Source organism: Bacillus sp. lyk4-R2A-2 (assembly GCF_030209735.1).
In the GTDB taxonomy this organism is placed as follows: Bacteria; Bacillota; Bacilli; order Bacillales; family Bacillaceae; genus Bacillus; species Bacillus pumilus.
In genome coordinates this window covers 1-115343 of the sequence record NZ_JARVRK010000008.1, presented here as the reverse complement: position 1 = coordinate 115343, position 115343 = coordinate 1, and the positions used below count along the sequence as shown (strand labels likewise).

The window sequence follows — 115343 nt, the reverse complement described above, 5'->3', positions numbered from 1 at the left end:
ACCGTATAATTGAAAACACGACCAATGTCATTCCGATCAATACTGGGATGAGCATTCCTGCCCGCTTCATACAATAAGCAAACAAACAGCTTTCACCGCCTTTTCTTTGTTTGAATAAGGGAGATACAAGATCTCCCTTATTTGCTTATTCGAAATACACGTCAGTTAAAGCTTCTGAACCAGTTGGATGCGGCTGGTAGCCTTTTAAATCACTAGATGCTGCAAGCATTGGGATGGAATGCACCAATGGAATCCAAGGTGCTTCATCATGAATGATTTCTTGTGCTTTTTTATATAGCTCATTTCGTTTCTTTTGATCTGTGTCTGTTTGCGCTTCAATGAGGATGTCATGCATTTTATCGTTTTCGAAGAATGTATAGTTGTTGCCGCCAATGCTGTCTTTGTCCAAAAGTGTGTAGATGAAATTATCAGGATCGCCATTGTCCCCTGTCCAGCCTAATAAGAACACATCAGCTTCCCCTTTACTTGCCTTATCTAAATAGGTCGCCCAGTCGTAAGTCACAATTTCTGCTTTGACGCCGACCTTTTCAAAGTTTGATTGAATGACTTCTGCTACCTTCATCCCATCTGGCATATATGGACGCGGTACAGGCATCGCCCAAAGCTTGATGCGAAAGCCGTCAGGAAAGCCCGCTTCTTTTAAAAGTTCCTTCGCTTTTTCAGGATCATACGGATACGGATCAATGTCGTCATTGTAACCTTCTAAAGCTGGAGGAAGAGGGTTTTTTGCTGGCTCGGCAAGTCCGCCATAAAATGACTTAATAATGGATTCTTTATCGACCGCGTAATTGAGCGCTTGACGAACGAGCTTGTTATCAAGCGGCTTTCTTGTGACGGTCAGTCCGATATAACCTACGTTCATTGATGGTCTTTCAATGAGCTGGAGTGCTTGATCCGTTTTAATGCCATCTAAATCTGATGGATTCACGCCATCCATCAAATCGATCTCGCCTGTTTTCAATGCATTTAAGCGAGCCGAGTTTTCTGGGATCGAGCGGAAGATGATTTGATTCAGTTTTGGTTTATCCTTCTGCCAGTAATCTTCGTTCTTTTCTAACACGATACGGTCGTTTTGTTTCCACTCTTTAAATTTGAATGGTCCTGTTCCTACTGGATTTTCGCGAAAGGAATCGCCGCTTTTTTCAACAGCTGCAGGACTCGCGATGCCAAACGGTGACATGGCAATATTTTTAAGGAATGTCGCCTGCGGGCGCTTTAGCTGAAATTCAACTTCATGCTCACCTTTGACGATGATGTCCTTAATCACATGGCCTTTATCTTTTTTATACCCGCCAAACATGCCGTAGTAAGGGAATTTTTCTGCATCGCCATTCATCCAGCGGTCAAAGTTGAATTTCACCGCTTCTGCGTTAAAGTCTGTGCCATCGTGAAATTTCACACCTTCTCTTAAGTAGAATGTGTACGATTTTCCGTCCTTTGCAACATCCCAGTCTGTTGCGAGACCTGGATGGATGGTCGTGTCTTTCTCACCGTAATTCAGCAGCTTTTCAAACATATTCTCTGTGACCTTGAAGGTTTCGCCTTCTGTTGTTGTGATTGGATCAAGTGAAGTGGAGTCTCCTCCTCTGCCAAATACGAGGGTGTCTTTTGTTGCCTTCTCTTCTGATGACGGAGCGGACGAGCATCCCCCTAAAAACAGTGCAAGTGCCAGCACAAAAATGAAACTACTGAACAACCATGTCTTCTTCATTGTGTTCCTCCTTTTGATATAAGTAACACGCCGCCGCGTGCCCCGCTTCCTTCTCATACAAAGCAGGTGCTGCTTTTAAGCATTTCTCCCACCTTTTTGGACACCTTTTGTAGAAAGGACAGCCGCCGCTTAGTGTCATGGCAGACTCTTCTGCCGACACATCTTGCGTCTCTAGCACGTGATCCATATGTGGAATGGATTTCAGAAGCAGCGATGTATAAGGATGAAGCGGGCTGTGAAATACGTCTTCGGCAGGCCCCATCTCGACAATGCGGCCTGCATACATGACTGCGATTCTGTCGCTCATATATCTGACAACACCAAGATCGTGAGAAATAAATAGATACGTTAGAGAAAGTGTCTTTTGCAATTCAAGCATCAAATTCAAAATTTGCGCCTGAACGGATACATCTAAAGCTGAAACGGGTTCATCGGCAATGACAAGACTTGGATGGGTAATGAGTGCTCTAGCGATACCAATACGCTGCCTTTGTCCGCCGCTGAATTGGTGCGCATAACGTTCTCCGTAGGATGGATCAAATCCGACAATATGTAGCATCTCTTTTACCCGATTCCGTCTTTCTGCTTTCGTTCCATGTCGATGGACAATGAGCGGTTCCTCTAAAATATCTTTGATTTTCATTCGTGGATTTAATGAAGCGTATGGATCTTGAAAAATCATTTGAATGTCTTTTCTTAAAGAACGCATCTCTCTTTCTTTCAAAAGAGTGACCTCTTGCCCTTTCAGTTGAATAGAGCCTGACGTCGGTTCAGTTAATCTCATTAAGCTTTTGCCAAGTGTTGATTTCCCGCAGCCTGATTCACCAACAATGCCAAGCGTTTCCCCCTCCTTCACGTGAAAGGACACTTGATTTAAAGCCAAAGTCGAGTGTTTGTATTTAGAAAAAAAAGCGGCTGTGTCATACCGTTTTGTCAGCTGATTCACTTGCAAGAGTGGGTGACTCAGTGTCTTCTCCTCCTTCCATTAGAAAGCACGCCACGCGGTGATCCTGTTCAATGGATTGTAAAACGGGATCTTTTTTAAGACATTGCGCCATTTGATAGGGGCAGCGCGCGGCAAATTGACAGCCAGATCGAATGGTCCCTGGCTTCGGTACATGACCTGCAATAGAGATGAGCTTTTCTTTTTTCTCTTTGAATGATGGAACTGAGGCGAAAAGACCTTTTGTGTAGGGGTGCAGAGGTTTTTGAAAAATACGGTCAACGGTTCCTTCCTCTACGATTCGACCGGCATACATTATCATGACTCGCTGGCATATTTGCCGTACGACGCCTAGATCATGGGTAATAAATAAAATAGCGGTGTCCATCTCTTCGTTCAGCTTTTTGAGCAGGCGAAGGATTTGCGCTTGGATGGTCACATCAAGTGCAGTTGTTGGTTCATCTGCGATCATGAGCTTTGGGTGACAAAGCATCGCCATCGCAATCATCACACGCTGACGCATGCCGCCTGATAATTCATGCGGGTATTTTTTAAGCAACGATTCGGCTTGCTTCAATCCGACGGTCTGAAGCAGAGCAACCGCCTTCGCTTTTGCTTCTTTTTGACCGATTGCTTGATGTGTGAAAAGGGCTTCTGTCATTTGTTTGCCGATGGTCATTAATGGGTTCAGAGAGGTCATTGGTTCCTGGAATATCATCGAAATGTCATTTCCTCTTATATCTCGCCACTGTTTTTCTGAAAGCGACAACAGGTTTTGTCCTTCGAATTGGATCTCTCCCGTTGTCTCTGTTTGCTGGTTCAGCCCCATTAATGACATAGATGTGATACTTTTCCCGCAGCCAGATTCGCCAACAATTCCTAAGGTTTCTCCTTTTTGGATCGAGAACGATATGTGATGGACGATGGGTACTTTTTGCTTTTTTTGCTGAAATGCAATGGACAGCTGTTTGACATCTAGCAGCACGTCTTGTTCTTTCACATATTCACCACCCCGTCATACTTTTTAAAATTGTATTGAGACAAGCTGGGAAATATGTCATGTTTTTGACAAGCATAAAAAAGCCTATCCGCTAGAATCGGATAGGCTTCTACTAATTTAATGTTTGAATGGTAAAAAGATGGCGATAGTGGCTGTCTCTGTTCATTAATTCTTCGTGTGTTCCTTTTTCCACAATCTCACCTTGTTCCATGACGACAATGAGGTCAGCATGTGTAATTGTTGATAAGCGGTGCGCGACAATAAAGGTTGTGCGGTCCTTTGCTAGCTTTTGCATCGCTTCTTGAATGTAATGTTCACTTTCTAAATCTAGTGCAGACGTTGCTTCATCTAAAATCAACAGCGGTGGATTTTTTAGAAAGACCCTTGCAATGGAAATCCGCTGTTTTTGACCGCCTGACAGCTTCACGCCCCGTTCTCCTACCTTCGTGTCATATCCTTCAGAAAGAGACATAATAAAGTCATGGGCATTTGCCGCTTTTGCAGCCGAAACGATTTTTTCAAAAGAGGCTTCTGGGTCTCCAACCGCAATATTTTCTTTAATCGTGTCACTGAATAAGAATGTATCCTGCAGCACCATTCCGACTTGATTTCGAAGGCTTCTTGCTCTGTACTCTTTTATATCAATGCCGTCAATTTCAAGTGACCCGTTTGTCACATCATAAAACCTTGGAATTAAGCTGACGAGAGTCGACTTCCCTCCACCGCTCATTCCTACAAGCGCAACCGTTTGTCCTTTTTCTACTTTCAAGGAGATATTGCGGAGAATCTCTTCCTGCGTGTGTTCATAACGAAACGATACATTTTTAAATTCGACCTCTCCTTTTAAATGATCGGCTTCTTTCGCATTCGGCCGATCTGTTACCTCGTATGGCTCATCAATAAATTCAAAGATACGATCCATTGACGCTACTGACTGAGTTAATGTCGTGGATGAGTTTATGAGGCGGCGAATCGGGTTGTACATCCGGTCAATATAACCGACAAAGGCAATCATGGTCCCGATCGAAAGTGATCCATTAATGACGGTGTAGCCAGCAAATGCAATGATCAATAGCGGTGCAATATCAGTGATAGTATTGACGACGGCAAATGTTTTGGCGTTCCAATTCGTATGATTGATCGCTTTGTTTAAGAAATTTTTATTTTCATCATGAAAATTCTCTTGTTCATATTCTTCAATGGCAAAGCTCCGAATGACTGGCATTCCTTGTACTCGCTCATGTAAATGCCCTTGCACTTCAGCCAGCGCCTGTGACCGCTCTTTTGTCAGCTTGCGGAGCCGTCCGTAAAAATACTTCACTGCAAACGCATATAACGGAAAAATAATGACAGACACGATGGTGAGCTTGATGTCCAGTGTACACATAATGGCGATCACGATCAGCACGGTCATCAAATCTAGCCAAATGTTCATAAGACCTGTGATGACAAACTCTTTTGTCTGCTCCACATCGTTGATGACTCTAGAAATGATTTCTCCTGTTCTCGTGTTGGCATAATAACGAAGGCTGAGCTTTTGAATATGCGAAAACAGCTTTTCTCGAATATCAAACAATACCTTACTGCCTGTCCACTGCGCATAGTATTGTCTATAGTATTCAACAGGCGGCCTCATCACTAAAAATAAGACGAGCATGATTCCCATAATGATCAGTAGAGATGATGTCTTTTCTTCAGCCGCCCCCGAGCCTTGAATGACATCATCAATGACATACTTTAAAAGCAGAGGCAATGTTAAGGGAATCGAGAACTTGATCATCCCGATGACCATTGTCAATGCAATCTGTTTCTTATACGGTGTTACAAAAGCCATGTAGCGTTTAATGACCCCCATGTAAATCTCCTTCCCAATCTATCAGTGCCTCTTATCCGTACGCAATCAAAAACCTGTTAGCCTAAAAAGCCAAACAGGTTTTTTGATGCTCTTGCTTATTTTGTATAATGTAAAAAACGTTCATACCACATATCCACAAATTCAGGAGCAAACGGACCTTTCCGCTGGTGAATCCAATGCAATAATGTATTCAGATGCTCTCTTAAGATACTATCAATTTCCTTTGGATAATTCATCTGCCTCTTATGATCTGCATATTCATCCTCATCCAAAATATTATACGTCATGTCTGGAAAGACTTTGACATCTAAGTCGTAATCAATATACTTAATTGCTTCTTCATCTGTTGCAAAAGGAGAGCTGATGTTGCAGTAATAATATACCCCATCATCTCTAAGCATCCCAATCACATTAAACCATTGTTTTGCATGGAAATAGCAAATAGCCGGTTCTCTCGTCATCCAAGTACGGCCGTCGGATTCAGTCACCATTGTCCGGTCGTTTGCACCAATGATACACAATTCCGTTGCTTTCAGAATGGTGGTTTCATTCCAAATCCTGTGGATCAAGCCATTGTGTTTATAGCTTTGAATTTGGATGCTTTCTCCTTCCTTGGGATAGCCCATATTTTCTCCCCTACTTTCTATAACAAACAAACCTAACAGTCCAAAGACCTAATTTCCCAACTAAACATGTCTCTATCATATTATACCGTTACATCATTAAAAAATGAAATGAAAAAGCCATTCAACCCAATTGAACGGCACACTGTCTTACATCACGGTTGAACTCTTTTCCATCTGCTTATATGAATTGATGACCTCTTCTGTCTGTTTTGTAAACAAGGTTTGGATTTTTTGCAGTTCCTTACGTTTCTGTTTGATTTGATCATGAAGCCTAGTCCACTCTTCTTGTTTTTCATCTTGCAGCAATTGTTTTTCTGTTTCTAAGCATAGATCGAGTTCTCCCTGTACATTGAGCAGTTGATCCATGAGCTGCATTTGTTCTTTTACAAGCTGATCGAAATCAGACATCTAACTCCTCCCTTTTATTTTCATCCACTTTTTGTCTGTATACCATTTCTTGAAAGATTACAGAAATCCTTTGACTGTTTATGTAGAGGCTTTACAGGTTTTGTCGGATGGTGGGGGGAGAGGCAAAAAGAAAAGCACTTCATTCGTAGATGAAGTGCTTTCCTCTGTTTCAGTGATTAGCTGTTTTGTTGTTTGTTTTGCTCAGCTTTTTGGTTGTATTTTTTTACTTGCTGTGCGTCAGTCTCGCTAGCAAATTCTGTACCATATTGACCTTGAGCAGTAGCTTGGTTTTGTTTTTTCACTTGTTGTGCGTTTGTTTTGTTTTGTTGTTTATCCATCATTATCACCTCCACGCACATTAATTTGTGCAGAAGGTGTACTTCCTATTCATGATTTTTTAAACAAGCAAAGAACGTCCGCCATCTACAATGATGGTTTGTCCTCTAATCATGTCTGCTTTGCCTGATACAAGAAATTCGACGCTGTCGACCATGTCTTTAATTTCCACCATTCGGCCAGCTGGTGTATTTTTCTTGGCGTCTTCTAAAAGCTCTTCTCGGTTCGGGAAGTGCTTAAGTGCATCTGTATCGATCGCGCCGCCAGATACGGCATTCACGACGATATTTTTTTGTGACAGCTCAACAGATAGATAACGCGTCAACGCTTCTAATGCTGCTTTTGATACGCCAACTACTGTGTAATTTTCAAGGTAGCGGATGGAGCCTAGTGAGCTAATGCTGACGATATGTCCGCCGCCGTTTTTCTCCATTAATTTCGCCGCTTCTTGTCCGCAGAATAACAAAGCTTTCGCATTGATATTCATCGTCCAGTCCCAATGATTTTCTTCAAGGTCCATGATTGGACGCTGAACACCAGATGCCGCATTGTTCACAAATATATCTAGACGGCCAAAGGTTTCGTCGATTTGCTGAAACATGTCTTTGATTTTCTCAGGCTGACCTACATTGGCTTTGACAACCAATGTTTTCACACCCATCGCTTCAATTTCTTCCGCTGTTTCAAGTGCGGCTTTTTTGCTTCTCGCATAGTTAATGACAATGTCATATCCTTTTTCAGCTAGGCGAAGGGCTACTTCTTTCCCTACACCTCTGCTGCTGCCTGTAATTAATGCACATTTACGTTGATTCATTATGGTTCATCTCCTGATTTGAATAGTTTTCGTCCATTCGCTTCACACTAATAGGAAAGTTCCTATTAGGAGGTTACATTCATGTATGTCGGACGCGATTTAAGCCAGCTTGGCATGATGTCCAAGGATCAATGGAAAGATACTGAGCTTGCTTACTTTCATCATGCTTTCCAACAAATTTTACCTTATTTGAACGAAGAAGGGCAATCTAAGTATCGAGAAATCATTTCTGAAATTGAAGACCGAGGGGGGCTGCACCGAAATGAAGCCGATTATACCCACGGTACAACGGTTAAATACGACTAGGTTCTTCAAGTGCCATCTTCCAAATTTTTTGGTGTGAGACTGGCAAAGCATATGCCTCAAATTCTTCTGTTGTCACTTTTTTCAGCATCGTGTCATCAGATACAGATGTCACACGTCCAAAGAAAACAGAAATATTCCAGATGAGGTGGGTAAATACATGCTGAATGGTGCCTTCTAAATCACCAAGCTCTGCTTGTACACCTGCCTCCTCTTTTAAGAAATCCATTAGCTGCTCTTTTTCCGTTTTTCTTCCCTTTATGGTTTCCAAGTTAGGGAATTCCCATAAATTCGCAAGAAGGCCTGTACTTGGCCGCTTATGAATATAGAGGTTGCCTGCGTCATCAAATAACACCACTGCTGCCATTGATTTTGCAGTCGGTTTTTTCTTTTTGCTTTTCACTGGGAGCTCATGCTGAACGCCTTCCTCAAGTGCCGAGCAATGCATGTTCACAGGGCAAATAAGGCAGGCAGGGGATGTTGGGGTGCAGATGAGCGCACCTAGCTCCATCAACCCTTGATTGAATTCTGATGGCTTTTCCCGGGAAATGAGCTGATCCACCGCAAACTCGAAAATATTTCTCGTTTTTGGTTTTGCAATATCATCCCATATGGACAAAATACGGGAAATGACCCTCATAACGTTGCCGTCTACCGCAGGGTACGGCTTGTTATAGGCGATACTCAGTACTGCGCCGCTCGTATACGGACCTACACCTTTGAGCTTTGAAAATTGTTCTTTCGTATCAGGGACAATGCCACCGTAGGATTCATATACTTCTTTCACAGCTGCCTGTAAATTACGCACTCTTGAGTAGTAGCCAAGACCTTCCCATGCTTTCATGACCTTTTCTTCATCAGCTAAAGCGAGATCTTTCACCGTCGGGAATTGCTCCATAAACCGGTTGAAGTACGGAATGACCGTATCTACTCTCGTTTGCTGAAGCATCACTTCTGATACCCAGACGCGGTATGGATCTTGATTTTCACGCCATGGCAATGTTCGTTGTTCTTTTTCATACCAATCAATTAAATCATGCTGAAAGCCCGCAATATCTTTGCGGTCCAGCTTTTCTTGAATGTCTTTCATATCTATACTCCTTCTCATTGGACCGAGGGCTAACGTTCTGAAAAGAACCTTATTTGTTGTATACTGTTTGTAGATACGTTAACATGTTACATTAAATCGGGATAAAGCAAAAGTGATTTTGCACATAGTCTTGATTGGAGACGTATACTTTGTATGATTGTTCCTAAGCATGACAACTAGGAGGTAATCAATTGGACACTGGTACTCATGTAGTAATGGGCATTTCTCTTGGGGGACTTGCACTTTTAGATCCAGCCGTCAGCGCAGATCCACACATGGCACACGCCGTGATGATCGCGACCATCGCCGGCTCCCAAGCACCAGACATTGATACTGTGCTAAAACTAAAAAATAATGCGGTTTATATAAGAAATCACCGGGGATTTACACATTCCATTCCGGCTGTACTGTTCTGGTCATTGCTGATTCCGGCTGTGATTTTCCCATTTGTGCCGGGGGCGAATTTACTTCATCTTTGGTTATGGACACTATTAGCTGTTGTGCTTCATGTGTTTGTCGATATATTCAATGCATACGGCACGCAGGCCATTCGTCCATTTTCAAAGAAGTGGGTAGCGCTTGGGATTATTAACACGTTTGATCCGTTTATCTTTTTTACACACCTTGTCGCCATTGTCGTTTGGGCGATTGGCGGGCATCCCGGCTATACGTTTATTACGCTGTACGCCGTGATTTTCTGCTATTATATCGTCAGGGTCATCATGCAGCTTCAGATCAAACATCAGCTGCGTGCACAATTCGATGAAATTGAAGACATTATTATTTCGCCTACGATGAAGTTCAGACAATGGCGTATTGCCGTGAAATGTAAATCCTCCTTCCATGTTGGACGCAGTATGAATGGTGAGATCATCATTTTAGACACCTTTAACCGGGTGCCGGTCCCTGACACAGAAATTATGAAAATTGCCAAACAAGATGAAAACATTTCAGCCTTTCTCTCCTTCTCCCCTGTCTACCGGTGGGAAGTGGATAAATACAAGGATCATTATGAAGTGCGGTTCATTGATTTGCGCTACCGCAGCAAAGGTCACTATCCTTTTGTCGCGATCTGCCATATCGACATGGACCACCAAATCAAAAATTCCTATACCGGCTGGATTTTCAGTGAAGAAAAACTGCAAAAAAAATTAAGACTCGGCTCTGTGTGAGCGAGTCTTTTTTTGTGCTTAAAACTCTTACATCTTCGTCATATATTCCACAATAAACTCCCAAAAGCCAGGTCCCTCTTGGTAAATCAGCCGGTCTACTTTTTCAATGAGTTTGATATAAAGTTCTTGTTCGAGGTCTTCTCTTTCTTGATATGCCGTGTTTTGTAGTTTCTTTTTGATCATGGGTGTGAAAGTTTCAATGAGTTCTTCCATTTCCCCATTGGTCATTTTTTCTTCGTTCACGGACATCTCCCCCTGTTTCTTCTTTTAGTTTGTTGAGCGCTTTTTTGTGAATGTTTGAGATGTTTTGTCTCGTTTCGCCTAGCCGATCGGCTATTTCTTTCATTGTTTGACCTTCAACATAAATATGGGTTAAGACCATTTTTTGTTTGTCTGTGAGCTGCTGGTAGGCCTTGTACAATGTTTGGTCTTGCAGGTGCTCTGCTAAGTCTTGCTGGTTGCAGAGCACGGCTTCATACGTATCTGTTTGAACAGGGTCTTTCACTTCTTGTGTATCAGGATGATTGAGTATGAGCGGAAAACGCTGCTGTTTCTTTTTTACTCGTTTGTCAAAGTCGACTGAAAAGATGCGTATCATTGTGGAGATATACTTGATGATGCGGATTTTCTGATAGAACTGTTTGAACTCGGAATCTAGTTTTTTGGCATTTTCCTCGTTTGGCTCTTCCATGACTTGCCGGAGCAGCTGCTCGTTTTTCGGGTTGCTTAAAAACTGCTGAATGAGCGGGTGATCAATGATTTCTTTCCATTTTGCTTTCAATAACAGCCGATAATCCATGTGCATCCTCCCCTTTGTTCTCTCTACTTGCATTAAGTGGACAAAAGTTAAAAAAAGTAAACTTTGTGAAACGGGTCTAATGGTTCATTTTCTCCCCCTTTGATTTCCTATTTCTTCTTTCATACCACTTATAAAGAAGACGAGCATCCGCTGGGAGGTGAGACAAATGGAGACCTTTTTTTCGGAGGAATGGCTGAAGCAGCTCGGTCAGGCTGGCTTTCCTGCCATTTTGACGGTTTATTTGCTGACACGTTTTGAACGAAAGTTTGATGAATTAAGCAAACTCATCCAACGATTGGTCGCTGTTCAAAAAAATGATGAATCAGATTGACATCTTCTTGATTCGTTTCACCTTATGAAAACGAGGGCGAAATGAAAGGCCTTTTGTCACCTCACACAATACGATGTTGAAAGGGGATTTTATCATGAGTGAAAAGCAAAATGGTGTACCACAGCCGATTCGAGGAGAAAAAGGAGCAACGGTCAAAATTCCACGTAATCTCGAGCGAGACAGACAAAACCCAGATATGCTCACGCCACCAGAAACCGATCATGGAACGGTTCCCAACATGAAATATTCTTTTTCTGATACGCACAACCGTTTAGAAAAAGGCGGCTATGCCCGCGAGGTAACGGTGCGTGAACTGCCCATTTCTAAAAGTCTTGCCTCTGTGAACATGCGGCTAAAGCCTGGTGCGATTCGTGAGCTGCACTGGCATAAGGAAGCGGAATGGGCGTACATGATTTATGGGGAAGCCCGGATTACATCGGTTGATGCAGAGGGACGCAATTTTACAGAGGATGTGACCGAGGGGGATTTGTGGTACTTCCCTTCCGGCTTGCCGCATTCTATTCAAGCACTTGAACCGGGAGCTGAATTCTTGCTTGTGTTTGATGATGGTTCCTTCTCTGAAAATAGTACGTTCCAAGTAACTGATTGGCTTGCCCATACGCCAGAAGAAGTTGTGCTCCAAAACTTTGGAATGACAAAGGAGCAATTTGAGAAACTGCCAGAGAAAGAGAAGTATATTTTCCAAAAAGGAATTCCTGGTTCCCTTGAGTGTGACAAAGTAAAAACAGAGCAAGGAGAAGTCCCGAATTCCTTTAAATATGAGCTGTTAAAACAAGAGCCGATTACGTCAAGCGGTGGACAAGTGTGGATTGCGGACTCTACCAATTTCAAAGCGTCTAAAACGATTGCGTCTGCTCTTGTGAAAGTCGATCCAGGCGCCATTCGTGAGCTGCACTGGCATCCAAATACGGATGAATGGCAATATTTCATTTCTGGAAAGGCACGAATGACGGTATTTGCCTCTGATGGACATGCGAGAACCTTCAACTATCAGGCCGGAGACGTTGGCTATGTACCATTTGCGATGGGGCATTATGTAGAAAATACAGGCGACGAACCGCTTTATTTCTTAGAAATCTTTAAGAGTGATCATTATGCAGATATCTCACTCAATCAGTGGCTTGCGGTCACACCGAAACAGCTTGTTCTTGATCATTTAGATCAAGGCGAAGACTTCTTGAAATTGCTTGACACTGAAAAACATCCTGTCATCGCTGCACCTAAAAAAGAGGATTAATTCAACCTTCCTGCAAAAAGGCTGTCCTTTTTGCAGGTATCTTCATGTAAAGGAGTGTTGTTTACCCATGCAGCAATCTGTTCACGCTTTATGGCAAGGGCTGAAATGGCTGATGGCGACGTCGGCTATCTGTTACATATTTTTGTTGTTTTGTGTACTGTTCTTTCATTTAACGGGTGCTTTTTATCAATCGATTTTATCGCTGCTACTGTTTATGGGCATCTATGTTGTACTCGGGATCTCTTTTGAACATCTGGAACACGTGCTCATGCGGTTTGTTCGCAAATGCCGGTCCAAAAAACGATCCATCGTTTTCTATGCCATCTTATTTCACCTTTTGTTTATTTGGGGTGCTGTCTATTTATCAGACGAATTGGTTGACGGCATTTTACTTTCTACTTCTGAGGAAGTTCTCTTTGCCATGAGTCTTTGGTTGTTTCATTTTTTGTTTGATTATGCGACGTTTCCATTTGATAAGGAAGCTTCGTGAGGCGCTATCGTCTTTCTGTAGAGAGCGCTTGTTTGACCTGCTCCATATGATGAAGATCATGCTTAATTAAACCTTGAAAATAACTTGATAACGTCAGCTCGGTTTGACCGATCAGAAAGGGTGTAGTCCAGCGAGATGCTTCGATTTTCTTCATTTCTTGAAGCAATTCTGTTCTGACAGCAATAAATCGCCCGATCGTCTCGCTTCTCTCTTCGTGTCTTGCCCTTTCGGCTGACTGTATATTCATTTCATGCACATCAGGTGCCTTACATAACGCCCGATCGTTCCAAAATTCCTTTAGGCGATCATGTAAAATAAATTCATCCCACGGAACAAAATGTGCGATGATCTCAGCAATGCTCCACTTTCCATCAGCAATGGCGCGGCGCCATTCTTTGTCTGTTAATTCCGTTAGCGATTGTACCCATTCAAGGGTGTGTTCATAGTGTTTTATCACGGTGTCTTTGTTCATGTTTTGTTATCCCCTTCATGTTTTTAAAAGAAGTTGATTAGAAATTGGTTAGTTTCATTCTTGCGAAATCATTTATAACATATTATCATATACTTTAATTACCAAATGAAGAGGGGGAATTGTGATACGCTGTCCTATATGAAAAAGATTATTTTTTCGCACTAAAATAAACCGACTGGTCTGTTTATAAAAGAGGAGGGGAAATAATGAAATCTCAACATGTGATCATTATCGGCAGTGGTGTAGCAGGATTGGCTACTTCTTTATTTTTAAAAAAGGCTGGGATGGAAAGTACGATTTATGAAAGCAGGTCAGATGAAGAATTAGAAACAGGAGCAGGTTTTTTACTGTCTCCGAATGGGGTAAAGATTTTGGATGAAATCGGGTGTAAAAATGAAGTGATAGCAAATGCAACAGTGATAAAGAAGATCCAGCAAATAAACAGTGAAAATGAAGTAGAAGCGATCTTTCACAATTATAGTGAAAAATATTATGATGCCCCTTTACTGAACGTCATGAGAGACCAAATCATCAAATCACTTTTAAAAGAAGTTCACCGTCAAGGAATAGAAGTGAAATACAACAAAAAGTTAACCTCGATCAAACAGCAGCCTCATTCCGTTCAGGTTCTTTTTGAAGATGAAACTGTGATAACAGGTGGTATTGTAATAGGAGCAGATGGAACTTTTTCGAAAACAAGAGAGGCTATTGCGTTTAATGCTAAATTAGATTATAGCGGTTTTTGGGGACTGCAAGGAGTATCGTTTGTGAAGGATTTTGTATTGGATGAGGCAACAAGTTATTTTTACAATGACGGAAACTTTCAATTCATTTTTGGAAAAGCGCATCCAACAAATAAAATGAATATTTTATGGCAAGCTTTCTCTCAGTGTCCTGAGAAGTTACCTACAAAACATTTTGAGAAAGCCAATAAAGAAACCATTCGACAGTTATTATATAAACAAATGGAACATTGGAACATTCCTAAACACCTATCTGACATCATCGATCATACAGACATGTTCTTTCCAAGAAGTATCTATGAAATAAAGGATCTTCCTGTGTGGTCAAAAGGACGAGTTGTTCTTATAGGTGATGCTGTACATACAGCAAATCCTTTTGTTGGTCAAGGAGCATCGTATAGTCTAGAAGATGCCATGGTCATAGCAAAGATGCTAAGGGATCATGATGATCGAGATGCGCTCTATTATTATGAAAAGGATCGAAGAAAGAGGACAGAAGAATTGAACGCGCTACTTCAGCACATAAGTATTCAAAACGATATTGATAAAAAAATGAACGAATATACGATTGAATGGGATGAAGAAACTTACGTATAAGATGAAAGACAAAAAAACACCACTTATGATGAAAAGTGGTGTTTCTTGTGTTGTCTCCGTGCATATAGGATCGCCCCAATCAAACTGACGAGTGAAATCAACGCAAGAATTCTGATATAAGGCGGATAGTAGGTTAGCACAATCTCGTTTTTCCCTTTTTCTATTGGAAAACCAATAAAAGTGTAGTTGGCTTTTTCAATATCGGTTTGGTGTCCGTTCACCGTGAGCTCCCAGCCTTTTTCATATGGAACAGGCAGAATCATGTAGTCATCACCGCGCTTGTTATCATACGAAATCGTAAAGCGGTTATTTTTTAGTTTTACCTGCTGGTTGCCATCATCTTGTTTTTCTTTTTTATATGCTTTCTCTAGGACGCGGTAAGGCTCTTGATACAGCTTCAGTTGATTGAGTTCGTATGTCCCTTTTGGTACTCGAATGGAGAGGATCTTTTCCGCAGGGACCCGAATCGTCACTTCATTGACACCTGTTTTGTAGATGGATGTATTGCTTTTTCGAGATGTAACATAGTCGTCAATGGATAACTGAAACCCTTCATTACGGTCTGTCCGCTTCACATAAAAACTCACATACACATCCCCGGCACGAGCGATATCATCTGGAAGGGTGATATTCAGCCCGCCCGTTTTCCCGTATACATCAAGCACGCCATTTTCGTATACCGCTTGTTCAGTATGAATGTTTGTATCCTTTATTCGATCAGGCGATTGGTCGATTTCAGCATTTCCTTTTTTGTTTAAGATCACACCTTGCAACATCGCATGTTCTTTATCAAGTGCTGACGCATGCTCTAGTGACTTTTCTGAATAGACGGTACTCGTTGTTCTTGCAAATGGGAGCGGGCGTGTATTTTCATACACTTCATAATGTTCGCTTTCCAATATTGGCTTAAAATAAACCGGCGGTGAGAAAGACACCCTTTTGTCTCTCATATAATACTTCCCGTAGGTCAGGCTGTATAAATTCGCCCTGTCCCCCATTGTTGCATACCGGCTGACACTTTCCCTTCCCATATCGATTTGCAGGTCATTCCAATAGAAATTGAGCAAATGCTGATTCAATATACTTGAATACACACTCATGCCTTGAAAGCCTTCAAATAATGGGGTATTGTTGCGCACGCCATTCATCCAATCAATCCGGGCAAGCGGATCTTTTGAACGGCTTTGAATCTGCTGAATGAGCTTCATTTGTTCATGTCCAGCATATGCCTCACTATTCAGATACGTATCTGATACGCTCTTAATATTGCTTCTTTCAGATAAGTATCCCTGCTGATACACGCCTGCTGTCAGTAGGCTAATGGCAATAAGCACAGCTGAAAAGAGACGAAGGTGCTGACGTTTTTCGGCATGCATCCATAGGAAGAACAAGCTGATCACAACCAGTCCTATACCCGTAAACACAACGACATCCATGTTTCCCTTTGCTCGTTCTGAAAGGACGACAGCAAGAAGGAACACGATCCAAGCGCCTAAGACCGCACGCTTTTTCCACTTCCACTCGATTTGTGAGAAATGCTTGATCGTGATGGCAACGGCCGCTCCAACTGTAAAGGCAAGAATGTACTCAAATCTGTATTGCGGTGCTGAAAAACCATTAAACACACTCGCCATCTTTGGGCTAAAGTGAAAAACAATGAGCAACATACTGATGGATGTGAACATGAAAAACCATCTGTTCCGGTAAAGCGGTACGAGAAACAGACAAATCAGAAAAATCACGGGTAATAAATACACCCTGCTCGTAAACAGCAGATGATCATGCAGTTCGAACCAAGGAATGGCCTGTTCATACGGCGGTCTTATATTGTTAAGAAAGCCATAAACAGACGGGATAAAAAAGGCGGCACTGATCCCAAAGGATAACAGTGTAGAGATCGCAAGCGTCCAAAACACCTTCCACCCGCGCTCCTCACTTCGCAGCTTGATCATATATCTGAAGACAAGATAGATCGCTAAAAAGATAAAGTGAATGTAAGCAAAGTAAAAGTTGTTGATCAGCATCAAACTGCAACTCGCAATAAACCAAGCGGGCTTACCCGTTTTGAATATCCGCTCAACCCCAAGTACAAGCAGCGGAAGCCACATCATGCTGTCGGTGAAAAATTCCCAAAACGTTTGATGCCGGAAATATACAATAGATAATCCATAAATTGCGGCACCTGTCAGTGCACCCAATCTATTTTGAACCATTGAAAGAAGCACACGGTAAGCGATGAAAAGAATAAGCGTCAGCTTGATTACACTCAGCCAAATCACGGCATTTGCCCAGAAATGAATGTCCGTTGACTGTATGAGATGGAGCGCATTCATCAGCCAGACGACAGCGACTGTCACCATAAAGACCGTCGACGTTGTGAAATAATACCCTAATTGCGTGTATGTACCGCCGCCTAGACCGAATTGATAGGAATAAAAGAAATTCCCTTTGACATATTCGTCATACAGCAGCTTTTTAAATGGGAGCATTTGCGAGATGCCATCCCCATCTCCTGTCATGTACCGGCCTTGCGTATATTCATATAAGAAAAAGGAGTGGCCTAATAATGCGAGAATGAGGCACATTCCAATGATTATCCATCTACGTTTCATCATCTAAATCCTTTCCACAAAAGATCCATTGTTCTTTGAAACAAAACAACCCAGCAAGCGATTCGTGCTTGCCGGTTATTTGACTCCACGTTATTTAAATAACTGTGTTAACACTCGGTCTTGTTCCTTTGAGCTTGTCTCTTGCTGCATGACATTTGATTCTTGGATCAAATAATGTGGCCTCTTTTTCGTTTCATAATAAATGCGGCCAATATATTCTCCAATCACACCTAGACTCAAAAGCTGGACACCTCCGAGGAAAAGCACAGCCGATATTAAAGTGAAATAACCAGGTACCATCACGCCCGTTCTGACGATTTGAATAAAGGTGGCAACGATGTAAATCAAAGAAAGGAATAAGATCAGTATGCCAGTATAAAAACAAATACGCAGCGGGCGGTTGTTAAAGGAAATGACGCCATCTATGCCATAGTTAAACAACTTCTTTAGTGACCATTTTGTATCACCATGCTGTCTTTCTACATTTTCATAATAGATGACCTTTTCTTCAAACCCAATCCAGCAAAAAAGTCCTTTTGAAAAACGATTTCCTTCTTTCAACTGAAGCAATGCATCGATTGCTTGGCGCGAAATTAAACGGAAATCTCCGACGCCATCACGCAAGTCCACTTCGACTACCTTGTTCATCACTTTATAGTACATGGATGATAAGTAAGAGCGAAGCTTGCTGTCTCCTTTACGGTTCCGTTTGGCAATGACTTGATGGTAGCCTTCTTCATATCCTCTGACGAAGTCCTGAATCAAATACGTTGGGTGCTGCAAGTCGGCGTCCATGATGATCGCAGCTACTCCCTTCGCATATTCAAGTCCTGCCAGAATAGCGGCTTCCTTCCCAAAGTTACGTGAGAAGGAAATGTATTTGACCTTTGCACTTTTGCGAGAGAGCTCTCTCATGTATTGAAGTGTGTTGTCTTTGCTTCCATCATTCACAAAGATGATTTCAAAGTCATAATGAAAATCGCGAAACTCTTCCTCGAGTGCCTCAAAGATTCGTCTGATGTTTTCACCTTCATTGTAAGAAGGAATTATAACAGAGAGCAATTCTCGTTCCATATCGCACCTTCTCTTCACTGTTTTCACATAGTCTGATATGTTCATTATTCCTTTTTTATCAGGAAACGAAACCCTTTTTTATTATCCATAAATTACATGTCTCTTTAATCGTTCCATTATATCAAAGTTTTATTTCCAGTGATTTTCAGTAAGATGAATTTAATGTAATTTTAAGTTTAACCATTGTAAAAAGCCTGTAATTTCGATCACAGACTGGGTATTGTATCATAAAATTGTTTACTCATTTATATATTTTCCTATTTCTTGAAAAAGATGAGGGGCACTTCTTTTAATGAAGCAGCCCTTTATTCTGCTCTTGTAGATGCTCGTTTGCCTTCGATTGTTTATTTTGGAATAAATGCAGCTGCGCACCGTAGCTCTCAATCCACTCTTGGACAATCCGTTCAGTTGTTTCCTGTCCTTTATACTTGTGGCCAGCCTTTGCATAGGTCGTTTCAAAATCACTCCATAGCAGCTCTACCCATGTACGTGCTTCATCATATGTCAGCATATTGTTTTTTTCCATCAGTTGTTCTGTTAATCGCTCAAAGTATTGTTCCATGTCGGTTCCTCCTTCATCTAGCAGAAAGTGCCTTTTTAAAAAAACCTCTTTTTTCATATACTACCCTTACGTCTTCAAAAGACGCAAATGATTTGTATTGTTTGGAGGGAATCGATATGCGTAATAAAGCAAAAGGCTTTCCAAATCAAGTGAATCACAAATTTGAAGGCGAGCCAGGCGCCACAGATGCTTATGCGTCTAAAAGGCCGAATGGTGAGACGAATACACGTCCACAGGAACGAATGAGGGCATCAGGGAAACGCTAATTTTTCCAAAGGGAGTGCTTGAGATATGAGTTCAAATGGGAAATCGTATATGGAAGACTTTGTTCAATTAAGGACAACCGCTTACCCTCAACCATGGGCGAATGCAAAGCATTCTGCCTCTCAGGTCAACGGAGAAACGCAGCAAACGCAGCACGACATCGTACTTCAGAACAACGTCCGTAAACAACGTTCGAAGTAAAGAAAAGGACTGATCTCTCGGATCAGTCCTTTTTCGTAAGCATTGAAATTGGCAGTGCATCTTCCTTATTTGGGGCTGATACTCTGTATCCCCACGCAAATACACCATTTAAATATTCCACGTAAAACTCTTCGTCTGTATCTTTGATTTGATAAGTCATTTTGGTTTGAATCAAGGCTGGATCTACTAAGTAGGCTTTTGCCATATCGATTTTCCGTTCTAAGACGGCATATTCATTCACAATACCAAGCTGTTCAGCCTTACGTGCTTTTTCAGAAAGAGAGGCTATCTCCTGCTTCAATTCGTATTCCGTCATCTCACTATAACGTTTGTCCATCTGTCATTCCCCTTTGTCTAAAACGTGATCAATTGTGTCGAGATCAAAGCCTTTTCTGAATAAAAATTGCTTCACCTTCATCTTCTTTTCAAATGACCCGTCGTATCCTACCTTGCGTTTTGCCTTCTCCAGCATATAGAGGAGGGCTTCTTCTTCCTTTTCCTCTTCTTGTCCATCATAGGCTTCTTGAAGGGCTTTATCAATGATCCCAAACGAAAATCCTTTTCGTTGCAGCTGCAGCTTGATGCGCTGCTCGATCTCTTTTGTGGAACGATTTTTTTCTTTTCTCACAAGCTTCTGAACCTGCTTCACAGCTTCCTCCAGCTGTAAGTCATCAGGATATTGCGATAGTGCTTGTTCAATGTTGTCATCATCTATCCCTTTGAGCTTTAGCTCTTTTTTCAGGACGGACGGCCCTTTGCTGTTCGTTTTACGGTGGGTGCTGACATAGGCTTCCGCAAATTCAAGATCATTTACATACTTGTATTGCTTTAATTTGTGTATAATTTCACTAATAGCAGGTGCCGGGATTTCTTTTTTCGTCAAATAATCGGTTACTTCTTTCACCGATCTCATTCGGTAGGATAAATAATCGACGGCCTGCTGAAATCCTTTTTTCACAGCATCACCGAATTGAATGTCGATGATATCGGCTTCGTCCAGCTCTTTTCCCTTTTTCAAATCGTGCTGGACGAGCACATCTAGATCCACGCTAAAGGCGTATTTTTCATCAAGAAAGATGTTTACCCGCTCTGTATTGTTTTTCTGAGCAGAGATTTTTGTAATATAGGGCATCCTGTGATCACTCCTTTTTTAAAACAGTCAGGATGTTTCTTCTGATTCAAAATCGTGAAAGATATAGGTATGTATATGAGAGGAGAGATGTCAATTGAATATCGCCATCACCGGAGGAACCGGTTTTATCGGCCAGCACGTCACGAAAGTGCTCGCTACTGAAGGACATCATCTATATATTTTAACAAGAAATCCAAAGGAATCCGAACAAAATCATTTACACTATGTGCAGTGGCTGACAGAAGGTGCTGCGCCTGAGCATGAATTGCCTGCGATTGATGTCTGGATTAACCTTGCTGGAAAATCCATTTTCACCCGCTGGACAGACAAGGCAAAAGAAGGCATCCTCTCTAGCCGTATTCAATCCACACAAGAAGTAAGGCGCATTATAGAAGCGCAGGAATCGAAACCATCTGTGCTCATTCAAGCAAGTGCTGTCGGAATTTATGGCACGTCTCAAACAGGAGATTTTACAGAGGAATCACCTCCTGCGGATACTGATTTCTTAAGTCATACATCAAAGCGTTGGGAAGCTGAGGGGCAAAAGATTGAAGCACTCGGCATTCGTACCGTCTACACACGCTTTGGCGTCGTGTTAGGAGAAAAAGGTACCTTGCCACTGATGACACTGCCATATAAACTATTTGCTGGCGGAACGATTGGCTCCGGCTCGCAATGGGTTTCATGGGTTCATGTCGAAGATGTAGCACATCTCATTGCTTATGCAATACACAATGACTACATCTCAGGTCCACTCAATGTCACATCACCGAATCCTGTTCAAATGAAGCAGCTTGGACAAACGATAGCGTCTGCCCTTCACCGCCCTCACTGGCTGAAGGTCCCATCCTTTGTCATTCGAACGGCACTTGGCGAAATGTCATTACTTGTTTTAGAAGGTCAGCGTGCGCTGCCGAAGAAGGCATTGCTTTCTTCCTATGACTTTTTGCATCCTGAATTAAAAGAAGCGATTTTGCATTCAAAGGAATAATTTTTGTAAAAAACACCCATCCTATTAGAAATGAGATGAGGGGGCGATTTTGATGAAGAAAAAAGAACACCAGCCAACTTCAAAGCTGAAGAAAACCCAGGAAGTCCTGTATCAGCAGGAATTCAAAAAAGCGGAAAGAGCAGCAGAAAAAAGAAACAAATAAGATGGATATTCCACTCCAACAAGCACATAACTAAAGTGATCTTGTAAAGGAGGGAAAGGCTTTGAAAAAAGACCAACACCAAAAAGCCAACCACGAGCTTGCAGCACAAGAGTCGGATGGCGAATATGTTGAATTTTCCAAAGAACTTGCAGATCCGAATGACGTAAAAGCAATGGCACGTATGAAAGCAGCCGATCAGCGCGCCAAAAAACAATAAGTAAAAAAAGCAGACCCTTTTGCGGTCTGCTTTTCTTCTTTTATTGAATTTCAGTAAGAAGACTTGATGCTTTCTGACGTGATTTTTCCTCAGGCACCTCTTCTGGATAACCAATATGAAGGATGGCAGCAAACCGCTCGTTTTCCTTTAGGCCCATGTCCTGTTGAAAGCCTTTGTCGTATAAGATGCGGCCGCTCTTCCAGACCATACCGATTCCTTGATCCCAAGCAAGCAGCTGGAAGTTTTGAATGAGCGCGCTCACAGCGGCAAAATCATCATTTCTTACCACTGGGTTCTCGTCTTCCTTTAACACCACAAGTAAAAGGGCTGGGACTTTTGAAAAGTAATCTCTATATTGATTGATCTTTTCTTCCTTTGCATCTGGATTGTTGCGCTTGAAGAACGCAATGAAGCGATCAATAAATGTCGCTTTCGCTTCCTCCGTCACCGCATATAGAAAGCGCCAAGGCTCCGTAATTTTATGATTCGGTGCATAGACCGCATCCTCTAATAACGGCTGAAGCTGCTCAATGGTCACCGGCGTTTCTTTAAATTTTCGAATAGATCGTCTATATCTGACAGCGTCTCGTACCGTTAACGCTTCTGTTTGTTGTTTGATTTCTGGCATATGTGTCATCCTTTCAATCAATCTTAATTGAAATTGATTCTCATTCACATTATAAACATCATTGCGAGCAGTTGCAAATGATGTTTCCCATCCCTTCTGCTAAAAAGTTGTTTGAGTTTTTCAAGTAATGTTACAATCATATTACGTTTTAAACAAATTTTGATAAAAAACCCAAGATGATGAAATAGGTTTAGTTATTCCCATTTTGTCTAATGCGGTTATTTTGTCAAAAGGCTTTCAAACCATGATTGGAAGGGAGGCTTCTGGATGGAATGAAAATCAATATCGGGCAAATCATTAAGCTCTACCGGTATAAACAAAATATGACCCAATCTGAATTGGCAGAAGGAATTTGTTCTGTCTCTCATTTAAGTAAAATCGAAAATGGCTCAAAGGAGGCCAATCAAGATACGATCAATTTACTGCTTGAACGACTTGGCATCAGTCAAGAAACGCTGTCACAAAAGGCGCGTCACCTGCTGTCACTCTTAGATGAGTTTCAAATGAATATGTATTTCTATGCACTCGATCAAGCTGAACAAAATGCAGAAATGATCATTCAGCACGAAGAACAGTTCTTTTCGCTAGATTTAGGCATTCAGTATCATTTGTCCCTATTTCAATTTTATTTATTATCGGACAAGCAGCCACTTGCCTTAAAAACACACCGCGTGCTTAAAAAGTTTGAAAAAACCTTTATTGAAACGGAAAAAGAAATATTTGAATATCTAGATGGCATTCATCTCATTACAAATGGTCAGCTTGAAGAAGGGATAAAGAAACTTGAGAGCTGCTTTTCTTACGCGTCTGTTGAACAAAGTGACCTGTATTATCACTATGCAAAAGCACTTGGAAACATGGGACTTCTTGGCGATGCGCTTGAAGCAACCCATCAAGCCATGGATTTATATAGACAAAAGAACAATTTCAAGCGGATCATTCACTGCACACTCATTCATGGCGTGATCTCACTGGAACTAAAAGCCTTTCAAACGGCGAAGAAATATTTAAAAGAAGTGATTTTGCACACGTCCCTTTATCCTGATGCCTATATTAAAATGACCGCTTATTTTTATTACGGGGTGCTCTTAAAACGGGAAGGCGATTTTTCTTCAGCTGTGCCTTATTTACTAGATTCACTCAATTACTTTAATCAAGAACAGATAGAAGACCGTTATTGTGAAACTCTGTATGAAATCGCGACCTTATATGCTGAATACGACCGCAAAAAAGCCCTTCCCTACATACATGAGCTGTTAAAACAGCCTCGTATTCAGCCAAACTGTTTATATATGATCAAAATCTATAAATTGATGATTGAGGAAAACCCTCTTGATTTGAAAACCTATCTGATCGAAGCAGCTCTTCCTTACTTTAAACAAAATGAGCTGCACAGTGAGTACTTGTTTGCTCTTAGAACCTTGCTTTCCTATGCGGGTTCTGAGCTTGACGAACGTACCTATATGTCCTACACGAGAACGCTGCTTCATCACCTTGCATCATATGTCCCCTATTACAAAAAAGCATGACCTTCTGCCGATCGAAGGTCATGCTTTTCCTATTCATTAAATGGTCTTCTGTTGATCTGTATCAGGACGGGTGACTTGTTTGACTGAATGAACATACCGTTTTCTCGCAAAGTAATCGTACGCATGCTGACCAAAGCCTAACCAAATGCTGAGCACGATGAATGGGATCGTTCCCCATAATGCAGGGATATTGCAAGCAATTTTCAGCCATGTATAGATCCCTGAGTTTTTTTGGTTTTTGGCTAAGGAAATTGACACGATTCGCTTTTCTGCCTTTTCTTCACTTATTTTGTTCAGTTTGAGCAACTGCGAGTGTCTAAAGGATTCAAAATGAATACGGTTCTTCCAATCGAGAGCTTTCAACAAGTCCATCGCTTTTGCACATGAAGGACTTTGCCCGTCATAAAACACAAGCAGCCTAAGTGATTTGATGGAACGCTGTTCTCTTTTTTTCGATTCAGCGAGCTTCTTTCTTTCTTGATCGAGATAAATGATTTTTTTCATAGATTGATCGCCAGCCCTTTTCCGTCATTTGTTTTTTAGTTCGTTCAAAGGAGATTACAACTAGATTACTATAGTTGCTGGGCCTCTTGTATTGGGAAAAAGCAAACCAACGTGCGTTATATGAGCCTTTAGATAAGGGCAAAATTAAGGTTTTCATGGCACATATGAGGTTTTTCAACTAAAAATGGTTGGGAAAATCGTGATGCGTTGCGGTTTTCTGCGGTTTTTTGTAGAATTCTGCGGTTTTTCTACATCTTTATGCGGTGTTTTGTAGGTGAGACGCAAAAACAAGATAAAAAAAGACTACTTCCCGTTGCGGCGAAGTAGTCTTTTGGTTTATATTTTTTCCAAAACTTCTACTATTTCTTTCTCAATATCTTTCCATAAGTAACGATCTGTCGTATAGTGATGTGCGGCTTCTTTCGCAAATACTTGAAAAGCTTCCTCAAAATCAGGTGCATCCTTGTCGGGTTTTTTCTCATCAACAAATCGCTGTGCTTCTGTTGAGCGTGGTCCCCATTTACCTACTTCATTCCCGTCCTGATCAATGATCACGATAATTGGAATCGATCTTGCGGTCCCGTTCGTTAAATACTGATCCATCAGGTCTAGATGCTCGTCCCGAATAAAATAGCGCGCATCAATGAGTGCTTCACTTGCAATACGCATGAAAATTGGTACATTGACCATCGCATCTCCGCACCAATCCGCTGTGATGACAAGCGCTCTGAGCTTTTTCTTTTGCAGCTTTTGAAGCAGCTCTTTTTCTTTTTGATGAATTGCGTACTGGTTGTACACCGTGAGTAGATTTTCTCGGTTTTTCTCCATGTTGTGTACATATGTACGTTCAGTTAATCCCTTTTTAAACCATTCATTTAATGTCATATTTACATCCCCCTTACTCTTCAACTTTACCACTTTTGCTATTCTTTTGTCTAAAAAAACCTTCACCTAGTGAAAGGTAAAGGCTTTTGATCTATGGACGCCGGTTGCGATTTGGGTCCATCCCTATCAGCTTGGTGACAAGCACCATTGTGACAGGTAATGATGTATTCTTTTTATACGCTAAGTATTTTCCGCGCCATTCAGGTTTATATTTCTGTTTAAACGACCGTAATCCGCTGAAGCTGTACATAAATCTGACGTTGTTGAAAATAACACTCGCCAAACGCTCCGTGAGGAAGGACTGATGAAATGTTCCTACATTCGATAAAGGCGCCATTCCCATGTTAAAGGATTTGTAGCCTTTTTCTTTCGCCCATTGAAAAAGGTGGATAAACAGCGCATCCATCATCCCGTTCGGTGCATCATGCATATGACGCATTAGGTCGATGGAAATCTCCCCTTCTTGATACATCGGCATTAGTGATACAAAAGAAATGATTTCCCCTTGCTCATCCTTCAGAATCGCAATCGGTGCTTTTTGAAGATAATCTTCTTGAAAATAGCCGAGCGAAAACCCTTTTTCATTTTTCTTTCCGAGCCAGCTGTCAGAAATCTGTTTTAAGGTTGAGATGAGCTCATCTGAAAAAGGCGGTTCCAGCATTTCAAACGTATAGCCTTCTCGTTCAAACTTATTGGCCACAGCCCGTAAATTTGATTTTTTCTTACCGGAAAGAGAGAACGTTTCTAAATCGACCATGGCTTCTTCTCCAAGCTTAAAGAAGTGAAAGCCTAAGTCATGGTAGAGCGCCATCCCTTCCCGTTCTACTTGATAAAAAGCAACGCGATAGCCTGCTTTTTCTGTCTGCTGTAGAAACTCTTCAAGTACAAGTGGATAGGATGCTTTACGTCCGGATGGATCTCCAAGCACAATGACGCAGCGGCCAATGCGCCCAAATTGAAGCATCGCCTCTCCATCACTTGAGAAAAATAGTTTTTTGTCGCCTAAAAAGCCAAGATGACTGAGGGCATTTCCGCCCTTTTCTTCTAAAAACGTTTTTAATTTTTCCTCATCTGCTTTTTCTCCAATCGGAAATGCTCTTTTATTAAAAATCAATCTGCTAATGAAGAAAAAAAGCGGTACACCGATGAGAGCAATCATGCTTGTCATTGTGATATGCCGTTCATTATGCACGAGGTAATCCCTACTCAAGAAATGTCCAATTTTTGTCCAAATAAAGTTGCCGATGACATTATAGTTAAACAGCACGAGTAAATATCCAGCGGCAGCCGCCACAAACTGATACAAGGAATAAGGGGCCTGCTGCTTCACAAATTGATTTCGAAGAGAGAAAAATACAGCCATGATGACTGGCAGTATAAAGATGAGACTCAGGTTAAATCCTTTTAACAAAGTAAACACAAAGCCGCCTGCTAGGGCGATCATCGTCAGCACGTACGATCTTTTTGTTCGTTTATACACTTCAATGGACAAAATCATCAGGATGATGCCGAACATTAAAGAAAGACCATTAAATCCTGATAATAGAAAGCGTGGAATGCTTGTAATCACGCCTAATCGATCGACAGGAAGCACAACAGACGCCATAATGAGCAAGCCGCTTCCAAAGGTTAAAATCGATAAAGATCCGTACAATAAACGGATTAATAAAGCACGGTGCAACACAATTAAGACGTTCGTTGTTTCTATGGCAGGTGCCATTCTCGGATTGCCTTCAAGACGTCTAAGTGTCGTTCCCGTTAAATCGTAAGCAGCTAGACAAAGCCCAAGGATAAACGGGAAGATCGAGTACACGAAGCGGTACAAAACGAGCGCCGTCAGCACCATCTCTTTATCAAACCCAATGTACTGCATGCTCAGTAAAAAGATGAGGTCAAATGAACCAAATCCGCCCGGAACCATACTGATTAAACCGCCGATTGACGCAATCGCAAATACGCCTAATACAATCCGGACATCGACATTCATCCCCATAGAGACGACAGCCATGTACATGACGAGACCAGCTGCCAGCCATTCTAAAAACGATGCTCCGATATAAGCGTAAATCGGATGCTTCAGTCCGCTTTCACCGCTCTCAATCGAGCTTTTTCGTACGGACGCCATAATGATGTAAATGGGCACAATACAAGCAAAGATGATCACAAAGGCCCATAGCCACGGCTCTTGGCTAATAATACTTTCAACAGGAAGCACCCTCACCAAGATCAGATCACTGAAAATAGATAAGCCCAAAAGAACCGAGGAAGTCAAAAGGGCAATGCCTTTCAGCAGTTTTTTCGTATCGGTTATGTACTCCTTATATAGAAGTGTTCTAAGCCCTGCTCCTGATAGACCGCCGAACCCAAGGACACTGTTAAAGGAGTTCGCAATCCAGGAAATGCGAATCGTTTTCCAGCCGCTGATGGGCATATTCAGGCTTTTTCGTAAAATAAAATCATATAAGGACATCGATAACACTGCGACAAGTCCAAGAAAAACAAGAATAAACAAGTCCATTCGATTCAAGCTGTCAATGATATAAAACGTTTTTTTAATGGAAAGGCCGCTCAGTTCCTTTTTGGCGACGAAAATTAAGACAAGGATAATCACGATCGGAAAAAGCATTTTTAAGATCGTCATACCCGTTTTTTTGTTCCACATGATTTTCCCAACTTTCTAAGTTGCTTCATTTATTTCGACTGACCATTATTATACAACAAATACCACTTGATTCATGCAGTTTAACATTCAAAAGCTTGTCGAACCTTTCAATTAGAAGTAAAAATCAGTAATATAGAGAAAAGAGCCGCTTAAAGGAAGTGAACGAGCGTGGAATATAATATTCATGACACCACCGTATTAAAAGAAGAGATTCTATCTCCAGAGGAAAAAAAGACATGGGTGCTCTATATGAAAGTACTCACAGCTGCAGGTCTTGGAGATGTGTCAGAATGGATGAAGCTTGATATGAGTATGCCTCAAATGAAGGTACTCATGCTACTCAATAACCATGGCTCTCTCAAGGTATCCGAAATCGCTGAAAAAATGGGCGCTTCTTTGTCCAATATGACAGGCCTGCTTGACCGGTTAGAACAGTCTCATTTTGTTGAACGAAAACACTCTGAGCGTGACCGTAGAATCATTGTCGTCGAACTAACAGAGGAAGCGAAAAATATTTTTAGAAGCATTTATCAAAAAGGACACGAAAAAATCAAAAACTCCCTGCAACGGCTCAATGACGAGGAAAAAGAAAAAGTCAACGAAGGGCTGGCTATTTTAGAAAAAGCACTGCGTCCTGAACGCGGCTAAACATGAAAAGGAAAAAAGACGGTCACTTGAGATCCGTCTTTTTTAGTTCTTCTACTTGTCGATCTGGGGTGAAGAGATTTTTACGAATGACTTCCCTGTCGTCCCATAAAAGATAACCTAAACCGATGATGAGAAAAAAGATACTGATCCACGTACCGCCAGGCAGTATCTGTTCAAGTTCCTCAATCGTTCTTTCTGAGCCTAAGCTATTACTATAGCGTATCTCAAAAAGAACATATTTTGCTATATAAAACAATGCCGCCATACAAATAAACATGGCGCCGACAATTCTTCTACCAGACATGTGTTTACTCCTTTAATTCCATTGATTTCTTTTGATTAATTCCGTGATATGGGCAAGATGATGCTTTGAGTGCCAGACGTACATTCCTGTTGCATCATATAAGGACACCGTTTGTTGATCGGCTGGGTGATAATAGGACGCAGTGAAGTCTTCCTCTGACATCCCTCGAAGTAATGTAACCCACCTGCGATGCAGACTGCTGATTAAGAGCAGTGATAGGCTGATGGGCGCTTTGCTATCTGGAAGCTCGGCGAATCCCGCCTGATCATATGGACGGATGTGCGGTATTTCTTCTGTGAGCGCAAGCTTGAATCGTAAGTATGCATTCAGATGGCTGTCTGCTACGTGATGAATGAGCTGACGGACGGTCCATCCTCCAGGCCGATAGGGTGTATCCAGCTGAGCATCTGTCAATTGATTGGTGACTGTTTCATATTCTTGTGGAATCGCACCCAACTGATCAATCCATGACTCTAGCTGTTCCTTTGTTTTATTTTCCACCGGTTCATATAAGCCAATCGGATATTGTAATGACGTCATACACTCTCCCCTTTCTCAAATCCTTCTAGTACAAATTTGCCAATCATCTTTCCTTGTTCAAGGGTTTGATGTGCCTGCTTCAAGTTAGCAGCATTGATCGGACTGAGAACCTTTGTTAACGTATGCGTTAATCTCCCCTGTTCAAATAACTCAGCCGCCTCTGTTAAAAGCTCATGCTGTTTGATCATGTCCGCTGTTTTGTACATAGGGCGTGTGAACATGAACTCCCATACAAATGCAGCACTTTTATTTTTGAGTAATTGAATGTCTAGGTTGTGCTGATTCTCGACAATGGTACAGATCGTGCCTTGCGGTTTGATGGCTTCTGCCATGCCTTTGAAGTGTCCATCTGTATCATTTAGGCATAAAATGAAATCCACTTCGCCTATTCCTTTTTCGTGGAGCTGCGCGAGAAGCGGCTCATGATGATCAATGATATGATCAGCACCTAATGATAGACACCACTCTTTTGTTTCAGGTCTTGATGCGGTGGCGATTACAGTGGCATTTGCTAATTTGGCTAGTTGGATGGCAATAGAACCTACTCCGCCTGCACCGCCGATGATGAGCAGTGTTGCCCCTTCTGCATTTCGCTTCATATGCATCCGGTCAAATAACGCTTCATATGCCGTAATCGTCGTCAGAGGCATCGCGGCTGCTTCTGCAAAGGAGAGATTGGCAGGCTTTTTTGCCACAATCCGTTCATCCACAAGCTGATACTCACTATTTGAGCCTTGACGCGTGATATCTCCCGCATAGTACAAGTGATCACCAGGCTGAAATAATGTACACGCTTCGCCAACTTCAACAACCGTACCGCTTGCATCGTAGCCAAGAATTTTCAGTTTTTCTTCCTTCTGATCCTTCGGTGATCTCACCTTCGTATCAACTGGATTCACTGACACAGCCTCTACCTTCACCAGTATATCCCTGCCCGTTGCTTTAGGCTTTTCTACTTCCTGATCCATCAAGCTTTGCTCATGCTCAATCGGTAAGTACTCCAATAGTCCAACAGCTTTCACTCGCTCGCACTCCCTTTCACCATGCTTCTTTTCCACATTTTATCATAATTTTCTGATGTTTATGGATAGATCAAACGAGTGATTGCACATTTAGGACCCTTTCAAAGCCTTTCGCTCCCTCGCTATATAAGAAGGACGAGCTCTTTGCCATGAAGGAACATAGGAGAACCAGCTTTTGGATTTAAAAAATAGCTGAACGTAATAAAACTGGATGTGCTGAAGGAAAAAGATCATTAATAGAAAAATAGCTAGTGACAGAGTTAGGCTATCAGCTGCCCCTTGCATCCATTTAGTGATAAAGAAAATAACAAAACCGATCATTATCATTTGTTCCAGCCTTTGCATGATCTGGGTCAAGACATGTCCTCGTTTCGATAGATCACCAGACTGGTGCTTCCTGATCTTTCTCGATTTATAAAACCATATGGTACATTCTACTAAGTTATGAGTCATAAAAAGAGCGATGAGGGCGATCAATAAAGGTGATGGGGTATAAAGGACTTGAGCAACGAACGGAAACACTAAAAAATAGCATGCAATACATGCGTGTCTCACTGATAAGAGAAATAGTTCTTTTTCTATGTATGGTTTCATCTGTTTCACCTCCATATGTACTACGTCTTATCTGCCAAAAAGTTCCCTTTGCCTATCAAAAAAGGATGCCCCAAAGGCATCCTTCCTGAATCACATTTAAAATGCAGCGCTTAGTACGACAGGTCCTTGCGGCAGTTTGTTATCCTTTTTTGGTTCAAGGGTGACTGCCACGGTATCCCATGATTCGCTCGCTTCTTTTTCTGATAATGCATAGGTGACGGTTCCTTCTCCTTTGTTATCTGTTTTAAAGGCACCAGCTGGTACCGGCTGATCTCCTTTAATGAGCCACACTTGATAAACAGCAGATGAATCAAGCTGATCCTTTAATCCGTCTGCACTCACCACCAGCTCTTTTTTGCCGTTATGCTCAATCACTGAAAAAGCACCCGTTGTTTTTGGTGATGCGGCTGATGCCAGTGATTTTGTCGCTACAACCCTGACAGGTTCTTCCGCCTGTTCTTTTCCATTCGATAAGAAATACACGTTTCCAGCTGCTGAAATAAGAAGCAGTGCGGCAACAAGTGGCAATAGCCATTGGTTACGTTTCTTTTGCAGTGGTTTCATCTCGTTTGGTTCATGTGCTGCCTTGAGCTCTTTCCTATGGCTATTCTTTTCTTCGACCGTCTCTTCTTCAAACACCTGGGATAAAATACGGTCTTTCATCCCTGCCGGAGGTGTTTGGTCATCTGCTAGAAATGGAATGTCAGACATGAGCGATGTCAATTCTTCAAGCTCTTCCTTGCAAGCTGAGCAGTTCTTGAGGTGCTCTTCAAATTGTGCTTTTTCTTCTCCTTGTACATGCCCGTTGAAATAATCAATCACTTGATGTTTACACTGAGTCATGCCTCTTCCTCCTTTCCTCCGCGAGACAGTCTCGTCCGTAAGTGCTTCAATGACAATCGAACTCTTCCCTTCACCGTTCCAATGGGGATGCCTAGTTTTTCAGCAATGCTTTTTTGTGTCATTCCTTTAAAATAGACATCTTCTATGATAGTTTGCTGTTCTTTTGACAATGTAGATACTGCTTCACGTATGATTTGTTTTTCCTCGTTCCATTCAACTTCCTTTGATACATCTTCTTGATGATCGGCTAAATATTCAATATGCTCATCTTCTAGTGCCGTTTCGTTCCGGTGCTTTCTTAGGAGATCGATGGCTGTGTTGCGTGACATCATGAATAACCACGAGGAGAATTTGCCTTTATCCGTATGGTATTCTCCTATACCGCGCCAGAGCTTGATAAAGACTTCTTGCAGCACTTCCTCCGCAAGCTCACGACTTCCAGTCATTTTATAAATAAACGAATATAACACACGTTCATAGCGATCATACAGCACTTCAAGTGAAGGCTTGTGACGATCAAATTTGATCTTGTGATACAGCTCAGAATCTTTCAGTGTATCCATGGTCATCTCCTTCCTTTTTCATGAGAAAGAGCATGCTGCATTCATCATGAAATCCTTCACGTATTGCTTATCACTCGATTTGCTGAAATAAGCCTACTTTGTACTTTACTCTTTTTTAAAGGAGAAAAAAAGAGCGCCGAAAAAGGAAGTGTGCTCCTCATGAGAATGTACTTACTGTACGAAAAGCAAGGCCATTTGGATCACTTCTATCTGAAAAGTCAAGAATCCATGTGTTTCCATTCTCTGTTCAGTTGATTTTAGCAAACTCTCATGTCCCTCACAATGTCAACATGTCATAATAGAAGGTAACGAAATGAATTGGAGTGTCCTTACATGATGTTGACGATCGTTCTTTTTTTATTAGCAGGAATAGCAGAAATTGGCGGTGGCTATCTTGTGTGGCTTTGGCTGCGCGAAGCCAGACCTGTCAGCTATGGAATCGCCGGCAGCCTCATCCTCGTCGCTTATGGGGTCATCCCTACCTTCCAGCAGTTCCCGACTTTCGGACGAGTTTATGCGGCCTACGGCGGTGTGTTTGTGGTTCTTGCTGTGTTTTGGGGCTGGTGGGTCGATCGAAAAACGCCTGATTTGTACGATTGGGTAGGCGCTCTTATTTGTTTAATAGGTGTGAGTATGATGCTCTTTGCCCTAGAAACTAGGGAAAAAGATTGCAATACATGTCATGAGAAAAAAGCCGGCGCTCTTTTGCCGGCTTTCACATTTCTTCTAATGGACTTTTTATGCCCCGAATTGTGTTTCATAAAGGCGCTTATATAAGCCATTTTGCGTTAGTAATGTTTTGTGATTTCCTTGCTCTGCAATGCCACCTTTTGTCACAACAACAATTCGATCTGCATGTTGAATAGTTGCAAGGCGATGCGCAATGACTAGCGTCGTTCTACCTTCTGAAAGCTCTTCTAGTGATCGTTGGATCGAAGCCTCTGTTTCAGTATCTAGTGATGAGGTCGCTTCATCCAGTATTAAAATAGGTGGATTTTTCAGGAAAATACGTGCAATTGATACACGCTGCTTTTGTCCACCTGACAGCTTGACGCCTCTTTCACCAATCATTGTCTCAAGACCTTCGGGCAGGGATTCGACGAGTTCTTTTAGCTCTGCTTTTGACACTGCCTGCCATATTTCATCCTCAGTTGCATCAAGCTTTCCATAAAGAATGTTCTCTCGAATGCTCCCATTAAATAAATAGACGTCTTGTTGGACTATTCCAATTTGTTGACGCAGTGAAGACAGCTTCATCTGTCTACTATCAATGCCGTCTATCGTAATGGTTCCAGATTGCCATTCATAAAACCTTGGTAATAAACTGCATAGCGTGGATTTACCAGCACCGGAAGGACCTACAATGGCAACCGTTTCCCCTTGTTTGATCTCCAGATTAATATGCTCAAGGATCAAACTGTCCTTCTCATAACCGAAGCTGACATCATGAAATGTAATTTCACCTTTTAGCCCATCGACATGAATCGCATCAGGGACGTCCTTTTCGTCTGGGGCTTGATCTAAGAGCTTAACAAATCGCTTAAAGCTTGCGACTCCCTTTGGATACGTCTCAATGACTGAATTAATTTGTTGAATAGGTCCTAAAAAGATTCCAGACAGCAGGACGAATGAAATGAATTCGCCATAGGTCATATTTTTTTGCATCACAAACCATGTCCCGCATACAAGTCCAAAGATGGTGACGCCCTTCATAAGCAGGTGACTAATTGAAGCGTGTAATGCCATCATTTTGTATGTGGTTAATTTCGTTTGTTTAAACTGTTCATTGTGTTCAATAAAGCGATCCACCTCGTGCGTTTCATTCCCAAATGCCTTCACTACTCGAATTCCGCTCACATTATTCTCAACCCTTGCATGGAATTGACCAATACTTGAAAACATGTGATCAAAGGCAATCGACATTTTCTTCGTAAAATAAACCGATAGCCCTATTAAGAATGGGACAATGAGAAACGTGAGGACGGCAAGCTGCCAATTAATTGATAGCATCAAGGCAAATGCACCTGTAAGAGTCATCATTGCAATAAATAAATCTTCAGGACCGTGGTGAGCGATTTCACCAATATCCATTAAATCGTTTGTCATGCGTGAAACAAGCTTTCCTGTTTTCTTTTGATCAAAGAATCGAAAAGACATTTTTTGTACGTGGGTGAATAGCTGACTTCTCATATCTGTTTCAATATTGATACCTAGCTTATGTCCGAAATATGTCACCACATAATTCATTGCTGAGCTGACGACATAGACTGCCAGTAAAATTCCACTCCAGATGAGAATCATTTCCCAGTTTCTGTTTGGGAGAAGGTCATCTACAACCATACTGATCGCGAGTGGAAATGATAATTCAAGTAGTGCCGCTATGACGGCACAGGAAAAATCTAATATAAACAGCCCCATATATGGCTTGTAATAGGAGAAAAATCGTTTTAACAAAAAGCAGCCCCCTTACTTCTGAGATAATTCTGTCAATATCTCAACGTATTTTTCTGCTTGATTGGCGATAGCTATTGGATCAAATGGCCAGAAATACGTAATATCCAAGTCATGTACTTGATTCTTTTTCACCGCTTTTAAGCTTTTCCATATTGAATTGTTCTTATCGAACGTACCTCCGTTGGCTTCATCAACAAATATATAATCACCTGCATATTTTGGTAGCACTTCATATGAAATATGTTCAAATCCTGACTTTCCATTTAAAACAGTGTCTGCAACATCTTTTGGCGGCTGAAGCTGCAATTGTTCATAAAGTGCTTGTCCACCTCGATAGATACCATTCCCATACACATAGACATCATTTTTAAATGCACCCAAGATTGACACTGTTTCGCCTTCTTTGATGACTGTTTTCACTTTCTTTCTAGCAGCTTCTATACGTTGATCAAATTTTTTCAAAAACGCTTTTCCTTCTTCTTCTTTATTCAAGATGCTGGCTAATGTAGTGATCTCTTCTTGTGAATTTTTAAATACACCGAACGGATAAACAATCGTTGGGGCAATCTTTCTGTAGACGTCAAGTACCTTTTCATCGTCTACAGCTGAAATGATGAGGTCTGGTTTTAAGCTTGCCACCTTTTCGGCGGAGCGTTCATCACTAATGTCTGCCACACCATCCACTTTGCCTTTGAGATGTATGTTTTTTAAATCTTGTGTTGTGGCACCAACCGGTTTTACCCCTAGTGCAACAGCACTACCCAAATAGCCATCTACGAGAATACGCTTTGGATTTGCTGGAATCTCGACCTTGCCTTTCACTGTGTCAACCGTTCTTGTTTTTTCTTCGGCTTTTTTACTTTCTTCCTTTTGACCGCAGGCTGCTAGTGCGAATAACAACACTAAAGCTATTAAACTAAGAAATATGCCTTGTTTTTTCATAACTTCTTTTCTCCTCCATATCATGATGAATCACTGAGAATAATTATCATTTATTTGTCTCTCGTATTCTATCAACCGCTTGTCTATCGGTCTATGGATAATCGTCATAACTTGTTTATGGACAATTGTTAGAAACTCTTATTCTTTTATTAAAAATTGAGAGAATCGTTTCATGATTTCTATCGCCCGTTCCCCTTCACCAAATCTAAATTCTTCTAGTTTTAACAGGTAGAATGTATTATTTTGCACTGCGGGTAAATTACGCAGGACATCACTTTCCTTCATACGTTTGTCCATATGTCTGTACCATCCATTTCGAACAGCCACAATAAAAAACATATGATCTGCTGCATAATCTGCTAAACGCTCAAGCGGAATCACAACATGTTTATCCGGTTTCAGCACCTCCTCTTGAATGGCTTCAGGGGGCTTCAACCCCAACGTTTTATATAGGTTGATTGCTCCTCTCGCATGAAAAGACCACATATACACCTTGTCATGTCCCCTTACTTCATATAAAGCAACTGTTTCCTTTTTTTTAGAAAATGGCGTCAAGCGAGCTCTTTCCTTCTGTGCTTGCTTCTCATAACGCTCCACCCATTGCTTTGCTTCTTCGCTCCTTCCGATGAGGCTACCTAAACAAAGTACCTCCTCTACAGGACTCAGACGACTATATGGAAAAACAAGCACAGGAGCGATTTTCTCCATGCGTTTCATCCATTCTATGTTTGTATAGAAATAATCAGGCATTAAAATGAGGTCTAAGTTCATGTCCTTCAAAACGTCGTCAGGTGTATGCTCATGAATGACGATAACATCACTGAGTTGACCTTGAAGCACATCTGAATAAAGAGCAATATCTTCTTCCATGCAAATTGGTTTCACTCCAAGCGCAAGCAAAGAGCCTACAAACTGAAAAGCGGCAATTCGTTTTGGTTGGCGGCTCAGTCGATACTGACTAGGCGATCTGCCCGTTTTTTGACGAAATTTTCTGCTGAAATAGAGGCTATCAGTATAGCCTACTCTTTGTGCAATCGCCTGAACCTGTTCATCGGTTTTGAACAATAGCTTTTTTGCTTCATCCATTCGAATTTGTGCAATATAATCTGTGACACTCATTCCAACGCTTTTCTTAAAAAAAGTAGAGAAATAGCTTTCATTAAAGCCCATTTTATGTGCTAAGTCCTTACGGGTCAGTTCTTGTTGGTAATGCTCTGCAATGTATTGAAGAATCATTTGAATTGAATAATGATCAGCATCAGTTGTTTTTTCATTTTGTTGCTGGAATATTTGCAGTACTAGCTTTAGTAGCTTCACTTGGCTACTTTCTGAATAAGAGGGGTCACTTAAACGTTTAATATGATGAAATAATACCGGTGAGCCCATCACCACTTGCCCGTTATCAGGCAGGGTATCATAATTGATTTTATAAATTAATTCATCATCAGCATCATTTGTGAGCATGTAATGTTCAAATGAAACAGCAAAAATTGTGACTTGCTGATTAGATAAAGAACGGATGACAACGGGGATGTGAGATCGTATAAACAGGCTATCCCCACCGTCAAGCTCGTACTCCATTCCTTCTAGCTGAATGACAACGGTACCATCAGCTGTTAAAACGCTTGGAGATTTTGTCTGCCATCTGTTCGTTTGTTTTGCTTTCAGACACATCTGAATTTTCTTTTTCATATGTAGCATCGTTTCCATTTGTGCGTTCATCTTCAGATACCTCCTTTCAGCGATAAAAAAGGTGATGCCGTTGCGGCACCACCCTTCTTGTTTTGTTTTTTTAGCGATTCGCACCGGCTGCTAGCAATTCTTTGTTTTTTTCCTTAAAACGTTCATTATGAGAAGATACATACGCCACTTTCTCCGCATCTGGTTCGATATATAATTTCGCACTATTTAGTGCGTTCACACCATCTACAAACGTTCCTGCAATCAAGCGGACCTTGCTTTTATGTGTACATAAATCACCTACTGCATACACACCTGGTAAATTGGTCTCCATCTGCTCATTCACTTCAATGAGTCCCCATTCACCTTGCTTTAATCCCCATTCTGCAAGAACACTTAAATCGCCTTTCATGCCGTGGTTGACAATAACTGCGTCTGTTTCAATACGTTCTTTTTCACCTGTTTCTAAATGCTGAACAGTGACAGCTTCGATTTCTTTTCCGTTACCATGTAGGTCAGTTAATTCATGTGGGGTTAAAATACGTGCACTTGATGCTTTCATATTCGCCACGTTTTTTTCATGTCCACCAAACATATCTCTGCGGTGTATAACAGTGACACTTTTCGCAATTGGCACAAGGGCATTTGCCCAATCCACCGCAGAATCGCCGCCCCCAGAGATGACGACTTTTTTTCCCGCGAAGGTTTTGAGCTCCTGAACCGTATAATAAAGGTTTGTTACTTCATAGCGATCTGCATTTTCAACCTCCAGCTTTCTTTGAACTGGAATACCGTGCCCCATTGCCAAAATCAAGGTTTTGGTTAAATGGCGATCACCATTTTCGGACGTAATCAATATATTTCCATCTTCTAAGCGATGAAAGTCTGTTATTTTTTGATTTAATGCAATGACAGGTTCAAATGTTTTAGCTTGCTGTTCAAGCTGTTTAATTAATTGCTCTCCTCTTGTTGGCACTAATCCACCTACATCCCAAATGACTTTCTCTGGATACAGTAGGATTTTCCCACCAAGGCTTTCGTTATACTCCAGTACCTTTGTCTTTAAATCCCGCATCCCACTATAAAAGGCGGTGTACATTCCTGCTGGACCGCCGCCAATAATGGTGACGTCAAACAATTCAAGCTGCTCTGTCATTTGAGTCCCTCCAGTTTTTCATCGATTGATCTATTTATAAGTGATATTGATTCTCATTATCATATGTACCTATTGTAGTCTACTCTGGTGAAGGGAATCAATAGCTTTCTGCAAAAAAAGAACAGGACGAGCTCTTTCTCGTCCTGTCATCCATCACACAATCGCTAATCCAAGGTCTTTTAATTCAAGCGAAACAAGTCTTGCAATCGCATCTGCTCCTTCTTTTGTAAAGTGCGTGCGATCCTCTACGCCTGTTGACAGCATAAAGTAAGAAGTCGTTTTCTCTATGCCGGAAATTTGATAAAATTGAAGGCTTGCCGTATTTAAATCAACAAGAAGGACTTCTTCTTCATCAGCTAGTTCTTTCATAGCGGCACAGTAATCAGGGAAGTCATTGATGTATTCTCCGTCTTTTTCATGAAAGCGGCCGACTGGCGTTAATAAAAGCGGTGTAGCTCCTTTTGCTCTTGCTCCGTGAATATATTGAGACAAATAGCTTTTATACGTCGTGAAAGGATCTGTATGCCGTTCGGGCTTCTCCGTTGAAGCATCATTGTGCCCCATTTGTGTAAGCAGCCAGTCCCCAGGCTGAATGTCAGCCAATATTTTATCAAGCCGTCCTTCTTCAATGAATGTTTTTGAGCTTCTTCCACCGATTGCGCGGTTGTCGACGCTCACGCCTTGCGCTGTATAGCGATGTAAAAACTCTCCCCATCCTCCTTGAACAGGACGATCCGGGTAAGATGCAACGGTTGAATCACCAGCTAAATAGATGGTTGTCATGTTCATACGCCCCCTTGTTCATATAGCCACTCTTATAAGCGATGCGGACATCCTAGTGGCTGCTGAAAAGATATGAAACAATCAGCATCGCTACTTCATTCATTCTCTTTTTAATGATCAAACCCCTGCTTACCGGTAGATGTGAATGCGTTAAATATTCGGCGGAAGTTCTACTTTTGTCTCAACGGCTTGCTTTAACGCCTGAAGCATGTAGCCAATTCCTTTATATGGAGCTAGCGGATAAATCGCTGTCTGATGAGGAAGTAATAAAGGATCGATCACCTTTCGATATTTCTTTCCACCTAGTATCACTAGTTCATCATATGCAGTGAGATGTTTTTCATGAAATTGCTGCCTTAGTGCTTCACGTGTTATCTGATCAGCATGCGGTGTACCAAAAGCCACATCATAATTTTCATGAATGATATCATCTGCTTTTAGGAATCCATGCTTCGCTGATATGATCAGCCAGTCTGAAAAGAACGTTTGGGCATAGCTCTTCGTATGCTGATGCAGCGGACTTAAATAAACGAGGTTCGCTGGCTGGCTCCCTGCCTCTGGATGGACGTCCCAAATTTTCTTCGCCCCACATGGAATGATACATACTCGCTTCAATTGATTTTCTCCTTCCTTCGTCGATACATTCGATACAACATACAACCTAGCGCTGTGCCGAGTGTATTTAATAGAATATCATCAATATCGCTGCTTCTTGTAATCATACCAGATTGCGAGAATACCCATTGAAGCACTTCAATCATTGTTGACAAGAAAAAGCCAGCAAGAATCGCCTTTTGCCAGCGCAAGGTTCGGAATGCCTGATAGAGAAAAAAACCAAGTGGCACAAATAACAAAATGTTCCCTGCCAAATTTAAAAAAACAAGATTGGGATAGCCGTGATGATAGGCATGGAGATTTTGATAAATGGACTGCAAAGGCATGAGGTTGACACTCACCTGATCCCTTGGTGCGGAAAAACGATTTGGAAAGACCGTCAAATACAATAAAACATTCGTATACATAAACAGACAGGCAAGAACGATTTCTGTTCGTAAATAGATAAATCGTTTTTGCTTTTTCGCCTGTCTGTATCTCATATGTAAATAGAGCGGGACGAGCAAGAGAAAATAAGTAATGGAAAACATCGCACTGAATGTCATACGGAGAGCTGCCCCTTTCTCACATGATGCTTGACCATATTTACAGCTTATTCAGGCCTGCCCTCATCTATTCATCACTTATTCTCCTATTCAATGACGAGACACCCATATTGACAAATCGTCAGTTTTCCGCTAAACTGACTGACATTCAGTCATTTAAGGTCGGTGATGATGTGTCGAAACGAGAAAAGATTATGCTTGCTGCCATTGATGCGTTTAAAGAAAAAGGAATCGAAAAAACGACCATTTCGGATATTGTGAAAGCAGCAGGAGTGGCGCAAGGAACGTACTATTTATATTTTCCTTCAAAGCTGTCTGTCATGCCTGCTATCGCAGAACATCTCATCTCGCAGATGGTTCCCGCTATTGAAAAGGAACTGACTCAGCATGCGGATGTCCTCGATCAAGCAGATGCGCTTGTTGAATTCATCTTCTCTTTTACAAGACAATACCGTGACGTCCTTGCTCTGACCTACTCAGGTTTAGCTGCCACGGAGCATTTAAAGGAATGGGAAGATATTTATGAGCCGATTTACAAATGGGTCGCTGCTTTTTTAGAAAAAGCAAAGCAGGACAAAAGGGTTCGTGCGAATTTGAACTGTCAATATGCAGCCAAATTCATTATCGGTTTACTTGAATCGTCTGCTGAGCAAATGTACTTATTTACAGAAACAGATACAGAAGAGGTTCTGATTCAAAAGCGAGAGGTGAAGCAATTTCTTCTTTACGCACTTGGCATAGAGACACCTTAACTTAGTACAGCACTTGCTGTACGCTCTTTTTTGGTTTTAAAATGACGAATCGTCAGTTTTGAGTTTTAGGAGGAAATACGATGAAAAAAAGCTGGATGTATGTCGCACTCACTTGTTTATTCGAATTACTTTGGGTGTTTGGTTTAAATAGAGCTGATGCGGTGTGGGAGTGGGCGATCATTATCTGCCTGATCCCGGTTGATTTTTATTTTTTAATGAAAGCCTGCGAGAAGCTGCCGACAGGGACCGTGTACGCCGTGTTTGCCGGAGTTGGAACGATTGGTACGTCTTTGATGGATTACGCGCTGTTCGGCGGTTCGTTTTCATTAGAAAAGCTCTTATTTATGGGCATTTTAATTCTCGGCATTATTGGACTAAAAGTGTCTGATGGAGATGCACATGAGCAGAAAGGAGAAGCGGTATAAATGGGCTGGTTTTTTGTACTATTAGCCTCTGCCTGCGAAATCGGCGGAACCATTGGCCTCAATATGTTTAGTAAGAAAAAGCAAATCACGACAGGTATTTTATTTGTCGGCGGATTTGCCCTATCCTTTTTGTTTTTATATGCCTCGTTCTCTTCCGTTCAAGTATCCGTTGCCTATACGGTCTGGATTGGACTTGGAACAGCGGGCTCTGTCTTGTTTAATATGATTCTATTTAAAGAACCGAAAAACATGATTCGTATACTCAGCTTGCTGCTGATTGTGATTGGCGTCGTTGGGCTGAAGTTATTTGCGTAATTGAATGACAAAAAAGGAAGGGAGTCAAAGCCCCTTCCTTTTTTAGTTCTCGTTTAATGTGGATCATGCTGCTCGAGCAAGAGATCCATTGCGTAAATCGATTCGCCTTTCTCATCTAATAAAAAGTACACTATCAAAGGCTCTCCAAAAGCTGCTGTTTGCTGCGTGAACAACACACAGGTGAATTTTTCGATACCAATTGGAAGCTTTCTTTTTAATATAGGATGAAGAATAGGCGAAGTCCGAATTGTATCTACATCAACATCCCAACGTTCGTTTTTTAATGTTGGATAATGCTCTGATAACAATTGGTGTAACATGTCGGTCGTGAGCGTTGCTTTTCCATTGTACCCATCATCTATTATGTTGGTGTTATACATCCGACGGTTGCTCACCCTTTGAAGCATTGATTCGTATTCCTTTTAAGACAAATCGTTTCTGACCATCAAGAGTACAAGTGATCAATGTCAGTTCATTTTTCCCGCGATCCTTTAGTACATCAACATCCGTCGGTTCAATCGTAGCTGAGCTGACAATTTTATATTCATATGTTTCCGCTTGATGATGTAAGACGACTTTTTCTCCCTTCGGCACCTCTGGCAGCTGCCTGAAAAGCCGGTCGCCTTTATACCCTCTATGGCCTGCAATCGTGAAATTTCCTTCACCTGGCATTTGATGAGATTTGATCTGAGTCAGTGCAATACCTAAATTTTCTTTTGAAGTAACAGGAAGCACTTTTTCGTTTAAATCAATTGACGGGATCTCTAGCTCCATCACATCTCGAAGGTCTTCTTCTGACACAGTTAGATGTGGAATAGAAGAAAGGGCATCACTGTCATTTTCTTCAATCATCTTTAATGCCTGTTCCATTGCTGCTGTCTCTTGAGAAGTTCGCCACTCATATATAAAAGGAACGGAGATGAGCATTAGCCCCGCGACCACCAAAAAGCTGCCTAATAAGGTTCTTTTTTTCATCAATATACTCGTTCCTTCCTTTTACTGAATGGCTCTTCTTCTAAGAACAAGAAGAACAGTTCCAGAAACTACTAGTAAAATCCCTGCATACATCATATAACGCAGCCATTCTTCTCCAGTCTTTGGCAGCTCACCGTTTGAGTCATGAGGTGGATGTTGATCCCCTTTAGGTGAGGCTGGAGGATTCGTGTGGTCCTCTTCATTCTTCACTGGAGCATTTTTCACAATCAATGTCTTGATCTCCACTTCGCCCATTTGAATTGTAAAGATGAGTGGTTTCTTTAAAGCTACATAACCATTTGGAGCTTTCGTCTCTGTGAGTGTATATTCACCAGGTTTAAGCCCTTTGACAATGGCTTCTCCGTCTTTTCCTGTTGTCACAGATTTTATGGTTTTCCCGGCTTTTGTACGAATGTCAAAGGCTGCACCTTTTAAAGTTCTATCTGTCTGCTGGTCTACCTTTATGATACGCAGACTTCCTAAGATCAAGTGATTCTTCGCTGTTAATTGAAGTGGCTTCTGCTGATTTTTTTCAATTGTAAACAGGATCGGCTTATGGTCCAATTGATAGCCATGAGGTGCTTTCGTTTCAACGAATTGATATTCTCCCGGTTTTAGATCGTTGATGCGAAGCTTTCCTTTTTGATCGGTTACAAGTGATTTCTTCAACGTTTTCCCTTCTTTACTCAGAAGAGCAAACTCTGCATTTTCGAGCGTATGTCCCTCATCATCCACTTTGGTCAGTTCCACTGCTCCCGGCGTCAGTTTGTTGATCATTTCTACTTTGGCTGGTTTGTCTTGACCTAAACGGATCGTAAATGAGACAGGTGTCTGATCCAATTCATAGCCGGCAATGCTTGCTGTTTCGACAAATTGATAGGTTCCTGGCTTCAGTTGATCGACTGTCAGTTGACCGTTTTTGTCTGTCTTTAAGTCTTTCTTCACACGCTGATCGTGCGCATCAATCAGGTCAAAGGTCACGCCAGCGAGCAACTGACCATCCTCCCCTTTTTTCTGAAGCTTCACAGCACTTGTCGTCCGAATATTTTCTTTTGTCACTTTCACCAGTTGATTTGGATTGAAATCAATCTTAAAGTCTACTGGTTCTGCATCAAGTTTATGTCCAAAAGGAGCCTTCGTTTCAACCAATTGGTAAGCGCCTGGTTTCAAATCGTTGACAGTGATGATGCCTTTCTCGTTGGTTGTTAAACCTGACATCAATTCTTTACCATCGTCATTGAAAAGTGTAAATTCTGCGCCCTTCAATCTTTCTTTTTCTTCCCCTATTTTTGTTAGTTCTACAGAACCTTTCTTGAGCTGATTGATGGCCTCCACTTGAATCCATTCTTTTTGACCTAATTCAACTTCAAAGACAAGTGGTTTCGCACTCAATTCATAGCCTTCAAGACTCTTTCTTTCAACAAATTGATAGGTTCCAGGTTTTAGACCTGTGAAGGTGATTTCTCCATCCTGATTGGTTGTAATCCCTTCTCCTCCTGCCACTATCTTTCCTTTGGCATCAGATAGATCAAAGACAACCCCTTCTAATGATTTCCCATCTTCGCCTTTTTTGTGTAACAGCACTCCGCCTGTTGTGCGGCTATTTTCTTTTGTCACACTGACCAGCTTCTGAGGGTTAAATGGAATAGCAAAAGTGACAGGTGTTTCGTCAAGCTCATGACCGAATGGAGCCTTCGTTTCAACAAACTGATAGGTTCCAGGTTTAAGATCGTTGACGATGATTTCCCCGTTCTGATCAGTGACGAGACCTGTTTTCATCTCTTTTCCATTTGCATCTACAAGCTTGAATTCTGCTCCTTCAAGCGCTTCATTCTTTTCACCAAGCTTCGTGAGCTGGACAGCTCCAGTTTTGAGATCATTGATCACTTTGATCTCTGCCGGTGTTTTTTGTGCGATTTCGATGGTAAACGGATAAGGTTTATTTTTCTTTTGATAACCATCAATACTCTCTGTCTCTACAAGCTGATATTTGCCCGGTTTGAGGTTATCGACCAAAAGCTTCCCATCTTTATCTGTTGTCAAATCTTTACGCACAACTTCGTCATTTTGATCCGTGATTTCAAATCGAACACCTTGAAGCTGCTTGCCATCTTCCCCTTCTTTCACCACTTCTAATGCACTTGTTTCGTATAGGTTCTTTTGTGAAATGATGACTGGTTCTGTTGGATCGAGTGGTACTTCAAATTTGATTGGTGTTTCATCTAATACATAACCATCAGGTGCTTTTGTTTCAATGAGCTGATACGTACCCGGTCTTAGTTCGTTTATCGTGATCTTGCCATTTTCTCCTGTAACAAGCGAACCATTTAGCTCATGCCCGTCTTGATCTAAGAGCTTGAACTGTGCACCTTCTAGTCTCTCTCCGCCTTCACCTATTTTGCTCAATTCAGCAGAGCCTTTGATGATGTCATTTACTGCAGTGACAATCGTTGTTTCTGTTTGATTTTCTTTGATTGTGAACGGCCATTTTTGCTGATTTAATTGATAGCCTTTCGGTGCGTTTGTCTCAACAAAATAATAGGAACCTGGCTCAAGATGTTTGAAAAGAATTTCTCCTTTTTCGTCCGTTTTCAAATGGGTTTGGACGGTATCTCCAGATTCATTTTTCAGTTCAAATTCAGCATTCTCTAATGCCGCACCCGTCTCTTTGTCTTTTTTCGTTAACTTGACATGCTGGCGGATTTCTTGGTTCTGCACCGTCATGCTATTTCCTGTTTTCGCTTGATCTCCTGATTCGTAGGGCTGATCAATCGTTACATTGATTGGTTCCTTCGTCTTAATATAACCATCAGGTGCTTTCTCTTCTGTCACGATATAGTCACCATACAGAAGACGATCAAATCGAAGAGCTCCTTCTTCATCTGTTGTCTTTGTTCCAATGACGATACCGCTCGCAGCATCTGTCAGAGAAAAGCTTGCTCCTTTTAGCGCTTTTCCACTACTCGCGTCTACCTTTTTAATGGTTAAAGCGCCAATCGCTCCTGTGCCATCTCCCATACCAGCGGTGCGTTTGACCACAATTGAGGCTTCGGATTCCTTTTTGATTTCTTTTACATTTTCACCTCTAAACGTTACTTCGTTTTGAAGTGTACTTCCCACCTTATCTAAAATGAGAGATTGGTATTCTAAAATATATGGTCTCGTGATTTCTTCTTTAAATTTGATTTGAAAAGAATCTGGATCGAATTCAAGGTCTAGTTCATAGTCCTTCCCTTTTTCCAGCTCTTCCTTTTTGGTCACTTGCCCCTTTTCATCTATTGTCGTCGAATAGAGATGAAATGAGTTTTCTATTATCGCTTGGTTACTGCTCGGATGGTCTATAATCGTCGCATCTTGGACTGTTGATTGGCCAAAGTTGATATTGAGTTTCCAATCAATGACTTTCCCTTGCTGATTTCCTGATTTGCTTGTGTATTTCCCTCCATTTGGAATGGACACCACAGCATTTACGTCTGATTCTTTCGTCTTTCCATCATAAAGGGTCGCTTTATTTTCATAGGTTTTCTGTACTAAATCCATTCCTTCAACACTTGTTTGATACATGATTTTGTATGGGGAATCAATGGCATGTTTGAAAATGACTTCGAAGCCTGATTCTCCTTTTTCATTTTCAAGGAATTTGATGTCATAATGTTCTTTCGCTAATACCTCTTTTTCTTCCGCCCCATTTTCCCCGCCTTGTAAATCAAGCGAGTAGACGATGATTGAATCTTTAAGCAAACGCTGATTTCCTTGAATGAAATCCTCGATTTTCGCCTCTTCTAAATGTTTCAAGTTATAGTTCACACCGATATTCCATGTGATCTCTTTTTTCTTTGCATCATATGTTCCGTTCTTGAAACCATTTGACTGCGTGTATGTGTCAGGCGTGAAGACAGACTGATTTTCCTTCGTCAAATCCTTGCCATCTTCATTTACCCATTCAAGCTTTACATGATTACGCAGGTTCTTTTGATCTTTATCTGCTCTTTTTTCATAATCAAAAGACGTTGTATATGTGACGGTATGTTCTGTCTTGATTTCTTTCGTAAATTGAATATCAAATCCATTTGCATGTTCAACTATTTGATAATCTGTGCCTTCTTCAAGCACTGTATTACCTGTCGTCACTTTTAAACTATCTTTTTGCAGCGTCAATCCTTCGTTTGTAAACGTATCTTTTAATATCAGGTTGTTCATGGTTTGTTGATCTTTGTTGAAGGTGATACGCCATGGAATGGTCTTGTTCTTGTAATTCGGTGTTCCATGATTTTTCGTTAGGATTTGTTGATCAATTCTTTGCTTCCCTTGTTTGCTCTCTTTGCCAGCTGTTACAGTATTGATAATCTCTTCAGCTTCGAAAATCCGCTCGGTTGCTTTTGTTTGATATGTGATGAGATAAGCCGATTGAATATCTTGATTGAATTGCAAGGTAAACCCGTTTTGTTCATCCTTTTTTTGAGGTTGAATCACATAATGTTCAAATGCTTTTGTTCCTGATTCTTTGCCATTCTGATCAATTGTGACTTCCTTGACTTGAAATGAATCAGAAATCAGCGCCTGTGTGCCATTAAAGAAGTCTTCTAACAAAGCATCCTTTTCAGCAATCTTTTTTTCGTTATAGTTGTAACGAATTTCCCACGTAATTGTTTGTGTGACTGGATCGTAGTGGGCGGCTTTTTTATTTAAAGGACTGCCTCTTGTCACATTCACTGTTCCTTCTGCTGAACTAATCACTTTATCAGCAGAGACAAGGGACGCTTTATTACGAAACGCAGACTGATCTTGATTCGTAATGTCCGTTTCATACATTAAACGGTAAGCTAGATGCACGTCATCTTTAAATTCAATCGTGAAATCTTGACCATCTGCTGTTTGGCCAATTGTGTAGTGGTTTTCGTCAAGCAGCTGACCAAGCGATGTTTCACCATTTAGCTTTGTATCAACACGATAAAGCTTGATTGAATCTTTCTTTAACGCTTGACCTTCTTGAATCGGATCTAAAAGTCTCGCTTGTTTCACATCGTCTAAGTCCATATTAAAATCGACTGTCCATTGAATGGTTTCAGCATTGTAAGATCGATTTGGTTCTCCCTTTTTAGAGACGTTTGGACCATTTGGAATGTATTGAATCGGGATCGATATCGTATCTTTGCCTTCAATCGGGGTTATGACCACTTCTTTTTCTTCAGTAATGACTGTTTTTTGATCTAATTGCGTCCATACTTGGAGTGTTCCATGGATATTTGAATATTGTTTGATAAAATCAGTGAATTCGATGGAGGCATTTCCGCTCTCATCTACAGAAAAATAACCAATGGTTGCCTGATTAAATTTCATCTCGAGACGATCGATTTTTTCATAAATCACTAATTCCTCTGGAACCTTGAAATGGAATGTATCCCCGCCATTATAGCTATGACCATTTGGGATCGCCCACTCATAGTTAATGGAAATAAGCGAGTTGATGTCAGGCTTATCAACTGAATTTCCGTCCTGATCTTCAAATATTAATTTCGCATCAGTGAGAAGATTTTCTTGTATCTGCATTTGTTTTGAAACACTTTGCAGCCCTACACGCTTAGATACGTTCACTTTGTTTTTTAGTAATTCATCTTCATCGCTTTGTTTCGTTTGAGCGGCTTCTTGATTCTTATCGTCTTTTTCAGATGAGGTTGAGTCATCTTTTGGAAGGCTTTCTTCACGCTCGTTTTGCTTTGTTTTCTCTTTTGGCTCAGCTATACTGGTAACATCTATGTTTATTGATCCTTCTAAATTTGGATCAAGCTCAACATCTTCTTTAAATATGACCGTCACTTCATTTTGTTTTGAAACGGTATACTCACCAACAAGTATGTCACCCACAGTAATGGGTTCCTTCTGTTCCTTCTCTACCTTTATGGCTGAAGGAAGAGTGAGAACATACGGATATTGTTTTTTTAGATCGATTCCTTTTATCGACCAATGGACAATTGCCTTTCTGACTTGCTGATCTTCCATGTTTGATAACTTGTTTCCTTCGCTATCAGCAAACTCAATATCTCCATAAATGTTTTCTTGGATTTCTTTTGCTTGTGCCCCTGCTAAAGGCAAGATTCCTAATATACTAGACTGTATGACTAACACCGCGATGAGAGCCAATGACAATATTCTTTTCAATACATCCACCCTTTTCTAAAATTAATTTTCAACCATGATAAAAAAATCATTTGTATACTGTCAGATCAATCACTCCGCTTCTGATCAAATATTTTCTAAAAATTTGCCCCTTAAGACCCTATGAATAAAATGAGTTGATCAATCATGAGCTTGAAAGGGAATCATGAGTAGTGGATATAATAACTGGATAGGGGTCTATAGAAATGGGGAATAGTGAGAGGATCGTGAAAAGAATAAATGTGAATTTTTCTATTTATACTGGAATGAACAATAAATGATGTGTACATGCATATATAAGCATGTACTCACATATGGTTCGTTCATATGAAACAAGCATGTATCATATCGTATGTAAGGTGAGACAGTTCAGCATTATATAAATCGCATTCCTTTCTACTCCCTTTCATATGGTAATCAAAAAGTTGCTGCGTTTTATTCTTACATTTACCGTTTCAACAGCAAAAAAATAAACAAAATATCTAAAATGATCCATTTTTATAGGATTCATGGCTTACTTACCACTTTATAAATGAAAAATATGGAGAATCAGGGCATAACATTTGTTTTCGTCTAATTTTTTTCTCTTTTATCATGAAAAGTGAAGACAAAACGATTTAGCCTAAACATTACAATCATTTCATGCCTATTTTGAGAATCAAATGTTCTTTAAGTGAACTTCATAATATAGAGGCAAGCCAAAGGAAGGAGTTAGTTGTTTGATGGAGCTCATTGATAATAAATCAAAGAGATGGATAAACATTTTAAAACTACTTGTATCCAAAAATAAGTGGTGGAGCCTTCAAGAGATATCGAATGAACATATCGGTTCGGTTCGTGCCATTCAAAGCGATTTAGAACAAATGAAATCGTTCAAAACAGAGAACGGTGAGCCGTTAATCCACATAAAGCCAAGACAAGGCATATCCATTTGTTATACACAGACGATACGAGTGGACTACTATATCAAGGAAATTTTAAAAGATACGATTGAAATTCGATTGATTGATGGCATTTTTTTCGAACAAAACAGGTCCTTCTATGAATGGATGGACACGCTTAATATCAGTAGATCCACATTGTACAACACCATTCATAAAATCAATTCCATTCTTATCTCTTATGACATTGAATTACGCCCAGATAGTATGCAGTTCCATGGAAATGAGAAGGAGATTCGTCAATTCTTTGTTGAATTTTTGTTTGAAGTGTATGGAAGCCGGCTTTGGCCATTCGATGATATTCAAAAGCAAGATGCAGTTGATTTATTACAGGAGCTATTTCAGGTGCTAGAAGTCAATGTGCCAGATGTGGCGATAGATAAATACTGCCTATGGTTCGCCGTTTCCATTCACCGAATGAGGAAAAATTTCACAATAAGCCGTAAATATACGTACTCAATGAAAGAGGAAAAACAAAGTTCTGTAGCCAAAGGGATCTATGATCAAATCCAAACATGGGAAGAGCATATTTGCCGAATGACCAAAGACGTATTTGATGTGACGCTGGATCATCATGAATTTGTCTTTTTGCTATTGATCGAACCAGCTATTGGACACTTTAAATCAATTGAAACTGTCGAAGAAAAATTGACGTTCTTCCAATCACATACACCACGACTTTATGATGCCATTCATTCATTTATCAACCAATTGGAGTCGATTTTTCATCAAGAAATAGCGAATCGCAAGGTGATGACACTCATTCTTCTCCAATATTATGTGTATTCCAATGAAATTACCGTGAGAGATGGGTTCCTTTTCAAAAAGAAATCGAGCTATTTATCAGAGGTGAAAAAACAGTTTCCTTACTTCTATTCGAGGATTACTCATATCATCCAAGAGCTAAAAACAGACGATATCCTCGGTCCTTTTGTGAAAAATGAACGGGAATTGATTCGTATGATTACGTCGTCCTGGAGAGGGCTTGTTCAATTGGAAATGGAACGGAGAAACGTGTTGAACATATTTGTTATTTCAACATTAGGCTATTATCATAGTTTGTTTATTGCGGATTTAATTAAATTAAGCGTACCTCCTCTCATTCACATTTTTACAAGTCCAGAGAATACATTAAATGATGTCACGATGGAGGAACTTGGGATCGATATGATTGTGACCGATACCGAGCTGCCTCTTCAATTCGGACAATCTACGCTGCTGATCAGCTCTTTTCCAACAAAGAAAGAATTGGACAACTTGCACTCAAGATTGGTTGATATGACAGGCTAATGTTCATCAAAAAAAGCTGCTGAGGAGCTCTCAAGCAGCTTTTTGCTTCTGTATTAATGAAGCACTATTTGTTCATTCATCAAATCAATGGCATAAAGTGATTGCTCATATTCATCTAATAGAAGGTATACTTTGAGCGGTGCAGCGGTTTGATCTGTCTGCTGCGTGAATAGGACACAAGTGAATTTTTCGATCCCCTCTGGCAGCTTGCTTTTCAGAAAAGGATGAAGAATAGGAGAGATTCGAAGGGTATCAACATCTTTTAGCCAAAGTTCATCTTGTAACGCAGGATAATGGTCAACCAAAAACTGACGAAACACTTCCAATGTACTCAAGGTAGACATCCTCACTTTCTTCTATCATGGCTTCAAGCTTACCTAAATCAAACATGTTCAAAGTCATCCTATGATATCAGCCCACCAAATGTCGTATACTACTAGAGACACGATTTCATTTTTTTCAAAAAGCATTGTAGATCAACTTTACTGTCATGAGTATTTCATATGTATGATGTCTACTAATATTCCAACCGATGGACCTATGATCATATTCTTATCTGTTTCTTTCGTGATGAAACGACAACTTCCTGCTACAAAATTCCAAATTTATTCAAAAAATTGGTGCATTGAGACAAAAAAGAACAGCTTCTCACTGTTCTTTCAAAGAAAACACTTCGCCGCTCTCTGCATCAACACCATCATGGCAATCGAGCTTTCCGCATAGAACATATTGTTTTTGCGCTTCGTCATAGACGTAAATAGGTTTAAGTTCAAGACGTTCTCTCAATTTTTCAAAGGCTTCTTTCTGAGATACAGAAATATCACTTGCCGCTTGAGAGGGGCTGAGTATCCCGCACACTTGAAACATTTCTTTTTTATCTATGTAATTTACGGCTTCAAACGAGCTGGCGTCAATGAAGACCTTGATCTTGTCCATAAACACACTGCCTTCTTGCCCGTTCGTTTTTAATATCGCATCGATGTATCCATGCTTACGATGGAGTGTTTTCAGAACCCACTTCCCTGTATCCTTTGGATATTTTTGCGCCAAGAAGGTTCGGACTGCTTTGATACACTCAGCTTGCTCTTCTTTTGATATCGGGAAAGTATCTGGTGACGGTTCCAATGAGAAAGCTTGTTCAGCTGAAATGTTCTCATGAATGTTCATTTCCTTTTTTTCAAAGGCATTGTTTATCGGTTCATTCCACTCAATGACCTCATTCATGTGTATAAAGTGCGTTTCTTCACGCCCAATTTCAAACGGAAGCGTTCCTGTTCCATCGTTCTTCACATAAATTTCTTCTAACGCATAAATAGATCGGATTCGGTTGTGCTCGAAGGAAGGCCATTGAAACAGCTGTACTTGCTGCTCGGCTAAGTTCTCCAGCTTATCAAGAGAAAGTGCATATTCCTCAGCTTTCAGTAATGTTTTGGCTAAAAATGGGCCGTGGTGTGTAAAGTACATGAGCTGTCCATGTTCATTCCATTTCACTTCGATTCTGCCTGATGGCGTCACTTTCACACCATCTATTGCTTCTTCGAAAGAAAGTTCCCCTTTCTCCTTCTGATGCATATGAAAATGCTCATCATAGATCAACCCTGTTTCTTGTTCGATCCATTGAATGACATGAGCTGGATAAGGTCTCTTAAACGTGACACCCTGCTGCGCATAGGTTTTGTCCATGACAAAAATAACCGATATAATCTGTCCTGTATTCAAATTCACTTCAATGACAGCTGTGCCGTCTGGGTTGATATCGTCGTCCTCAGGTTCAGCTTCATGAGAGGGGAACCATTCCATATTCAATGTATAAATCGTTTCATTGAACATGTTGACGTAACGATGAAAGCTGTGTCTTTTTAGATCATAAAGATCTAAGCCAAATTTCGCCTTTGTCTGATCAATCAATTGTTGTATGTTTGCATTCAATGGTTTCACCTCTAAATAATGATGTTTTATGGAAGAAGAAAAATGACGATAAAGATAGAGATGATGATTGCCATCAATAACCCTAAAGCAATTCCCATCATGTTAGACTCTTTTGTATAGCCTGTTAATTCTCCTTCAGTCGATCGATCGATTTTTCTAAAGCGAAAAAGCATGCTTATATTGATAGAGGCTAGAACGATTAAAAACAATAAAATGGTCAATACAGGCTCGATGTCACTAAATGGATTCGTTACATTTTGAAAACTAAATGATTGAAAAAACATAATGCCACTCAATACGACTTTCCAAACATTCTCTGAAAATTTTTCTTTCTCCCATTCTTTTCCTAACTTCTCTTTTTCATAAATAGCTACCTGCTCAAAAATAGGTATGAAAAACTTTGTTTTTCCTTTTTTGATAAAGCCGATAATGCCTTGGAGAAGCATTAAAATTCCTAAACACAAAAAGAAATGTGTAAGTTGGATATTAAAGATTTGAATCACCATAAAAAAAGCGATGATCATAAGTCCGAATATCAAATTAGAGACACCTATTTGTTTTGTCCTCATCTTTTTCAGTGCAGCTTGTTCCATGTAATACTCCTCTCCGTTTCAAAGGTTTCTGTGAACGCTCTATCTTTATTACGATTTCACTGAAAAAATGTTTCAATATTTTCCCTTTCTACTGTCAATTCGGCTTTTTTCGCAAATGAAAAGACGCCCATCATTCGAACGTCTTATTCTTCTTCAAGAAATCATCACATCATATTTGGGCAACCGTTCTGTTTTTTATTTGTTGAGCTGCCAGATATTTAAAGTCATCAATAGACAGCTGTCTAGATGTCTTTTCTCCATGCTGTCTGATATTCAGTGTTTTTTCTTGCATTTCTGAATCACCAATGACAGCGATATAAGGGATTTTTTGCATTTGTGCTTCTCTCATTTTATAGCCGAGTTTTTCATCCCGTTCATCGATTGTGACTCTGATTCCGATCTTTCTTAATTGCTGCTGCACCTCAAGGCAATGATCAAGGTGAATCTTTGAGACAGGAATGATTTGTACTTGCACTGGTGCCAGCCATAACGGGAAGGCACCTGCAAAATGCTCGATGAGAATCCCAAAGAAACGATCTAGAGAACCAAAAATGGCACTGTGAATGACAACTGGTCGTACCTTTTCATTCTTTTCATTGATATATGTTAAATCAAATTTCTCAGGCATTTGAAAATCCAGCTGAATTGTAGCGCACTGATGGCTCCGCTGCAAGGCGTCTTTAATATGAAAATCGATCTTCGGTCCATAAAATGCCCCATCTCCTTCATTTAGCTGGTAATCGATCTTTAGCCGATCAAGTACATTCTTTAGCGCTGATTCAGAGATATCCCAAATGGCATCATCCCCTAACGCTTTTTCTGGACGAGTGGATAGTTCCACAGAGTACTCAAACCCAAATGTCCGATACACATGATCAACTAATTGGAAAATCCGTTTGATTTCAGCTTCAATTTGATCTTCTCTCAAAAAAATATGGGCATCATCTTGGCAAAAAGTTCTGACCCTGAACAATCCATTTAATGCTCCGCTAAATTCATGACGATGCACCTGACCGAACTCAGCCATTCTGATCGGAAGGTCTCTGTATGAATATAAGTTATTTTTAAACATGAGCATATGCCCTGGACAATTCATCGGTTTTAAAGCAAAGCTTGTATGATCTACTTCTGAGAAATACATATTTTCATGATAATGATCCCAGTGACCTGACTTTTCCCATAGCTCTTGGTTCATCATAAACGGTGTGCTCACTTCTTCATATTGCGCTTTGTTTCGCACTTCTCTTGAAAAGGCCATTAATTCATTTCTCACAATCTGACCTTTTGGTAAATAAAACGGCATACCTGGCGCTTCTTCCGAAAACGTGAACAGAGATAATTGTTTCCCTAATTTCCGGTGATCACGTTTGCTTGCTTCTTCCATGAAATGAAGATACTCAGCTAGATGTTTTGGATGTTGAAACGCTACACCATACACTCGCTGCAATACATCTTGATGACTATCACCCCGCCAATAAGCCCCTGCAACACGTGTTAGCTTAAATGACTTTACGAACCCAGTAGAAGGTAAATGAGGCCCGCGGCATAAGTCGATAAATTCACCCTGCTGATACACTGTGATGGCTTCTTCAGATGGGAGTCGTTTTAAAATATCAAGCTTATATGGATCATGTGCAAACAACGATTCAGCTTCTTTGTAAGTGACCTCTTTTCTTTGGATGAGATGATTCTCGTTTATGATCTTTTCCATCTCTTTTTCAATTGTAGCCAAATCCTCTACACTTAATGTTTGATTCAGCTTCATATCATAGTAAAATCCATTTTCGATAACAGGTCCGATTCCAAGTGTGACATTGTCGAATAACCTTTTCACAGCTTGGGCTAATACGTGTGCCGATGTATGGCGCAGTACTTCAAGCCCTTCTTTTGAATCGAGTGTGACAATAGACAGCCGAGCATCACTTTCCAGCTGATGACTTACATCGACCATTTGTTCATTGATCTTTCCTGCCACTGCTTTCTTCCTTAAGCTCGGGCTAATATAGGAGGCAACATCTGCGACAGTCGTACCTGCAGAGAACCCCTTTATCTTTCCATCTGGAAATTGAATCTTCACCATGTTTTCTCTCATGACTGACACACCTTTCTTTTTTAAAAATAAAAAAACACACCCATCCCGCATAAAGGGACGAATGTGTAATCCGTGGTTCCACCCAAATTCCCATAACGCATATTCGCTTTATGGCTCTGGTGCCGTAACGTGGCATAGTCGGTATTGGATACTTCAATTTTCCCCAATACAGCTCAAAGGTGGTAAGACAACTTTTCTGCGTTAGGAAGATTTCAGCGTGACTTCCCTCTCTGGTAACCGATAAAAGTGGCTCATGTCCTTTTCAAAGCAATGATAATCGTTGAGAGAACAAAAAAACACACCCATCCCTCATAAAGGGACGAATGTGTAATCCGTGGTTCCACCCAAATTCCCATAACGCGTATTCGCTTTATGGCTCTGGTGCCGTAACGTGGCGTAGACGATATTGGATACTATGATTTCCCCAATACAGCTCAAAGGTGGTAAGACAATTTTCTGCGCTAGGAAGATTTCAGCGTGACTTCCCTCTCTGGTAACCAGTAAAAATGGCTCATGTCCTTTTCTTCGCTTTTAATTTCTCCATATCTTACATGAAGGTGATGGATCATGTAAAGCTTTATTTTTTGCAGTGCAATTGAATTTCATTCTTTAAATGATATGTTGCGTGAATTTTTGAAATTAAATTTGTCTGTTAGCATCCTATTTTGCTGTAGGAATAATTAAGCCAGAAATAATTTACTTAGATTTCTTAATCCTTATAGTAAGAGTATAACTGTGAAATTTCTATATCTATTCCACCTTTAACAAGTCTTTGTCTCCTACTGTTAAATAGTTTATCTAATATTTCTCTCTTATCCTCAAATCGTCCATAATGGATTTTTTTATGACAGACTAAACAAATTGAAACAATATTAGCATGGATGTCTAAACTATGATCAAATTGATCTTGATATTGCATTGGTATCAAATGGTGAGCCTCTACATAATTCTCCCCATTAAATTTAGAAATAAAATGTTTGTGTTGATTGTCAAACTCACATAAATAGTTTGCATCAGCTACAGCTCCACTTGCATATTTAGGATTTCTACGCCATACCTTTTTATTATTCACTAACCCATGTTTAGGCTTATCTTTTGGCTTATCCTCAATATCAACACTACTCACTTCAGCGGGATTTTCTATTAGGTATTTATCAAATTCCTGCTCCTCTTTAAATAGTTCTGCTTGTAACTCAGAATCATAATAATACTCAATGTATTTTTTCAAATGATTTAAAGCTACACTATACATCCTATGTCCTTTTTCATTCTTCTTTTTAAACTCAGCATTACTAAGAATTACATCAATAAAGGCAGGATCAGTTAAAGTAAATAAATTAGTACTCTGTAATCCATAACTTTTTAATTCTGAGGATATTATACCAATAGCTTTAGAGTATCTTCCTATAGAGTATGGTTTTATATTTGCATAAGTTCTTAACCATTCAGCAAAAGTATCTTGATTCATCAATGGTGCTATTCACTCTCTCTGTATATTGTTTTCTTTATAAATAGATATTTTAGAATTAGTCAGCAGAAATAATATGATCTATTGAATTTTGTATAATAAAGAAATTTCAGTTCATGTTCTTATTCACAAATTCCCCTTCACAATCGTTCTCTTGGCTTTCTTCACAATTCTGCTAGTTGCTTTTGTGTCAGAATTCTTTGACCACTGGTCGCACAGGTTTGTTACCCAATTTGGTTGTGTTTTACTTGCGTCATTGAGCCAGTTTCCTACAGAATCTTGAACATATATGGATGGATCGGATTTGAGTAAATTTAGAATAGGCAGTGCCCTCTCTGGCTCTTGTTTTAATAACTCAATATGCTTTGTCCATACCCCTCTCGGACGGAGCGACTCTACAGAGAACCGGCGAATATTTTCATCCTCGCTTTTTGCCCATTCTGTTAAATGCTCTATACTTTGATCGAGCTGAAGACTTAGACTTTCTCTCACTGACATCCACGCAATTTCTCGAACACCAAAATGATGATCAGCTGCAAATGGCTGAATGTACGCAAGTTTCTCTTCCAGTGTTGATAAACTCTGTTTGTTCATATAAGCAGCCCAACAGCGAACGCTATCAGATATGTGGTGAGCAAATGCCAGCAGCACTTCCGCTTGTTTTTCTTCATTCTCTTCATGTAGCACGTCATCTAACAATTGACCAATGAGCCGAATGGCTTTCATTCCTGATTCAGCTTTTTGTTTAGTGATCTCAGATGATACATCGTCTAAACGATGCTCTAAACCAACGGACGGCAAAACATGCTGTATTAGCGTCATATGATTGACAGCCAGCCATTCAGTTAAATTCACACTTTCAATCTCTCCCTGATTCAAAAGGATCAAGACGTCATGAGGGATATCAGTCCCCTTTCGAGCGCCTTTTCGATTGATCATTTCCTCACTTATTGGCATTCTGTATTCTCTCCTTGTCTAGTGGTTCTTTTGTTTGATATTCATTGTTTTTAAAAGGAATTTGTTGATGCTTTCAATCTTTGGATATTGACTCCTATTGTAGCAAATAAACAACTTCACTGGTGCATTCTTCAAATCAAAAAGGAACTACCCGAAATAAGTAGTTCCTTTCATACAACATTGAATGTAAGTTAGCTTCCTTGCTCGATCACCTTCAAACTCTTGCGCTGAGAAAATCGGTCAAATGCTACCATTAGAATGGTCATGAGTAGAGCGAGAAAAACAGTGCCAGCACTGATCCAGCTTAGGTTTAATATAGATGTTTCGCTTAGCACAATCCCTCCTACACCAGAGCCTAAGGCAAATCCGAATTGAATAAATGATGTATTGACACTTAATGCGATATCAGGAGATTTTGGTACAAGTGTGACAAGATATAGCTGCTGAGCTGGTGATGTGCTCCATGTAGCGATCATCCATATCATGATGACAGCCACCATGAGCACGAGATTACCTGTGACAAATGATAGCAGCAAGAGCATGATGATTTGCAAAATGATTCCTGAGAAAATCGTGAATATTGGGCCTTTTTTATCTGCCGCCATCCCTCCAAGGCTGGAGCCCAAAAAGCTGCATATTCCTGCTAGTAACAAAATGCCACTAATTTCTGTGATGCTAAGATTTGCTGATGCTTGCAAAAAGGGCGTTAAATAGGTAAACAACGTGGAATATCCACCTACATAGAATAGCGTCACTGCCACCGCCAGTAATATTCGCTTGTCTTTTAAAATCGATAACTGCATACGAAGCGTCACTGGTTCTTGTTCTTTCATAGAGGGAATTCGCCTATACACTACAATCAGCGGAATAAGCGTGATCAATCCAATGGCTGCGAATAATGCTTTCCATCCGATCATACTGCTTAGAAATGTCCCGATTGGAACGCCTAAAACCAAGGAGCTGCTGAGTCCCATTAAAATGATACCAATAGCTGTTCCTCTTTTTTCACGTTCTACAAGACGAGTCGCAACAGCCATTGCCACCACAATAGCCGTTCCCCCACTGATTCCTTGTAAAATCCTTGTCATCATCACCATTTCAAACGAATGGCTGACACTTGTGATGAAATTACTTAAAATAAAAATCATCAGCATCCATGACAGTATTTTTTTGCGGTCTATATTGATGGTCAGTGCAATGACAATCGGTGCGCCGATTGCCGCTGAGAGCGCTAAAGACGTGACCAATAATCCAGCGGCAGACGTCGTGACATGTAAATCATCTGCGACCATCTGGATAATGCCTGTAATGATATATTCGATTGTTCCGATTAAAAAGGCTGCTAATGCAAGTAAATAGACAACGGTTTTATTTTTCATCGTGACGTTTCTCCTTTGGGCACTGTTTACGATTTGATTTCATCTATAATCGGAATTTGAATTTCAATGAGTCTGCCTTCTTCATTTTCAGACAATGGGTAATAAATCTCTCGGCCTGGCTGGTCTTCTTTCACGCGGTATCCATTATTTTCGATCCATGTCGCCAGGTCAATACAAGCTGTTTGTGCGGATGGAGAATGTGAATGAAATAATAGTGTCGCCATGGTTTCTTCAGCAGGTAACGTGCGAATCGTGATCCCTTGAGGAAGAGTGCCCCTTAACGCTTTGACGGAATACCCCACCTCAAATTCGAACTCACTTTCTTTTTCGAATGATTCCCTCCATAGCACCACTTGTGGTCCCGAGATCAATTCTTGTTGATGTTTAAGTAATAAATGATGAAACGTTTGAAAGAATGAAGGAATGTCGTCAACAGTTCCGTTGGATTGGAAAGACATGATGCGTTTGCTTTCAACAGATTTGATGATGACCTCCTGTTCTTTTTCAACACATCCCTCTCGTTTGATGAGGTGCATCCGCTCCTTAATACGCGCTAATTTCTGTTGTTCTCTCTCGATCAATTGCTGAATTTCACTTTCTTTCAGCAGAAACATGCCCTGAATCTGCTCTACTGAGATATCTTCACGAAGAAGCTGAGCCATTTGCTTTAACGTAAAGCCCAATTCCTTGTACAGAAAAATTCGGTTGACTTCAAGCAGCTGTTCAGCTGAGTAATAACGGTATCCTGAATCTTGATCAATCTGCTTAGGCTTTAATAAATCAATTTGGTCATAATATCTTAAGGTTTTAACAGGCACTTTACTTAACATAGAAAAATCGCCGATCTTGAACATCCTGCATCTCCTCCGTTTTGTTGATCTGATCAAAGTATAAACCTTTCAGTTAAGGGGAAGGTCAACATGAAGTTGAATAAATTTTTCAAAAGCGCGAAAAAACCTAGATGTCTCTAACATCTAGGTTTTGCTCATTATTCTAAAATTTTTCTAACAAGCCCATCTCTTCAACAATCTTTATATCATTCATAAACCGTTGCAAACTTACTTTGTTCTCTTTTTTCTGTAAATCTGAAGAATAACCTAAGCATAGATTAAAAATACGATCTAACCTTTCACCGACTCCGCTATAAAAATAATTTGTTAATATTCCATTATTTTCACTTGCAAGAACCACAACTGTAGCCATCTCTAGTACATATTCAATATCTTCTTTAGAAATCGTTCGATCCTTTTTCTTAGCATTCATGAATTCATGACTATGAATAGAACGTATCCTACCTTCAAGTAAATTGAGTATAGACTTTTTATAGATGACATACACACTGTGAATATCACTTTTATCAGGACAATAGGGATCTTGTAAAATGAATTTTATACGCTCATCTTCTTTTTCCATTTTTACTGCATCAAGATCATTTAATAAAATGTTATCGATTTCTTCTATTTTCATAGGAGGAAAAGTGTTGGCTGCATCTGTTTTACTTTTCATTTGATCACTCTAAACAATCCAATCTTTCTAGGCACTTTACAATAGCTCCGCTTTTAAAGAAATTGAGTATGGCACCCTCGCTAAATCGTTCGGCTCTCACAACCTCCATCATAAGAGCAAGCACACACTGTGCATTTAAATTTGAAATGTCCACATTCTCCATATCATTCATTCCCGATTCAATCCCATTTTCTCTAAGGATCTCTCTGTAGCGGATAAGCCCCATCTCTTCGTGTTGTTCTGCAAAGGTATAAATATCTTCAATCAAGTGACGGACCGTTTCGGAATATTTCACAAAAGGCATTTGAATCGGATGTTCAGCTGTTCCATCATTTTCTTGATCGATCACCCATTCTCCAATAGGATCTTCCTGAAGCAGCGGTATGTATTTTGTTAGAATATCGAATTGGCTCATTCTCATCCTCCTCTATTTCATTCCTATAGATCAGTATATAAAAAAATCCGTGATCATCCTACCAGCTAGACACCAGTATTCAAATCACGGACAGTCTTTATTTACTAAAAGTAAGTGGATATTTCATTTTTAATGATTTTAGCATGTAACAGGAGTGTCATTGATTCAAAATTAGGATGGAGCTTTCGAATATATCGAATCTCTATTTCCAACTAAATTGCTTTAGCTAAAATAATAAATCGGTGTTGTTTTGCGTCAAAATAACCTTTTTGTTCAATGGTTTTATGAATGGTGTATAATTCATCCTTGAAATTACTTATTTCAAAATCTGGCACTTGCCAAGGAATTGCTTTCAGATAATACACCAATGCTCCAATGTCATAAAATCTTAGAATAGGAAACTCTTCAGCACTTCTCAAAATCTTAAAATGATTCTCCTGTATTTCTTTTAAAGCTAGCTTTAAGTTCCAATCAATTAATTCCTCATTTATTGGTGCCCCTAGATTTTCATTAATCTCTATGCAATCGAGTCCACCTACTTGTTGAGTTAGAAAAATACCTTCTTTCGAGATAATTCTTCTCACCTCTTTAGATGAAAATGACTCATGTTGATTTATGATAAGATCAAATTTCCCATCCTCAAACGGAAGAGTTTCATCCTCATCAATTTGAACTACCTTAACGCCTAAAGGTGTTAATCGTTCTTTTGCGATAGGTACATTAGGCATGTAACCTTCTGTAGCATAAACTGATGATGGAAAAGGTCTCAACTTTGATAAAAATTCCCCACCACCTGTTCCCATATCTAGCATTGTTCTTGCATTTTGAACAAGAGAAGTAGCTATACTACCATATGACCACGAAAGCATATCACTTTTCATTCTTCCAGTTTCAGAGATGAATGAGAAATCCCACCCAACAAAAGGTTCATCTGCTTGTTTTATTAACGAAGAAAATTGTTTGTCATTCATAATAGCCCTCCAATACTCATTTTGCAGTTTTAATAATTAAATATTTGGTGGGCCTCTTACGAATGTATAAAATTGTTATGTTTCATATTCTTTCAGTCTCATATTTAATAACTCCCTGTAAAAAATGATTTCCTTCACTATAACATATTTACCTATTATTTCTGTTTAGCTATATGACTTTCAAGATCTTTTAAAAAATGAAGGAATGGAGTCGAATTTTATGAGCTCAAATAAAATTGATGTAAAAATAATGAATGGTGAAAATACAAATAGAAATTGACTATGACAGTGTTATCAATTGTGAATTGCTTCACCCGGCTTTACTCTTTTTTGCTTTTCTGTCCATTTCCGCTTAGAGCCAAACTGGTCTACCCCCCAGAACGAAAAATTGTGCTTACTTGTCATAAACATCTCATTTTTCGTTTTGAGTAGATGGTCTACCTCAAACCTTTTATTTATCCCATACCCTCATCTGCCTTATGACCAATGCTGCCGTTTCACTCGGATGGCTAAGTGGAAAATGATGACCATATGGAACAAAATCAACCTTGCCAAGATGTGACGGGGCAGAATAGCCTTTGTCATAATCCCCCCAAATAATATGAAGATGATCCTTTGTGACCTCATTGAAATCATCTTGATTGGTTTTCTGTAGTAAATGGTTAAGCTGAACCGTCGTATTTAATATTCTAGGAGACGTAAAACTATTTCTGACTTTTTCAATATAATGTTCAGGGATGCTCTCCGTATTTTCAAACAAACCATTCCTTAATACATAACGCCCTATCATATTAGTCGTTGCCCATTTCAATGTCCATTTGTTCATCAATTGAGGAACATGTCGCGATGCAGCATTTTTCTTATCAACAGGCGGCTGAAGTAAAGTGATTGAATACTTCTTATCGATGTACTCTTGTACCAATGCTTCCAAGAGAATATACGCACCGAATGAATGGCCGATTAGATGTGCACCATTCGTCGCTTTCTCCAATACCTTTTTCAAGACATTCAAATACATATCTAGAAGATGTTTCTCTCGTTTAAAAGGAGAACGTCCCAAACCTGGAAGATCCAAGATCCATACAGGTTGACCCGTTTTTTCATGTAGCTCTTGTGCTAAGGGGAATAAATCCTCTCCATCACTCAATAAACCATGTAATAAAATAAACGGTTTACCCTCTCCTTTTAATTGGTAAAGGGTCGTGTTATCACATAGTGTTCGTTTAAATAAATGATCATCCTTACCGTTTTGATTCATCATTCGATAATCCAGATCAGCTACTACAGCAGGGAAAAATTTCATGACACTCGTCTTCTTAAACCAATCTTCTCCCATTATTTTTTTCGCTGCAACATTTGAGAATGTTCGTTTTGTCATAAAATTCAGTCCGTCAGAAGGAATTTTAGTAATTTTACTTACGCCACTATTCATAACAGCCTTCATTAGTGGCATTGGGACAGAGATTTTTGGTGCCCTCATATTCATACTTTCTGACATCATACTCAATAATTCACCAATGTTCTGATCGTGCTGCCAGTCTTCAACAAGCGTATATGTTTGAATAGCTGGCTGCTCCAATCTGAAAACCTGCACAATAAACCTCGCAAACTCATCGTTTGAAATAAGTGGCAACCTATAATCCTTACCTCCAGGAATCACCGGCATGAGCCCTCTTCGCATACTCTTCACAAGCAAACCTAATCCTGCTATCTGCTCTGTACTCCCCGTTTGACTACTGCCGACGACAGTTGGCGGATTAATGACAGAAAGCGGATAACCTACTGCTGATGCCTGTTGACGAATATAAAGATCTGCTAAAAATTTTGTTCTCTCATATGGATTTTTTATTTTCAAATAATGGTTTCCTTCTTTAAACACATCAATTTCAATCTTGCTATTTTGATCATCAAAGGGACTCATATAACCGACAACATGAATAAATTGCTGCAAGCCCTTCGATTGATGAATACTTTTAGCTAATTCACTCATATGTTTGGCGCCATTTAAAAAGACGGAAGCTGCCTTTTTACTTGTCGTTTGAATATCCATGGGTCCTCCTGCGTGAATGATCACATCCGTTTTCAACACCTTCTCCTTATCTTCAGCACTTAGACCCAAATCGACTTTCGTCAAATCACCTTCAACAAAGTGCATCACTGCCTCTTTTAAAATACCTCTTTCTTGAAAAGTGCGTGTTGCCTTACTTTTCGATCTCACTAAAAGAAGAATGTTCACATCCTCTTTGGCTAATTCTTTTACTAACTCCTTTCCAATAAAGCCTGTTCCACCAATTAAAAATACTGTTTTCATATGAAGTCTCCTCTTTAGTACTATTCAGTACTAATTTGATGTAAAAAAAATGCTTCTTTTATCGAAGCAAGTTAAATAAATGATCTGCTGTTTTTGTGATGACAGTGGCATCCTTCAATGTTTCTGAAATAAATAACGCGCCTTCAAGATTGGTAATAAAAAGTGATGCCACCTCATCAATCTGAATCGTATCTCTAAATTCCCCCTTCTCTACCCCTTGTTTCAGCAATAGAGAAACCTTCTTTTGTAATCCTGTAAAAAACAGACCTATTTTTTCTTTTATTTGTGTGGCCTGTGTAGGACTTTGAATATAAAGAGTAATAAATGGACAGCTTCCTTTATAATCTCTCGATTGAACTCCTTGTGATAATTGCTTCAAAAACAGTTGGATACGTTCTTCAACTAAAAATTGGTTCTGAGATAGTACGTCATCAATTGCAGATTGATACATGTCAATCCAATAATCAACGACCCCTTCTAATAATTCCTCCTTATTAGAAAAGTGATAATACACATTAGACTTTGACACTTTGCTTACACGTACTAATTCATCCATGCTTGTATAAGCAAATCCTTTTTCTAAAAATAAAGTTGCAGCTACTTCAAGCACACGTTTTTGATTCATTAATTTTACTTTTTTCATAATTAGAACTATATAGTACTAATTTACACATTGCAAGTATTTATGTTCATTTAGAAAAAGTCTGATGAAAGAAATGCCCGCTAAACAAAAAAAGCTCGAAAATCTAATATTGATTTTCAAGCCTTGATTTAAAGTCTATTTTTTCACAAGCGATACAACAGTCTCCACATGAGATGTATGCGGGAACATATCGACTGGCTGCATGTATTCGATTTTGTAGTCTTTTGACATGTATTCAAGGTCTTTTGCTAGTGTTGATGGGTTGCAAGAGACGTAGACAAGGCGTTTTGGCTTGACTTGTTTGACGGTGTCTAAGAAAGTGCGCTCGCAGCCTGTTCTTGGCGGGTCCACGACGATGACGTCAGGGCGGAAGCCTTCTTTGACCCATTTTGGCAGCCAATGTTCAGCTGTTCCTGTCACATAGGTCGCGTTTTTCATGCCGTGTTTTTTAGCATTTTTCTTGGCATCATCAATCGATTCTTTGATGACATCCATTCCTCGTACTTCTTTGGCGCCATCTGAAAGCCACATCCCAATCGTCCCAACACCGCAATACGCATCAACAACTTTTTCTTTGCCAGTCAGCTTTGCCGCTTTTTTCGCTTCGTCGTAAAGCTTTAGCGTTTGCTTCGGATTCAATTGGAAGAAAGCACGTGCACTCAGTTCAAAGGAGACGTCTCCTAAAAATTCTTGAATGACCATGTTGCCAGCTAGGTGAGATGTCTTATGGCCAAAGATGACCGACGTTTTTTCACCATTGATGTTGTGCATAATGGACGTCACTTCTGGCAGACGTTTTTGAATGGCTTCGGCGATTTCTTTTTTCTTTGGAAATTCCGGCTTTGATGTGACAAGAACGACCTGCACTTCCCCTGTTTCAAAGCCGACACGCACGACAATTGATCGTACGTCGCCTTTTCTCGTCCGTTCATTGTAGACCGATACACCGAATTTCTCTAAAATTTTGCGGACAACGCCCGTTGTTTTGTTCGTTTTTGGATGCTGCACGATGCATTCCTTAATCGGTACAAGCTTATGAGAGTTCAATCCGTAAAGCCCCGCAATGATGTCACCGCTATGAGAACGCCCTACTTGGAACTGACTTTTATTCCGGTAGTGCCACGGATCTTCCATACCGATCGTTGGCCTGATATCAAGCTGTTCAACTGGTAGTTTTGTGTGGCGTTCCATTGATTGAATGACAATATCTCGTTTTTCCTTTAGCTGCTGCTCGTACGCTAAATGCTGAAGCTGACAGCCGCCGCACTCTTCGTATACTGGGCATGGCGGTTTCACTCGATGCTCGGAGCGCTTTCTAACTTTCCTAACCGTACCTTCTGCATATTTTGCTTGGACATTCGTTGCTTCCACAACCACTTCTTCGCCTGGAAGAGCACCCGGGACAAAGACTACTTGCTTTTTAAAATAACCGACCCCTTCTCCATTAATGCCAAGGCGTTTAATGGTAAGCGGAAACTGCTGTCCCTTTTGCAAAAGGGCACCTTGCTGTTTTTCCTTCACTTCATTCTCTCCGTTCTATCTGAACCGTTGATAGGTTGTCTTCATTTTATTCCATCTCATTAGTATACCATGACTTGGACAAAGAGAGAAAATCCCTTTCATTTATCTGTCTCAATGCTTCTCCATAAATATAAAGAAGCGTAGCTTAAATAAGGAGTCCAATCCTTGCTGAATGCTGCCATCTCTTCTTTTGTCGGCTTTTCAGGCAGGTCAAAATGCCGCTTGATGGCGTTTTGAATCCCGATATCTGCCATCGGAAAGAGATTTGGTCTTCCAAGTCCATTCATGAGCACATTTTGAACTGTCCAAGGTCCAATCCCTCTAATTGGAAGCAGACGTTCTTCCACCTCCAGATCAGTTAAATCATGTAATTCTTCTAAACAAAGAGAGCCGCTCACAATTCGCTTCGAGACATCGATGACATATTCCGCTTTCCGCTGACTAAATTGGAGCTTTCTCAATTCCCCTGTTTCAAGTGAGGCGATGGTTTCTGGTAAAGGATCAAACCAAACCCCCTCTATTTGCTCGCCATACGTATGAACAAACCGTTTTGTGAGTTCATAGGCAAACGCCAGATTGAGCTGCTGATGAATGATGCATTTCATCAAGCAATGATATAAGTGAAAATCCAGCATGAGCGGTGTCCCCTTATGACGCTCAAAAACGGGGGCTAGATTTGTTTGAGAAAAATGCTCATGCACAGCGTCTAATTGATGCTCCATGCCAAATATCCGCTTCACCTCACATATGAGAGGTTCCTCAGGACCATTTCCTTTCACCCGAAACGTGGGTGCTTCTTTTGTTCCGGTGGCTTGAACGACGACAACGTATGGTTTTTGTTCTAATCTGATTGGTACTTTGATTTCTCTTTTATTCAAATCGACTGCTTTTAATGGATCATTTGATAAGCGTCTTAGCACTTGATCGAAGTGATATGGCGGTTCAACCACCAGCTGTTTTTCCCACATGTTTTCCCTCTTCCTTTCTGCAAATACGCGCAGATGCAATTGTTTCATTTTGCTTGAATGATTCTCTATATTAAATACTTTTGAATATAAAGAGTACAAGAATTTATCAGTTATATCTTCCTTATTTGTGGTCATTCTCCTTTTGGTCTGATGAAAGTTTTTGGTCGAATTCAGCTAATATTCGACATGATCCTCCAATATTTTAGGATCATTTTCCTTAAATTAGAAATAGAACCTCTGGGTGATATCTTCTATCCCGAAAAAATTTGTATAATTATGACATATCAAGGAGGTGACAAAGGAATTAGCTGATTAGGCAATCATTTGTTTTATCTTGCAGGAACATATTTTACCTCATTGATAACCGGCTTCACCTAGTTTCACTTTTTACGAAAAGGAAGACCCAAACATTTTAAAACAAAGGAGATCCGACCAATGAAAAAAACCATTCTTTCTATTGCCCTTGCCACTGCTGTTTCTTCGACACTGCCAGTATTTGCTGACGCTGCTGAGAAAAAAACGTCAACACCCGTCTCTACTACACTACAGCAAACTGTATTAAACAAAGCTGCTGAAGGAAAAGCTGGAACGACAGCTAGTCCTAATGTTAACGTCAACTTCGATGTTCTTGGGATTGCCAATGCGATTGTTAACGCAGTAAACGCAAATGCAAACCGTCCTGGGTTCGTTAAAGGCGTGATGGAAAGCACATTCTATGCTGCTGGTGGCAGATATAATGTCATGGTCTTTAACCTAAGCCAAAATTATGAAGACCGCTTTAACGGCGTGAAAACTTTTGCAACTGCTAATCTTGGTAACGTTGTTTACGGTATTTGGGTATTTGAAAGTGGTACCTTTAAAAACAACGGCGATGGCGGCTGGGATAACTGGGCATTCAGAGGCTGGTTTGACCGTCAAGATAAATTTGTTACGTTCCATCGTCCTTAATTCTCGGTTTTATCCATCAATCATACACGCACAATGGACCGATCTCAGTGATGAGATCGGCTTTTTTATGGAGAGAATGTATAAGTTCACTGGCGTTGCTTCATGATATAATGCAAGTCTGGAGGGGTGTATATGCTGAAAAAACTTGCAGTGACAAAGAACGGAGACTTGATTGAACATGCAACATTGCACCAGCTTTCAAGCCCCGATATCGCCTGGTATTGGATTGACTTTCATGCGCCAACGGAAAAGGAAGCAGCGCTGCTGAAGGAATTCTTTCAGTTTCATCCGCTTTCAATTGAAGATTGCTTCCATTATTTACAGCGGCCTAAGCTTGATTTTTATGAAGAGTATTTATTTTTCGTTCTTCATGCTCTCAATCAAAAAACACTTCGTTCAGAGGAAGTGGACCTGTTTGTTGGGGAAAGTTTTATTGTCACCTTTCATTTAAAGGAAGCACCATACATTGATCGTGTGATGCGAAAGCTAAAAGAATCTGAACACGCGCGAAATAGCGGACCTGAGCATCTTGCCTACATGCTGATTGATGATCTGGTTGATGATTATTTCCCGATTATTTATCAAATTGAAGACAGGTTAAATGAGATCGAAGATGAAGAAGGTCATAAAACGTACGGTACTTTAATGAACGAAGTATTCGGAATTCGGTCAGACTTGTTAAAGCTAAGAAGGACAATTATTCCGATGAGAGACCTCTTATATCGTATCGTGAATATTAATATGATGAAAAACGATAAAAATAGACAAGCCTATTTCAATGATATCTATGACCACCTTCTGAAATTAACAGAGATTGTCGAATCAAACCGTGATATGACAGCCGATTTACGAGACAGCTATCAGACGCTGAATTCTAACCGAATGAATGCAATCATGATGACGCTGACCATTGTATCGACCATCTTTATTCCATTGACCTTTATTGTTGGAGTGTACGGAATGAACTTTGATAACATGCCTGAATTACACTGGAAGTATGGCTATTTTGGCGTACTGATTTTCATGGGTCTGCTCGTCTCGGGTATGCTTTTGTGGTTTAAGCATAAAGGATGGTTCCGCATATTCAAATAATGTGTAGAGTGAATGACTGAGGAGGCGGTTAGATGAAAAACTGGATTCCTTTGTCTCATCAAGAACTAAAGCTCGTATGGGAGACGCTCTATCGAGATTTCAAATTTAATCCGAGCCTCTCTCGTTTTCCCTCATTTCGCGTACCTTCTCCTTTCATTACATATGATATTTCTGCTTGTTTTGAGGACTCTTCCCTTCTTCATGCAGATGAAGACCTTGAAGAGAAAGCATGACTTGTTTTTCAGGAGCTTATCAGAACAGACGAGTATATGCTGGCACTTGATTGGCAGCACGAATGCTACTGGATCACACCATACGGCTCATTTGAAAAAGATGAATTCGGAGATTGGGCAGTGCCTGTGCTACCGAACGGGGATTATTATTTCTTTTTATCAAAAGAGATGCATTGGGGCTTGCTAGGACATCCTTGGGAGCAAAGTATCACGATTTTCGGTGAGGGCTTGATTGACTCTTTCACTCGTCATCATCCGATTTTGTTTCAGCGTAAAATAAGAGAAGGATAAAGAAAAAGCTCGCAGGTCTTCTGCAAGCTTTTTTTCTATAGCTGAGGCAGGTGCCATACTTTTTCAAGCATGAGATCGTCTAGGCTTTTAAAGGAATAACCTTGTTTTTTCAGTGACGTGATGGCATCATCCAATGCCTCGGCATTGTCTCTTGAGACGGTATGAAGTAAGTAAATGGCACCTGGGTGCGCCTGCTTCATCATTTGATCGTAAGCATACTGTTTTCCTTTTTGATGATGAATATGCCAGTCCACAAACGCCACTGACCAGAAAACGGTTTGGTAACCGAGCTCTTTTGTTTCCTTCAGCACTCTTTCACTGAATATACCGCGCGGCGGACGAAGATAGAGGTTGTCTTGTTTTCCAGTGATTTTGTATACAGCTTCATTGACGCGTCCCAGCTCTTCTTTGATTTCTTTCGTACTCTTTGTTGTTAAATCTGGATGATGATAGGAATGGTTGCCGATGATATGACCTTCCTCCGCCATACGTTTAACGAGCTCAGGCTGGTCCTTGACAAAGTGACCTGTCACAAAAAAGGTGGCTGGCACTTGATGTTTTTTCAGCACATCTAAGATCTTGGGCGTGTACCCATTTTCATAGCCATTGTCGAAGGTAAAATAAATCTCTTTCTTTTTCGTGCTTCCTAAATAGAAGGCATCATACTTTTTTAAAAGGGCGTTCAGTTCTTTACCCGCATCCGCTGGCTTGTGTTCTTTGCTTTTCGCAAATCCCCAATGGACGGGCTGATTAGACACGGCTTCCGCTTCTGAGAGAGGCATGGATACAAAAAGCGCACATAAACAGATGAGCATGTATTTTTTCATTTACGTCACTTCCCGGTTTTTCTTCTATTGTGCAGAATAAGACCGAGACTCATACACTGATTCACCTGCCAATTTAAAGAAAAAAGCCCGCACTGTGCGAGCTATTCTTCCTTCCAATCGGTTTTAAACCGTTCATATTTTGCTTCTAGGTCGTCAATCATCTGGATCAGTCTGTCTATATCCTCAACATCTGTTGATTCTGGATCTAATGAATCAATCACATTCATAAACATATCTAATCGGTTCTTTAAATAATCAACCTGCTGCTCTTTGCTGTCTGCTGCCTTGCCCATAGATACACTCCCTTTAGCATTTGTTTCTAGCTTATCTTTTTTTCCCTTGTAAATCAATGAAACCCCACTTGCGTATAACGGTGATGGGGCTTAAAATTAACTGTTGGCGGGTCCACGTTTGCCCGAATGAAAAGGAGATAGATACCATGAACCAAAAAACAGCACTTCGTCCGATTACACCTGCATATGACCCTTGGGAAGCCTATCTTGATGTGCAGGATTACGGGGAGATGAAGCTGACAAATATTGAATTTACAACCACGACGTTGTGTAACATGAGATGTGAGCACTGCGCGGTCGGCTATACTTTGCAGCCAAAAGACCCGAATGCACTGCCGCTTGATTTACTGCTTCGCCGTTTAGATGAAGTTCCGCTTCTGCGGTCCATCAGTATTACAGGCGGAGAGCCGATGCTTTCTCTCAAATCTGTGCGGGAATATGTCGTCCCTTTATTAAAGTATGCCCATGAACGCGGCGTCCGTACACAGATCAATTCAAACTTAACACTTGATTTGGCGCGATATGAAGAGATTATTCCATACTTAGATGTTCTTCACATCTCACATAACTGGGGAACTGTCGAAGAGTTTGCAACGGTCGGTTTTGCGATGATGGACAGAAAACCAACCTTTGAACAGCGCGAGAAATTATTTAACCGCATGATTGAAAATAGCCGGGCACTTGTCAAAGCAGGTGTTACCGTATCTGCTGAAACCATGCTTAATAAACGCACACTTCCATATATTGAACACATTCACCGGCAAATTGTGGAGGAAATGAAATGCCAGCGCCACGAAGTTCACCCGATGTACCCAAGTGATTTTGCCAGCGCCCTTGAATCATTGACGCTTCCGCAAATGCGTGATGCGATTCATCAGCTGCTTGATATTCGTGATCAAGACACATGGATGCTGTTTGGCACCCTGCCATTTTATTCTTGCAGTACAGATGAAGAAGACCAGCGCCTCCTCAAACGATTACGCCAGGAGAAGCATGTCACGGTACGAAATGACCCTGACGGACGCTCACGGTTGAATGTGAATATTTTTGATGGGAATATTATTGTGACAGACTTTGGCGATACACCGCCGCTTGGAAATATTGCGACCGATACATTGCAATCCGCTTATACTCGCTGGATGGACACAAAATTAGCAAAAGAGCTGAATTGTCATTGTCCAAGCGTACAATGCCTCGGTCCGAATGTTCTTGTGAAAAACAGCTATTATCAAGATGTTGATTTTACTTCTCGTACAGCCAGGGGGTAACCGATAGATGGACGATACATTTCTGACAGTGGTCAAGAACAAATACATTGAAATTCTAATTGTTGGACTTGTTCTTTGGCTTGCCGTCTTTATCATCAACAAAGCCCTTCAGATTTTCTTTAAACGAACGGAGTTTATTGAAGATAAGAAGAAGAAAACGATCGAGAGCTTGGTCAAATCTGTGACGAAGTACACAGCTTCAATTTGCTTTGTATTCTATGTCATTTCTCTCTTCTTTCATGATTTCGGAAAAATTCTTGCAGGTGCTGGTGTTGCAGGGATCGTCATCGGTTTTGGCGCCCAGACGCTGATTCGCGATATTTTAGCAGGCATCTTCCTGATCTATGAACGTCAGATTCATAAAGGGGATTATGTGACAGTGAATAACCTGTTTAATGGAACGATTGAAGAAATTGGTCTCCGCTCTCTGCAAATTAGAGAATGGAGCGGCAAGCTGTTAACCATTTCTAACGGGGACATCCGGCAAATTCAAAACTATAACATGCACTACATGCGGATTACGGAGTCTGTATTAATTAGTGCGAATCAAAACCCAGATACAGCCTTTCAAGCACTCGAAACGGCCTGTGACCATTTAAATCAGATGCATCATGATTTTCTTAAAAAAGATGAATTCCAGCATGCCATTGAACCGTTTCAAGTCCATGGCATTATGGGTCTGAACAAGCTGAACCGCGGGATTGAGCTCACAGTGAAAGGAATGGTCGAAGACGAAAAATACTTCGATGCTGCCCTCGCTGTCCGAAAAGAAATGATCAAACAACTTCATCAGCATGATGTCAAATTGCTTGAAGATCTCGTTTATCCCCAGCCTGCAAAATAACCTCATTTGTGATGGGGTTATTTTTTATATCATCGGCTCTTATTTCTTTATTTATTAGGTGCGCCGAGCTGACTCGGGCTCTCCAAAAACATGAAACGCTTGAACAGCTTGGACATATCCGTTAAGAATTCGCTTTAATTCAGCCCCTCTAACTTCTATCCTCTTGACTAATTCATGTATAATAGAAAGCAGAATGATTTCATGCAGCATGGGGACCCTCATACTGTGTATTTTCTAAGTGAAAGAGAGTGAATAAGATGGGTCGTAAGTGGAACAACATTAAAGAAAAGAAAGCATCAAAGGATGCCAGTACAAGTCGTATTTACGCAAAATTCGGGCGTGAAATCTATGTGGCTGCCAAACAAGGTGAGCCAAACCCAGAATCAAACCAAGCACTTCGTTTTGTCCTAGAACGTGCAAAAACATATAGTGTCCCAAAACACATCGTGGACCGTGCCATTGAAAAAGCCAAAGGCGGTGCGGAAGAGAATTTCGATGAGCTGCGCTACGAAGGATTTGGTCCAAACGGATCAATGGTGATCGTCGATGCCCTCACCAATAACGTGAACCGTACAGCATCAGATGTTCGTGCGGCTTTCGGGAAAAATGGTGGAAACATGGGCGTAAGCGGCTCTGTTGCCTACATGTTTGACCAAACAGCTGTCATCGGTGTCGAAGGAAAAAGTGAAGAAGAAACACTTGAGCTTTTAATGGAAGCAGACGTTGATGTACGTGACATCATGGAAGAAGATGAAACAGTGATTGTGTACGCTGAACCAGATCAATTCCATCAAGTACAAGAAGCATTCAAACAAGCCGGCGTAGAAGAATTCACTGTCGCTGAAATCACAATGCTTCCTCAAAATGAAGTGACATTAGATGATGAATCGAAAGCACAATTTGAAAAGCTGATCGATGTATTAGAAGAGCTTGAAGACGTGCAGCAGGTTTATCATAATGTGGATTTAGGGGAATAAAAAACTTAAGCCAAAGTAGTCGTTAGGTTCATCAACTTCTACTAAGGCTTTTTTATTTCCCTGAAAAAATGTAATATATGGATAAGGTGTTAATGTATACAATTTCCAAGGAGCTGAGTTTCATTTTTAAAACATGGTGGTTTTCTTATTATGGATTTATGATCATCCCTTATCTTGGCCTATGTTTTAATTTCAACAACTTAACGATATTTACTAAAGTGATCTTCTTTCTTTTTATCGTATGGTATTTATATAACGCCTTTGACTTTTACATGAATGAGCTAAAAAGAAAAAAAGAGAAACCCGAATAGCAAAAAAACAGTCATCTCCCCTATTGATAAGAGGAGATGACTGTTTTAATTCATCCCTTGAAACCCAAATGTCAGGTGATCCTGAACAGGAATCCAAGCGCCGATTCCTTGTGAGGTCACGTTTTTCACGACGAGTTTGCGTTTATTTCCTTTAAGCACAAGGTACACTTCTCCGTATGTCACCTTTCCTTTTTCGTTAATGGCCGGGGCATAGGCATGAAGTGAAGCTGCTTTTTTCGGAGAGACGTGGTATGACTGATCTCGCTTTGTTCCTGCGCCAATCACGGTGTCAAAAGCGAGGGGTAGCTTTGTTTTTTGAATGGCTTTTTGCATCATCAATGTTTTCACATCTTCCGGGCTTGGCACCTTTGCTGTGAGCCCGCCGCTCACTTTTACTTGCTGCTTTTGAACATATTTGCCAATGGCTGTTTTGTTGCCGCCTCTGTTATCAATATGATTCGTATTCACTTTTTTGTATTCCCAGTTGGCAACCGTTTCGTTTGAATCATAGCTCAGTGCCCATCTTCCAAGGAAAATGGTCGCGCGGTAACCAACAGCTAATGGCGTCCCTGAAATGCTGGATTCATTCAGCATTTTGATCAAATGAGTATTCTCAATCGGCACATTCGTTGTTTTAAACAATTCGGCTGTCAGCTCGCTCGGCTGGAGCAATGGCTGATCCTGTGACGCATTCGGATACGTATTCTCCTTAGAAATACTGGCGACAGACGATGGCACCTTAAATGGCTTCGCCGCCTCTGCTGGAAAGCTGTATAGAAAACTTAAGGATAAGAGAACAACAAACATGATGCGGGGCATCTTTTTCATATCATCACTCTTTCTCATTCATTTTTCCATAGTATTTTCCGCAAAGACGTCCCTTATCCACAAAAGATTATAAAAGGAAAAATCCAATCGCCATAATGAAATAGGCAGCAAGTAATGTGGCGCCTTCAAACCAATTGGTATCTCCGTCATTAGATAAAATGACTGTGAGTAACACGGCGGATGCCATAGCAATGAGCTCTGGTAAGGAGAAAATGAGTGGCATCTGCGTATTGAAAAAAAGCGAACTGATGACAAGGATTGGTGCCACCATCATCGCAACCTGAAGCGTGGAACCAAAAGCTATTTCCACTGCGACATCCATTTTGTTTTTATACGCCATGATAACAGCAGAGGCATGTTCTGCCGCATTGCCGACGATGGCCACAATAATGACTCCGATAAACAGCTCACTCCAGCCAAATTGTTCCCCCACCGTATCAAATGTATGGACGAGGCGCTCTGAAATGTACGCAACGGCCATCGTTGCAAGCAGCAAAATCAAAGTGGCAAACTTACCAGACCATTCAGGTATTTCTTCTTCCGTCTCCGCCTCTCCGTCCAAGCTCTCCTGCTTGGCAACATAGACACCGCGGTGGCTCACCAGTTTGAAATAGAGCGCTGCAACATAAAGCAAAATCATCACAATGCTAATGCCAATGCTTAAAACAAATTGCTTCTCCTCAGCCATTTCCACCGAAAACACTTCTGGAATGACAAACGCCACAATAATGGCAAACATGAGCAAGCCCGAGTTGTGCCTTGCATCGTGGACATTGAACACTTGGCGCTTATATTTTAATCCGCCAACGAAAAAAGACAGTCCCGCCACAAGCAGTAAGTTTCCGATCACTGAGCCAGTTAACGACGCAAGGACGATGGCTGTCAGTCCTTGCTTTAATGCAAAAAACGAAATAATTAACTCCACCGCATTTCCAAATGTGGCGTTTAAAAGCCCGCCAATTCTGGGACCTGCTATGATGGCAAGACTTTCTGTGGCTCTTCCCATAAAACTAGCAAGACCAATAATCGCGATACAATACACAGCAAACATGATGGCCTGCGGAAAATGAAGAAAACTGCCAATCACCGATAGCGGTACACCAATTGCGACAATCACAAGAAACAAACGATTCATACAGCCATTCTCCTTTACATATGTCTGACTGTTATTCTTTCGTGAGTGCCGGCTTCATATACATTTAGGTTTTCTCGTGTGAGAAGGTGATTTCAATACTACCTTTCACAGACTGCACCATCGCGCAATGCTTCAATGCCAGTGTAATGCTTTTCTCTATTTGTTCATCAGATGTACGGACGCCTTCAAATAAAATATGTAAATGAATACGGGAGATTTTGTTTACAGCTCCTGCTCTTGTCGTTTCAGGTGTAATCGTCAGCCCTTCCCAGGATATTCGCTTTTTCCGGCATACATGAATGAGCATTTCTCCAAAACAGCCGGCAATAGCTGAGGTGAATAATTGAGATGGTCTGTACCCCGTTTCTTCATTTGCTGATATATACAGCTGCCTTTCATCTATTCCCGCGATCCACCCGCCTGATTCGTATATCAGTTTCATTCCTTTCCCACCTTTCTATTGAAACCCCTATGGTTCCATTGTACGATGAAAACATGAACTTGTAAGGAGCATCTTATGTCGAGAATTCATTTTATGATTTTAATTTTACTTGTATCTGTATCTGGTTTTTCGCAGGGAGCGTTATTGCCTGTCATTTCGATTATTTTTGAACATGCCGGGACTTCTCCTACGTTAAACGGACTGCATGCCACAGGCTTATATCTCGGCGTGCTGCTAGCATCTCCCTTTATGGAAGCGCCGCTTCGCCGGTTTGGGTTTAAGCCGTTAATTGTCATTGGAGGCGCCGCTGTTTTTTTAAGCTTGTTCAGCTTTGTGTTTTTTGAATCTTATGTTGTCTGGTTCTTCCTGCGGCTCATGATCGGGATTGGTGATCATATGCTGCATTTCTCTACACAGACGTGGGTGACCTATGCGTCGTCATCGAGAAATCGCGGGCGAAATATTTCATTGTATGGGTTATCCTTTGGACTTGGTTTTGCCGCTGGACCTTTTTTAACACCACTCATCGAAATCAATCCATCTTTACCTTTCATTGTTTCCGGTGCTGTTAGTTTATGTATTTGGCTGCTTGTTTTTGTTTTGAAAAATACATATCCAGATACGGGCGAAGTGCAGACGTCAGAGCAGACAAACAGTTTGAAGCGCTTTAAGAAAGCTTTTCAATTTGGTTGGGTCGCCTTTATGATGCCTTTTTGCTATGGCTTTTTAGAAACGACACTCAATAGCAACTTCCCTGTGTATGCACTCAGAAGCGGGGTGACCGTAGATGCAGTGGCGTTTATTTTACCTGCGTTTGCCATTGGAAGTATTGTCTTTCAGCTACCTCTCGGGATGCTCAGCGACCGGTTTGGCAGGCGCCGCATCATTTTATGTGTGACTCTCGTCGGGTCTTTCTTTTTCCTACTAGCAGGGATTTTCATTCAATCGGTTTTGGCTGTTGCGATTTGTTTCTTTATTGCCGGAATGGCTGTAGGCTCTACCTTCTCACTTGGCATCAGTTATATGACCGACTTATTGCCAAAGCATCTGCTTCCTGCTGGAAATTTGATGTGCGGAATGGCATTTAGTGCGGGAAGTATTCTCGGGCCTGTTCTCGGTGGAATCTTTGTGCAAACGTTTGAAGGAATGAATTTACTTTACCTTGTCAGCATCGTGATATTATTCGTGTTTTTCTGCGTTCGATTTGGGCGAACGGCGGCAGTTCTTGAAAACCCCAATGAAGCAATTTCTAAATAAAAACTCCTCTGCATGGGTGCAGAGGAGTCTTTTTCATTTAGTGATATCCATTTTGCCCGTTCGCACTGCCGCTTGTTTTGTGCTTAGGCTGATGGCCTTTGTTTTGTTTCGTATTGCTTCCGCCTTTTTTCGATTGTTTGGACATATGTGGTTTCCCCCATCCATTCAGTTTGAACTTGATCGTTCTTCTTTAGGATGCCCGAATTTCTTTATAGTTTGCCTGGTACGATTTTACGCTTATGTAAAAGCGCATTGAGCTCGCCGCCAAGGATAATCATGATGCCGGTTAAATAAAACCAGATCATTAAAATAATGATTCCCCCAATGCTTCCGTACATCGCACTGTAGTTAGCAAACTCGCCTACGTAAAATGAAAATAGCATGCTGACCAAAATCCATCCAATCGATGCAAAAATGGCACCTGGCAGAACAAATTTTAATTTCAGCCTAATGTTTGGAGCAAAATAGTATAAGGATGTAAAAACAATCAATAAAATCAGCGGGCTAATGATCCATCTCATTGCAGTCCATACGGTGAGAAAGGCGTCTGACTGCCCAACTAATTTAGCGACAAATAAACCGAGTTCTTTGCCAAAGACAGGTAGCATCAGGGCAAAAATAATGGTCAAAACCATCGCGATCGTTAAAATGATCGATGTTAAACGTACGAGAATGAAGGAACGATTTTCCTCAACTTCGTAAGCATGGTTAAATGCTCTGACGACGGCATTAATGCCGTTAGATGCTGACCAAAGGGCGGCAATAATCCCGAACGATAATAACCCGCCATTACGATTATTCAGCGTCTGTTCGGCGATGGATTCAATCATCGAAAGCGCTCCTTCTGGCGCATAGCCAGAAATGACGCTCAGGACATCCTTTGATGTCAGCGGCAAATACCCAACGAGTGTCAGTACGAAGATGAGAAACGGAAATAATGAAAGCAAAAAGAAATAGGCAAGCTCAGCAGATTTTGCCGGTCCTTCATGCAGCAAAAAGCGTTCAATTAACGCTTTAATAAAACCCATACGCCTCATCTCCAATGATCAATCTGTCTGTTTCGATTGAAAGTGATCCTTTGTTTCTTCAATAATTTCTAATACCCTTGGGGTTGTTTCCTTTAACTGATTGACCTGTTCATTTAAAAATGACAAATCATCTGAGACTGTTCGCATCAGCTGCTTCGTTTCTTCCAGCTTTTCTTTCATGCAAGCCGATATTCTGCCTGGCTCCTCACGGTACTCATCAAGCTTTTGCTGGCAGTCATTCCATTTGTCTTTGAGTGCAATTCTTGTTGGCCGATGAAATAAAGTCAGCAATGCGCCGCAAGCTGCACCTAAGAGAGCTCCTCGGAGCACGATTTGATTTTTTTCTTCCATCTCGTCTGATCTCCTTTCAGTTAAAGGTGGTTCTCTTTCTTTACATACGTCAAAAAACGGTCAATTCCTGTTTCAATTAATTCATGGACTTCCTCAAAGTTTCCAGTGTAATAAGGATCTGGCACATCATCTCGATCGTCGTCTTCTACAAAATCAAGAAGACGGCCAATAAAGTGATGTTTCCCATAGCCGGCTATACTGCGAAGTGCCCCTACATTTTCAGCATCCATCGCAATGATATAGTCGTATGTTGTGATGTCCTCATCCATGATTTGTCTTGCGGACATTCCTTCATAGCTGATGCCTTTTTCATCAAGCAGCTTTCGCGTTCCTTCATGCGGGGGACTGCCTTGATGCCAGCCGCCAATACCTGCTGAATCAATCACAAAGTGCTCACTAAGCCCCTCATCTTCTACTTTTTTTCTAAACATGGCCTCTGCCATTGGTGACCTGCAAATATTGCCAAGACACACGAATAACACATGAATCATCCTTCATTCTCCTCCTATCTTTTCCCTAAGAGTTCTTTTCGAAAACCTTTTCTCTATCATAGCAAGTCCCTTTTCTTTTGGAAACTTTGCAAGAAAAGCTCTCATCGCCATTGACAAAATACACAAAAACAGGAGAAACTTTAGGAGAATTACACAAACAAAGGGGGATATTAGATGGGAATAATTGAGCAGTTTGTCACAACGATGAACAATTTTTTGTGGGGGCCTCCCCTGTTGATTTTAATTGTTGGTACTGGAATATACCTCACCTTTCGCGTTCTCTTCATTCAAATTAGATTACTTCCTTATTCTTTAAAGCTCGCTTTTTCAAAACAAGACAAAATGTCAGAAGGAGATATTTCCCATTTCCAAGCATTAATGACGGCTCTCGCTGCAACTGTCGGTACAGGAAATATCGTAGGTGTGGCCTCGGCTGTTATAGCGGGTGGTCCTGGTGCAGTATTCTGGATGTGGTTTGCTGCATTTTTCGGGATGGCCACCAAATTTGCCGAAGCTGTTCTTGCTGTGAAATACAGGGTCAAAAACGAAAAAGGCGAAATGTCTGGCGGACCTATGTATTATTTAGAGCACGGGTTAAAGCAGAAATGGCTAGGGGTGCTATTTGCTGTTTTCGGTGCCAGTGCTGCCTTTGGGATCGGCAACCTGGTACAGTCTAATTCCATCTCAGGCGTTATGAATTCTACTTTTCAAATTCCAACATGGGTAACAGGTATCATTATTACAGCTTTTACAGCACTTGTGATTTTAGGCGGAATTAAAAGCATTGGACGGGTCACATCTATTTTTGTACCGGTCATGGCTTTATTTTACGTCATTTGCGGTCTGATCATTCTTGTTATGAATGCTGATCTTGTTCCAGGCGCAGTCGGGCTTATTTTCTCAGATGCCTTTACCGGTCAAGCCGTGGCAGGTGGTGCAATTGGGACTGTCATTCGCTGGGGTGTGGCACGAGGAGTATTTTCCAATGAAGCAGGTCTTGGATCAGCACCAATTGCTGCTGCGGCTGCGAAAACGGATATGCCTGCCCGTCAAGCTCTTGTCTCTATGACGCAAGTGTTTATTGATACAATCATTGTCTGTTCTATCACTGGCATTACCATTGTCATGGCAGATATGTATTTAACAGTGAAAAGTGATGCGCTGACCTCGTTATCCTTTGCTCACTTCCTCGGTCCAGCTGGCTCAACCATTGTGGCAATCGGGCTGCTCTTGTTTGCCTATTCCACCATCATTGGCTGGTCCTATTATGGCGAAAAATGTTTTACATATTTAGCGAAGGATTCGTACGTCATGTATTATCGTATCGTGTTTGTGATGGCTGTCTTTTTTGGTGCGGTGTTTAAAAATGACTTCGTCTGGGGTGTGGCAGATATGCTAAATGGACTGATGGCGATTCCAAACTTAATCGGGCTCATCGGTTTATCAGGGGTTGTCGTATTTGAATCCAAACGAATCATTGATAAGATGAAGCAGGAGAAAAAGGAGAAAAACATCTCGGTGTCATCTTAATAGCCCTTTTATTCTTTTGCATTTCTGTTAAAATAGACATATTATTCGACACATATGCAGGAAAGGACGTGCCGCCCTTGTCAGAGCAAAAAGCGGCTGAAGTCAATCAGCTGATTGAAGACATTTCGCAAAAGTTAAATATGCTGAACATTGGAGTCATCAAAGCAGAGGACTTCAGTCCAGACAAGTACGAAGATATTGAATTTCTTCACCAAATGGTGATGAAAAAATCTTCATTCAGCCCAAGTGAAATGCAAGCCATCGCAAGCGAGCTAAAAAACTTAAGAAAATAATGGTGCGAAAGGGAAACTGTTTTTATGGTCTACACGCAGTTTTCTTACATCATGCACACAAAAAGCCAGCACCCCGCAAGGTGCTGGCTTTTTTATCCTTTTACAACTGCGGTTTATTTCTCAAGCAGTTTTAATGATTCACGGTTAAAGGCTGGAATGTCATCAGGTGTACGGCTTGTCACAAGCTGATCCTGACAAACGACGACTTCTTCGTCTTTAAATTTAGCGCCTGCGTTTTCCATATCGACTTTGATGGATGTATACCCAGTCGCGCCTCTTCCTTCAAGCGCCTTCGCTGTAATAAGCAATTGCGGTCCGTGACAGATCGCAAATACTGGTTTTTTCTCATCCATAAATGCTTTAGTGAATTGGACGTAACGATCATCTGCACGCAGAATATCTGGTGAGAAACCGCCAGGAATGAGAAGTGCATCGAAGTCTTCAGGCTTCACGTTGTCAATAGACGCATCCACTCTTACTTCTGCCTCTCCTTGCTTCCCTTTCACTGTTTTTCCTTTTTCATTTTCAATGACTGTCAACTCATGACCTGCATCTTTAAAGGCTTTTGCAGGCTCGGTGAATTCAACATCCTCAAAGTAATCTGTTAATACAACTGCAATTTTCTTACCCATGTAGAAACCCTCCTGCTTGATTATCGTTTACACTACACACTATACCCGGGCATGTTGAAATCAAACATCCTATCCCTATCAGAAAACCCCTTATGATAAAAATAAGCATTTAGACTCATTCACATTACCTCAACAAGGTAATTCGTATGATTTATGTTATCTTTACAATAATCTGCAAAAAATAACTACAAAAGTTAACGAAACATTTCTACAATAGGTATTGTGGTCAAAAAAATTAGAAAGGCGGAGATCAGGTGAAGAAGCAAGCACATAGGTCTAAACGAAGGAAAAACCTGTCTATTCTGCTCACTTCCATTATGATGATTAGTCTCATTCTCCCAGCAGTACCTACTCATGCAGAAACAGAAAACGGCAAAGCCGTAAAGGTCAGCATCTTAGCCACAACCGATGTTCATGCGAACATGATGAATTATGATTATTACAGCGACAAAGAAACAAATGAATTTGGTTTGGCAAAAACAGCCGAGCTGATCGACAAGCACCGATCACAAAACCCAAATACACTCCTTGTGGATAACGGAGACTTGATTCAAGGAACCCCTCTTGGAGAATACGTTTACAAACATGAGAAAGACAGCATCATCAATCAAACAAAGGTTCACCCTATTATTCATACACTCAACAAGCTAAAATACGATGCAGGAACACTTGGCAATCATGAATTTAACTACGGATTATCCTTCCTTGACGGTACCATTGCGGGCGCCAACTTCCCGATTGTCAATGCGAACGTCAAAAAGCTAAATGGAGAACACCGTTTTACACCTTATGTGATCCAAGATAAAACCTTTAAAGATGCAAACGGAGCCTCACAAACTGTGAAAGTTGGTTACATAGGATTCGTTCCACCACAAATTATGACGTGGGATAAGAAGCATTTAGATGGACAAGTCCAAGTGCAGGACATCGTCGAATCTGCCAATGAAACCATTCCTGAAATGAAAGAGAAAGGCGCAGATGTCATTGTCGCTCTTGCTCATACAGGAATTGAAAAAACCGCTTCACCTAAAGGATCAGAAAATATGATCTTTGACCTTGCCACGAAAACAAAAGGCATCGATGCCATTGTATCAGGCCACCAGCATGGCACATTCCCAAGCGCTGAATATAACGGCGTCGACAAATTCAATGTCTCAAAAGGAACCATCAATGGCATCCCAGTCGTCATGTCAAAAAACTGGGGCAGCTACCTCGGGGTCATTGATTTAACACTAGAGCCTGACGGCAGCAACTGGAAGGTCACAGACGGAACAGGCAAGATCGAATCTGTTGCCGGAGTATCATCTCAAAACAGTACCGTAAAAGACGCCATTCAAACAACGCATCAAAACACACTTGATTACGTGCGAAAGCCTGTTGGCAAAACAGAAGCAGACATTAATAGCTTTTTCGCTCAAGTGATGGATGACCCTTCGATTCAAATTGTGACAGATGCCCAAAAATGGTATGCACAAGAAAAAATGAAGGACACATCGTATAAAAATTTACCGATTTTATCTGCAGGTGCTCCGTTTAAAGCAGGCGGCCGAAACGGTGTAAACTATTATACAAATATCGCAAAAGGAGATTTAGCGATTAAGAATATCGGCGATCTCTACCTTTACGATAACACTGTGCAGATTGTGAAACTGAAAGGCAGTGAAGTGAAAGACTGGTTAGAAATGTCTGCTGGCCAGTTTAATCAGATCAAACCGAACGATGCAAAAGAACAGCCGATTTTAAACGAGGAATACCGCTCATATAACTTTGATGTAATTGATGGCGTGACATACCAAGTCGATGTGACGCAGCCTGCTAAATACAGCACAACAGGCACACTTCTCAACGCCAATGCCAACCGCATCAAAAACCTGTCTTACAACGGGAAAACCGTCTCTGATAATCAAGAATTTTTAGTCGTAACAAATAACTATCGTGCTTCTGGCGGCGGAGGCTTCCCTCATCTGACGCAAGATAAAGTAGTGCTTGCCTCAGCAGATGAGAACCGTCAAGTACTGATGGATTATATTATCGAACAAAAAACGATCAACCCAAGTGCAGATCAAAACTGGTCTATCGCACCGATCAAAGGCGCAACAGTCACTTTTGAATCTTCTCTTTTAGCCAAACCGTTTGCTAAAGAATCAAGCAGCGTAGACTTTATTCGTAACGCAAGCACAGATGGTCTTGGTGTGTACAAGCTAGCCTTTAAAGACGATGGCACAACAGAACCGCCTACATCAGACAACTGGAATTTAACAGTGATGCATACGAACGATACACACGCACACCTTGATAATGCGGCAAGACGCGCAACAAAGATCAAAGAAGTCCGTGCTGAAAGCAAGAACAATATTTTATTAGACGCTGGAGATGTCTTCTCTGGTGACCTGTACTTCACAAAGTGGCAAGGACTTGCCGATCTGAAATTGATGAACTTAATGAAATACGATGCCATGACGTTTGGTAATCATGAATTTGACAAAGGTCCTTCTGTACTCCGTCAATTCCTGACAGGTGATGCATCAGATGTCGATCCGAAAAACCGTCATCAATTTGAAAAGCCTCGATTCCCGGTCGTGTCATCCAACGTGGATGTCTCGAAGGAAAAACAATTGAGTGACTTAGTGAAAAAACCAGCCTCATTTAAAGCTGGTGAGAAAAAAGAAGCCGGGATTTACCCTTACATCCTGCTCGATGTAAACGGTGAAAAGGTGGCCGTATTCGGTTTAACGACTGAAGACACAGCCATTACCTCCAGCAGCGGTCCTAACATTCAATTTAAAGATGCGTACAAGAAAGCAAAAGAAACAGTCAACACCATTCAAACAGAAGAAAAAATCAATAAAATCATTGCGTTAACACACATTGGCTACAACCGTGATCTTGAGCTCGCTCAAAAAGTCGATGGGATTGATTTAATCATTGGCGGTCATACGCACACACTTGTAGAAAAATTAAAGGTCATCAATAAAAAAGAACCTACGATTGTCGCTCAAGTGAAAGATTACGGACAATTTTTAGGAAAAGTAGACGTAGCCTTTGACAAAAAAGGTGTCATCCAGCCAAAAGAATCTTCTTTTGACCTGATTCCCATCAATGACTCTGTCAAAGAAGATGCAGAGGCAAAAGCGATCCTTGATGGATACAAAGCAGATATTCAAGATTTAAAAACAGAAAAAGTCGGCCATACAGATGTCCTTTTAGACGGTCAACGTGAGCATGTCCGTGCGAAGGAAACGAATCTTGGGAACTTTATTGCTGACGGCATGCTGCAGAAAGCGCAAGAATCAGCTGGAGCTGACCTTGCCATCACAAACGGCGGCGGTATTCGTGGAAGCATCGAAAAAGGTGATATTACGTTAGGTGATATTTTAACGGTGATGCCTTTCGGAAATACGCTTTATGTCGCAGATTTAAAAGGCAGTCAAATTAAAAAAGCACTTGAACAGGGGCTGTCAGGCATTGAGGAAGGCGGAGGTGCATTCCCTCATGTAGCCGGCATTGAATATACGTTTACGCTCAGTAAACCAGCTGGAAGCAGACTGATTGATGTGAAACTGAAAGATCAAAAAGGTCAACTGACAAACATTGATGATGAGAAAACATACCGCGTAGCCACAAACGCATTTGTTGGCACAGGTGGCGACGGCTACAGCGTCTTTACAGAAGCCTCTCACGGTGAAGACTTAGGGTATGTCGACTATGAAATTTTCAAAGAGCAAATTGAAAAGGCAGACGGTCAAATTTCGCCTGTTATCGATCACAGGGTGAAAGAAGTGTTCCTTCCTCGTGCGAAAGGAAAAGGCGCTTATGACATTCAAGATGATAAGAAATTCCAAACGTATGTACAGCATACAAACAAAGCATTGCTCTATTTAGACAAAGCAAGCAAAGTGAAAAACGTTCAATTGTCTCTATCAAAAGCGCAAGTAGCCGAGCTGAAAAAAAGAGAGCAAGATCCAAACGTCACCATCTATCATGACAAAGTGGGACTCGCATTACCGCTCTCAAATTTATCCGAGACAAGCGCAGATATATGGATGACAAAGAAAGATAAAGTGAAAAACGCATTAACGGATACGTATGATTTCCAAATCAAACAAGACAAGAAAAAGGTTTCGACCTTTAAAGACCCTGTCACACTATCCTTTACACTAGACGAGCCTCAAAAGGCGAAAAAACCTAGTGTATATTATGTGGATCGCAAGAAAAATCGTTACACCAAAACTAGTAATGGATCATTTGAAAACGGAGTCGTATCAGGTCAAACTGAGCACTTCAGCGAATACACGGTCCTTAACCAAAACGGGGCAGCTGGAACAACGCCAGATCAAACTGGTGGAGACGGCGGAACAACAGCACCAGACGGAGGCACGGGTACAGATCCAAACCAAGATGGAACAGGCCTTCCTGGCGGCACATTGCCGAATACAGCCACGATGATGTATACAGCTGTACTGATTGGCGTGCTCATGCTTGCCTCAGGAGGTATCCTATATTACTACCAGCGCAAGCGTACAAGAAAAAATGTATCATCCTAAAGGAAAAGGACAGAGCCCATGCTCTGTCCTTTTCCTCTTTTCTTGGAATAAGATATCAATCTTGAGATAAATAGATCCAATTGCGGTCGTCAAATTCTTTCACATCATCTGACCCTATATGCCGAAGCATCCTATTAAAGAACATCATGTCATTTTCATCATCGACATCATATAAATTCTTTAAAACATAATCTTTCGTAATAAAATTCGTTAAGTTCGTATTATTTACTAAATCAGCAAAAAAACCTTTTACCATCGTTAAATCCTCTTCACTTAATTTTTCATCATTGATAATGGAAATATGAAAAACATTCAAAATCGCTTGTATATCTTCTTCATCGATATAACATAATGGCTCTAGCTTTCTGTCTTCTGCCGTAAACGGTTTTCGCGTATCTTCAATGATGACATAGCATAAAATCTGATGATCTTTCATCACGCTGAATATTTCTAAGTCTCTTCATTTTAGTGGTCTATTTAATCTCATCATCTTTCCTCCTGAAAATGGTGATCTATTCGTCGTCTACTTCTCCCAAAACCTGAAAAGGACAGAGCCTATGCTCTGTCCACTTTTTCTCTTCTTGCAAAATCGACGAATCTGAAGCGGTCTAATCGGTGACGGCTTTCTGTGTATTGAAATAAACTTGTATCCTCTAAGAACACGTAATTCTTCACGACGACGACATGATCAAACCCGTTCAAATCAAGATACTTGGCGTCCTCTTCTGTACATGGCTCTACCACAAATTCCTTTTGGGCATAGCTGATTGATACACCGAGCTCTCCTTCAATATACTCGTAGATGGATCCTTCGCATATGTCCTTCGACAAGACCGACACATGCTTTTGCAAAAAGTAATCCTTGTCTAAAATCACTTCTTCTCCGCTAATATTACGAGATCGAATGACTTCCCAGACATCCTCCTGCCCATTAATTTTCAGCTGAGACTGAATATACTGATCTGGTTTGATTAAACCAAATTCGTGAACCGTCGTAACGGTCTTTCGGCCAAGCGTTTGGGAAAGTTCTTTAAAGCTGACAAGACCCGAGACTGGGAATTGCATTTTCTCTCGATTCAGCAAGACAGAGCCTTTGCCGCGGATTTTTTGGATATAGCCATTTTGCACAAGGATATTTAATGCCTTTCTTACCGTCTCACGGGATGTGTCATACATCAAGGACAGCTCATGCTCTGATGGCAGAATGCCTTTATCCTGCCATTCACCTTGTTCAATTCGTTTTGCGAGCTGATCATAAATCACTCGAAACTTATTCTCTTTCATTTTCCCTCCGCCCCATTTTCTAGCGTTTGGTTAAATGATAAACGATTGACTCGTATGGACGCAACGTAAATCCCTTCATATCTGCCGGTGCATCCTCATAATTGGATAACAGCACTTGCCTCTCCATCTCATCTACAGCCTGCATAAGCTCATCAGGAAGCGTAAAGTCCGTCTCTCCTGCATAAAAGTGATTGATCACAAGAAGCTTCTCCTCACCGCTTTCTCTCACATAAGCAAAAATCTTTGGATCTTCTGCTAAGAGTAAGGTGAAGCTTCCATATGTGATCACGTCAAGTTCTTTACGCAGCCTGCAAAGGGCTTGATAATGATAGAAAATAGACGATTGGTCCTTTAACGAAGCTTCGACCGAAATGTTGTTATTGGCTGGCTCAATCCAAGGTGTCCCTTTTGAGAAACCTGCATTCTTTTCTGAGGTCCACTGCATCGGTGTTCTCGCATTATCTCTTGACTTGACCTGTAAAATGGCGAGCGCTTCTTCCTTTGATTTCCCTTTTTCAAGCATAACTTCATACATATTGAGTGATTCGATATCGCGGTAAGACGAGATGTCCTCAAACTGAGGATTCTTCATGCCAATCTCTTCCCCTTGATAAATATATGGAGTCCCTTGCATGAGATGAATGGTGGTCGCCAGCATCTTCGCTGATTGCTGATGGTATGTTTCATCATCACCGTATCTTGAGACGATACGCGGCTGATCATGATTGCACCAGAAGAGCGCATTCCAGCCGCCGCCCTCATGCATTTTCGTCTGCCACTCAGACAGAATCGACTTCAATTCCTGAAAATCAAATGGTGCGAGGGCCCATTTTTCTCCGTTTGGATAATCGACCTTTAAATGATGAAAATTAAACGTCATATCCAGCTCCTGCCGATCCGGTCTTGTATACCGAATGCAGTCTGCAATATTCGTTGAAGACATTTCTCCAACTGTCATGCTGTCATATTTCGAAAAAACCTCTTGGTTCATTTCGTGCAGAAACTCATGAATTCTTGGGCCATCCGTATAATACATCCGGCCGTCTCCTTGTACAGATTGTCCGGCGTCATCTAAGAAGCGTTGATCCTTTGAGATGTTGTTGATGACATCCAGCCTGAATCCATCAATTCCTTTTTCAAACCAAAAATGCATGATGTCATATACTTGCCTGCGCACCTCATCCTTTTCCCAATTGAGATCCGCTTGGGTGACATCATATAAATGAAGATAATATTCTCCCGTTTCTTCATCTAGCTCCCAGGCTGGACCGCCGAATTTTGACTGCCAATCATTCGGCGGTGATCCGTCCGCCTTGGGCTCCTTCCAAATATAATAATCTCGATAAGGATTATCCTTTGACTCGCGTGATGCTTGAAACCACTTATGGAAAATGGATGTATGATTGACGGCTAAATCCATGATGACTCGTATGCCTCGATCATGGGCTTCCTTCAGCATGTGTTCAAAATCTGCCATTGTACCGTACATGTCATGGATTTTTGTATAATCACTAATATCATAGCCGTTGTCATGCTGCGGGGACTCATACATTGGCGTGAGCCAAATACAATCCGCCCCAAGCTCTTTGATATAATCGAGCTTTTTTGTCACACCATTGATATCGCCTGTACCTGAGCCCGTTGTATCTAAAAAGCTCTTCGGATAAATTTGATAGACCACCGCTTTTTTCCACCACGGTTCGTTCGTTTGTTGTTTCAATTTCATCCACCACCACTAGTTAAGTTCTTGTGAAACATCTTTCTTCTTTTTCAGCTTTGCATACAAAAGGGTTCCGATGAATGGGACGATGAGGACAATGACCATCCCTATCGCAAATGCGCCCCAATATTTCGGGATAATAGAGAAGATTCCCGGAATGCCCCCAACACCAACTGAGCTTGCCAGCACCCCTTGAGAGGCGATAAACATACCAGCTAAACCAGAGCTAATGAGTGCGAAAATAAATGGGAATCGGTAGCGCAAGTTGACGCCAAACATCGCTGGTTCGGTAATTCCTAAGTAAGCAGAAATACTTGATGTGAGCGAGAGACCCTTTTGCTTTTCATCTTTCAAAACAAACATCATCGCAAGTGCGGCTGATCCTTGTGCAATATTAGACAGAGCGAGCATCGGCCATAGAAACGTGCCGTGCAGTTTTGAATTAATCAATTGAATATCAACAGCGAGGAACGTATGATGCATTCCAGTAATGACTAACGCCGCATACAAACCGCCGTATAATAGACCACCAAGTGCTGCGAACTGCTGGAATACAGCGACAAGTCCAGATGTTAACACGTTGCCGATTGCAAATGTAATAGGTCCAATGACGATAAAGGATAAAAAGCCAATAACTAATAACGTAATCGGTGCAACCACTAATAGCTGAATGCTTTCAGCTGTTCGTTTTGTGATAAACAATTCGAGCTTCGCTAGTAAATACGAGGCGACGAGTATCGGAAGAACCTGTCCTTGATACCCTACCTTTTGCACTTCAAGTCCAAACAAATTCCAGACTGGAATCTCACCGGACTTTTCAGCCGCTCCATAGCCCCACGCATTTAATAAGTCCGGGTGTACGAGCATGAGTCCAAGGACCATCCCTAAAAGCGGATTTCCCCCAAACCGCTTCACGGCTGACCAGCCGATTAATGCGGGCAGGAATGTGAAGGCAGTGCCTGCAATCAAGTTGATCATATTCGCTAAATCAGCCCATGCCGGATACACATCGACAATCGATTTTTGATCAAAGAAAATATCAGGAGCTGTTAAAATATTATTAATCCCCATTAATAAACCGGCTGTGACGATGGCAGGAAGAATCGGAATAAAGATATCCGCAAGCGTTTTCACAGCACGCTGCAATGGATTTAATTTTTGATCAGAGGCACGCTTCACGTCCTCTTTTGAGGCTTCGCCAATCCCTGTCTGTTTCACCATTTCGGCATATACCCGATTGACGACCCCTTGGCCGATCACCACTTGGTATTGACCGTTCGCTGAGAAAGATCCCTTCACTTCTTCTATTTGTTCAAGTGCTTTCTCATCAACCTTTCCTTCATCCTTCAGCACAAAGCGCAGCCTTGTCACACAATGTGTCGCTTGATCAATATTTTCTTTGCCGCCGATGGCTTTCACAATCTGATCTGCTGCTGCCTGATAATCAGCCATGCTATCCCCTCCGAGATCGTTTTTTATAAGAAAAAAGAACCAAAAAACTTGTATATACATGTTTGATTCTTATTTTATATTTGTATATACATGTAGTCAATAACAAAATGTAGCGCTTTCATAAAAAAAGCCCCCTCAATGTGCTCAGGAGAGGCTGCGTGTCATCATCTTTTTTTATGCTCCACTAATTTTTCGTAGACCCTGTTTTTATAAAAGGAGGAGGCTGGACGAGCAAAAGTTTGGCGCTTAGATGTGAGTTCATCCAGTCGTTTTTGTTTTTCTTCACATATGAGAGAAAGCTTTTTTCTTTCCTCTCCGTCTATACTGGAGTGAAGTAGGTCTTTGACGGTCATGAGTTCTTTTTTCAGTGCTGTTTCTTCCCCAGCAAAGCCAGCATTTTTCAACATCCGGTAGCCCATTCTTAGTTCTTCAGGCACATGAGCAGCGTCATCTTTAGGTAGAGGTTTGCCAAAGCCAGATAATCCTTCAAAAGCCCCGTTATCCATCGCTTTTTTGATCCGTTCTTCTGATAATCTCTGCGCAAAATCCATGGCGTTCTCCTTTCGTCTGAAACGATTTGATTAAGCATAGCAAAAAAGCTGACTCTCTCACAAGAGTCAGCATCAGCTACGCTGAACATAAGACAAAGGGCTAAAATCAAGATCATTTTAGCCCTTTCTCGTTATTTATTGTCGATTTTAAAAGTAGAAACCATATGTGCTAAGTCCTCTGACATATCAGAGAGCTGTTCAATCGCACTTGAAATTTGCTGCATGCCAGCACTTTGCTGTTCTGTTGCTGCCGCTACTTCTTGAGAGCTGGCTGCATGTTCTTCCGATACAACAGAAATTTGCTCAATCGATGTAGAAATCGTTTGATATGCTCGTTCTACTTGCTTAATAGAAGCAAGCAAATTGTTCGTTCTTGTTGCAAATTGAGACACACCGTCGTAAATCAAAGCGAAATTTTGTGACGTGCCTTCCATTTGTACGCGTCCCTCTTCCACTGCTTTACTGCTTTCCTCTACGCTTTCAAGAACGCGCTGACTGTTTTCCTGTGTGCCGATGACGAGGTCTGAAACAGTTTTAGCCGCATCCGCTGATTGCTCAGCTAACTTGCGCACCTCATCTGCCACAACAGCAAAGCCTTTTCCTTCTTCTCCAACACGTGCCGCTTCAATTGAAGCATTCAGTGCAAGCAGATTCGTTTGGGCCGAAATGTCTGTAATAATTGAGATGACACTTTCAATCTCCGTTGAATGAGATTGTAATTCTTCTGCTGCATGCTTTGAGTTGGTCATCTTGTCATGAAGCATATTCAGATGATCAAGCACATGGTTCACTAATGTTTGACCAGATTCTGACTGCTCTTGTACGTCAGATGAAACAGATTTCATTTCATCGACTTCTTTTGTGACGCCTTCGATTTGAGTATCGATCTCTGCAACGGATGTCGTACAATCCGTAATATTTGCGACAGAATCATTGATTCCTTCACTCATATTCGTCATAGCTTCTGATACTTGCTGCGCACTTTGACTTGATTCGGTCGTCACTGTACGAAGCTGTGAAGACATTTTCGACACTTCACTAGATGAGTGTGAGATTTTCGAAATGAGCTCTTTGATCCGCCCCTGCATCTTTTGGAAGGATGCGGCAAGCTGGCCGATCTCGTCTTTACTTTCAACCTCTACCATACCAGTTAAATCACCGTCAGCAATTCGGTTTGCTGATTCCATCAAGGAACGTGCTGGTTTCGCAATTCTTCTTCCCATAAAGAATGAGAAGAGTAATCCACCGATGAGCACAATAGCAGATGCCACTGTGATATAGATCATCAACTTCTGCGTTGTTTGAGGCACGACAGACGCATCTAAATCAATGCCTAAAATCCCTGTCAGCTCACCGCCTGAATCCTTGATTGGCAAAAAGACTGATTTATGTGTACCAAATGAATCTTTATAAATATCACTTTTGACCATTTTATCTTCAGAGAGCGCTTGTTTCATCTCATCTGAAAAGGCATAATCTTGATCAAAGTCATTTTCTTCACCGGTTAATATAATAATTCTTTCTTTGCCGCCTTTATTAGATAGCACGTATAAGTTCTCAAGCGTATGATCTTTTTGAAGCTCTGTGAATTTCTTTTTGACCTCCACATAAAGAGGGTCATCTTTCCCGCTAATACCAAGGACGTTCCCATCCAGATTATCGATCTCTTTCTTCGCTGTATCAACATCTGTTGTTAATCGATAATCAAATTGCTTTAATAACTGGGATGATAAATCCTGGCTGACTAGATAAAATGTTAGAACGAATAGTGCAACGGTTGCGAGTAATGTTACGACAACGACTGACATGATTTTAGAGGATATGGTGTATCCTCCAAATTTCCTTTGTTTCGCCATTTTTTCCTACATCTCCACTCTCAGATTTGATTTAAGCATGTACATGTTCAAATTGTCCACAAACAGATGCGATCACATCTTTTAAATAAGATACGATATGTGGGATATGCTCTGGTAACGTATAAGGTGAGATGACAAAAAACTTACTAACGCTTAGATAGAATTCTTGTCCTTCTTTTGCATTTACAAGTAAAAACTTCGTTGTATCACCAAAGAACATTTCGTCTCTTTTTTCTCCAAGCTTTTCAAACAGCATTTTGTTCAATTCATTGTTCCGCTCAATTTCCATTGCCGTCGCTTCGCCTGAAATTTCTTCTTGAAAGCGCGGTGAGCCGTCTAGGTAAATTCTAAATAATGTAGCCATTCCGACATTGTCATCATTTACGACTTCTGCTTGCGGAATTTCTTGACTGAGTGCTTCTCTGAAGGCAAGGTTCACCTCTAAGAATTGACCGAGCAAGCGTTGGTAGCCTTCAACTCCAAACGTTAACAGCACACTCAGCATACTGATCGAGCTTCCCATTCTTGAGCATTCCAGCGTATAACCTGTATGGTATTCGCCGTAGCCTCTATGACCAACGTATGGTGTCTCTTGTTCTTCCAGATCTAAACGCTTTAGGTCTGCCGCGTTTTTCACTAAGAATAAACTAGATGTGTAAGGTGTTTGGCCGAGCTTTTGAAAGTCAAAGCACATCGTGTCAGCAAGAGAAAGATGCTGGAATTTCGCTTTGATTTCTTTTAGCATACGAAGAACACCGTCTGAGAATTGCAGCGGGTTTTCAGCTAGATCATACTCATTAAAGAAAGCAAAGAATCCGCCGAGCGCTGAATCCGCATGAATATGCGGCACCTTTAGACCATACTCCTCAGCAATGGCTTCCGCTGTTTCACGTACCCCTTTTACATCATCAATTGCAATGGCATCTGTTGTTCCGGTTGTTGCGACAATATAAACGGGAATTCCGCCATTTTGTGCAACACGTTCCATTTGACAACGCAAATCTTCCATATCCATCGAATGATCTTTATTCGTTTTAATTCTGATCAAGTTGTCTGTGCCAAGTCCTGTTGCTTCCATTGACTTAAATAAGCTGTAATGTGCCGCATCAGAACAAAACGCATAAAGGTTTTGTGGAACACCTTTTCGCAGTGACTCCGGCGCAGCTTTTGCAATCGCTAAACGCAGTCCTGAGAAAATGGCTCCTTGACCTCCCCATGTTGTATATCCCCCGCTCACACTTGGATCATATCCGATGAGCTTAGACATCATTGAGACCACTCTGACCTCAGCTTCCGCTCCTGCTGGTCCATAAACATCCCATAGGTTGTTTCCATTTACCAGCATCGCCGTCAGCATGCCTAGAATTCCTGGTGTACTTGCCATTGGCAAAATGTTCGTGAAGAAATACTTTGTGTGGTAAGGATGGTTATGTAAAAGCTTCAGTAATTCTTCATTCACAAGTTCCGCTTGTTGGCCGTTCAACGGAATTTGACTTGTTTCAGTGAGCTTTTGATAAAAATCCTCCTCACGATTCTTTTCACCCTTTAGGTGAGCACGGTTCGGATCTTTCAGGTGATCGACCCCTGAAACAATCTGCTCCATCAATTTGATGAGTTCTTTACGCTCTGCTGCATTTCCGTCCTCACTCGGAAACCAGTTCTGAACGAGGTTGTTTGCTCGTACAGTCATATACTATCAATCCTTTCAATGGAAGATTTCCTGTCAAAGTCTATATCGACCCCATTTCAAAAGTTTATAGTCTCGAAATGTTCACTTAAGTATATTTAGATAATTTGTTCATTCATCAAAATAAATAAAACCCTTACAAAACACATAAAAACCATTATGTTGATGAAACAAAAAAATATATCGATATATCTTATATCAGGAAATTTCATCCATGTTCTTTCTCCATTCTTCTTCTCATTTTTTTTACTTAACCTGCATAAACATTAAGAAACACTGGAAATACACTCTAAATCATCATTGTAGAAACCAAATTAATTCTTTAGACTCGTGCCTTTTTACCTGTTTTATTGATATAGCAACTGGAAAACGGCTGAATTTTCTGTTAATAATAGGATGAATTTCATAAAAAGTTTTTCGAAGAGCGAATATTTTCGTTTTCCACCCTTTTATTGCGCGGACGAGCTGCTAGACACTCTTCGCCGGTTATCACTTTTCTATTTGATCATTTCATGGTATATTCTAATGGTTCGTTTTCTTTCGTTCCGCCTCTTCCGTGTATCGGAGAAAAGGAGTGTTTTTATGAAAACATTTATTCAAAAACGAGGCCTCGGCTTCTTTGTTATTGCAGTCATTTTACTGTGGCTCAAAACGTATTCAGCGTATTTAATTGAATTTAAACTTGGTATATCAAATGTGCTTCAGCATATTTTGCTTTTCGTGAATCCTATTAGCTCCAGCTTGTTCTTTCTTGGCTTTGCTTTATTGTTCAAGAAAAAATGGCAGCCTGCCGCTATCATTGTGATTCATTTTTTCATGTCTTTTTTACTATACGCAAACATCGTGTACTATCGATTCTTCAATGACTTTATCACGCTGCCTACCGTGATGCAGGCAGGAACGAATGGCGGACAATTAGGTGATAGTGCATTTTCACTCATGCGTTGGACTGATATGTTTTACTTTATGGATACCATCATTTTGATCGTACTCGCAGTCCGCATGAAAAAGAAGCAGCAAACAAGTACAGCTACTGTACCTGTTCAAAAGTCAAAATCGTTTAGACTCGTCCTTGTGTCCTCTGTTGTCATCTTTGTGATGAATTTAGTCGCTGCAGAGATTGATCGTCCAGAACTTTTATCAAGATCATTTGACCGCAATTATTTAGTGAAATATTTAGGTGCTTATAACTTTACTGTGTTTGATGCCATTCAAAATGTGAAATCAAACAGCCAGCGCGCTCTGGCAAATTCAAATGACGTGACAGATGTAGAGAACTATTTAAAAGCGAACAGCGCTGATCCTAACCCGGCTTATTACGGGAAAGCGAAAGGCATGAACGTGATTACGATTTCTCTTGAATCTCTGCAAAACTTTGTCATTGATTACAAAGTAAACGGAAAAGAAGTAACGCCATTCCTTAATTCATTGGCACACAACAACAAAACGTTTTACTTTGATAACTTCTTCCATCAAACAGGACAAGGAAAGACGTCTGATGCTGAATTTATGATGGATACTGGGCTATTCCCATTATCACAAGGCTCTGTTTTTATTAACAAAGCGCAAAACACGTATCAAGCACTTCCTGGCATTTTGAAGAAGGATCAATACACGTCAGCAGAATTCCACGGCAATACAAAAACCTTCTGGAACCGTAATGAAATGTTTAAGTCGTTTGGATATGACAGATTTTACGATTCTGAGTATTACGATATGAACGAGCAAGATACGAAGAACTATGGGCTGAAAGACAAACCATTCTTCAAAGAATCTATGCCAATGCTTGAAAACTTGAAGCAGCCGTTTTATTCGAAATTTATTACGTTATCGAACCATTTCCCATTTGGAATGGATGAAGGGGATACCGATTTTGAACCTGGTGACTTCGGAGACTCTGTCGTCAATAACTATTTCCAATCGGCTCATTATTTAGATGAAGCGATTGAACAGTTCTTCAACGACCTGAAAAAGTCTGGACTCTATGACAATACAGTCGTCATTATGTACGGAGACCATTACGGCATTTCTGAAAACCACAATGAAGCGATGGAAAAAGTGACAGGACAAAAAATCGGAGATTATGAAAATGCGCAACTCATGCGCGTACCGCTCTTTATTCATGTACCAGGCGTAAAAGGCGGACAGATTCATAAATACTCTGGTGAAGTCGATGTCGCACCAACCCTTCTGCACCTGCTTGGTGATGATACGAAGAACTATTTAATGTCTGGTTCTGATATCTTATCAAAAAATTTCAAGGAGCTAGTGCCATTTAGAAATGGTGACTTCGTCTCTAAGGATTACACAAAAGTAGGCAATAACTATTACAGCAACAAAACAGGCGAGAAAATCGAGCCGACTGATAAGGCATCACAAGAAAATGAAACGGTGAAAAAGATGCTTGAGACATCTGATAAGATCGTCACCGAAGATTTACTCCGTTTCTACAAGCCTAAAGGCTTTACACCGATTGACCGCAATCAATATGACTATACAAAGAAAGTACAGGATGAAGAAGATTCCTCTTCCGCCAAAGATAAATCCGGCACTTCATCAAAATAACTTTCTCATTTTAAGAACCAGCCGATCCATGATCAGCTGGTTCTTTTTACGTTTGACCCCTATTGCACCGGGTATAGAAAGAAGAAGGAGGGATTTATGATGAAAAAAACAACCGCTTTTGTCATGACTGCTTCACTCGCTACGTCCTGCCTCATTGGATTCAGTCCTGCAGTCTCAGCACACGCCATGACCAAAACAGCAGTCGAACAATCCGTTCCTCAAGGTCCGAAAACCGCACTAAACAACATTTATGAGCTGGCACATAAAGGACAAATGCCGTATTATGCAAAAGGTCTTAAAATTGGAGTTCAAACAAAGATGGATGTCCATCATAAACTAGGAAATCCATATCCAGAAACAGGTCAAAGCAGCTTTGATTTGTATCATGCTGAAATGGGGAATCCGGGATTTGCTTTTCATTATGATGCAAAAGGCAAAATTGACGAAATCCGTTATTTCGGTACAAATGTAGAAAAAGAAACGAATATCGGCGGAATGACCCCTTCCCTATTAAAGAAACAACTTGGACCGGCGGATTCAGTCAGCACCATCCCTCAGACAAAAGAGAAAAAATACGTGTACCGAACTGGAGATTATGAGCTGGAATTTATCGCCGGAAATGACCCAGATATAAATCAGCAGAAGCTCACCGTCCTGCATATTAATCTGGTGAAAGCTGATTCCTAAATAAAAAAAGCATCCTGAGCAGAAGCTGAGGATGCTTTTTCTTTATTATGAAGCCACTTCTAAATGCGGCTTTCTTTTCATAGTTCGTTTCAAGACGGGACCTGCGACATAATCAAGTCCAAATTTGCCTGCATTTCCTTTCGCAGCCATGATGACGATGGCAATGAGCAGAAGAAGCGGGTTGACAGAGACGGTACCAGCTAGTAAGAAAGAGACATTCATCATGCTTCCGAAAAACGCTGCGGTTGTTGTGAATAATCCAACAATTAATCCTAGACCTACTAAAATTTCTCCCCACATGACCATGGCACTGAATAGTCCAGCATTCGGCAAAGCGACATTTTCTAAAAACCATACATAGAACGGATACACAAGGTTTCCATCTTTGACAACAGGTTCAGCTATCGCAAATTGTAAATATCCTGATGCATCGAATCCGCCTGTTAGTTTTCCTATACCAGATGTGAGCCAAGTCCAACCGATATAAAGTCTTACTGCCAAAAGGATAACCGCTGCCCATACATTCGTTTGTAAGAATTTTGTAAACATGATGATGCCTCCCTTTAATTTATGTGAATTTCTTCACATTTTCTTTATGATCTTATTATACTATGTTAAAACTAATTTGTGATCTTTTTCACATACGTATTCACAAATTGTTCATGAATATCTAGTTGAGGTAACTTTTCCCTTGCTAAATCCGTCTTAGTCATTTCAGACAATGAAAAGAGGTTTCATTTTGTATGAAAACATTATTCCAGTTTGCTTACTTACAGGCGATGTCGTGTCTATTCCCCGTCATGATCTTTGCAGCGCTTGCCCTATCAAAGATAGTGACGATTCCTTTTCTACACCGGTATGATTTCATTCTACTGCTTTGCCTTCTTGCCCAGATACTCATGCTGACGCTTCGGCTGGAGACATTGAATGAATTGAAGGTGATCTGTCTATTTCACATAATAGGTATTGGCTTAGAATTGTATAAAGTTCATATGGGTTCTTGGTCCTATCCTGAAGAGGCTTATATGAAGGTATTTGGGGTTCCGCTCTATAGCGGGTTTATGTATGCGAGTGTAGCAAGCTATATTTATCAGGCACTGTCCCGGCTTCACGTGCAGGTCAGTTCATGGCCCCATCCGTTTCTTTCAATTGGGATTAGCTTGTGTATTTATCTCAATTTTTTTACGCATCACTGGCTCTATGATGTCAGGTGGTGGCTGATATTACTGCTTGTTGTCGTATTTCGAAAAACGTCCGTCTCGTTTCAGGTTGGCTCTTCTACCTTCCGAATGCCGCTTGTCGTCTCTTTCTTGCTGATTGGTTTCTTTATTTGGATTGCCGAAAATGTCACCACCTTTTTAGGGGCATGGCAATATCCAAATCAACAGCACGCTTGGTCTCTCGTCCATCTTGGGAAAATCAGTTCTTGGTTTTTACTTGTTGTGATCAGTATTGTGCTCGTCATCGAACAGCGCAAACAAAAAAACGTTCAGCCGATTTGACCTGGCTGAACGCTTTTTTTAATCTCGATCGACTTCCTTGCGAAGATCATCTGCGACAAATTCTACATTCGTTCCAATGATGATTTGTACGGAGGTTTTCCCTGAAGTCAGTACCCCTTTGGCACCTGCTTTTTTCAATGTGCCTTCATTTAATAAATGTGTATCTTCTACTGTTAAACGCAGGCGGGTGGCACAATGATCAATGGCGGTGATATTGTCTTTGCCGCCAAGTCCCTCTAAAAGTATACTCGCACCTGCCGTCTTCGTATCATCGGCTGCAATATCTTCAATGTCCTCATCTTCTCTACCCGGTGTTTTGAGCTTTAACAGTTTAATGAGGAAATAGAAAACGACAAAGTACACAATGCCATAAAGCACCCCAACCCCAAGCAGCATGAGTGGTTTTTGTGCAATGCCAAAGCTTAAAACGTAATCAATTGCTCCTGCTGAAAAAGCGAAGCCGCTATGAATCCCGAGAATGTTCACAATAAAGAGCGAAAGACCCGTTAGTACAGCATGGACACCATATAGGAGTGGAGATAAAAACATAAATGAAAATTCAATTGGTTCAGTAATCCCTGTAATAAATGACGTAAGCGCCATACCAATCATCAGGCCAGCCGTTGCTTTTCGCTTTTCAGGCTTTGCGGTCACAATCATGGCTAAACATGCCGCTGGCAGACCGAACATCATCACTGGGAAGAAACCAGTCATAAAGACACCCGCGCTCGGATCTCCTTTAAAGAATCGCGCTAGATCTCCTGTTGCCCCGCTGAATTCCCCGAATTGAAACCAAAATAAGTTATTCAGCACATGATGAAGCCCTAATGGAATGAGCAAGCGGTTAAAGAAACCAAACAGCCCTGCACCCGTTGCACCAAGACTTAAAATCCATTCTCCTAAACCATTGATCCCGCTTTGAATCGGAGGCCATACAAATCCGAAAACGGCTGCTAATAAAATGGTGAAAAGTGCGGTCATAATCGGCACAAGCCGTCTTCCGCTAAAGAAACCTAAGTATTCGGGCAGCTTCGTATCCTTGAAGCGATTGTACACATAACCTGCCAATAGCCCACATAAAATACCGCCCAATACCCCCATATTGTTCGTTGAATTAATCGACGTTGTACCAGCTGATAAAATAAAATAAGAGATTGCACCTGATAATGCCGCTGCCCCGTTACCATCCTTTGCAATGCCGATCGCTATCCCCATTGCAAAAATTAAAGCCAAGTTTGCAAAAATGGCATTTCCAGCCGCATGAATAAACGGGATATCGAATACATCCTCCCGCCCAATAGCCAAAATAATCCCTGCTGCTGGAAGTACAGCGATTGGAAGCATAAAAGATTTGCCTAGCTTTTGAAAAAACTGAAACACCATTTGCCTTCTCCCCCTTTGTCATCATCATGACTAAACGTCCATGATGCTCATAAAAAATATATCATATGCACGTCTAGTTATCTATACCAATTTGTCCACATTCATTTGAATTCCGCTCTTTACTCTTTTTGCGTAAAATGTGGTAAGCTATTGAATAGAATGAAGTTATAGAAAGCGGGAATGAACAGTGATTGTCAAACATGATCATGAGTTAGAAGCCTTAAAAAAAGTCGGCCGAATTGTCGCTTTGGCAAGAGAAGAAATGAAAAGCCAAGCGAAACCAGGCATGTCTACAAAAGAACTAGATTTGATTGGGAAAAAAATATTAGAAGAACATGGGGCGAATTCAGCACCCGAAAAGGAATATGACTTCCCTGGGACGACTTGTATCAGCGTGAACGATGAAGTTGCTCACGGTATTCCAAGTGAAAAAACCATTTTACAAGAGGGCGACCTCATCAATATTGATATCTCAGCAGAGCTGGACGGCTATTATTCCGATACCGGTATTTCATTCGTATTAGGTACAGGTGATGCTCGTCTTGAAGCATTATGCCAGTGTGCAGAGGATGCATTCCTTGAAGGATTAAAGCATGCAAAAGCCGGTAAAAGACAAAACCAAATTGGCCGTGCGGTCTACAATACAGCAAAAGAACAAGGATTTACTGTCATTAAAAATCTGACAGGACATGGTATTGGGAAAAATCTGCATGAAGCACCTAACCATATTTTGAACTATTATGATCCATTCGATAATGCTTTGTTTAAGAATGGCACCGTGATCGCCTTCGAACCTTTTATTTCAACAAATGCTGAATCGATTTATCAGGCTGATGACGGCTGGACCTTTAAAACACCAGATAAAAGCCTAGTCGCACAGATTGAACATACCATTGTCATCACAAAAGACGAACCGATTATATTAACGAAGCTATAAGCCAGCTGATCCCCTTTTTCATTGGAGGGGATCCTTTTCGTTTCCCTTTCACGAATCTGTCACGACTAAACAAAAATGCCTGTGGTAAAATAGGCAAAGATATGCGAAAGGGGTCTTATTTGATATGTGGTTCATCATCATCGGCGTTATCTTTTTGATTGAAAGTATTATCTTAACGGTTGTAGGTATTAAGAAAAAACAATCCATGATGACTTATCTTGGTATTGTCATCATGATTATGACAGTGGGCATGATCATCGTTACCCTCAACCCGCCAAATTCATAAATGATCATTTCCAGCATATACATGGATCATAGGAAGATAGAATCAGTTTTCATTTATTCATACCTGCACACTTTTCACGTCCTTTTTTGAGATGTTACAATGCAGGCAGTTTCAATTGAAAGGAGTTTTCTATCATGCATTATGGTAGCAAAGGCTGGTATGTCGAAGAATTAAAGAAGCTTGGTGTGACCAAGCATGAAGGAAGAAAGCTTCAAAGCTTAAAAACATATTTCCTTGCAAATCTTCTTGAGCAAAAGAAACCTAGCTCATAAGCGCTTAAAAGCCGTACATCTTATGCTGATGTACGGCTTTTTTTAAATGGGCTGAATTCGTTTTTCTAAAGACTTCCTCACGACATCTGCTAAGGCATCTACTTCAAGAACGGCTTTTAGCCTCTCTGGACTTGTTTGACGATATTTGACCTCGTTCACTTCATGGACTGTAATGTGATGAGGTGCTTTTTCTACTAATACAAGAGAAGCATCAGCAGGCACTAAGCCTTCTTTCAGCACCCGTAAATAAAAGCCGGTATACCCCGTTTGCTGTACTTCCTTTACAAGCTTCATGTTGCCATGCTTAAAAGATAGTTTCACACACGGCTGTCTTGGCTGACTCACTTCAACAAGTGCTTCTCCAAGCTGAAATACATCGCCAATCCGCACTTCTGTTTCAACTAGTTGGTGCACGGTCACATTCTCACCGAAGGCAGCTTCCTGTAACGGAACCCCTAAAAACTGCTCAAAATAAGCATAATGATCGTATGGAAAGACGCAGACGGCTTTATCATATCCTCCATGATGAACCAAATCACCTTGACCATCTCCCTCAAAATTGACCTTACTCAAATAGACAGGCTCATGAATTCGCTTTTTGTTGATGGCTGTTTTGATTTCTTTTCCGTTTGCATAGGTCGTGATGGGTTGTCCTACTTGAATTCCTACTATGTCGTATCTCTTCTGTCCCACGATGACCATCTCCTTTGATTGTCTCATGGCTATTATTTTACATCGTTAGACAATGAAATCATAGTCGATGCGTGAAGGTCAGTTAGATGCTATGGTACGATGAGAAAAAAGGAGAGATGACATTGATTCATTATTATGCCATTGTCACAGGACGGGTGCAGGGAGTCGGTTTTCGCTATTTTGTACAAGGAGAAGCCGTCAATCGCGGGATGAAAGGCTGGGTACGCAACACAGATGAAGGGCATGTCGAGTTAAAGGTAGAGGGTGAGCAGCAGGAAGTGCTTGATTTCTTAAAGACTGTCCGGAAAGGAAGCCCTTTTTCAAAGGTCACAGATATGCAGATGGAGCCGCTCACTGAGTTCGCTCATTATCAGGATTTTCGCATCAAGGGATGAAGTTTTCATAAAAAAACCTAGCTTTCGCTAGGCTTTTTCTGTTCCATGATAGGGCTTTTCCTGATAAAAATAATTCGGCTTCACAATGGTATTGTCGTAATGCTTGTGGAAGATGTGGGTAGCAGCTGGTGATACCGGTGGAATCAGCCAAGTCCAGTCCCCAGTCAGCTTACGGTCAGCCTTTTCTTCCTGCTTTTCGAACTGTTTGAATTGATGTGCTGCTGTATGGTGATCAACAATGGTCACCCCTGCTTCTCGGTAAGAATGGAGAACCGCCACATTCAACTCGACAATGGCTTTGTCCTTCCAAAGCGACGCATTCTTTGTCGTGTCCAGTCCTAAAATCGAAGCGACTTTTTTCAGCATATTGTAGCGATTTTCATCGGCTAGATTACGTGCGCCAATTTCTGTGCCCATATACCAGCCATTAAACGGCGCTGCATTGTAATGTATACCGCCAATCTCCAATTTCATATCAGCAATAATCGGAACGGCGTACCATTTCAGTCCTAAATCACGAAATCCTTCATATTCAGGATGGGTAATCTCGACTTCTTGGACGATTTCTTTCGGAAGCTCATACAAAACTGGCGGTTGATCCTTTAGCTGAAACATGAGAGGCAGGATATCAAAATGCGTGCCTTCCCCTTTCCAGCCATGGGCTTCACACAACTTTGTTAATTCAAGAGAAGCCTCGTCGCCGATGATGCCGTACTCCGTCTCATAGCCTGCATAACGAACGAGCTGATGATTATAAATGACGACTTCCTTTTGCGCATGATTTTCTGGAGGAAAGATCGTAATGGATGGTTTGATTTTCCCATCATTGGTCGCATACTCAATATGATGAAAGAGTGCCTCTTTCACCTCTTCTTCTGTCTTCACATGACGGCAGTCGTGAACATGCAGGGTTGACCAAAATAAACGGCCAATGCAGCGGTTGCTGTTGCGCCACGCCATTTTCGCTCCATGCGCCAATTCCTCTTGTGTGTGAGTATACGTCCCTTTAGAGTTAATTTCTTGTTTTATTTCATGCAGACGTGCTGCTTTCTCTTCATTTGACTTGCCCAATTCTTCATAGCATACAGAAATAAAAGCTTCTGCTTCATTCCACAACGCTTCTTGATTACTCAAACATACTCGCCTCACTTTAATACGAATATATCCATTGTAGCGGTTTCTATTTATAAATTCACTAGTTTCAAACCATTTTTTATCATATCATCCGACCATTGTCCTTAGAGCGAGGATGAATCAATCCGTTTAAGGGTTTGCTCGAGCCAGCGGACATAGCCTTTTTCTCTTTCAATTGCCCTTGTCAGCACTAAGTAATGCCCAAATTGCGCTGAATGAAGCGATTCAGCCCCAGGATCTTCCTCTGTTAACGCATGCAGCTTCTGCTTTAGCATGTCGACTTTCTTCGTGCGCTCTAGCAGTTGATGTGTAAACAGATCAGCTGCTTCTTTTTTGTCCATGGAGGAGATGAAAAATGTTTTGAGCATGAATTCATCCTTTGTTGTTTCTGGGATCGGGTCTTTTGTCCTTAACCACTGATGCAATGCTGCTTGCCCTGCCTCTGTGATTTGATAAACCTTCTTCTCCAGCTTCTTTCCTTGTATACGAACATCAAATTCAATAAACCCTTCTTCTGTGAGCCGTTTTAGCTCAGGGTAAATTTGGCTATGCTTCGCGCTCCAAAACTGTCCAAGGGAATCCTTAAAATGTTTGGTGATATCGTATCCAGTCAGCTCACACTGATCTAGTAAACCAAGAATGGCATATTTCAAAACTCTCATGATGTGCCTCCAACGTTTATTCTTTGACAATAGTATACCACAGGCTTTAAAATAAACATGTAAATCACGACATGTTTGAAACAACATCATTCTAATGAAAGAAGGAATCAACATGGAACAATTCGTTGGACTTCATATGATTTATACGTATGAAAATGGCTGGGAATATGAGATTTACATTAAAAACGATCATACCATTGATTACCGCATTCATAGCGGAATGGTTGGAGGCCGCTGGGTCCGTGATCAAGAAGTGAATATTGTGAAGCTAACAAAAGGCGTTTACAAAGTTTCTTGGACAGAGCCAACTGGGACAGACGTCTCTCTGAACTTTATGCCTGAAGAAAAACGCATGCATGGCGTCATCTTCTTCCCAAAATGGGTGCATGAACGTCCAGACATCACAGTTTGCTATCAAAATGACTACATCGATCTCATGAAAGAATCTCGTGAAAAGTACGAAACATATCCAAAATATGTTGTTCCAGAATTTGCGGACATTACGTATATCCATCATGCAGGTGTAAATGACGAAACCATTATCGCCGAAGCACCATATGAAGGCTTGACTGATGAAATAAGAGCAGGACGAAAATAAAAAAGCAGCACGCACTGTGCCGCTTCTAGATTGTAGACAAAGGGCTAAAATGATGTTGATTTTAGCCCTTTTTTATTTAATGCCCAACGTCCTTTTAGATAGCAAGAACCGGTATACTGGCAGTTCATCGCCTACTTTTGAAGCAATAAATCCAGATGACATGTAGCTGTCTTTTGATTCTGGCTCAAGGGCAAGTGACAACAAATTCGTTTGCGGCTGCGCCGTGAAATATACCTTTGTCCCTTTTGGCAGCTGACGTTTCTTTTGGACGAGTTCTGTTTCAAGCTGAATATCTGTTTTACTCTTTTCATCTCGTTTTGTTACTTGATAGGCTTGTACCGGTACTTTTACACTGGCAGGCAATGTGACACTTTTTAACCCTAAGGTTTGAAGCTTCCGTTCTACCCCTTCATGTCCAGGTAAAACAAGATAAGCTGTCGGTCGCTCTCTCGACATGACAGGAGTAGCATCGCTCGCACTGTGAAAGCGTACAGGGACATTGATGGTCTGTCCTTTTTCAATATCTACCATTTCAAGCGAATCATCCACCGGCGCTTTGAAATCATCTTGAATGACCACTTGATCGTCATCATTCGATTGGAGACCTTTTTTCACCAGCTTCAAACGCTCCGTCACCATTTGCTGCTTCACCTGCTTTGCATGTTTCACCGTTGTTTCAATGATTTTTTCATGTGTGGTGACTTGTGCTGCGACGCGGCGGGTAAAGTCCTCTCTTCCAATGCCAATCCCTCTGCTTTCTACAAGAAAGGATAGCGCTGGGGAGAGTGCCAGAGCATTTCGACCAATTCGTGCATCCGTTCCGCCTTCATAGAGATCGATCTTTCCATCCTTTCCTCTTGTGCTTGTATAATATAAATCATTTGAAAATCCTTGATTTGTCAGCGTTTCACGGACACCGTTCACGTATAATTCATTTGACGTGAGCCGGATGCTTTCTGGAATATTCAAGTTCTTCCCTGATAAGATCAGTAAATCGTGATATTTGAGGGCTCCCGCTGAGCCGATATCATCAAACTGCTTTTGTCCCACATCGTATTCATGGGCATCAATGACTACTTCTGGTGCATACCGATTAAATTCTTGATGCAGGGCTGTGAGCTCTGGAGATTCTAATGTCATATGATCACGGTTCCCATCCATTCCGTTTGCAAGTCTGCGGTCAAATGCATAAGCACCATCAGGATTGATTCTCGGGACAATGATGATATTGACATGATTGAGTATACGCTCTCCTTCTTCACCAGCTAATCGTTTTGCGATGACGAGAGCCGATTCACCGGAGGCTGGTTCATTTCCGTGTATTTGTGCTTGAAGCCAGATCGTTGGCTTTTTTGAAAGTGGAGAAATATGACGATCCTTTGTAAAGTAGAGGGCTGGAATGGACCGTCCTTCAATGGATGTTCCAATCTGCTTCTGCGTAGCGTAAGGACTTTTGCGGACAATATCACGTAAGAATTGTTGAAGCTCTTCTTGTGTGGTGAAGGCTTCTCCTTTTTTCTGAAATGCGGGGGTATCGAACGTCTCGTCAGGCTCAGGGTATAGCTTCTTCACTGAGTCTGGTTGTTTATAACTTTTTCCATAATAAGGGGTATCTGCATGAGCTGAAGCTGGGCTCACCATCGACAAACTTCCTGCTATGAGACATACAGCAGCAAAAAGAATCGTGCCTTTTCGGTTGGACATGCTATCCTCTCCCTTCGTTGATTTGCATTATAAAGAAAAAAACAGTAAAAGTGTCAGTATTTTTCAAAAATATATCTTTTGGAGGATTTGTATAGGGCAAATGAATTGAGCCTGCTCGGCAATATGACCTAAAAAAAGTGCCTGCTCACGTAGCAGACACTCTTTTATTTACCAAATGGAGATGGCCCCAATGAGTACCGACATGACCGTCATGGCGACAACTGCAAGCACAGCCCATTTCATCCCAAACTTCTGATGCTGATCCAGTGATACACCAACAAGTCCAACAAGTAAATGAGTGGATGGAACAAGTGGGCTTAACATATGAATCGGCTGGCCAATAATAGAGGCTCTCGCGATTTCAATTTTATCAACACCGTATGCTGCCGCTGTTTCTGATAGGATCGGCAGGACCCCGTAAAAGTATGCATCATTCGGCATAAAGAACGTAAAGATTCCGCTCGTTAACGCCACAATGACTGGAATGAAGCCGCCAAGCTGCTCTGGAATGGCAGATACAATTGAAATTGCCATTTCATCGACCATTTTCGTCCCAGTTAAGATGCCTGTAAAAACACCTGCCGCAAATATCATCGAAGCAATGGCTAAGACGTTGGTTGAATGAGCCGCAATCCGCTCACGCTGCTGTTCAAGGTTCGGATAGTTCACGATAATTGCCACACAGAAAGCAAGAACAAATAGAACCGTTAAGCTGACTTTTCCTGAGACAAGAAGGAGCACCAATAACAACGTAAGCGACAGGTTAAACCACCAAAGTTTCGGCCGCTTGATGTCATCCTGTAGTGCCGCTGCCATTTCATTTGCATGAATCGGCTGTTCGAGCTCAATAACACCAAGACGCTTTCTTTCAGACTTCCCAAGAAAGTATGCCACCACAATCATGCTCAAAACCCCTGCACCAATAACTGGAATCATCGGACCAAATAAAAGTGATGGATCAACGCCAAGTGCACTTGCCGCTCTAGGTGTGGCTCCTCCCCATGGAATTGTATTCATAATCCCCATGCCAACTCCGGCAATTCCCGCTAAAATAATCGGACGGATGCCAAGCAGCGTAAATAACGGAAGCATCGCTGTTGTTGTAATCATGTACGTTGTGGTTCCGTCACCATCAAGTGCAACAAGCATAGTCAGGACAGCTGTTCCGACGACAATTTTTAATGGATCGCCTTTGACGATTTTTAAAATTTTCGCCACCATCGGATCAAATAAACCCGCATCAATCATAATGCCAAAGTACAAAATCGCAAACATGATCATGACCGCCGTCGGTGCGACTTGCTGCACACCTTTGACAATCATGTCTGAAATTTCAGTAAAATGAAAACCTGCAATAAGAGCAAATGCAATTGGTGTTAACACCAATGCCGTTAAAACAGACATACGTTTCGTCATAATCAAAACCATAAATACAACCATCATAAGAAATCCTAAGATTGCTAACACTTTGTTCACCCCTTATGTTGTATACGCTTTCATTAAATGTTGGTATCCCATTTCCAACCCTTTCTGTCATGATATCTGACGCCTGAATTGAAGTAAATATTATGAATTTTAATTCTTTTTCGGGCGATAAATGCTTTTTGTTCATTTTGTTCAAACCTTGGTTTTGATGGATTCCATGAAAAAAAGCGGTCTCACTCGACCGCTTGTTCTCCTTGAATAAACTGCTCATATCGCCTTAATTGCTCTTCCATAAAGATCTTTGCCTCTTTGCTGTTCATATAACGACTTGTCCAGCCCTTTTGCTTTAATTGTTTTTTCCAGGACTTAGTCTGTGTCATTTTTTGAAGAAGCTGATCCCATTCACGAATCTCGTGCTGATTCATTTGCTTGGGTCCCATGACACCACGCCAATGAGAAAAGATGAGCGGGATGCCTTGCTCTTTCCAAGTAGGCACATCTTCAAATCCCGCTAAACGCTGATTGGTTGTGGTCGCTATGAGTTTTAGCCTCTTCTTTTCATAATCATGACGAACCTCTGTAATCGTTGTTGTTGCTGCATCCACCTCATGGTCAATGAGCGCCTGAAATAAATCATCTGCACTGTCAAATTTTAAAAATTGAATGCGGTATGGATCAATTCCTCCCATTTCTGCCGCTCGTGCGAATGAGATTTGATCATCATTTCCAAAGTCTGGGGCAAATCCAATTTTTAAGGAATCCGGTTTCTTCTTTAGTGTGTTTAATAGCTCCTTCCCATTTGAAAAGGGAGAATCCACTGGGACTGCGACGACCTGCCACTCTTCTGCCAAAATGGCGAGCGGTGTGACATCGTTCATTGTCATGTTACTGCTGCCAAGCAAATTACGGCTTAACAATAGGCTTGAATTTAAACTAATATAGTTGGTATCTCGCTCCAGCATATATGTCCATCCTTTATCCACCGTTCCGCCTCTTTGATAAAGGATATTCACCGGCCGCTTCACCAGCTTTTCCTTCTCGAGCACTGATTTCATCACTTGAGCTGTTTGGTCAAAGCCGCCGTCAGGGACACCAGACACCACAATATATAATGGACTGTGCTGTAGGAAAGAGTCACCTCCCTTTTTTTCATTAAAGGTGAGCGTCATACAAAGACATATTATGATCACGACAAGGCATATTGCTTTTTTCATCTTTTAAGACTCCGCTTGCTTTTTGGCAGGATAATATTTTCGCTCTGGTCTGCCAATGATTCCGTACGCAAGCTCTGCCCGGCATTCTCCTGTTGTCACGAGATACTCAACATACCGTCTCGCTGTTGTACGTGATGCCCCCATCTTTTCTCCTAGTTCTTCTGCTGTAATTCCATTATTCTCTGATGCCATCAATGTTTTCACCTTGTCCAAAGTCAGCGAATTGATGCCTGTAGGCAGGTCTCTGTCATCCTGTTCCTTTGGCTCTTCCTGCATCTGTCCAAAAAACAAATCAATCATCGTTTGATTGACTTCATCCTTGGAATTGATGATGTCTTTCTTCTCTTTATATTCAGTTAAAACTTGCGCAAACTTTTGTGCGGTCACTGGTTTGATTAAATAATGAACCACTCCGTATTGAAGGGCATCTCTTAAAAGTGTCGTTTCCGTAGCCGCTGTGATAATAATCACATCTATTTCTGGATAGCGTTCTCTTAAAAGCGGCAACAGGTTTGTGCCGAGCTCATCGGGCATATACACATCAAGCAAGATGAGGTCGACTTGTTCCTTTTGAAGCGCCTCCCACATATCCTTTGCACTCTTTGCCTTTCCGGCGACTTGAAATCCCTCTATTTGTTGTATATAAGATGCATGAATGGCTGCGATTCGAAAATCATCCTCCGCAATGAGTACCTTCATCACCATTTATTCCCCCTTTGTGCCTTTCGGTATGTATGCAGTGAAGATGGCACCGCCTTCTTTTTGGTTCGTTATTTCAATCCAGCCCCCAAGTTCGTCCAATACTTCTTTGACATTGGCGAGTCCATAGCCTCGTCCTTCTCCCTTTGATGAATGTCCTCTTGTGAAAAGTTGTGAAATGGCTCCTTCATTGACACCATCCCCTGAATCAGACACCTCTATGATAATATCAAATCCAATATCTGTGATGAACAAGCTTACTTCTCTTTTCTCCTGATTCAATACAGCCTCAAACGCATTGTCTACGAGATTGCCGATGATGGTAATAAAGTGAGATAGACTTAAATGTGCTGGGAGCGGCTCCAATGAACTATTTTCATCGATGTGGAAATGTACCTTTTTCTCAGAGGCTTTCCCTAGCTTGCCAAGTAGGATGGCTTGTATTTTAGGAGATCGTATTTGCTTCATCAGTAAATCGTGCTGACGGTTTTGCAGCGTATATTCTTCCTTTATTAAGTCAATGGCTTCATCCACTTGCTTCAGCTCAAGCAAACCTAAAATGGCGTACAGCTTATTTGAAAATTCGTGTGTTTGCGCTCTCAGGTCTTCTGAATATTGGCTGACCTCTGTTAATGTATCCAGCAGCTTCGTCAGCTCTGTTTTCTCCCTGAAGCTCACAATCCCTCCAAAGACACGGTTGTCCTGCACCACTTTTTTCACATTTAAGACATAGGTTTTATCATTGACGACGGTTTCTATGTTCGGTTCAATTGTCTCTTCCTTTAAATAGACAAGGAGATTGGCTTTTGGCAAGACTTGATCAATATGAAGCGGCAGCTCGGATGAAACGAGCAGCATGTGTTCAGCAGATGTATTCATCATCGTAATCGCGCCTTTACGGTCAAACGCAATAATCCCTTCTTTTATCGCAAGCAGCATCGCTTCTCTTTCTCGAAATAATGTAGCAATTTCATGCGGTTCAAGACCTAATGTATCTTTACGAATACTTCTTGTTAAAAAGATCGCTCCGAATATACCAGGCAGGAGGACAAGAAGAGCAATATAGCTAAGCTTGAATAGTTGATGGGCGGTCGCTTGATCGATTTCCTTTTTTAAAAATTCGACGGTGACTGTGCCAATAATTTCTTCATGCTTGCCTGTTTCTTTCATAATCGGGGCACTGCCTCTGACAACGGTTTCACCATTAGAATCACCCGATGATATGGAGGTTCCCCCAAAAAGCAGGGTACTTCTTCCTCTAAATACACTGATGGTTTTTCCTACATTCTCATGGTTCGTATGAAAAAGGACCTTCCCTTTTTGATTGGTAATGAAGATGGCATGTGCTCTAACTTGATCCTTCATTTGCTCAAGTACTACCTGTTCTTCATTTTTCGATGCAGATGTGGCCACCGATGTTTTAATGGGCGGCATATATGAGATTGTTCTAGCGGTTTGCACCGCCAGCTGTTCTGCTTGCCGCTGCCTTTCTGAGGTCTGCAAAAAACCAAAACAAATGGTCAATAACGCAATGACAACAAGCAAAAGCCCGATAATTAATCCCAAAATTTTCGTTTGTAAAGTGACTTTCCTTTTGCCCATCCTCACCGCCACAACCCCTAATCCAACTAAATTCATCGAATAAGCTCTAAGAAAATCATATCATTTTTTCTTGCGAAGTTAAGAGAAAATTCATTCAAACAAAAAAGGACGACTCAAATTGAGTCATCCCTGTTTCAATTACGTGATGGATAAGCCTGCACTCGCATAGCCTGCTACGGTGTTAATTAAAGATAAGCCTGTTGCAGTCGCAGAGAAAACAACCAGTAATCTTGTTTCTGCTGTAACTGGCACATTCAGACCAGTAGCGATGCCGTTTGAAATAGCACCAATAGCGAGAATCCCAGTTAATGGTGGTGCCAACGTGACACTCGCTATTTGAGTGAAGCTGTTATCTGGTGTCGGTGAAGCAAATAAACTTGCTGTTACTGTGATATTCGTGCCGACTAAAGCCAATGCTGCCGTGGTACTAAAGTATCCGGCAAATGAAGTAATAGTACCGTCCCTTGGTACAGAGAATGCCATATTTAAAAGAGTACCTGCTGCACCTGTTAAGTCGATGATACCACCTAATATGCTAACGCCTGTTGCAGAGCTACCAAAGCCAACCAAACTAGATGTTCCAACAAGACCGCCTGCAATTGTAGTCAAGACAGCAGGGGTACCTGATGCAAATGGAATAATCGCACTCGATCCAGTAGCACCTGTTGCACCTGTGGCTCCCGTTACTCCGGTCGCTCCGGTATCTCCTGTTACACCTGTGGCCCCGGTCA

At 41.1% G+C, this 115343-nt stretch carries 112 protein-coding genes, 3 pseudogenes and 2 other annotated features (1 of these 117 running past the window's edge); of the genes and pseudogenes, 36 read left to right on the top strand and 79 right to left on the bottom strand.

Going from position 1 to position 115343, the window contains the following annotated elements:
* The 9 genes and pseudogenes from QRN39_RS16590 to fabL form a co-directional block, all read right to left on the bottom strand.
* Nucleotides 1-85 carry the beginning of an ABC transporter permease gene (locus QRN39_RS16590; protein ID WP_003217874.1) on the bottom strand. 917 nt of this gene lie to the left of the window's left edge, so 85 of the gene's 1002 nt are visible here — the first part of the coding sequence; it begins with the start codon at nucleotides 83-85; the stop codon falls past the left edge of the window.
* 60 nt (nucleotides 86-145) lie between these two features.
* Entirely contained in the window at nucleotides 146-1732 is a 1587-nt protein-coding gene (locus QRN39_RS16585) for an ABC transporter substrate-binding protein (protein ID WP_044139669.1), read from the bottom strand.
* On the bottom strand, nucleotides 1707-2684 hold the full coding sequence (locus QRN39_RS16580; RefSeq protein ID WP_284907695.1) for an ABC transporter ATP-binding protein: 978 nt from the start codon (nucleotides 2682-2684) through the stop codon (nucleotides 1707-1709). Before QRN39_RS16580 ends, QRN39_RS16585 begins: the two co-directional genes overlap by 26 nt.
* Nucleotides 2653-3675, bottom strand: a complete 1023-nt coding sequence (locus QRN39_RS16575; RefSeq protein ID WP_284907693.1) for an ABC transporter ATP-binding protein — start codon at nucleotides 3673-3675, stop codon at nucleotides 2653-2655. The genes QRN39_RS16580 and QRN39_RS16575 overlap by 32 nt, the downstream gene beginning before the upstream one ends.
* A gap of 112 nt (nucleotides 3676-3787) precedes the next feature.
* The gene (locus tag QRN39_RS16570; RefSeq protein ID WP_284907692.1) at nucleotides 3788-5530 is read right to left on the bottom strand and encodes an ABC transporter ATP-binding protein; all 1743 of its coding nucleotides are present in this window, start codon (nucleotides 5528-5530) and stop codon (nucleotides 3788-3790) included.
* A 95-nt stretch (nucleotides 5531-5625) separates the two neighbouring features.
* The gene (gene ntdP, locus QRN39_RS16565; RefSeq protein ID WP_003217818.1) at nucleotides 5626-6156 is read right to left on the bottom strand and encodes a nucleoside tri-diphosphate phosphatase; all 531 of its coding nucleotides are present in this window, start codon (nucleotides 6154-6156) and stop codon (nucleotides 5626-5628) included.
* Nucleotides 6157-6303: 147 nt separating this feature from the next.
* A complete protein-coding gene (locus QRN39_RS16560) occupies nucleotides 6304-6564 on the bottom strand; it encodes a YgaB family protein (protein ID WP_050944727.1) in 261 nt (86 codons plus the stop codon).
* A gap of 176 nt (nucleotides 6565-6740) precedes the next feature.
* Nucleotides 6741-6887: pseudogene (locus tag QRN39_RS16555) on the bottom strand (gamma-type small acid-soluble spore protein); the annotation flags it as partial.
* Nucleotides 6888-6961: 74 nt separating this feature from the next.
* Nucleotides 6962-7714, bottom strand: a complete 753-nt coding sequence (fabL, locus tag QRN39_RS16550; RefSeq protein WP_226804816.1) for an enoyl-[acyl-carrier-protein] reductase FabL — start codon at nucleotides 7712-7714, stop codon at nucleotides 6962-6964.
* Between the two features lie 81 nt (nucleotides 7715-7795).
* Between fabL and QRN39_RS16545 the strand changes: the two genes are divergently transcribed.
* Nucleotides 7796-8020 (top strand): hypothetical protein, encoded by a 225-nt coding sequence (locus tag QRN39_RS16545; protein WP_003217808.1) that lies wholly within the window; start codon nucleotides 7796-7798, stop codon nucleotides 8018-8020.
* Here the strand turns inward: QRN39_RS16545 and mutY are convergent.
* Nucleotides 8007-9107, bottom strand: a complete 1101-nt coding sequence (gene mutY / locus QRN39_RS16540; protein WP_284907691.1) for an A/G-specific adenine glycosylase — start codon at nucleotides 9105-9107, stop codon at nucleotides 8007-8009. The genes QRN39_RS16545 and mutY overlap by 14 nt on opposite strands.
* A 191-nt stretch (nucleotides 9108-9298) precedes the next feature.
* Between mutY and QRN39_RS16535 the strand changes: the two genes are divergently transcribed.
* On the top strand, nucleotides 9299-10279 hold the full coding sequence (locus QRN39_RS16535) for a metal-dependent hydrolase (RefSeq protein ID WP_251191512.1): 981 nt from the start codon (nucleotides 9299-9301) through the stop codon (nucleotides 10277-10279).
* 27 nt (nucleotides 10280-10306) lie between these two features.
* Here QRN39_RS16535 and rsoA read toward each other — a convergent pair whose 3' ends face one another.
* Nucleotides 10307-10528, bottom strand: a complete 222-nt coding sequence (rsoA, locus tag QRN39_RS16530; RefSeq protein WP_041815290.1) for a sigma-O factor regulator RsoA — start codon at nucleotides 10526-10528, stop codon at nucleotides 10307-10309.
* The gene (locus QRN39_RS16525; RefSeq protein ID WP_284907690.1) at nucleotides 10476-11078 is read right to left on the bottom strand and encodes a sigma-70 family RNA polymerase sigma factor; all 603 of its coding nucleotides are present in this window, start codon (nucleotides 11076-11078) and stop codon (nucleotides 10476-10478) included. The genes rsoA and QRN39_RS16525 overlap by 53 nt, the downstream gene beginning before the upstream one ends.
* Before the next feature lie 166 nt (nucleotides 11079-11244).
* Here QRN39_RS16525 and QRN39_RS16520 point away from each other — a divergent pair, with 166 nt between their 5' ends.
* The 3 genes from QRN39_RS16520 to QRN39_RS16510 all read left to right on the top strand — a co-directional run bounded on the left by QRN39_RS16520 (nucleotide 11245) and on the right by QRN39_RS16510 (nucleotide 13157).
* Nucleotides 11245-11409: a YvrJ family protein gene (locus QRN39_RS16520; protein WP_003217819.1), complete on the top strand. Its 165-nt coding sequence runs from the start codon at nucleotides 11245-11247 to the stop codon at nucleotides 11407-11409.
* A 94-nt stretch (nucleotides 11410-11503) separates the two neighbouring features.
* Nucleotides 11504-12667, top strand: coding sequence for an oxalate decarboxylase family bicupin (locus QRN39_RS16515; RefSeq protein ID WP_034664992.1), 1164 nt, complete (start codon nucleotides 11504-11506; stop codon nucleotides 12665-12667).
* A gap of 67 nt (nucleotides 12668-12734) precedes the next feature.
* Complete coding sequence (locus tag QRN39_RS16510; protein ID WP_050944740.1) at nucleotides 12735-13157, top strand: regulatory YrvL family protein; 423 nt, start codon at nucleotides 12735-12737, stop codon at nucleotides 13155-13157.
* A gap of 4 nt (nucleotides 13158-13161) precedes the next feature.
* On the opposite strand, the gene QRN39_RS16505 is transcribed toward QRN39_RS16510, so the two are convergent.
* On the bottom strand, nucleotides 13162-13629 hold the full coding sequence (locus tag QRN39_RS16505) for a DinB family protein (protein ID WP_284907689.1): 468 nt from the start codon (nucleotides 13627-13629) through the stop codon (nucleotides 13162-13164).
* Nucleotides 13630-13835: 206 nt separating this feature from the next.
* Here QRN39_RS16505 and QRN39_RS16500 point away from each other — a divergent pair, with 206 nt between their 5' ends.
* Nucleotides 13836-14969: an FAD-dependent oxidoreductase gene (locus tag QRN39_RS16500; RefSeq protein ID WP_284907688.1), complete on the top strand. Its 1134-nt coding sequence runs from the start codon at nucleotides 13836-13838 to the stop codon at nucleotides 14967-14969.
* A 23-nt stretch (nucleotides 14970-14992) separates the two neighbouring features.
* Here QRN39_RS16500 and QRN39_RS16495 read toward each other — a convergent pair whose 3' ends face one another.
* The 3 genes from QRN39_RS16495 to QRN39_RS16485 all read right to left on the bottom strand — a co-directional run bounded on the left by QRN39_RS16495 (nucleotide 14993) and on the right by QRN39_RS16485 (nucleotide 19217).
* Entirely contained in the window at nucleotides 14993-17584 is a 2592-nt protein-coding gene (locus QRN39_RS16495) for a YfhO family protein (protein WP_284907687.1), read from the bottom strand.
* Nucleotides 17585-17671: 87 nt separating this feature from the next.
* Complete coding sequence (locus QRN39_RS16490) at nucleotides 17672-18655, bottom strand: glycosyltransferase family 2 protein (RefSeq protein ID WP_003217835.1); 984 nt, start codon at nucleotides 18653-18655, stop codon at nucleotides 17672-17674.
* A 289-nt stretch (nucleotides 18656-18944) separates the two neighbouring features.
* Complete coding sequence (locus QRN39_RS16485; protein ID WP_003217809.1) at nucleotides 18945-19217, bottom strand: YfhJ family protein; 273 nt, start codon at nucleotides 19215-19217, stop codon at nucleotides 18945-18947.
* A gap of 116 nt (nucleotides 19218-19333) precedes the next feature.
* On the opposite strand from QRN39_RS16485, the gene QRN39_RS16480 reads away from it, so the two are divergent.
* A complete protein-coding gene (locus tag QRN39_RS16480) occupies nucleotides 19334-19483 on the top strand; it encodes a small, acid-soluble spore protein K (protein ID WP_003217849.1) in 150 nt (49 codons plus the stop codon).
* A gap of 25 nt (nucleotides 19484-19508) precedes the next feature.
* Nucleotides 19509-19682: a YpzG family protein gene (locus tag QRN39_RS16475; protein WP_003217811.1), complete on the top strand. Its 174-nt coding sequence runs from the start codon at nucleotides 19509-19511 to the stop codon at nucleotides 19680-19682.
* A 22-nt stretch (nucleotides 19683-19704) separates the two neighbouring features.
* Here QRN39_RS16475 and QRN39_RS16470 read toward each other — a convergent pair whose 3' ends face one another.
* Both QRN39_RS16470 and recX read right to left on the bottom strand, forming a co-directional pair.
* Nucleotides 19705-20019, bottom strand: coding sequence for a YfhH family protein (locus QRN39_RS16470; protein ID WP_050944744.1), 315 nt, complete (start codon nucleotides 20017-20019; stop codon nucleotides 19705-19707).
* A gap of 3 nt (nucleotides 20020-20022) precedes the next feature.
* Nucleotides 20023-20814, bottom strand: coding sequence for a recombination regulator RecX (gene recX / locus QRN39_RS16465; protein WP_284907686.1), 792 nt, complete (start codon nucleotides 20812-20814; stop codon nucleotides 20023-20025).
* 94 nt (nucleotides 20815-20908) lie between these two features.
* Between recX and QRN39_RS16460 the strand changes: the two genes are divergently transcribed.
* The 3 genes from QRN39_RS16460 to QRN39_RS16450 all read left to right on the top strand — a co-directional run bounded on the left by QRN39_RS16460 (nucleotide 20909) and on the right by QRN39_RS16450 (nucleotide 22185).
* Nucleotides 20909-21805 carry a TIGR01777 family oxidoreductase gene (locus tag QRN39_RS16460; protein ID WP_284907685.1) on the top strand — a complete coding sequence of 299 codons (897 nt, stop codon included), beginning with the start codon at nucleotides 20909-20911 and terminating at the stop codon, nucleotides 21803-21805.
* Between the two features lie 52 nt (nucleotides 21806-21857).
* Entirely contained in the window at nucleotides 21858-21968 is a 111-nt protein-coding gene (locus tag QRN39_RS16455) for a YfhE family protein (protein WP_017358836.1), read from the top strand.
* A 61-nt stretch (nucleotides 21969-22029) separates the two neighbouring features.
* Nucleotides 22030-22185 carry a YfhD family protein gene (locus QRN39_RS16450; protein ID WP_003217852.1) on the top strand — a complete coding sequence of 52 codons (156 nt, stop codon included), beginning with the start codon at nucleotides 22030-22032 and terminating at the stop codon, nucleotides 22183-22185.
* A 40-nt stretch (nucleotides 22186-22225) separates the two neighbouring features.
* On the opposite strand, the gene QRN39_RS16445 is transcribed toward QRN39_RS16450, so the two are convergent.
* The gene (locus tag QRN39_RS16445; protein WP_003217860.1) at nucleotides 22226-22813 is read right to left on the bottom strand and encodes a nitroreductase family protein; all 588 of its coding nucleotides are present in this window, start codon (nucleotides 22811-22813) and stop codon (nucleotides 22226-22228) included.
* Nucleotides 22814-23085: 272 nt separating this feature from the next.
* Between QRN39_RS16445 and QRN39_RS16440 the strand changes: the two genes are divergently transcribed.
* Nucleotides 23086-24342 (top strand): transcriptional regulator, encoded by a 1257-nt coding sequence (locus QRN39_RS16440; protein WP_050944748.1) that lies wholly within the window; start codon nucleotides 23086-23088, stop codon nucleotides 24340-24342.
* Nucleotides 24343-24378: 36 nt separating this feature from the next.
* On the opposite strand, the gene QRN39_RS16435 is transcribed toward QRN39_RS16440, so the two are convergent.
* The 3 genes from QRN39_RS16435 to mprF all read right to left on the bottom strand — a co-directional run bounded on the left by QRN39_RS16435 (nucleotide 24379) and on the right by mprF (nucleotide 28393).
* Nucleotides 24379-24846, bottom strand: a complete 468-nt coding sequence (locus QRN39_RS16435) for a thiol-disulfide oxidoreductase DCC family protein (RefSeq protein ID WP_050944749.1) — start codon at nucleotides 24844-24846, stop codon at nucleotides 24379-24381.
* 336 nt (nucleotides 24847-25182) lie between these two features.
* Nucleotides 25183-25731: a thioredoxin family protein gene (locus QRN39_RS16430; RefSeq protein WP_003217810.1), complete on the bottom strand. Its 549-nt coding sequence runs from the start codon at nucleotides 25729-25731 to the stop codon at nucleotides 25183-25185.
* Between the two features lie 91 nt (nucleotides 25732-25822).
* A complete protein-coding gene (mprF, locus tag QRN39_RS16425; protein WP_050944751.1) occupies nucleotides 25823-28393 on the bottom strand; it encodes a bifunctional lysylphosphatidylglycerol flippase/synthetase MprF in 2571 nt (856 codons plus the stop codon).
* A gap of 168 nt (nucleotides 28394-28561) precedes the next feature.
* Here mprF and QRN39_RS16420 point away from each other — a divergent pair, with 168 nt between their 5' ends.
* Nucleotides 28562-29041 (top strand): MarR family transcriptional regulator, encoded by a 480-nt coding sequence (locus QRN39_RS16420; protein WP_003217817.1) that lies wholly within the window; start codon nucleotides 28562-28564, stop codon nucleotides 29039-29041.
* Nucleotides 29042-29063: 22 nt separating this feature from the next.
* On the opposite strand, the gene QRN39_RS16415 is transcribed toward QRN39_RS16420, so the two are convergent.
* From QRN39_RS16415 to QRN39_RS16395, 5 genes are all read right to left on the bottom strand, one after another.
* Nucleotides 29064-29345, bottom strand: coding sequence for a hypothetical protein (locus QRN39_RS16415; protein WP_106030241.1), 282 nt, complete (start codon nucleotides 29343-29345; stop codon nucleotides 29064-29066).
* Nucleotides 29346-29357: 12 nt separating this feature from the next.
* Nucleotides 29358-29885: a YfiT family bacillithiol transferase gene (locus tag QRN39_RS16410; RefSeq protein ID WP_284907682.1), complete on the bottom strand. Its 528-nt coding sequence runs from the start codon at nucleotides 29883-29885 to the stop codon at nucleotides 29358-29360.
* The gene (locus tag QRN39_RS16405; protein WP_284907681.1) at nucleotides 29882-30907 is read right to left on the bottom strand and encodes a zinc-binding alcohol dehydrogenase family protein; all 1026 of its coding nucleotides are present in this window, start codon (nucleotides 30905-30907) and stop codon (nucleotides 29882-29884) included. Before QRN39_RS16405 ends, QRN39_RS16410 begins: the two co-directional genes overlap by 4 nt.
* Before the next feature lie 690 nt (nucleotides 30908-31597).
* A complete protein-coding gene (locus tag QRN39_RS16400) occupies nucleotides 31598-32344 on the bottom strand; it encodes an anti-sigma factor (protein ID WP_212046489.1) in 747 nt (248 codons plus the stop codon).
* The gene (locus QRN39_RS16395) at nucleotides 32341-32907 is read right to left on the bottom strand and encodes an RNA polymerase sigma factor (protein ID WP_050944756.1); all 567 of its coding nucleotides are present in this window, start codon (nucleotides 32905-32907) and stop codon (nucleotides 32341-32343) included. Before QRN39_RS16395 ends, QRN39_RS16400 begins: the two co-directional genes overlap by 4 nt.
* 333 nt (nucleotides 32908-33240) lie before the next feature.
* Here QRN39_RS16395 and QRN39_RS16390 point away from each other — a divergent pair.
* Nucleotides 33241-33555: pseudogene (locus QRN39_RS16390) on the top strand (YnfA family protein); the annotation flags it as partial.
* A gap of 90 nt (nucleotides 33556-33645) precedes the next feature.
* Here the strand turns inward: QRN39_RS16390 and QRN39_RS16385 are convergent.
* The 7 genes from QRN39_RS16385 to QRN39_RS16355 all read right to left on the bottom strand — a co-directional run bounded on the left by QRN39_RS16385 (nucleotide 33646) and on the right by QRN39_RS16355 (nucleotide 41082).
* A complete protein-coding gene (locus QRN39_RS16385) occupies nucleotides 33646-35361 on the bottom strand; it encodes an ABC transporter ATP-binding protein (RefSeq protein WP_050944758.1) in 1716 nt (571 codons plus the stop codon).
* Between the two features lie 12 nt (nucleotides 35362-35373).
* Nucleotides 35374-36303 carry an ABC transporter substrate-binding protein gene (locus tag QRN39_RS16380; protein ID WP_137055506.1) on the bottom strand — a complete coding sequence of 310 codons (930 nt, stop codon included), beginning with the start codon at nucleotides 36301-36303 and terminating at the stop codon, nucleotides 35374-35376.
* Nucleotides 36304-36441: 138 nt separating this feature from the next.
* Nucleotides 36442-38025, bottom strand: coding sequence for a helix-turn-helix domain-containing protein (locus tag QRN39_RS16375; RefSeq protein ID WP_284907680.1), 1584 nt, complete (start codon nucleotides 38023-38025; stop codon nucleotides 36442-36444).
* A gap of 70 nt (nucleotides 38026-38095) precedes the next feature.
* On the bottom strand, nucleotides 38096-39139 hold the full coding sequence (locus tag QRN39_RS16370) for an NAD(P)/FAD-dependent oxidoreductase (protein WP_050944761.1): 1044 nt from the start codon (nucleotides 39137-39139) through the stop codon (nucleotides 38096-38098).
* A gap of 153 nt (nucleotides 39140-39292) precedes the next feature.
* Nucleotides 39293-39922: a rhamnogalacturonan acetylesterase gene (locus QRN39_RS16365; protein ID WP_137055509.1), complete on the bottom strand. Its 630-nt coding sequence runs from the start codon at nucleotides 39920-39922 to the stop codon at nucleotides 39293-39295.
* A gap of 150 nt (nucleotides 39923-40072) precedes the next feature.
* Complete coding sequence (locus QRN39_RS16360; RefSeq protein WP_212046491.1) at nucleotides 40073-40537, bottom strand: DUF6884 domain-containing protein; 465 nt, start codon at nucleotides 40535-40537, stop codon at nucleotides 40073-40075.
* Nucleotides 40534-41082 carry a VanZ family protein gene (locus QRN39_RS16355; protein ID WP_212046492.1) on the bottom strand — a complete coding sequence of 183 codons (549 nt, stop codon included), beginning with the start codon at nucleotides 41080-41082 and terminating at the stop codon, nucleotides 40534-40536. The genes QRN39_RS16360 and QRN39_RS16355 overlap by 4 nt, the downstream gene beginning before the upstream one ends.
* A gap of 173 nt (nucleotides 41083-41255) precedes the next feature.
* On the opposite strand from QRN39_RS16355, the gene QRN39_RS16350 reads away from it, so the two are divergent.
* The 3 genes from QRN39_RS16350 to QRN39_RS16340 all read left to right on the top strand — a co-directional run bounded on the left by QRN39_RS16350 (nucleotide 41256) and on the right by QRN39_RS16340 (nucleotide 42574).
* A complete protein-coding gene (locus QRN39_RS16350) occupies nucleotides 41256-41834 on the top strand; it encodes a TetR/AcrR family transcriptional regulator (protein ID WP_034620888.1) in 579 nt (192 codons plus the stop codon).
* Nucleotides 41835-41914: 80 nt separating this feature from the next.
* Nucleotides 41915-42259 (top strand): DMT family transporter, encoded by a 345-nt coding sequence (locus QRN39_RS16345; protein ID WP_003217798.1) that lies wholly within the window; start codon nucleotides 41915-41917, stop codon nucleotides 42257-42259.
* Entirely contained in the window at nucleotides 42260-42574 is a 315-nt protein-coding gene (locus QRN39_RS16340; protein ID WP_003217878.1) for a DMT family transporter, read from the top strand. It abuts the gene before it with no gap.
* Nucleotides 42575-42627: 53 nt separating this feature from the next.
* On the opposite strand, the gene QRN39_RS16335 is transcribed toward QRN39_RS16340, so the two are convergent.
* From QRN39_RS16335 to QRN39_RS16325, 3 genes are read right to left on the bottom strand one after another with little or no spacing between them, the layout of a single operon-like run.
* On the bottom strand, nucleotides 42628-42954 hold the full coding sequence (locus QRN39_RS16335; protein WP_268493976.1) for a hypothetical protein: 327 nt from the start codon (nucleotides 42952-42954) through the stop codon (nucleotides 42628-42630).
* Nucleotides 42947-43549, bottom strand: coding sequence for a class D sortase (locus tag QRN39_RS16330; protein ID WP_106030229.1), 603 nt, complete (start codon nucleotides 43547-43549; stop codon nucleotides 42947-42949). The genes QRN39_RS16335 and QRN39_RS16330 overlap by 8 nt, the downstream gene beginning before the upstream one ends.
* Before the next feature lie 21 nt (nucleotides 43550-43570).
* Nucleotides 43571-49717 carry a SpaA isopeptide-forming pilin-related protein gene (locus tag QRN39_RS16325; protein ID WP_284907678.1) on the bottom strand — a complete coding sequence of 2049 codons (6147 nt, stop codon included), beginning with the start codon at nucleotides 49715-49717 and terminating at the stop codon, nucleotides 43571-43573.
* Between the two features lie 710 nt (nucleotides 49718-50427).
* Here QRN39_RS16325 and QRN39_RS16320 point away from each other — a divergent pair.
* A complete protein-coding gene (locus QRN39_RS16320; RefSeq protein WP_284907677.1) occupies nucleotides 50428-51936 on the top strand; it encodes an AcpB/EbpR/MafR family transcriptional regulator in 1509 nt (502 codons plus the stop codon).
* 53 nt (nucleotides 51937-51989) lie between these two features.
* On the opposite strand, the gene QRN39_RS16315 is transcribed toward QRN39_RS16320, so the two are convergent.
* The 15 genes from QRN39_RS16315 to QRN39_RS16245 form a co-directional block, all read right to left on the bottom strand.
* Complete coding sequence (locus QRN39_RS16315) at nucleotides 51990-52271, bottom strand: hypothetical protein (protein WP_003217864.1); 282 nt, start codon at nucleotides 52269-52271, stop codon at nucleotides 51990-51992.
* Nucleotides 52272-52584: 313 nt separating this feature from the next.
* Complete coding sequence (locus QRN39_RS16310; protein ID WP_284907676.1) at nucleotides 52585-53874, bottom strand: hypothetical protein; 1290 nt, start codon at nucleotides 53872-53874, stop codon at nucleotides 52585-52587.
* Between the two features lie 17 nt (nucleotides 53875-53891).
* Nucleotides 53892-54458 (bottom strand): hypothetical protein, encoded by a 567-nt coding sequence (locus tag QRN39_RS16305; protein WP_106033165.1) that lies wholly within the window; start codon nucleotides 54456-54458, stop codon nucleotides 53892-53894.
* A gap of 169 nt (nucleotides 54459-54627) precedes the next feature.
* Nucleotides 54628-56550 carry a threonine--tRNA ligase gene (thrS, locus tag QRN39_RS16300; protein WP_284907675.1) on the bottom strand — a complete coding sequence of 641 codons (1923 nt, stop codon included), beginning with the start codon at nucleotides 56548-56550 and terminating at the stop codon, nucleotides 54628-54630.
* Between the two features lie 50 nt (nucleotides 56551-56600).
* Nucleotides 56601-56825: a binding site (T-box leader), on the bottom strand.
* 37 nt (nucleotides 56826-56862) lie between these two features.
* Nucleotides 56863-57085: a binding site (T-box leader), on the bottom strand.
* 174 nt (nucleotides 57086-57259) lie between these two features.
* Nucleotides 57260-58021, bottom strand: coding sequence for an HNH endonuclease (locus QRN39_RS16295; RefSeq protein WP_137055519.1), 762 nt, complete (start codon nucleotides 58019-58021; stop codon nucleotides 57260-57262).
* Between the two features lie 123 nt (nucleotides 58022-58144).
* The gene (locus tag QRN39_RS16290) at nucleotides 58145-58975 is read right to left on the bottom strand and encodes a DNA alkylation repair protein (RefSeq protein WP_113386855.1); all 831 of its coding nucleotides are present in this window, start codon (nucleotides 58973-58975) and stop codon (nucleotides 58145-58147) included.
* A gap of 191 nt (nucleotides 58976-59166) precedes the next feature.
* Entirely contained in the window at nucleotides 59167-60354 is a 1188-nt protein-coding gene (locus QRN39_RS16285) for an MFS transporter (protein ID WP_284907674.1), read from the bottom strand.
* Between the two features lie 26 nt (nucleotides 60355-60380).
* On the bottom strand, nucleotides 60381-61208 hold the full coding sequence (locus tag QRN39_RS16280; RefSeq protein ID WP_137055522.1) for a MerR family transcriptional regulator: 828 nt from the start codon (nucleotides 61206-61208) through the stop codon (nucleotides 60381-60383).
* A gap of 139 nt (nucleotides 61209-61347) precedes the next feature.
* Nucleotides 61348-61860, bottom strand: a complete 513-nt coding sequence (locus QRN39_RS16275) for a hypothetical protein (RefSeq protein WP_050944775.1) — start codon at nucleotides 61858-61860, stop codon at nucleotides 61348-61350.
* Nucleotides 61861-61864: 4 nt separating this feature from the next.
* The gene (locus QRN39_RS16270; protein ID WP_251191481.1) at nucleotides 61865-62275 is read right to left on the bottom strand and encodes a DUF6508 domain-containing protein; all 411 of its coding nucleotides are present in this window, start codon (nucleotides 62273-62275) and stop codon (nucleotides 61865-61867) included.
* A 212-nt stretch (nucleotides 62276-62487) separates the two neighbouring features.
* Nucleotides 62488-63249, bottom strand: a complete 762-nt coding sequence (locus QRN39_RS16265; RefSeq protein ID WP_436918138.1) for a class I SAM-dependent methyltransferase — start codon at nucleotides 63247-63249, stop codon at nucleotides 62488-62490.
* A gap of 448 nt (nucleotides 63250-63697) precedes the next feature.
* Nucleotides 63698-65557 (bottom strand): alpha/beta fold hydrolase, encoded by a 1860-nt coding sequence (locus tag QRN39_RS16260; RefSeq protein WP_284907671.1) that lies wholly within the window; start codon nucleotides 65555-65557, stop codon nucleotides 63698-63700.
* A 58-nt stretch (nucleotides 65558-65615) separates the two neighbouring features.
* A complete protein-coding gene (locus QRN39_RS16255; protein WP_284907669.1) occupies nucleotides 65616-66182 on the bottom strand; it encodes a TetR/AcrR family transcriptional regulator in 567 nt (188 codons plus the stop codon).
* Nucleotides 66183-66335: 153 nt separating this feature from the next.
* Nucleotides 66336-67721, bottom strand: a complete 1386-nt coding sequence (rlmD, locus tag QRN39_RS16250; RefSeq protein ID WP_137055527.1) for a 23S rRNA (uracil(1939)-C(5))-methyltransferase RlmD — start codon at nucleotides 67719-67721, stop codon at nucleotides 66336-66338.
* A gap of 98 nt (nucleotides 67722-67819) precedes the next feature.
* Nucleotides 67820-68689, bottom strand: a complete 870-nt coding sequence (locus tag QRN39_RS16245) for a DNA-3-methyladenine glycosylase family protein (protein WP_284907668.1) — start codon at nucleotides 68687-68689, stop codon at nucleotides 67820-67822.
* 435 nt (nucleotides 68690-69124) lie between these two features.
* On the opposite strand from QRN39_RS16245, the gene QRN39_RS16240 reads away from it, so the two are divergent.
* From QRN39_RS16240 to QRN39_RS16230, 3 genes and pseudogenes are all read left to right on the top strand, one after another.
* Nucleotides 69125-69637: a stress protein gene (locus QRN39_RS16240; protein WP_268494001.1), complete on the top strand. Its 513-nt coding sequence runs from the start codon at nucleotides 69125-69127 to the stop codon at nucleotides 69635-69637.
* Nucleotides 69638-69769: 132 nt separating this feature from the next.
* Nucleotides 69770-70729, top strand: coding sequence for a magnesium/cobalt transporter CorA (gene corA / locus QRN39_RS16235; protein ID WP_284907667.1), 960 nt, complete (start codon nucleotides 69770-69772; stop codon nucleotides 70727-70729).
* A 32-nt stretch (nucleotides 70730-70761) separates the two neighbouring features.
* Nucleotides 70762-71253 (top strand): annotated as a pseudogene (locus QRN39_RS16230) (DUF2716 domain-containing protein).
* Nucleotides 71254-71288: 35 nt separating this feature from the next.
* Here QRN39_RS16230 and pdaA read toward each other — a convergent pair.
* The gene (pdaA, locus tag QRN39_RS16225) at nucleotides 71289-72080 is read right to left on the bottom strand and encodes a delta-lactam-biosynthetic de-N-acetylase (protein ID WP_284907666.1); all 792 of its coding nucleotides are present in this window, start codon (nucleotides 72078-72080) and stop codon (nucleotides 71289-71291) included.
* Between the two features lie 101 nt (nucleotides 72081-72181).
* A complete protein-coding gene (locus QRN39_RS16220; protein ID WP_003218031.1) occupies nucleotides 72182-72373 on the bottom strand; it encodes an SE1561 family protein in 192 nt (63 codons plus the stop codon).
* Between the two features lie 146 nt (nucleotides 72374-72519).
* Between QRN39_RS16220 and yfkAB the strand changes: the two genes are divergently transcribed.
* The 3 genes from yfkAB (at nucleotide 72520) to QRN39_RS16205 (ending at nucleotide 75462) form a co-directional block, all read left to right on the top strand.
* Nucleotides 72520-73641 (top strand): radical SAM/CxCxxxxC motif protein YfkAB, encoded by a 1122-nt coding sequence (gene yfkAB, locus QRN39_RS16215; protein ID WP_050944782.1) that lies wholly within the window; start codon nucleotides 72520-72522, stop codon nucleotides 73639-73641.
* Nucleotides 73642-73648: 7 nt separating this feature from the next.
* Nucleotides 73649-74485 (top strand): mechanosensitive ion channel family protein, encoded by an 837-nt coding sequence (locus tag QRN39_RS16210; protein ID WP_284907665.1) that lies wholly within the window; start codon nucleotides 73649-73651, stop codon nucleotides 74483-74485.
* A gap of 257 nt (nucleotides 74486-74742) precedes the next feature.
* The gene (locus tag QRN39_RS16205) at nucleotides 74743-75462 is read left to right on the top strand and encodes a YebC/PmpR family DNA-binding transcriptional regulator (RefSeq protein ID WP_003218036.1); all 720 of its coding nucleotides are present in this window, start codon (nucleotides 74743-74745) and stop codon (nucleotides 75460-75462) included.
* 356 nt (nucleotides 75463-75818) lie between these two features.
* On the opposite strand, the gene QRN39_RS16200 is transcribed toward QRN39_RS16205, so the two are convergent.
* The 3 genes from QRN39_RS16200 to QRN39_RS16190 all read right to left on the bottom strand — a co-directional run bounded on the left by QRN39_RS16200 (nucleotide 75819) and on the right by QRN39_RS16190 (nucleotide 78178).
* A complete protein-coding gene (locus tag QRN39_RS16200; RefSeq protein ID WP_034620914.1) occupies nucleotides 75819-76601 on the bottom strand; it encodes a YfkD famly protein in 783 nt (260 codons plus the stop codon).
* A 67-nt stretch (nucleotides 76602-76668) separates the two neighbouring features.
* On the bottom strand, nucleotides 76669-77736 hold the full coding sequence (gene cax, locus QRN39_RS16195) for a calcium/proton exchanger (protein WP_050944787.1): 1068 nt from the start codon (nucleotides 77734-77736) through the stop codon (nucleotides 76669-76671).
* Nucleotides 77737-77800: 64 nt separating this feature from the next.
* Nucleotides 77801-78178, bottom strand: a complete 378-nt coding sequence (locus QRN39_RS16190) for an OsmC family protein (RefSeq protein WP_284907663.1) — start codon at nucleotides 78176-78178, stop codon at nucleotides 77801-77803.
* 75 nt (nucleotides 78179-78253) lie between these two features.
* Here QRN39_RS16190 and QRN39_RS16185 point away from each other — a divergent pair, with 75 nt between their 5' ends.
* On the top strand, nucleotides 78254-79435 hold the full coding sequence (locus tag QRN39_RS16185) for an MFS transporter (RefSeq protein WP_106030314.1): 1182 nt from the start codon (nucleotides 78254-78256) through the stop codon (nucleotides 79433-79435).
* Between the two features lie 209 nt (nucleotides 79436-79644).
* On the opposite strand, the gene QRN39_RS16180 is transcribed toward QRN39_RS16185, so the two are convergent.
* From QRN39_RS16180 to QRN39_RS16170, 3 genes are read right to left on the bottom strand one after another with little or no spacing between them, the layout of a single operon-like run.
* Nucleotides 79645-80463 carry a YihY/virulence factor BrkB family protein gene (locus tag QRN39_RS16180; protein WP_044139737.1) on the bottom strand — a complete coding sequence of 273 codons (819 nt, stop codon included), beginning with the start codon at nucleotides 80461-80463 and terminating at the stop codon, nucleotides 79645-79647.
* Between the two features lie 18 nt (nucleotides 80464-80481).
* On the bottom strand, nucleotides 80482-80814 hold the full coding sequence (locus tag QRN39_RS16175) for a YtxH domain-containing protein (protein ID WP_137055535.1): 333 nt from the start codon (nucleotides 80812-80814) through the stop codon (nucleotides 80482-80484).
* Nucleotides 80815-80834: 20 nt separating this feature from the next.
* Nucleotides 80835-81305, bottom strand: coding sequence for a low molecular weight protein-tyrosine-phosphatase (locus tag QRN39_RS16170; RefSeq protein ID WP_058015726.1), 471 nt, complete (start codon nucleotides 81303-81305; stop codon nucleotides 80835-80837).
* Nucleotides 81306-81479: 174 nt separating this feature from the next.
* On the opposite strand from QRN39_RS16170, the gene QRN39_RS16165 reads away from it, so the two are divergent.
* Nucleotides 81480-82835: an alanine/glycine:cation symporter family protein gene (locus QRN39_RS16165; RefSeq protein WP_284907661.1), complete on the top strand. Its 1356-nt coding sequence runs from the start codon at nucleotides 81480-81482 to the stop codon at nucleotides 82833-82835.
* A gap of 77 nt (nucleotides 82836-82912) precedes the next feature.
* Nucleotides 82913-83128: a DUF1128 domain-containing protein gene (locus tag QRN39_RS16160; protein ID WP_003214000.1), complete on the top strand. Its 216-nt coding sequence runs from the start codon at nucleotides 82913-82915 to the stop codon at nucleotides 83126-83128.
* A gap of 113 nt (nucleotides 83129-83241) precedes the next feature.
* On the opposite strand, the gene QRN39_RS16155 is transcribed toward QRN39_RS16160, so the two are convergent.
* A complete protein-coding gene (locus QRN39_RS16155) occupies nucleotides 83242-83760 on the bottom strand; it encodes a type 1 glutamine amidotransferase domain-containing protein (protein WP_106066736.1) in 519 nt (172 codons plus the stop codon).
* Nucleotides 83761-84014: 254 nt separating this feature from the next.
* On the opposite strand from QRN39_RS16155, the gene QRN39_RS16150 reads away from it, so the two are divergent.
* Complete coding sequence (locus QRN39_RS16150; protein ID WP_284907660.1) at nucleotides 84015-88304, top strand: multifunctional 2',3'-cyclic-nucleotide 2'-phosphodiesterase/3'-nucleotidase/5'-nucleotidase; 4290 nt, start codon at nucleotides 84015-84017, stop codon at nucleotides 88302-88304.
* Between the two features lie 55 nt (nucleotides 88305-88359).
* On the opposite strand, the gene QRN39_RS16145 is transcribed toward QRN39_RS16150, so the two are convergent.
* The 7 genes from QRN39_RS16145 to QRN39_RS16115 all read right to left on the bottom strand — a co-directional run bounded on the left by QRN39_RS16145 (nucleotide 88360) and on the right by QRN39_RS16115 (nucleotide 96857).
* Nucleotides 88360-88740 (bottom strand): terpene synthase, encoded by a 381-nt coding sequence (locus QRN39_RS16145; protein WP_284907659.1) that lies wholly within the window; start codon nucleotides 88738-88740, stop codon nucleotides 88360-88362.
* Between the two features lie 119 nt (nucleotides 88741-88859).
* The gene (gene treR, locus QRN39_RS16140; protein WP_044139741.1) at nucleotides 88860-89588 is read right to left on the bottom strand and encodes a trehalose operon repressor; all 729 of its coding nucleotides are present in this window, start codon (nucleotides 89586-89588) and stop codon (nucleotides 88860-88862) included.
* A gap of 19 nt (nucleotides 89589-89607) precedes the next feature.
* Nucleotides 89608-91308, bottom strand: a complete 1701-nt coding sequence (gene treC / locus QRN39_RS16135; RefSeq protein ID WP_284907657.1) for an alpha,alpha-phosphotrehalase — start codon at nucleotides 91306-91308, stop codon at nucleotides 89608-89610.
* 15 nt (nucleotides 91309-91323) lie between these two features.
* Nucleotides 91324-92760: a PTS system trehalose-specific EIIBC component gene (gene treP, locus QRN39_RS16130; RefSeq protein WP_284907656.1), complete on the bottom strand. Its 1437-nt coding sequence runs from the start codon at nucleotides 92758-92760 to the stop codon at nucleotides 91324-91326.
* A 164-nt stretch (nucleotides 92761-92924) separates the two neighbouring features.
* The gene (locus QRN39_RS16125; RefSeq protein WP_050944798.1) at nucleotides 92925-93311 is read right to left on the bottom strand and encodes a DnaJ family domain-containing protein; all 387 of its coding nucleotides are present in this window, start codon (nucleotides 93309-93311) and stop codon (nucleotides 92925-92927) included.
* Between the two features lie 131 nt (nucleotides 93312-93442).
* Complete coding sequence (locus QRN39_RS16120) at nucleotides 93443-95167, bottom strand: methyl-accepting chemotaxis protein (RefSeq protein WP_106033230.1); 1725 nt, start codon at nucleotides 95165-95167, stop codon at nucleotides 93443-93445.
* A gap of 31 nt (nucleotides 95168-95198) precedes the next feature.
* Complete coding sequence (locus QRN39_RS16115) at nucleotides 95199-96857, bottom strand: pyridoxal phosphate-dependent decarboxylase family protein (RefSeq protein ID WP_050944800.1); 1659 nt, start codon at nucleotides 96855-96857, stop codon at nucleotides 95199-95201.
* A gap of 579 nt (nucleotides 96858-97436) precedes the next feature.
* Between QRN39_RS16115 and ltaS the strand changes: the two genes are divergently transcribed.
* On the top strand, nucleotides 97437-99419 hold the full coding sequence (ltaS, locus tag QRN39_RS16110; RefSeq protein WP_050944801.1) for a lipoteichoic acid synthase: 1983 nt from the start codon (nucleotides 97437-97439) through the stop codon (nucleotides 99417-99419).
* 99 nt (nucleotides 99420-99518) lie between these two features.
* Nucleotides 99519-100106: a YjgB family protein gene (locus QRN39_RS16105; RefSeq protein ID WP_284907654.1), complete on the top strand. Its 588-nt coding sequence runs from the start codon at nucleotides 99519-99521 to the stop codon at nucleotides 100104-100106.
* 45 nt (nucleotides 100107-100151) lie between these two features.
* Here QRN39_RS16105 and QRN39_RS16100 read toward each other — a convergent pair whose 3' ends face one another.
* Nucleotides 100152-100655 carry a DoxX family protein gene (locus QRN39_RS16100; protein WP_284907653.1) on the bottom strand — a complete coding sequence of 168 codons (504 nt, stop codon included), beginning with the start codon at nucleotides 100653-100655 and terminating at the stop codon, nucleotides 100152-100154.
* Nucleotides 100656-100849: 194 nt separating this feature from the next.
* Between QRN39_RS16100 and QRN39_RS16095 the strand changes: the two genes are divergently transcribed.
* On the top strand, nucleotides 100850-101608 hold the full coding sequence (locus tag QRN39_RS16095) for a DUF817 domain-containing protein (protein WP_284907652.1): 759 nt from the start codon (nucleotides 100850-100852) through the stop codon (nucleotides 101606-101608).
* Between the two features lie 18 nt (nucleotides 101609-101626).
* Here the strand turns inward: QRN39_RS16095 and nagE are convergent, their stop codons facing one another.
* Nucleotides 101627-102991, bottom strand: coding sequence for an N-acetylglucosamine-specific PTS transporter subunit IIBC (gene nagE, locus QRN39_RS16090; RefSeq protein WP_050944804.1), 1365 nt, complete (start codon nucleotides 102989-102991; stop codon nucleotides 101627-101629).
* 187 nt (nucleotides 102992-103178) lie between these two features.
* Between nagE and map the strand changes: the two genes are divergently transcribed.
* From map to QRN39_RS16075, 3 genes are all read left to right on the top strand, one after another.
* Nucleotides 103179-103928, top strand: coding sequence for a type I methionyl aminopeptidase (gene map, locus QRN39_RS16085; RefSeq protein WP_003213886.1), 750 nt, complete (start codon nucleotides 103179-103181; stop codon nucleotides 103926-103928).
* A 124-nt stretch (nucleotides 103929-104052) separates the two neighbouring features.
* Nucleotides 104053-104214 (top strand): hypothetical protein, encoded by a 162-nt coding sequence (locus QRN39_RS16080; protein WP_003214360.1) that lies wholly within the window; start codon nucleotides 104053-104055, stop codon nucleotides 104212-104214.
* A gap of 134 nt (nucleotides 104215-104348) precedes the next feature.
* On the top strand, nucleotides 104349-104486 hold the full coding sequence (locus QRN39_RS16075; RefSeq protein WP_003214303.1) for a YflJ family protein: 138 nt from the start codon (nucleotides 104349-104351) through the stop codon (nucleotides 104484-104486).
* Nucleotides 104487-104528: 42 nt separating this feature from the next.
* Here QRN39_RS16075 and QRN39_RS16070 read toward each other — a convergent pair whose 3' ends face one another.
* Nucleotides 104529-105179, bottom strand: a complete 651-nt coding sequence (locus QRN39_RS16070) for an MOSC domain-containing protein (RefSeq protein WP_003214182.1) — start codon at nucleotides 105177-105179, stop codon at nucleotides 104529-104531.
* A 122-nt stretch (nucleotides 105180-105301) separates the two neighbouring features.
* Between QRN39_RS16070 and QRN39_RS16065 the strand changes: the two genes are divergently transcribed.
* The gene (locus QRN39_RS16065) at nucleotides 105302-105574 is read left to right on the top strand and encodes an acylphosphatase (protein WP_284907698.1); all 273 of its coding nucleotides are present in this window, start codon (nucleotides 105302-105304) and stop codon (nucleotides 105572-105574) included.
* Nucleotides 105575-105601: 27 nt separating this feature from the next.
* On the opposite strand, the gene QRN39_RS16060 is transcribed toward QRN39_RS16065, so the two are convergent.
* Nucleotides 105602-106708: a nitric oxide synthase oxygenase gene (locus QRN39_RS16060; RefSeq protein ID WP_284907651.1), complete on the bottom strand. Its 1107-nt coding sequence runs from the start codon at nucleotides 106706-106708 to the stop codon at nucleotides 105602-105604.
* A 104-nt stretch (nucleotides 106709-106812) separates the two neighbouring features.
* Nucleotides 106813-107370, bottom strand: coding sequence for a PadR family transcriptional regulator (locus tag QRN39_RS16055; RefSeq protein WP_003214496.1), 558 nt, complete (start codon nucleotides 107368-107370; stop codon nucleotides 106813-106815).
* A gap of 112 nt (nucleotides 107371-107482) precedes the next feature.
* On the opposite strand from QRN39_RS16055, the gene QRN39_RS16050 reads away from it, so the two are divergent.
* Nucleotides 107483-107968, top strand: a complete 486-nt coding sequence (locus QRN39_RS16050; RefSeq protein ID WP_050944807.1) for a phenolic acid decarboxylase — start codon at nucleotides 107483-107485, stop codon at nucleotides 107966-107968.
* Between the two features lie 72 nt (nucleotides 107969-108040).
* Here the strand turns inward: QRN39_RS16050 and QRN39_RS16045 are convergent, their stop codons facing one another.
* The 6 genes from QRN39_RS16045 to QRN39_RS16020 all read right to left on the bottom strand — a co-directional run.
* Nucleotides 108041-109672, bottom strand: a complete 1632-nt coding sequence (locus tag QRN39_RS16045) for a M14 family metallopeptidase (protein WP_284907649.1) — start codon at nucleotides 109670-109672, stop codon at nucleotides 108041-108043.
* A gap of 168 nt (nucleotides 109673-109840) precedes the next feature.
* On the bottom strand, nucleotides 109841-111139 hold the full coding sequence (citM, locus tag QRN39_RS16040; protein ID WP_050944809.1) for an Mg(2+)/citrate complex secondary transporter CitM: 1299 nt from the start codon (nucleotides 111137-111139) through the stop codon (nucleotides 109841-109843).
* Nucleotides 111140-111330: 191 nt separating this feature from the next.
* Complete coding sequence (locus tag QRN39_RS16035; protein ID WP_284907648.1) at nucleotides 111331-112311, bottom strand: tripartite tricarboxylate transporter substrate-binding protein; 981 nt, start codon at nucleotides 112309-112311, stop codon at nucleotides 111331-111333.
* Between the two features lie 3 nt (nucleotides 112312-112314).
* Complete coding sequence (locus QRN39_RS16030) at nucleotides 112315-113013, bottom strand: response regulator (RefSeq protein ID WP_170966035.1); 699 nt, start codon at nucleotides 113011-113013, stop codon at nucleotides 112315-112317.
* A gap of 3 nt (nucleotides 113014-113016) precedes the next feature.
* Complete coding sequence (locus QRN39_RS16025) at nucleotides 113017-114612, bottom strand: sensor histidine kinase (RefSeq protein ID WP_284907697.1); 1596 nt, start codon at nucleotides 114610-114612, stop codon at nucleotides 113017-113019.
* A gap of 138 nt (nucleotides 114613-114750) precedes the next feature.
* A partial coding sequence (locus QRN39_RS16020; protein WP_284907647.1) for an exosporium glycoprotein BclB-related protein occupies nucleotides 114751-115343 on the bottom strand: 593 nt, incomplete at its 5' end.

What these genes read in the sequence shown, in the direction of transcription:
- QRN39_RS16585 (WP_044139669.1), bottom strand. Translation starts at nt 1,732, where the DNA reads ATGAAGAAGACATGGTTGTTCAGTAGTTTCATTTTTGTGCTGGCACTT.
- QRN39_RS16570 (WP_284907692.1), bottom strand. Translation starts at nt 5,530, where the DNA reads ATGGGGGTCATTAAACGCTACATGGCTTTTGTAACACCGTATAAGAAA.
- ntdP (WP_003217818.1), bottom strand. Translation starts at nt 6,156, where the DNA reads ATGGGCTATCCCAAGGAAGGAGAAAGCATCCAAATTCAAAGCTATAAA.
- QRN39_RS16560 (WP_050944727.1), bottom strand. Translation starts at nt 6,564, where the DNA reads ATGTCTGATTTCGATCAGCTTGTAAAAGAACAAATGCAGCTCATGGAT.
- fabL (WP_226804816.1), bottom strand. Translation starts at nt 7,714, where the DNA reads ATGAATCAACGTAAATGTGCATTAATTACAGGCAGCAGCAGAGGTGTA.
- QRN39_RS16545 (WP_003217808.1), top strand. Translation starts at nt 7,796, where the DNA reads ATGTATGTCGGACGCGATTTAAGCCAGCTTGGCATGATGTCCAAGGAT.
- mutY (WP_284907691.1), bottom strand. Translation starts at nt 9,107, where the DNA reads ATGAAAGACATTCAAGAAAAGCTGGACCGCAAAGATATTGCGGGCTTT.
- rsoA (WP_041815290.1), bottom strand. Translation starts at nt 10,528, where the DNA reads ATGTCCGTGAACGAAGAAAAAATGACCAATGGGGAAATGGAAGAACTC.
- QRN39_RS16525 (WP_284907690.1), bottom strand. Translation starts at nt 11,078, where the DNA reads ATGGATTATCGGCTGTTATTGAAAGCAAAATGGAAAGAAATCATTGAT.
- QRN39_RS16520 (WP_003217819.1), top strand. Translation starts at nt 11,245, where the DNA reads ATGGAGACCTTTTTTTCGGAGGAATGGCTGAAGCAGCTCGGTCAGGCT.
- QRN39_RS16515 (WP_034664992.1), top strand. Translation starts at nt 11,504, where the DNA reads ATGAGTGAAAAGCAAAATGGTGTACCACAGCCGATTCGAGGAGAAAAA.
- QRN39_RS16510 (WP_050944740.1), top strand. Translation starts at nt 12,735, where the DNA reads ATGCAGCAATCTGTTCACGCTTTATGGCAAGGGCTGAAATGGCTGATG.
- QRN39_RS16505 (WP_284907689.1), bottom strand. Translation starts at nt 13,629, where the DNA reads ATGAACAAAGACACCGTGATAAAACACTATGAACACACCCTTGAATGG.
- QRN39_RS16500 (WP_284907688.1), top strand. Translation starts at nt 13,836, where the DNA reads ATGAAATCTCAACATGTGATCATTATCGGCAGTGGTGTAGCAGGATTG.
- QRN39_RS16495 (WP_284907687.1), bottom strand. Translation starts at nt 17,584, where the DNA reads ATGATGAAACGTAGATGGATAATCATTGGAATGTGCCTCATTCTCGCA.
- QRN39_RS16490 (WP_003217835.1), bottom strand. Translation starts at nt 18,655, where the DNA reads ATGGAACGAGAATTGCTCTCTGTTATAATTCCTTCTTACAATGAAGGT.
- QRN39_RS16485 (WP_003217809.1), bottom strand. Translation starts at nt 19,217, where the DNA reads ATGGAACAATACTTTGAGCGATTAACAGAACAACTGATGGAAAAAAAC.
- QRN39_RS16480 (WP_003217849.1), top strand. Translation starts at nt 19,334, where the DNA reads ATGCGTAATAAAGCAAAAGGCTTTCCAAATCAAGTGAATCACAAATTT.
- QRN39_RS16475 (WP_003217811.1), top strand. Translation starts at nt 19,509, where the DNA reads ATGAGTTCAAATGGGAAATCGTATATGGAAGACTTTGTTCAATTAAGG.
- QRN39_RS16470 (WP_050944744.1), bottom strand. Translation starts at nt 20,019, where the DNA reads ATGGACAAACGTTATAGTGAGATGACGGAATACGAATTGAAGCAGGAG.
- recX (WP_284907686.1), bottom strand. Translation starts at nt 20,814, where the DNA reads ATGCCCTATATTACAAAAATCTCTGCTCAGAAAAACAATACAGAGCGG.
- QRN39_RS16455 (WP_017358836.1), top strand. Translation starts at nt 21,858, where the DNA reads ATGAAGAAAAAAGAACACCAGCCAACTTCAAAGCTGAAGAAAACCCAG.
- QRN39_RS16445 (WP_003217860.1), bottom strand. Translation starts at nt 22,813, where the DNA reads ATGCCAGAAATCAAACAACAAACAGAAGCGTTAACGGTACGAGACGCT.
- QRN39_RS16440 (WP_050944748.1), top strand. Translation starts at nt 23,086, where the DNA reads ATGAAAATCAATATCGGGCAAATCATTAAGCTCTACCGGTATAAACAA.
- QRN39_RS16435 (WP_050944749.1), bottom strand. Translation starts at nt 24,846, where the DNA reads ATGAAAAAAATCATTTATCTCGATCAAGAAAGAAAGAAGCTCGCTGAA.
- QRN39_RS16430 (WP_003217810.1), bottom strand. Translation starts at nt 25,731, where the DNA reads ATGACATTAAATGAATGGTTTAAAAAGGGATTAACTGAACGTACATAT.
- mprF (WP_050944751.1), bottom strand. Translation starts at nt 28,393, where the DNA reads ATGTGGAACAAAAAAACGGGTATGACGATCTTAAAAATGCTTTTTCCG.
- QRN39_RS16415 (WP_106030241.1), bottom strand. Translation starts at nt 29,345, where the DNA reads ATGTCTGGTAGAAGAATTGTCGGCGCCATGTTTATTTGTATGGCGGCA.
- QRN39_RS16410 (WP_284907682.1), bottom strand. Translation starts at nt 29,885, where the DNA reads ATGACGTCATTACAATATCCGATTGGCTTATATGAACCGGTGGAAAAT.
- QRN39_RS16400 (WP_212046489.1), bottom strand. Translation starts at nt 32,344, where the DNA reads ATGACTCAGTGTAAACATCAAGTGATTGATTATTTCAACGGGCATGTA.
- QRN39_RS16395 (WP_050944756.1), bottom strand. Translation starts at nt 32,907, where the DNA reads ATGGATACACTGAAAGATTCTGAGCTGTATCACAAGATCAAATTTGAT.
- QRN39_RS16380 (WP_137055506.1), bottom strand. Translation starts at nt 36,303, where the DNA reads ATGAAAAAACAAGGCATATTTCTTAGTTTAATAGCTTTAGTGTTGTTA.
- QRN39_RS16375 (WP_284907680.1), bottom strand. Translation starts at nt 38,025, where the DNA reads ATGAACGCACAAATGGAAACGATGCTACATATGAAAAAGAAAATTCAG.
- QRN39_RS16370 (WP_050944761.1), bottom strand. Translation starts at nt 39,139, where the DNA reads ATGACAGAGCAGCTTGAATTGTTTGACGTCACCATTATTGGCGGCGGT.
- QRN39_RS16365 (WP_137055509.1), bottom strand. Translation starts at nt 39,922, where the DNA reads ATGACAACCATCTATTTAGCTGGTGATTCAACCGTTGCATCTTACCCG.
- QRN39_RS16355 (WP_212046492.1), bottom strand. Translation starts at nt 41,082, where the DNA reads ATGACATTCAGTGCGATGTTTTCCATTACTTATTTTCTCTTGCTCGTC.
- QRN39_RS16345 (WP_003217798.1), top strand. Translation starts at nt 41,915, where the DNA reads ATGAAAAAAAGCTGGATGTATGTCGCACTCACTTGTTTATTCGAATTA.
- QRN39_RS16340 (WP_003217878.1), top strand. Translation starts at nt 42,260, where the DNA reads ATGGGCTGGTTTTTTGTACTATTAGCCTCTGCCTGCGAAATCGGCGGA.
- QRN39_RS16335 (WP_268493976.1), bottom strand. Translation starts at nt 42,954, where the DNA reads ATGTATAACACCAACATAATAGATGATGGGTACAATGGAAAAGCAACG.
- QRN39_RS16330 (WP_106030229.1), bottom strand. Translation starts at nt 43,549, where the DNA reads ATGAAAAAAAGAACCTTATTAGGCAGCTTTTTGGTGGTCGCGGGGCTA.
- QRN39_RS16320 (WP_284907677.1), top strand. Translation starts at nt 50,428, where the DNA reads ATGGAGCTCATTGATAATAAATCAAAGAGATGGATAAACATTTTAAAA.
- QRN39_RS16305 (WP_106033165.1), bottom strand. Translation starts at nt 54,458, where the DNA reads ATGGAACAAGCTGCACTGAAAAAGATGAGGACAAAACAAATAGGTGTC.
- thrS (WP_284907675.1), bottom strand. Translation starts at nt 56,550, where the DNA reads ATGAGAGAAAACATGGTGAAGATTCAATTTCCAGATGGAAAGATAAAG.
- QRN39_RS16290 (WP_113386855.1), bottom strand. Translation starts at nt 58,975, where the DNA reads ATGCCAATAAGTGAGGAAATGATCAATCGAAAAGGCGCTCGAAAGGGG.
- QRN39_RS16285 (WP_284907674.1), bottom strand. Translation starts at nt 60,354, where the DNA reads ATGAAAAATAAAACCGTTGTCTATTTACTTGCATTAGCAGCCTTTTTA.
- QRN39_RS16280 (WP_137055522.1), bottom strand. Translation starts at nt 61,208, where the DNA reads ATGTTCAAGATCGGCGATTTTTCTATGTTAAGTAAAGTGCCTGTTAAA.
- QRN39_RS16275 (WP_050944775.1), bottom strand. Translation starts at nt 61,860, where the DNA reads ATGAAAAGTAAAACAGATGCAGCCAACACTTTTCCTCCTATGAAAATA.
- QRN39_RS16270 (WP_251191481.1), bottom strand. Translation starts at nt 62,275, where the DNA reads ATGAGCCAATTCGATATTCTAACAAAATACATACCGCTGCTTCAGGAA.
- QRN39_RS16260 (WP_284907671.1), bottom strand. Translation starts at nt 65,557, where the DNA reads ATGAAAACAGTATTTTTAATTGGTGGAACAGGCTTTATTGGAAAGGAG.
- QRN39_RS16255 (WP_284907669.1), bottom strand. Translation starts at nt 66,182, where the DNA reads ATGAATCAAAAACGTGTGCTTGAAGTAGCTGCAACTTTATTTTTAGAA.
- QRN39_RS16245 (WP_284907668.1), bottom strand. Translation starts at nt 68,689, where the DNA reads ATGTGGGAAAAACAGCTGGTGGTTGAACCGCCATATCACTTCGATCAA.
- QRN39_RS16240 (WP_268494001.1), top strand. Translation starts at nt 69,125, where the DNA reads ATGAAAAAAACCATTCTTTCTATTGCCCTTGCCACTGCTGTTTCTTCG.
- corA (WP_284907667.1), top strand. Translation starts at nt 69,770, where the DNA reads ATGCTGAAAAAACTTGCAGTGACAAAGAACGGAGACTTGATTGAACAT.
- pdaA (WP_284907666.1), bottom strand. Translation starts at nt 72,080, where the DNA reads ATGAAAAAATACATGCTCATCTGTTTATGTGCGCTTTTTGTATCCATG.
- QRN39_RS16220 (WP_003218031.1), bottom strand. Translation starts at nt 72,373, where the DNA reads ATGGGCAAGGCAGCAGACAGCAAAGAGCAGCAGGTTGATTATTTAAAG.
- yfkAB (WP_050944782.1), top strand. Translation starts at nt 72,520, where the DNA reads ATGAACCAAAAAACAGCACTTCGTCCGATTACACCTGCATATGACCCT.
- QRN39_RS16210 (WP_284907665.1), top strand. Translation starts at nt 73,649, where the DNA reads ATGGACGATACATTTCTGACAGTGGTCAAGAACAAATACATTGAAATT.
- QRN39_RS16205 (WP_003218036.1), top strand. Translation starts at nt 74,743, where the DNA reads ATGGGTCGTAAGTGGAACAACATTAAAGAAAAGAAAGCATCAAAGGAT.
- QRN39_RS16200 (WP_034620914.1), bottom strand. Translation starts at nt 76,601, where the DNA reads ATGAAAAAGATGCCCCGCATCATGTTTGTTGTTCTCTTATCCTTAAGT.
- cax (WP_050944787.1), bottom strand. Translation starts at nt 77,736, where the DNA reads ATGAATCGTTTGTTTCTTGTGATTGTCGCAATTGGTGTACCGCTATCG.
- QRN39_RS16190 (WP_284907663.1), bottom strand. Translation starts at nt 78,178, where the DNA reads ATGAAACTGATATACGAATCAGGCGGGTGGATCGCGGGAATAGATGAA.
- QRN39_RS16185 (WP_106030314.1), top strand. Translation starts at nt 78,254, where the DNA reads ATGTCGAGAATTCATTTTATGATTTTAATTTTACTTGTATCTGTATCT.
- QRN39_RS16180 (WP_044139737.1), bottom strand. Translation starts at nt 80,463, where the DNA reads ATGGGTTTTATTAAAGCGTTAATTGAACGCTTTTTGCTGCATGAAGGA.
- QRN39_RS16175 (WP_137055535.1), bottom strand. Translation starts at nt 80,814, where the DNA reads ATGGAAGAAAAAAATCAAATCGTGCTCCGAGGAGCTCTCTTAGGTGCA.
- QRN39_RS16170 (WP_058015726.1), bottom strand. Translation starts at nt 81,305, where the DNA reads ATGATTCATGTGTTATTCGTGTGTCTTGGCAATATTTGCAGGTCACCA.
- QRN39_RS16165 (WP_284907661.1), top strand. Translation starts at nt 81,480, where the DNA reads ATGGGAATAATTGAGCAGTTTGTCACAACGATGAACAATTTTTTGTGG.
- QRN39_RS16155 (WP_106066736.1), bottom strand. Translation starts at nt 83,760, where the DNA reads ATGGGTAAGAAAATTGCAGTTGTATTAACAGATTACTTTGAGGATGTT.
- QRN39_RS16145 (WP_284907659.1), bottom strand. Translation starts at nt 88,740, where the DNA reads ATGAAAGATCATCAGATTTTATGCTATGTCATCATTGAAGATACGCGA.
- treR (WP_044139741.1), bottom strand. Translation starts at nt 89,588, where the DNA reads ATGAAAGAGAATAAGTTTCGAGTGATTTATGATCAGCTCGCAAAACGA.
- treP (WP_284907656.1), bottom strand. Translation starts at nt 92,760, where the DNA reads ATGGCTGATTATCAGGCAGCAGCAGATCAGATTGTGAAAGCCATCGGC.
- QRN39_RS16125 (WP_050944798.1), bottom strand. Translation starts at nt 93,311, where the DNA reads ATGGATTTTGCGCAGAGATTATCAGAAGAACGGATCAAAAAAGCGATG.
- QRN39_RS16120 (WP_106033230.1), bottom strand. Translation starts at nt 95,167, where the DNA reads ATGGCGAAACAAAGGAAATTTGGAGGATACACCATATCCTCTAAAATC.
- QRN39_RS16115 (WP_050944800.1), bottom strand. Translation starts at nt 96,857, where the DNA reads ATGACTGTACGAGCAAACAACCTCGTTCAGAACTGGTTTCCGAGTGAG.
- ltaS (WP_050944801.1), top strand. Translation starts at nt 97,437, where the DNA reads ATGAAAACATTTATTCAAAAACGAGGCCTCGGCTTCTTTGTTATTGCA.
- QRN39_RS16105 (WP_284907654.1), top strand. Translation starts at nt 99,519, where the DNA reads ATGAAAAAAACAACCGCTTTTGTCATGACTGCTTCACTCGCTACGTCC.
- QRN39_RS16100 (WP_284907653.1), bottom strand. Translation starts at nt 100,655, where the DNA reads ATGTTTACAAAATTCTTACAAACGAATGTATGGGCAGCGGTTATCCTT.
- QRN39_RS16095 (WP_284907652.1), top strand. Translation starts at nt 100,850, where the DNA reads ATGAAAACATTATTCCAGTTTGCTTACTTACAGGCGATGTCGTGTCTA.
- nagE (WP_050944804.1), bottom strand. Translation starts at nt 102,991, where the DNA reads ATGGTGTTTCAGTTTTTTCAAAAGCTAGGCAAATCTTTTATGCTTCCA.
- QRN39_RS16080 (WP_003214360.1), top strand. Translation starts at nt 104,053, where the DNA reads ATGTGGTTCATCATCATCGGCGTTATCTTTTTGATTGAAAGTATTATC.
- QRN39_RS16075 (WP_003214303.1), top strand. Translation starts at nt 104,349, where the DNA reads ATGCATTATGGTAGCAAAGGCTGGTATGTCGAAGAATTAAAGAAGCTT.
- QRN39_RS16055 (WP_003214496.1), bottom strand. Translation starts at nt 107,370, where the DNA reads ATGAGAGTTTTGAAATATGCCATTCTTGGTTTACTAGATCAGTGTGAG.
- QRN39_RS16050 (WP_050944807.1), top strand. Translation starts at nt 107,483, where the DNA reads ATGGAACAATTCGTTGGACTTCATATGATTTATACGTATGAAAATGGC.
- QRN39_RS16045 (WP_284907649.1), bottom strand. Translation starts at nt 109,672, where the DNA reads ATGTCCAACCGAAAAGGCACGATTCTTTTTGCTGCTGTATGTCTCATA.
- QRN39_RS16035 (WP_284907648.1), bottom strand. Translation starts at nt 112,311, where the DNA reads ATGAAAAAAGCAATATGCCTTGTCGTGATCATAATATGTCTTTGTATG.
- QRN39_RS16025 (WP_284907697.1), bottom strand. Translation starts at nt 114,612, where the DNA reads ATGGGCAAAAGGAAAGTCACTTTACAAACGAAAATTTTGGGATTAATT.